Source organism: Kocuria massiliensis, assembly GCF_900169715.1.
GTDB lineage: Bacteria > Actinomycetota > Actinomycetes > Actinomycetales > Micrococcaceae > Rothia > Rothia massiliensis.
This window is the reverse complement of the sequence record NZ_LT835161.1, coordinates 1,162,247-1,277,589: the sequence shown is the minus strand read 5'-3', so window position 1 is coordinate 1,277,589 and position 115,343 is coordinate 1,162,247. Positions and strand designations below refer to the sequence as shown.

General features: G+C 59.6%; 101 protein-coding genes, 1 tRNA gene and 1 pseudogene (2 of these 103 running past the window's edge). 83 read left to right on the top strand and 20 right to left on the bottom strand.

Going from position 1 to position 115,343, the window contains the following annotated elements:
* On the top strand, positions 1-402 hold the end of the coding sequence (gene pyk, locus B9Y51_RS10050; RefSeq protein ID WP_048678467.1) for a pyruvate kinase. 1,068 nt of this gene lie to the left of the window's left edge; the window shows 402 of its 1,470 coding nt (coding positions 1,069-1,470); its start codon lies off the left edge, out of view; its stop codon occupies positions 400-402.
* A gap of 190 nt (positions 403-592) precedes the next feature.
* A tRNA-Leu gene (locus tag B9Y51_RS10045) sits at positions 593-677 on the top strand.
* A gap of 70 nt (positions 678-747) precedes the next feature.
* Here B9Y51_RS10045 and B9Y51_RS10040 read toward each other — a convergent pair.
* The gene (locus B9Y51_RS10040; RefSeq protein ID WP_085529750.1) at positions 748-1,311 is read right to left on the bottom strand and encodes a dihydrofolate reductase family protein; all 564 of its coding nucleotides are present in this window, start codon (positions 1,309-1,311) and stop codon (positions 748-750) included.
* Positions 1,312-1,588: 277 nt separating this feature from the next.
* On the opposite strand from B9Y51_RS10040, the gene B9Y51_RS10035 reads away from it, so the two are divergent.
* The 5 genes from B9Y51_RS10035 (at position 1,589) to rpsA (ending at position 9,037) form a co-directional block, all read left to right on the top strand.
* On the top strand, positions 1,589-2,053 hold the full coding sequence (locus B9Y51_RS10035) for an SRPBCC family protein (protein ID WP_048678466.1): 465 nt from the start codon (positions 1,589-1,591) through the stop codon (positions 2,051-2,053).
* Between the two features lie 267 nt (positions 2,054-2,320).
* Positions 2,321-2,908 (top strand): ANTAR domain-containing response regulator, encoded by a 588-nt coding sequence (locus B9Y51_RS10030; RefSeq protein ID WP_126855694.1) that lies wholly within the window; start codon positions 2,321-2,323, stop codon positions 2,906-2,908.
* A 197-nt stretch (positions 2,909-3,105) separates the two neighbouring features.
* Positions 3,106-5,835, top strand: a complete 2,730-nt coding sequence (polA, locus tag B9Y51_RS10025; RefSeq protein WP_245826186.1) for a DNA polymerase I — start codon at positions 3,106-3,108, stop codon at positions 5,833-5,835.
* Between the two features lie 50 nt (positions 5,836-5,885).
* Positions 5,886-7,232 (top strand): GNAT family N-acetyltransferase, encoded by a 1,347-nt coding sequence (locus tag B9Y51_RS10020; RefSeq protein WP_085529566.1) that lies wholly within the window; start codon positions 5,886-5,888, stop codon positions 7,230-7,232.
* 317 nt (positions 7,233-7,549) lie between these two features.
* Positions 7,550-9,037, top strand: coding sequence for a 30S ribosomal protein S1 (gene rpsA, locus B9Y51_RS10015; protein WP_048678461.1), 1,488 nt, complete (start codon positions 7,550-7,552; stop codon positions 9,035-9,037).
* A gap of 105 nt (positions 9,038-9,142) precedes the next feature.
* Here rpsA and B9Y51_RS10010 read toward each other — a convergent pair whose 3' ends face one another.
* Positions 9,143-9,835, bottom strand: coding sequence for an IMPACT family protein (locus B9Y51_RS10010; RefSeq protein ID WP_085529565.1), 693 nt, complete (start codon positions 9,833-9,835; stop codon positions 9,143-9,145).
* A gap of 87 nt (positions 9,836-9,922) precedes the next feature.
* Here B9Y51_RS10010 and coaE point away from each other — a divergent pair, with 87 nt between their 5' ends.
* Positions 9,923-10,558 carry a dephospho-CoA kinase gene (coaE, locus tag B9Y51_RS10005; RefSeq protein WP_085529564.1) on the top strand — a complete coding sequence of 212 codons (636 nt, stop codon included), beginning with the start codon at positions 9,923-9,925 and terminating at the stop codon, positions 10,556-10,558.
* Here coaE and B9Y51_RS10000 read toward each other — a convergent pair.
* Genes B9Y51_RS10000 through B9Y51_RS09990 form a run of 3 tightly spaced genes read right to left on the bottom strand, consistent with a single transcriptional unit; the run spans position 10,549 to position 14,233 of the window.
* On the bottom strand, positions 10,549-11,433 hold the full coding sequence (locus B9Y51_RS10000) for an NAD(P)-dependent oxidoreductase (protein WP_085529563.1): 885 nt from the start codon (positions 11,431-11,433) through the stop codon (positions 10,549-10,551). The two genes, coaE and B9Y51_RS10000, sit on opposite strands and share 10 nt — an antisense overlap.
* Before the next feature lie 32 nt (positions 11,434-11,465).
* On the bottom strand, positions 11,466-12,818 hold the full coding sequence (locus tag B9Y51_RS09995) for a four-carbon acid sugar kinase family protein (protein WP_085529562.1): 1,353 nt from the start codon (positions 12,816-12,818) through the stop codon (positions 11,466-11,468).
* Positions 12,819-12,841: 23 nt separating this feature from the next.
* Entirely contained in the window at positions 12,842-14,233 is a 1,392-nt protein-coding gene (locus B9Y51_RS09990; RefSeq protein WP_085529561.1) for a GntP family permease, read from the bottom strand.
* Positions 14,234-14,368: 135 nt separating this feature from the next.
* Between B9Y51_RS09990 and B9Y51_RS09985 the strand changes: the two genes are divergently transcribed.
* From B9Y51_RS09985 to uvrB, 3 genes are all read left to right on the top strand, one after another.
* On the top strand, positions 14,369-15,076 hold the full coding sequence (locus tag B9Y51_RS09985; protein ID WP_048678451.1) for a FadR/GntR family transcriptional regulator: 708 nt from the start codon (positions 14,369-14,371) through the stop codon (positions 15,074-15,076).
* Positions 15,073-16,032: a D-erythronate dehydrogenase gene (gene denD / locus B9Y51_RS09980; RefSeq protein WP_218189211.1), complete on the top strand. Its 960-nt coding sequence runs from the start codon at positions 15,073-15,075 to the stop codon at positions 16,030-16,032. The genes B9Y51_RS09985 and denD overlap by 4 nt, the downstream gene beginning before the upstream one ends.
* Before the next feature lie 103 nt (positions 16,033-16,135).
* The gene (uvrB, locus tag B9Y51_RS09975; protein ID WP_048678447.1) at positions 16,136-18,280 is read left to right on the top strand and encodes an excinuclease ABC subunit UvrB; all 2,145 of its coding nucleotides are present in this window, start codon (positions 16,136-16,138) and stop codon (positions 18,278-18,280) included.
* A gap of 123 nt (positions 18,281-18,403) precedes the next feature.
* Here uvrB and B9Y51_RS09970 read toward each other — a convergent pair whose 3' ends face one another.
* On the bottom strand, positions 18,404-19,009 hold the full coding sequence (locus tag B9Y51_RS09970) for an NAD(P)-dependent oxidoreductase (protein WP_085529559.1): 606 nt from the start codon (positions 19,007-19,009) through the stop codon (positions 18,404-18,406).
* 97 nt (positions 19,010-19,106) lie between these two features.
* Here B9Y51_RS09970 and B9Y51_RS09965 point away from each other — a divergent pair, with 97 nt between their 5' ends.
* The 3 genes from B9Y51_RS09965 (at position 19,107) to B9Y51_RS09955 (ending at position 22,321) form a co-directional block, all read left to right on the top strand.
* Positions 19,107-19,511 carry a winged helix-turn-helix transcriptional regulator gene (locus B9Y51_RS09965; RefSeq protein ID WP_173834751.1) on the top strand — a complete coding sequence of 135 codons (405 nt, stop codon included), beginning with the start codon at positions 19,107-19,109 and terminating at the stop codon, positions 19,509-19,511.
* Positions 19,512-19,609: 98 nt separating this feature from the next.
* On the top strand, positions 19,610-21,244 hold the full coding sequence (locus B9Y51_RS09960; RefSeq protein ID WP_085529558.1) for a long-chain-fatty-acid--CoA ligase: 1,635 nt from the start codon (positions 19,610-19,612) through the stop codon (positions 21,242-21,244).
* Positions 21,245-21,289: 45 nt separating this feature from the next.
* Positions 21,290-22,321: an LLM class flavin-dependent oxidoreductase gene (locus B9Y51_RS09955; RefSeq protein WP_048678442.1), complete on the top strand. Its 1,032-nt coding sequence runs from the start codon at positions 21,290-21,292 to the stop codon at positions 22,319-22,321.
* A 65-nt stretch (positions 22,322-22,386) separates the two neighbouring features.
* Here B9Y51_RS09955 and B9Y51_RS09950 read toward each other — a convergent pair whose 3' ends face one another.
* Positions 22,387-22,659 (bottom strand): hypothetical protein, encoded by a 273-nt coding sequence (locus tag B9Y51_RS09950; RefSeq protein WP_048678439.1) that lies wholly within the window; start codon positions 22,657-22,659, stop codon positions 22,387-22,389.
* Between the two features lie 259 nt (positions 22,660-22,918).
* Here B9Y51_RS09950 and B9Y51_RS09945 point away from each other — a divergent pair.
* The 7 genes and pseudogenes from B9Y51_RS09945 to B9Y51_RS09915 all read left to right on the top strand — a co-directional run.
* Positions 22,919-23,914: pseudogene (locus tag B9Y51_RS09945) on the top strand (TerC family protein); the annotation flags it as partial.
* Positions 23,915-24,129: 215 nt separating this feature from the next.
* Positions 24,130-25,329: a TerC family protein gene (locus B9Y51_RS09940; RefSeq protein ID WP_048678437.1), complete on the top strand. Its 1,200-nt coding sequence runs from the start codon at positions 24,130-24,132 to the stop codon at positions 25,327-25,329.
* A gap of 662 nt (positions 25,330-25,991) precedes the next feature.
* Entirely contained in the window at positions 25,992-26,288 is a 297-nt protein-coding gene (locus B9Y51_RS09935) for a hypothetical protein (protein ID WP_143468042.1), read from the top strand.
* A gap of 39 nt (positions 26,289-26,327) precedes the next feature.
* The gene (locus B9Y51_RS09930; protein WP_085529556.1) at positions 26,328-27,251 is read left to right on the top strand and encodes a fumarylacetoacetate hydrolase family protein; all 924 of its coding nucleotides are present in this window, start codon (positions 26,328-26,330) and stop codon (positions 27,249-27,251) included.
* 84 nt (positions 27,252-27,335) lie between these two features.
* Positions 27,336-30,713, top strand: coding sequence for a DNA polymerase III subunit alpha (locus B9Y51_RS09925; protein ID WP_085529555.1), 3,378 nt, complete (start codon positions 27,336-27,338; stop codon positions 30,711-30,713).
* A 91-nt stretch (positions 30,714-30,804) separates the two neighbouring features.
* Positions 30,805-32,847 (top strand): threonine--tRNA ligase, encoded by a 2,043-nt coding sequence (gene thrS / locus B9Y51_RS09920; RefSeq protein ID WP_425432070.1) that lies wholly within the window; start codon positions 30,805-30,807, stop codon positions 32,845-32,847.
* 113 nt (positions 32,848-32,960) lie between these two features.
* Positions 32,961-33,530, top strand: a complete 570-nt coding sequence (locus B9Y51_RS09915) for an HIT family protein (RefSeq protein WP_048678433.1) — start codon at positions 32,961-32,963, stop codon at positions 33,528-33,530.
* Positions 33,531-33,583: 53 nt separating this feature from the next.
* On the opposite strand, the gene B9Y51_RS09910 is transcribed toward B9Y51_RS09915, so the two are convergent.
* Both B9Y51_RS09910 and B9Y51_RS09905 read right to left on the bottom strand, forming a co-directional pair.
* Entirely contained in the window at positions 33,584-34,147 is a 564-nt protein-coding gene (locus B9Y51_RS09910; RefSeq protein ID WP_245826143.1) for an LOG family protein, read from the bottom strand.
* Between the two features lie 96 nt (positions 34,148-34,243).
* Positions 34,244-34,918, bottom strand: a complete 675-nt coding sequence (locus B9Y51_RS09905) for a hypothetical protein (protein ID WP_143468041.1) — start codon at positions 34,916-34,918, stop codon at positions 34,244-34,246.
* Positions 34,919-35,303: 385 nt separating this feature from the next.
* Here B9Y51_RS09905 and B9Y51_RS09900 point away from each other — a divergent pair, with 385 nt between their 5' ends.
* The 10 genes from B9Y51_RS09900 (at position 35,304) to B9Y51_RS09855 (ending at position 47,085) form a co-directional block, all read left to right on the top strand.
* The gene (locus tag B9Y51_RS09900; RefSeq protein WP_085529551.1) at positions 35,304-36,599 is read left to right on the top strand and encodes a Mur ligase family protein; all 1,296 of its coding nucleotides are present in this window, start codon (positions 35,304-35,306) and stop codon (positions 36,597-36,599) included.
* Entirely contained in the window at positions 36,596-37,318 is a 723-nt protein-coding gene (locus B9Y51_RS09895) for a type 1 glutamine amidotransferase (protein WP_085529550.1), read from the top strand. Before B9Y51_RS09900 ends, B9Y51_RS09895 begins: the two co-directional genes overlap by 4 nt.
* 256 nt (positions 37,319-37,574) lie before the next feature.
* Positions 37,575-38,336, top strand: a complete 762-nt coding sequence (locus B9Y51_RS09890) for a YebC/PmpR family DNA-binding transcriptional regulator (protein WP_048678426.1) — start codon at positions 37,575-37,577, stop codon at positions 38,334-38,336.
* Between the two features lie 18 nt (positions 38,337-38,354).
* On the top strand, positions 38,355-39,026 hold the full coding sequence (gene ruvC, locus B9Y51_RS09885; protein WP_048678424.1) for a crossover junction endodeoxyribonuclease RuvC: 672 nt from the start codon (positions 38,355-38,357) through the stop codon (positions 39,024-39,026).
* An 80-nt stretch (positions 39,027-39,106) separates the two neighbouring features.
* Positions 39,107-39,751 carry a Holliday junction branch migration protein RuvA gene (gene ruvA / locus B9Y51_RS09880; protein ID WP_085529548.1) on the top strand — a complete coding sequence of 215 codons (645 nt, stop codon included), beginning with the start codon at positions 39,107-39,109 and terminating at the stop codon, positions 39,749-39,751.
* A gap of 18 nt (positions 39,752-39,769) precedes the next feature.
* The gene (gene ruvB / locus B9Y51_RS09875; protein WP_048678420.1) at positions 39,770-40,825 is read left to right on the top strand and encodes a Holliday junction branch migration DNA helicase RuvB; all 1,056 of its coding nucleotides are present in this window, start codon (positions 39,770-39,772) and stop codon (positions 40,823-40,825) included.
* Between the two features lie 138 nt (positions 40,826-40,963).
* A complete protein-coding gene (yajC, locus tag B9Y51_RS09870) occupies positions 40,964-41,554 on the top strand; it encodes a preprotein translocase subunit YajC (RefSeq protein ID WP_085529547.1) in 591 nt (196 codons plus the stop codon).
* A 69-nt stretch (positions 41,555-41,623) separates the two neighbouring features.
* The gene (gene secD, locus B9Y51_RS09865; protein WP_085529546.1) at positions 41,624-43,390 is read left to right on the top strand and encodes a protein translocase subunit SecD; all 1,767 of its coding nucleotides are present in this window, start codon (positions 41,624-41,626) and stop codon (positions 43,388-43,390) included.
* Positions 43,383-44,567, top strand: a complete 1,185-nt coding sequence (gene secF / locus B9Y51_RS09860; RefSeq protein WP_085529545.1) for a protein translocase subunit SecF — start codon at positions 43,383-43,385, stop codon at positions 44,565-44,567. Before secD ends, secF begins: the two co-directional genes overlap by 8 nt.
* A gap of 325 nt (positions 44,568-44,892) precedes the next feature.
* Positions 44,893-47,085, top strand: a complete 2,193-nt coding sequence (locus tag B9Y51_RS09855) for a RelA/SpoT family protein (protein ID WP_048678676.1) — start codon at positions 44,893-44,895, stop codon at positions 47,083-47,085.
* Between the two features lie 732 nt (positions 47,086-47,817).
* On the opposite strand, the gene B9Y51_RS09850 is transcribed toward B9Y51_RS09855, so the two are convergent.
* A complete protein-coding gene (locus B9Y51_RS09850) occupies positions 47,818-49,155 on the bottom strand; it encodes a DUF349 domain-containing protein (protein WP_245826141.1) in 1,338 nt (445 codons plus the stop codon).
* A gap of 255 nt (positions 49,156-49,410) precedes the next feature.
* Here B9Y51_RS09850 and hisS point away from each other — a divergent pair, with 255 nt between their 5' ends.
* The 30 genes from hisS to B9Y51_RS09700 all read left to right on the top strand — a co-directional run bounded on the left by hisS (position 49,411) and on the right by B9Y51_RS09700 (position 82,276).
* Positions 49,411-50,763 (top strand): histidine--tRNA ligase, encoded by a 1,353-nt coding sequence (gene hisS, locus B9Y51_RS09845; RefSeq protein ID WP_085529749.1) that lies wholly within the window; start codon positions 49,411-49,413, stop codon positions 50,761-50,763.
* 107 nt (positions 50,764-50,870) lie between these two features.
* The gene (aspS, locus tag B9Y51_RS09840) at positions 50,871-52,646 is read left to right on the top strand and encodes an aspartate--tRNA ligase (protein ID WP_085529543.1); all 1,776 of its coding nucleotides are present in this window, start codon (positions 50,871-50,873) and stop codon (positions 52,644-52,646) included.
* A 102-nt stretch (positions 52,647-52,748) separates the two neighbouring features.
* Positions 52,749-53,186, top strand: coding sequence for a D-aminoacyl-tRNA deacylase (dtd, locus tag B9Y51_RS09835; RefSeq protein WP_085529542.1), 438 nt, complete (start codon positions 52,749-52,751; stop codon positions 53,184-53,186).
* A gap of 31 nt (positions 53,187-53,217) precedes the next feature.
* Entirely contained in the window at positions 53,218-54,612 is a 1,395-nt protein-coding gene (locus tag B9Y51_RS09830; RefSeq protein WP_238651024.1) for a replication-associated recombination protein A, read from the top strand.
* A gap of 137 nt (positions 54,613-54,749) precedes the next feature.
* Positions 54,750-55,367, top strand: coding sequence for a hypothetical protein (locus B9Y51_RS11260; RefSeq protein WP_048678411.1), 618 nt, complete (start codon positions 54,750-54,752; stop codon positions 55,365-55,367).
* A gap of 274 nt (positions 55,368-55,641) precedes the next feature.
* A complete protein-coding gene (rpsD, locus tag B9Y51_RS09820; RefSeq protein ID WP_048678410.1) occupies positions 55,642-56,283 on the top strand; it encodes a 30S ribosomal protein S4 in 642 nt (213 codons plus the stop codon).
* Between the two features lie 144 nt (positions 56,284-56,427).
* On the top strand, positions 56,428-56,850 hold the full coding sequence (locus B9Y51_RS09815) for a DUF948 domain-containing protein (RefSeq protein WP_048678407.1): 423 nt from the start codon (positions 56,428-56,430) through the stop codon (positions 56,848-56,850).
* Positions 56,847-57,320 (top strand): hypothetical protein, encoded by a 474-nt coding sequence (locus tag B9Y51_RS09810; protein WP_048678406.1) that lies wholly within the window; start codon positions 56,847-56,849, stop codon positions 57,318-57,320. Before B9Y51_RS09815 ends, B9Y51_RS09810 begins: the two co-directional genes overlap by 4 nt.
* 80 nt (positions 57,321-57,400) lie before the next feature.
* Positions 57,401-60,094: an alanine--tRNA ligase gene (alaS, locus tag B9Y51_RS09805; RefSeq protein ID WP_085529541.1), complete on the top strand. Its 2,694-nt coding sequence runs from the start codon at positions 57,401-57,403 to the stop codon at positions 60,092-60,094.
* Positions 60,095-60,111: 17 nt separating this feature from the next.
* A complete protein-coding gene (ruvX, locus tag B9Y51_RS09800) occupies positions 60,112-60,633 on the top strand; it encodes a Holliday junction resolvase RuvX (protein WP_048678403.1) in 522 nt (173 codons plus the stop codon).
* Positions 60,634-60,925: 292 nt separating this feature from the next.
* A complete protein-coding gene (gene mltG / locus B9Y51_RS09795; protein WP_245826184.1) occupies positions 60,926-61,834 on the top strand; it encodes an endolytic transglycosylase MltG in 909 nt (302 codons plus the stop codon).
* Positions 61,801-62,763, top strand: a complete 963-nt coding sequence (locus B9Y51_RS09790) for a shikimate dehydrogenase family protein (RefSeq protein WP_245826139.1) — start codon at positions 61,801-61,803, stop codon at positions 62,761-62,763. Before mltG ends, B9Y51_RS09790 begins: the two co-directional genes overlap by 34 nt.
* Positions 62,764-62,842: 79 nt before the next feature.
* Positions 62,843-64,063, top strand: coding sequence for a chorismate synthase (gene aroC, locus B9Y51_RS09785; protein ID WP_085529539.1), 1,221 nt, complete (start codon positions 62,843-62,845; stop codon positions 64,061-64,063).
* On the top strand, positions 64,060-64,623 hold the full coding sequence (locus B9Y51_RS09780; protein WP_085529538.1) for a shikimate kinase: 564 nt from the start codon (positions 64,060-64,062) through the stop codon (positions 64,621-64,623). Before aroC ends, B9Y51_RS09780 begins: the two co-directional genes overlap by 4 nt.
* Positions 64,624-64,668: 45 nt before the next feature.
* Positions 64,669-65,769 (top strand): 3-dehydroquinate synthase, encoded by a 1,101-nt coding sequence (gene aroB / locus B9Y51_RS09775; protein WP_048678396.1) that lies wholly within the window; start codon positions 64,669-64,671, stop codon positions 65,767-65,769.
* Positions 65,770-65,862: 93 nt separating this feature from the next.
* Positions 65,863-66,426 (top strand): elongation factor P, encoded by a 564-nt coding sequence (gene efp / locus B9Y51_RS09770; protein WP_048678395.1) that lies wholly within the window; start codon positions 65,863-65,865, stop codon positions 66,424-66,426.
* Complete coding sequence (gene nusB, locus B9Y51_RS09765; protein WP_048678393.1) at positions 66,423-66,836, top strand: transcription antitermination factor NusB; 414 nt, start codon at positions 66,423-66,425, stop codon at positions 66,834-66,836. The genes efp and nusB overlap by 4 nt, the downstream gene beginning before the upstream one ends.
* 130 nt (positions 66,837-66,966) lie before the next feature.
* Positions 66,967-67,608, top strand: a complete 642-nt coding sequence (gene pyrR, locus B9Y51_RS09760; RefSeq protein ID WP_085529537.1) for a bifunctional pyr operon transcriptional regulator/uracil phosphoribosyltransferase PyrR — start codon at positions 66,967-66,969, stop codon at positions 67,606-67,608.
* Positions 67,605-68,588, top strand: coding sequence for an aspartate carbamoyltransferase catalytic subunit (locus tag B9Y51_RS09755; protein ID WP_085529536.1), 984 nt, complete (start codon positions 67,605-67,607; stop codon positions 68,586-68,588). Before pyrR ends, B9Y51_RS09755 begins: the two co-directional genes overlap by 4 nt.
* Before the next feature lie 8 nt (positions 68,589-68,596).
* Entirely contained in the window at positions 68,597-69,916 is a 1,320-nt protein-coding gene (locus tag B9Y51_RS09750; protein WP_085529535.1) for a dihydroorotase, read from the top strand.
* Positions 69,917-69,922: 6 nt separating this feature from the next.
* Positions 69,923-70,501 carry a PH-like domain-containing protein gene (locus B9Y51_RS09745; protein ID WP_085529534.1) on the top strand — a complete coding sequence of 193 codons (579 nt, stop codon included), beginning with the start codon at positions 69,923-69,925 and terminating at the stop codon, positions 70,499-70,501.
* 4 nt (positions 70,502-70,505) lie between these two features.
* Positions 70,506-71,690, top strand: a complete 1,185-nt coding sequence (gene carA, locus B9Y51_RS09740; RefSeq protein WP_048678386.1) for a glutamine-hydrolyzing carbamoyl-phosphate synthase small subunit — start codon at positions 70,506-70,508, stop codon at positions 71,688-71,690.
* Positions 71,691-71,694: 4 nt separating this feature from the next.
* Entirely contained in the window at positions 71,695-75,003 is a 3,309-nt protein-coding gene (gene carB / locus B9Y51_RS09735; RefSeq protein WP_085529533.1) for a carbamoyl-phosphate synthase large subunit, read from the top strand.
* A complete protein-coding gene (pyrF, locus tag B9Y51_RS09730) occupies positions 75,000-75,860 on the top strand; it encodes an orotidine-5'-phosphate decarboxylase (protein WP_245826137.1) in 861 nt (286 codons plus the stop codon). The genes carB and pyrF overlap by 4 nt, the downstream gene beginning before the upstream one ends.
* A gap of 169 nt (positions 75,861-76,029) precedes the next feature.
* The gene (gene mihF, locus B9Y51_RS09725; RefSeq protein ID WP_048678382.1) at positions 76,030-76,344 is read left to right on the top strand and encodes an integration host factor, actinobacterial type; all 315 of its coding nucleotides are present in this window, start codon (positions 76,030-76,032) and stop codon (positions 76,342-76,344) included.
* A 4-nt stretch (positions 76,345-76,348) separates the two neighbouring features.
* Positions 76,349-76,933, top strand: coding sequence for a guanylate kinase (gmk, locus tag B9Y51_RS09720; RefSeq protein WP_048678381.1), 585 nt, complete (start codon positions 76,349-76,351; stop codon positions 76,931-76,933).
* A gap of 193 nt (positions 76,934-77,126) precedes the next feature.
* A complete protein-coding gene (gene rpoZ, locus B9Y51_RS09715) occupies positions 77,127-77,525 on the top strand; it encodes a DNA-directed RNA polymerase subunit omega (RefSeq protein WP_048678379.1) in 399 nt (132 codons plus the stop codon).
* A 50-nt stretch (positions 77,526-77,575) separates the two neighbouring features.
* On the top strand, positions 77,576-78,826 hold the full coding sequence (coaBC, locus tag B9Y51_RS09710; protein ID WP_085529532.1) for a bifunctional phosphopantothenoylcysteine decarboxylase/phosphopantothenate--cysteine ligase CoaBC: 1,251 nt from the start codon (positions 77,576-77,578) through the stop codon (positions 78,824-78,826).
* A gap of 37 nt (positions 78,827-78,863) precedes the next feature.
* Positions 78,864-80,072, top strand: a complete 1,209-nt coding sequence (metK, locus tag B9Y51_RS09705) for a methionine adenosyltransferase (RefSeq protein ID WP_048678376.1) — start codon at positions 78,864-78,866, stop codon at positions 80,070-80,072.
* Entirely contained in the window at positions 80,069-82,276 is a 2,208-nt protein-coding gene (locus tag B9Y51_RS09700; protein WP_085529531.1) for a primosomal protein N', read from the top strand. The genes metK and B9Y51_RS09700 overlap by 4 nt, the downstream gene beginning before the upstream one ends.
* Positions 82,277-82,302: 26 nt before the next feature.
* Here B9Y51_RS09700 and B9Y51_RS09695 read toward each other — a convergent pair whose 3' ends face one another.
* Complete coding sequence (locus B9Y51_RS09695; RefSeq protein ID WP_342742331.1) at positions 82,303-83,442, bottom strand: glycosyltransferase; 1,140 nt, start codon at positions 83,440-83,442, stop codon at positions 82,303-82,305.
* A complete protein-coding gene (locus B9Y51_RS09690) occupies positions 83,439-84,386 on the bottom strand; it encodes an alpha/beta fold hydrolase (protein WP_245826135.1) in 948 nt (315 codons plus the stop codon). Before B9Y51_RS09690 ends, B9Y51_RS09695 begins: the two co-directional genes overlap by 4 nt.
* Before the next feature lie 225 nt (positions 84,387-84,611).
* On the opposite strand from B9Y51_RS09690, the gene leuS reads away from it, so the two are divergent.
* The 5 genes from leuS to holA all read left to right on the top strand — a co-directional run bounded on the left by leuS (position 84,612) and on the right by holA (position 91,657).
* On the top strand, positions 84,612-87,077 hold the full coding sequence (gene leuS, locus B9Y51_RS09685; protein WP_085529746.1) for a leucine--tRNA ligase: 2,466 nt from the start codon (positions 84,612-84,614) through the stop codon (positions 87,075-87,077).
* 7 nt (positions 87,078-87,084) lie between these two features.
* A complete protein-coding gene (locus B9Y51_RS09680) occupies positions 87,085-88,032 on the top strand; it encodes a DegV family protein (protein ID WP_085529529.1) in 948 nt (315 codons plus the stop codon).
* 93 nt (positions 88,033-88,125) lie between these two features.
* A complete protein-coding gene (locus B9Y51_RS09675; protein WP_085529528.1) occupies positions 88,126-89,022 on the top strand; it encodes a ComEA family DNA-binding protein in 897 nt (298 codons plus the stop codon).
* Positions 89,016-90,587 (top strand): ComEC/Rec2 family competence protein, encoded by a 1,572-nt coding sequence (locus tag B9Y51_RS09670; RefSeq protein ID WP_085529527.1) that lies wholly within the window; start codon positions 89,016-89,018, stop codon positions 90,585-90,587. The genes B9Y51_RS09675 and B9Y51_RS09670 overlap by 7 nt, the downstream gene beginning before the upstream one ends.
* A 56-nt stretch (positions 90,588-90,643) precedes the next feature.
* Positions 90,644-91,657, top strand: a complete 1,014-nt coding sequence (holA, locus tag B9Y51_RS09665; protein WP_238651018.1) for a DNA polymerase III subunit delta — start codon at positions 90,644-90,646, stop codon at positions 91,655-91,657.
* A 78-nt stretch (positions 91,658-91,735) separates the two neighbouring features.
* Here holA and rpsT read toward each other — a convergent pair whose 3' ends face one another.
* Together rpsT and B9Y51_RS09655 are read right to left on the bottom strand one after the other, a co-directional pair.
* The gene (gene rpsT / locus B9Y51_RS09660; protein WP_048678366.1) at positions 91,736-91,999 is read right to left on the bottom strand and encodes a 30S ribosomal protein S20; all 264 of its coding nucleotides are present in this window, start codon (positions 91,997-91,999) and stop codon (positions 91,736-91,738) included.
* A gap of 213 nt (positions 92,000-92,212) precedes the next feature.
* Positions 92,213-92,719 carry a type II toxin-antitoxin system PemK/MazF family toxin gene (locus B9Y51_RS09655; RefSeq protein WP_245826133.1) on the bottom strand — a complete coding sequence of 169 codons (507 nt, stop codon included), beginning with the start codon at positions 92,717-92,719 and terminating at the stop codon, positions 92,213-92,215.
* Between the two features lie 123 nt (positions 92,720-92,842).
* Here B9Y51_RS09655 and lepA point away from each other — a divergent pair, with 123 nt between their 5' ends.
* Both lepA and hemW read left to right on the top strand, forming a co-directional pair.
* Positions 92,843-94,699 carry a translation elongation factor 4 gene (gene lepA, locus B9Y51_RS09650; protein ID WP_085529525.1) on the top strand — a complete coding sequence of 619 codons (1,857 nt, stop codon included), beginning with the start codon at positions 92,843-92,845 and terminating at the stop codon, positions 94,697-94,699.
* The gene (hemW, locus tag B9Y51_RS09645; RefSeq protein WP_085529524.1) at positions 94,696-95,922 is read left to right on the top strand and encodes a radical SAM family heme chaperone HemW; all 1,227 of its coding nucleotides are present in this window, start codon (positions 94,696-94,698) and stop codon (positions 95,920-95,922) included. Before lepA ends, hemW begins: the two co-directional genes overlap by 4 nt.
* Before the next feature lie 41 nt (positions 95,923-95,963).
* Here the strand turns inward: hemW and B9Y51_RS09640 are convergent, their stop codons facing one another.
* The gene (locus tag B9Y51_RS09640) at positions 95,964-96,383 is read right to left on the bottom strand and encodes a DUF4870 domain-containing protein (protein WP_048678655.1); all 420 of its coding nucleotides are present in this window, start codon (positions 96,381-96,383) and stop codon (positions 95,964-95,966) included.
* 146 nt (positions 96,384-96,529) lie between these two features.
* Positions 96,530-97,399 (bottom strand): DUF3097 family protein, encoded by an 870-nt coding sequence (locus B9Y51_RS09635; protein ID WP_048678358.1) that lies wholly within the window; start codon positions 97,397-97,399, stop codon positions 96,530-96,532.
* 197 nt (positions 97,400-97,596) lie between these two features.
* Between B9Y51_RS09635 and hrcA the strand changes: the two genes are divergently transcribed.
* The 3 genes from hrcA (at position 97,597) to B9Y51_RS09620 (ending at position 100,579) form a co-directional block, all read left to right on the top strand.
* Positions 97,597-98,610, top strand: coding sequence for a heat-inducible transcriptional repressor HrcA (hrcA, locus tag B9Y51_RS09630; RefSeq protein ID WP_085529523.1), 1,014 nt, complete (start codon positions 97,597-97,599; stop codon positions 98,608-98,610).
* Positions 98,611-98,680: 70 nt separating this feature from the next.
* A complete protein-coding gene (dnaJ, locus tag B9Y51_RS09625; protein ID WP_048678355.1) occupies positions 98,681-99,817 on the top strand; it encodes a molecular chaperone DnaJ in 1,137 nt (378 codons plus the stop codon).
* A 9-nt stretch (positions 99,818-99,826) separates the two neighbouring features.
* Positions 99,827-100,579 carry a 16S rRNA (uracil(1498)-N(3))-methyltransferase gene (locus tag B9Y51_RS09620; RefSeq protein WP_065424195.1) on the top strand — a complete coding sequence of 251 codons (753 nt, stop codon included), beginning with the start codon at positions 99,827-99,829 and terminating at the stop codon, positions 100,577-100,579.
* A gap of 5 nt (positions 100,580-100,584) precedes the next feature.
* Here the strand turns inward: B9Y51_RS09620 and B9Y51_RS09615 are convergent, their stop codons facing one another.
* Together B9Y51_RS09615 and B9Y51_RS09610 are read right to left on the bottom strand one after the other, a co-directional pair.
* A complete protein-coding gene (locus B9Y51_RS09615; RefSeq protein WP_085529522.1) occupies positions 100,585-100,929 on the bottom strand; it encodes a hypothetical protein in 345 nt (114 codons plus the stop codon).
* Positions 100,886-101,506 (bottom strand): GerMN domain-containing protein, encoded by a 621-nt coding sequence (locus B9Y51_RS09610; RefSeq protein WP_085529521.1) that lies wholly within the window; start codon positions 101,504-101,506, stop codon positions 100,886-100,888. Before B9Y51_RS09610 ends, B9Y51_RS09615 begins: the two co-directional genes overlap by 44 nt.
* A 280-nt stretch (positions 101,507-101,786) precedes the next feature.
* Here B9Y51_RS09610 and B9Y51_RS09605 point away from each other — a divergent pair, with 280 nt between their 5' ends.
* From B9Y51_RS09605 to B9Y51_RS09585, 5 genes are all read left to right on the top strand, one after another.
* The gene (locus B9Y51_RS09605) at positions 101,787-102,767 is read left to right on the top strand and encodes a PhoH family protein (RefSeq protein WP_143468069.1); all 981 of its coding nucleotides are present in this window, start codon (positions 101,787-101,789) and stop codon (positions 102,765-102,767) included.
* Positions 102,768-102,826: 59 nt separating this feature from the next.
* The gene (gene ybeY, locus B9Y51_RS09600) at positions 102,827-103,297 is read left to right on the top strand and encodes an rRNA maturation RNase YbeY (RefSeq protein WP_085529745.1); all 471 of its coding nucleotides are present in this window, start codon (positions 102,827-102,829) and stop codon (positions 103,295-103,297) included.
* Positions 103,298-103,303: 6 nt separating this feature from the next.
* Positions 103,304-104,593, top strand: a complete 1,290-nt coding sequence (locus tag B9Y51_RS09595; RefSeq protein WP_085529519.1) for a hemolysin family protein — start codon at positions 103,304-103,306, stop codon at positions 104,591-104,593.
* The gene (locus tag B9Y51_RS09590; RefSeq protein WP_085529518.1) at positions 104,594-105,670 is read left to right on the top strand and encodes a GTPase Era; all 1,077 of its coding nucleotides are present in this window, start codon (positions 104,594-104,596) and stop codon (positions 105,668-105,670) included.
* 108 nt (positions 105,671-105,778) lie between these two features.
* Positions 105,779-107,263 (top strand): LCP family protein, encoded by a 1,485-nt coding sequence (locus B9Y51_RS09585; RefSeq protein WP_245826131.1) that lies wholly within the window; start codon positions 105,779-105,781, stop codon positions 107,261-107,263.
* On the opposite strand, the gene B9Y51_RS09580 is transcribed toward B9Y51_RS09585, so the two are convergent.
* Entirely contained in the window at positions 107,260-107,499 is a 240-nt protein-coding gene (locus tag B9Y51_RS09580; protein WP_085529516.1) for a hypothetical protein, read from the bottom strand. The genes B9Y51_RS09585 and B9Y51_RS09580 overlap by 4 nt on opposite strands.
* Positions 107,500-107,504: 5 nt before the next feature.
* Here B9Y51_RS09580 and leuA point away from each other — a divergent pair, with 5 nt between their 5' ends.
* From leuA to B9Y51_RS09560, 4 genes are all read left to right on the top strand, one after another.
* Positions 107,505-109,241 carry a 2-isopropylmalate synthase gene (gene leuA, locus B9Y51_RS09575; protein ID WP_085529515.1) on the top strand — a complete coding sequence of 579 codons (1,737 nt, stop codon included), beginning with the start codon at positions 107,505-107,507 and terminating at the stop codon, positions 109,239-109,241.
* Positions 109,242-109,339: 98 nt separating this feature from the next.
* Complete coding sequence (gene recO / locus B9Y51_RS09570; protein ID WP_085529514.1) at positions 109,340-110,095, top strand: DNA repair protein RecO; 756 nt, start codon at positions 109,340-109,342, stop codon at positions 110,093-110,095.
* On the top strand, positions 110,095-110,871 hold the full coding sequence (locus tag B9Y51_RS09565; protein ID WP_048678338.1) for an isoprenyl transferase: 777 nt from the start codon (positions 110,095-110,097) through the stop codon (positions 110,869-110,871). Before recO ends, B9Y51_RS09565 begins: the two co-directional genes overlap by 1 nt.
* 68 nt (positions 110,872-110,939) lie before the next feature.
* On the top strand, positions 110,940-112,034 hold the full coding sequence (locus B9Y51_RS09560) for a quinone-dependent dihydroorotate dehydrogenase (protein WP_281252097.1): 1,095 nt from the start codon (positions 110,940-110,942) through the stop codon (positions 112,032-112,034).
* Positions 112,035-112,117: 83 nt separating this feature from the next.
* On the opposite strand, the gene B9Y51_RS09555 is transcribed toward B9Y51_RS09560, so the two are convergent.
* Positions 112,118-112,717, bottom strand: a complete 600-nt coding sequence (locus tag B9Y51_RS09555; protein WP_053089920.1) for a DUF3043 domain-containing protein — start codon at positions 112,715-112,717, stop codon at positions 112,118-112,120.
* Positions 112,718-112,823: 106 nt separating this feature from the next.
* Here B9Y51_RS09555 and B9Y51_RS09550 point away from each other — a divergent pair, with 106 nt between their 5' ends.
* From B9Y51_RS09550 to ctaC, 3 genes are all read left to right on the top strand, one after another.
* Positions 112,824-114,209, top strand: coding sequence for a dipeptidase (locus tag B9Y51_RS09550; RefSeq protein WP_048678335.1), 1,386 nt, complete (start codon positions 112,824-112,826; stop codon positions 114,207-114,209).
* A gap of 130 nt (positions 114,210-114,339) precedes the next feature.
* A complete protein-coding gene (locus B9Y51_RS09545; RefSeq protein WP_048678649.1) occupies positions 114,340-114,702 on the top strand; it encodes a HesB/IscA family protein in 363 nt (120 codons plus the stop codon).
* Between the two features lie 293 nt (positions 114,703-114,995).
* Positions 114,996-115,343: the start of an aa3-type cytochrome oxidase subunit II gene (ctaC, locus tag B9Y51_RS09540; protein WP_048678334.1), read on the top strand. It continues 510 nt past the right edge of the window; the window shows 348 of its 858 coding nt (coding positions 1-348); the start codon lies at positions 114,996-114,998; its stop codon lies beyond the right edge, outside the window.

The following is a 115,343-nucleotide window of genomic DNA, read 5'->3' as shown; positions in this document are numbered from 1 at the left end:
GCGGCCGTGAACATTGCTGACCAGCTCAACGTCAACTACATCTGCACGTTCACGCAGTCCGGAGACTCGGCACGTCGTTTGTGCCGTTTGCGCCCGTCCAAGCCGGTGCTGGCCTTTACCCCGGACGACAAGGTGCGTGCCTTCATGGCCTTGTTCTGGGGCGTCGACGCGGTGCAGCAGTCCGAGTGTTATGACACCGACAGCATGACGGAAGCGGTCGACCGCTATCTTCTCAAATATGACCTGGTCAAGCCCGATGAGCTGCTCGTGATGACGGCGGGTACACCTTTGGGTGTCGCAGGTTCGACCAACATGGTCAAGGTCCACCGAGTCGGTGACCTTGACGATTCGGGGGCTCGTGCTCCCGAGAGCCGCGAAAAACTCGGGCCGTACAAGCACTAACTTGGTGCATTTAGCTGTGGTCGAGGGCCTCGGTCATCGACGCCCGGCGCGCGTCGACGGGGCAGGGGAAGCCTCCCTTGCCCCGTTCGCCGGGTGGCGCTGGCTACAGCTGGGCTATGGATTTCCGCACGGACCAAGGATTGTGTAAAGTATTCATGGTTCGAGTCGACGCAAGCCGTTGACGAGACTGGCCCAAGTGGCGGAATTGGCAGACGCGCCGCACTCAAAATGCGGTTCTTCACGGAGTGTGGGTTCGAGTCCCACCTTGGGCACCATTGCTACAAAGCGGCCTTCCCAGCTATGAAAAATAGCTGGGAAGGCCGCTTTTTTAGTGTCGCGACGAGCTTAGGAGGCGGGCCCGTACGTCAGAACGACGGTTCCTTTGGTGTTGACTTGGTGGTCTAGGAGCGTCAATGGAAGCGGTCCGGAGGACAAATCCATCGAATCGCTGAGACGTCGTTCAGATCCTGCCATCACTGGGTGAACGATGAGCGTGAGGCGGTCCAGCAGCCCGGCCTCCAGAAGCTGGGCAATCACACTGAGGCTTCCCTGGATCGAGATGTCCCGCCCTTCGGTTTCTTTGAGGGAGCGGACGAATTCTAAGAGCTCGACGTCGATGACGGAACAGTTGTCCCAGGTCACCGATTCACGGGCGAGCGTTCGCGATGCCACGTGTTTGGGGACGGAGTTGATGAAGTCCTTGAAAGGGTCTTCGACGTCGTCGCGGGTCCAATGCGAGGCCCACATGTCATAGGTTGAACGCCCGAGGAGGACGTCGTCGACCGAGGAAAGTGTCGACGTCATCACCTGTGCCAAGATGTCGTCGAAGGCGTCGCCTTGCCAAGCGGCGGGATTTTCGACGGCCCCGTCAAGGGTCGAAAAGAGGTTAGCGGTTACGAGTCGCGTCATGTCTGTGTCCTTGGATTGGGTTCCGTCTTCGACGGCCGAAAATGGCCACATCCGAATGCCTTCATGCTAGCGGGAACGGAAGGCCTTGAATGGTGACGGCGCGGTCGAGGTCACCAGAGAACCCGTTCACGGGAAGGCAGAATTGAACGAATCAGCTCGTGGCTGATAGCCCTCAGACCGTTGGGTGCCGTGTGGTCGGTGCCACTAGGGTGGTGTGGACAGGGTTTCCTCGGGACTCCCGGGGATGAACCACCGAAGTCCAACAGTAGGAGAACGCATGTCTGACACCACGTCCATTACGGTCAGCCGCTCCATCGACGCTCCGGCCAAGGCAATCTTTGATCTCTTGAGCAACCCTGAGCGTCACCACGAATTCGACGGATCGGGATTCGTGGTCTCCGATGATCGGACCGATCGCATCGAAAAATCCGGCGTGAAGTTCACCATGAACATGAATGGTGAGCACATGGGCGGCGACTACAAGACCGACAACTTCGTGACCGGTTACGACGAGAACAAGTTGATCGCCTGGAAGACCGCACCTGCGGGTGAGGAACCCCCGGGTTGGGAGTGGACCTGGAGCCTCGAGTCCACCGGCTCCGACTCGACCGACGTCACGCTGACTTACGACTGGTCGGCTATGGACCCGAAGTTCGCGCAGGAACTCGGAATGCCCTTGGTCAAGCAGGATCAACTCGAGGAATCCCTCGAATTGCTGGCCAACGCCGTCTCGGGAGCCTGACTGCTGAGGAACTGACACCATGAAGAGCCCGACGCTTCCCAGAGAAGCGCCGGGCTTTTCTGTTGCCTCGAGCCGATGGATGTGTCGGAATAATCATCAACAGGCGGTGAAGACCGCGCAGGAACGGCGCCTGTGCACGTAAAATAGGGGAGAAGCCCATCCATACACGGCGGCCACGGTCTTGATGATGACCGCTTACCAGAGGAGTGCACGGTGACAGACCCGACGCCAGAACAGGACACCACGAACCTGGAAGAGAAGACTCAGATGAACGAATCTGAGACGGAACGCCGTACCGTCGTGGTGGCCGAAGATGAAGCGCTGATTCGCCTCGACATCGTCGAAATTCTCAAAGACCAGGGCTTTGACGTTGTGGCCGAGGCTGGTGACGGCGAAGAAGCCGTGGAGCTGACTCGTCAGCATCAGCCGGACGTTGTGCTCATGGACGTCAAGATGCCCAAAATGGACGGAATCAGTGCCGCTGAGGTCATCGCAAAGGAACAGATTGCTCCCGTCGTCCTCCTCACCGCGTTCAGCCAGAAAGAACTCGTGGACCGCGCCACGGAAGCCGGTGCGATGGCCTACGTGGTCAAGCCGTTTACCGAGCACGACCTCATTCCCTCGATCGAGGTGGCCATGAGCCGCTACGAACAGATCAAGGCCTTAGCGAAAGAGGTTACGGGCCTCAAAGACCAGTTTGAAACACGAAAGCTCGTGGATCGCGCAAAGTCCCTGCTGATCACCAAGATGGGTTTGAGCGAACCGGAAGCTTTCCGGTGGATTCAGAAGACGTCGATGGACCGTCGCCTGTCGATGCGCGAGGTCGCCGAAACGGTCGTCTCTCAGGTTTCCTAACCCAGACAGGGGCCGGGAGGGAGCCCTGTGTACTGTGCATGACGGCCTCATCCAGGCGGTCCATCCACAGTTTCGTGGTCCCAGACTCACATCTCGCTTCTGGCCATGACTAGGATTGAAGGGTGACTTCCGCTTCATCCTCCACACCCAGTAGCCAGAACGGCAAGCAGCGCCTGTTGCTCATCGACGGACATTCGATGGCTTTCAGGGCCTTCTTCGCTTTGCCCGCCGAGAACTTCTCGACGTCGACAGGCCAATGCACGAATGCCGTATACGGGTTCGTCGCCATGTTGATCAACCTCATCAAAGGTCAACAGCCGACGCACGTAGCGGTAGCTTTCGATCTCTCCGGACCCACCTTCCGCTCGGAGGAATACTCGGAGTACAAGGCCGGTCGCGATGAAACCCCGCAGGAATTCATCGGCCAGGTCGAGTTAATTCAGCAGGTCATGGATGCGATGAACATCCACAGCGTGACCGTAGAAGGGTTCGAAGCCGACGACGTCATTGCCACGATGTCCGTTCTCGGCGCGGAAGCCGGGATGGAGGTCCTGGTGGTCTCTGGCGACCGCGACGCCTTCCAGCTGGTCAACGATCACGTGACCGTCCTGTATCCGCGGCAAGGCGTCACGAAAGATCTTCCGAGGATGGATGCGGCCGCCATCGAAGAAAAATACGCGGTTCCACCGGAGAAGTATCCCGACCTCGCGGCACTCACGGGCGAGAAGGCGGACAACCTTCCGGGCGTACCCGGCGTCGGCCCCGGGTTTGCCGCCAAATGGATCGCTAAATATGGGGACCTCGAAGAAATCCTGAGCCACGCGGACGAAATCCCCGGCAAGAAGGGAGAGGCTCTCCGGGCCCACATCGACGATGTCCGCCGCAACCGTCGTCTTAACCGATTGGTCACGGATGTCGCGCTTCCGATCACCGTGGAACAAACCGAAGAGCCGCGGCCAGATCGGGAGAAGATCAATGAACTCTTCGACAAGCTGGAATTCAATTCGCTCCGGGACCGTCTCTTCGCTCTCTACGGCGAAGACGCGGCGGAGCAGACGGTAGTCGAAAGCACCATTGAAGAGGTTCAGGAGCCGGCAACCAGCAAAGAGGTGACGGCGTGGTTGGACCGAGCCGCCGGCGACGCCAGCGCTGCTGGGGATTCTGAATCGGCGCGAGCGGCAACCGCGATTACCCTTCGGCCACACTATGGCAACGGAGAGACCGGCAGGGCCCACGAGAAGGACATCGTTGGCGTGACGTTAGTTTCGGGACCACATGCAGCGTGGTTCCCGTGGGCGGAACTCGCTGAAGATGCCCATTCCGCCCTCACCTCGTGGCTCGAAGACGAGGAAAAGCCCAAAATCGTGTTCAACGCCAAAGACGCTTATAAGTCCTTCGCCGAGATCGGCGTGGAACTGCGCGGTGTGGTGGATGATCCGGCCCTCTCGGCCTACCTGTGTGGATTCATTCCTCTGCAGCGACGCCGCGAGCACGTTTTTGAGGACCTCGTGGGTCAGTACCTGCACTCTTCCTTGCCGGAACCTGCCGAGGAGGATGCGCAAGGCGCGCTGTTCGACACCGCCGTGGATTCAGACTACGAGGCACAGTTGGCTTCGCTGACGGAGGCGTTGAGCGTGCGGCTGGACCAGGAGCTCGCCGAAAAGAACATGACGGCTCTCTCCCGAGAATTGGAGCTTCCCCTCACGCAGGTCTTGGGATCCATGGAGCGCCGAGGCGTGAGCGTCGATGCGGAAGCCTTGGATGGGTTCATCAATAACTTTGCTGGGCAGGCCAAGCAGGCCCAAGACAGCGCCTGGGATGCCGCGGGCCACGAGGTCAATTTGGGCTCGCCCAAGCAGCTTCAAACCGTGCTGTTCGATGAGCTGGACATGCCCAAGACACGCAAGATCAAGTCCGGGTATTCGACCGACGTGGAATCCTTACAAAACCTTTTGGAAAACGCCGCTCCGGATTCACCGGGGGAGCGATTTTTGACGGGTCTCATGAGGTACCGGGACCAAACGAAGCTCAAGCAGACTGTCGAGGGCCTCAAGAAGGCGATCGCCTCGGATGGACGCATCCACACGACGTTCCAACAGGCCATCGCCTCCACTGGGCGACTTTCCTCCACGGAACCGAACCTACAAAATATTCCGATCCGCACGGACGAAGGTCGGCAGATTCGTGGCGTATTCGTGGTCGCCCCAGACGAGGTCAACGGCACACGCTACGAAACCTTGCTGACCGCCGACTACTCCCAGATCGAAATGCGCATCATGGCCCATCTCTCAGGAGATGAGGGGCTCATCGAGGCCTATCGATCCGGGGAGGACCTGCACCGTTTCGTGGGCTCTCAGGTTTTCGGAGTTGAGCCGTCTGAGGTCACTCCGGAAATGCGTTCCAAGGTCAAGGCGATGAGCTACGGTCTCGCGTACGGCCTCTCGTCGTACGGCCTGTCAAAGCAGCTCCGCATTGGCGTCGATGAAGCGCGTGGACTCATGAGCAACTACTTCAAGCGGTTTGGCGCCGTGCGGACCTACCTCCGCGAGGTTGTGGAGCAGGCTCGTCGGGACGGATACACCGAAACCATGCTGGGGCGTCGTCGGTACCTGCCGGATCTCCAATCGGATAACCGGCAGTTGCGGGAGATGGCTGAGCGGGCGGCTCTGAACGCTCCGATTCAGGGTTCGGCGGCCGACATCATCAAGAAGGCAATGCTCGGGGTGGAGCGCCGTCTCAACGAAGGCAATATGCGCACCAGGATGTTGCTGCAGATCCATGACGAACTCATTCTTGAGGTCGCACCGGGAGAACTCGAGGCTGCCGAGGGAATTCTTCGCGATGAAATGGGTGGTGCCGTGGAACTCGCGGTGCCTCTAGAGGTTCAGATGGGTCACGGTCGATCCTGGAACGACGCAGCCCACTAACCTCACGACGCACCGACGGAACCGATTCGACACGACGAGGGAGCACTGACATGAGTCTGAAACCGATCCATCTGACCGAGTTCACGGGAAAAGACGGAAGGGCCACCGATGAGTATCGGCGGATTTCCACCCGCATCGCCCACGGATTTCATGCGACTCCCGGTGAGGCGGAGATCCAGGACTATAGGGCCCGTCACGATGAAAAGTCCGGAGTCGTTGTTCGGGGTTTCGAGGACACGGCAGACCTACCGGACTGGGCGGGAGGTAGCCCGAAGCCCGTGGCCACGATCCTCGGCTTCCCCATGCGAATCAATGTGGGAGCATCCGTGCTGGGTCTCTGGGGGATCACCGGTGTGAGCGTCTCGTCGACCCATCGACGCCGAGGATTGCTACGCCAAATGATGCAGTCCGAGCTTGAGGAAGCGCAGCGTAACGGCTACCCGTTGGCCGCACTCACGGCGACCGAAGGGGGCATTTACGGTCGATTTGGCTTCGGGATTAGTACTCGACTGTGCACCTACGACATCAATCTTCGATCCAAGCCGAGGATCCTGCCCGAGGTCATGGAGGCCACGGGTGCGGAAGGCGGCACCATCGTCGAAGCCGAGCCGCGTGACCTCGTCGAGCTGGCGCGTGACCTTAACGAGCGACGCCTCCAAATCATCCCGGGTCAAATCTCGCGGTCGGACAAGATCATCGATGACCGCCTAGGCATCGTGTCTCTGGGCGAAGAGTCCATGAAGCCTCGTCTTAAACGAGAAGCCTTCGTGTATCGCGGGGCGAAGGGCGTGGACGGATTTGCCGTCATCGAGCATCAGGGCCGGGAGCATGATGTCTCCCGGGCGAAAGTCGTGGACGTTCAAGCGGCGACCACCGCTGCGTGGGTTGCCCTCTGGGATCATCTCCTTCAGCTTGACCTCGTCGATTCCTTGATACTCGACGAATCGCCGGGGCAGCCCTTGGATGCGCTCATTGCCAATCCACGGAACGTGGTCCTGACCGAAGATGAGGATCTCATCTGGACGCGAATTCTCGATGTTCAGAAGGTTCTTGAAGCCCGCCGTTATCCCATCGACGGCGACCTTGTGATCCTGGTGGATGATCCCATGGGTCTCGTGACTGGTGCGTACGCGCTCAGCGTGAAAAACGGTGTCGGGACCGTGACGGCTTCCGAAGAGTTGCCGCCGGTCGGTGAGCGGGGGAGCACCTCCGAAGACGACGCCGATTTGGTCCCGGAGGCTCCCCGGGTGCGCTTCTCGGTGGATCGCTTGGCCTCGGCGGTGTTCCGTGGGTGCAAGGTGGAGGCACGTTTCGGTGTGATCCGCGGGGAAGGGGTCGTACAGGCTACGCATCTCTTCTCGGTCGACGACGAGCCGTTCTGCGATTTCGACTTCTAGCGCCGCGCACGTCGGGAAACGTTGGGGCTTTCCGGCGGGTATACCCCCGGAACCTGCAGGCGTTATGGCTGATACGGCTTACGGTCTCGGGTTCCGGGTCATGCGGCGTAACTCACGCCGAATTGATGAATTAATGCCCGACACGCGGGGATTTTCCGCGTATTCGGCGTTGACCGTGTTTGCCGCACGTCATACACTGATAGGGCGCGTTTTTTCTGCGCGCAGTCCAATAAATGTTCGGCTTCGTCCCAACACGTCCAATGGACAGGGCGGGGTCGACCGAGTACAAAATCTATCCACATCGGAGCCCCTACTACATGACCACCAACACCCCGCAGGTCGCGATCAACGATATCGGAACCGAAGAAGAGTTCCTCAAGGCCGTTGACGAGACCATCAAGTACTTCAACGACGGCGATCTTGTTTCTGGCGAAGTTGTCAAGGTTGACCGCGACGAAGTTCTGCTGGATATCGGGTACAAGACCGAAGGCGTCATCCCGTCCCGCGAACTTTCCATCAAGCACGACGTCGATCCCGGTGAAGTTGTTGCCGTTGGTGATGAGGTTGAGGCTCTCGTCCTGACCAAAGAGGACAAGGAAGGCCGCCTGATCTTGTCCAAGAAGCGCGCTCAGTACGAGCGTGCTTGGGGCGATATCGAGAAGATCAAGGAAGAGGACGGCGTCGTTACCGGTACCGTCATCGAGGTCGTCAAGGGTGGCCTCATCCTCGACATCGGCCTTCGCGGATTCCTCCCCGCTTCGTTGGTGGAGATGCGCCGCGTGCGCGACCTCGCGCCGTACATCGGCCAGGAGATCGAAGCCAAGATCATCGAGCTGGACAAGAACCGCAACAACGTGGTCCTGTCCCGCCGTGCATGGCTCGAGCAGACCCAGTCCGAGGTCCGTTCCTCCTTCCTCAACAAGCTCGAAAAGGGCCAGGTTCGTACCGGCGTCGTTTCCTCGATCGTCAACTTCGGTGCGTTCGTGGATCTCGGCGGCGTCGACGGACTCGTCCACGTTTCCGAGCTTTCCTGGAAGCACATCGACCACCCCTCCGAGGTCGTCGAGGTTGGCCAGGAAGTCACCGTCGAGGTTCTCGAAGTGGATCTGGACCGCGAGCGTGTTTCGCTCTCGCTCAAGGCCACTCAGGAAGATCCCTGGCAGACCTTCGCCCGCACTCACGCGCTGGGCCAGGTTGTTCCCGGTAAGGTCACCAAGCTGGTTCCCTTCGGTGCGTTCGTTCGCGTCGAAGACGGCATCGAGGGCCTCGTCCACATCTCCGAGCTCGCGGTCCGCCACGTGGATCTCGCCGAGCAGGTCGTTTCCGTGGGCGAAGAACTCTTCGTCAAGGTCATCGACATCGATTTGGACCGTCGTCGCATCTCGCTGTCCCTTAAGCAGGCCAACGAAGGCGTCGACCCCGAGGGCACCGAGTTCGATCCGGCCATGTACGGCATGGCTGCCGAATACGACGAGCAGGGCAACTACAAGTACCCCGAGGGCTTCGACCCCGAGACCAACGAATGGCTCGAGGGCTTCGAGGCACAGCGCGCCAACTGGGAGCAGCAGTACGCTGATGCCCAGGCCCGCTGGGAAGCTCACAAGGAACAGGTCCGCAAGGCCCTGGCCGAGGATGCCGATGCTGCCGCCACCGCGGCCGCTGGTTCTTCCTCGTCCACCTCGTCGGCTTCCTCTTCGGCTCCGGCTCCGGCCAGCTACTCCTCCGAGGCAGCTGCCGATTCCGGCACGCTCGCTTCCGACGAGGCCCTGGCTGCACTGCGCGAGAAGCTCACCGGCAACAACTAAGCCGGTCGGCTCCCGCCAGGGAAGCACTTTGCAGCTTTAGGCGTTTAGCCTGAGAAAAGGCCCCTTCACCGTCACGGTGAAGGGGCCTTCTGCGTATCCGATGGATCAGCCGTCCACCCAATCAGTTCCCGCCCAAGTGACAGCCCATCGGCCAGAGGAGTGCGCCGCGATTCGAGCTTCGACTCCGCTGAGAGATTCAGCGTCGTCGGGAACGGCGATAGTCAGTGTGGCCTGAGACGAGGAATAGTCGGTACCGAGAACTACGAAGTGTTCCGCCCGCAACTCATTCTCCAAGCGACCTGCTTGCGCGTGAGGTACATGAATCAGTCCATGCCGGAGCCGACGTCGAGGAATCAAGTGGGCCTCAGCCAGGGCATTAACGGTCGCGTCCGTGTACGCGCGGACTAGTCCACCGGCGCCCAGTTTGACCCCGCCAAAGTACCTCACGACAACAGCGCAAAGATCGGAGAGATCCGTGACGGACTCATCATCACCGTCCGTGCGGTGAGAAAGAACCGCCTGCAACATGGGAATGCCGGCGGTTCCGGCAGGGTCGCCGTCGTCGGAGGACCGCTGTATCTCACGATCCGCACCGATCACAAAAGCGGAACAAACGTGCCGGGCGTCGTGGTAACGCTTCCTGAGAGTTTCGATAAAGCGTCGCGCTTCATCCTCGGACTCAACTCGAGCAATATGCCCAATGAATTCGCTCTTCTTAATCTCGAGAATCGCCTCGACGGGTCGCGTGTCACGAGGAACGGTGTACTTGCGGGCACGGGTTTCCTGGCAATCGGTCACCGCACCAGTTTAGGGGGATCCGTAGTGTGAGGAGTGTTTGAGGGCAGCTACGCTGAGACGAAGGCCGCATACGAACGAAGGAGAGTCATGAGCCAGAAAACGTGGCACCTCGGTCTGACCGGGGGCATCGGTTCGGGAAAATCGACGGTGGCCGCAATGCTAGCCCAGCGTGGCGCAGAAATCATCGACGCCGACGCCATCGCCCGGGATCTGATGGAGCCCGGAACGGAGGTGTTTGAGGACGTCATTCAGGCCTTTGGGCACGTTGTTTTGGATAACTCCGGCGCGTTGGACCGTGCGGCGTTGGCTCGGGTGGTGTTCTCTGACGAATCGGCGCGGGAGCGTCTCAACGGGATCGTTCACCCGGCGGTGAGGGCCGAATCGCGCAAGCGCGTGGATGCAGCGGAGGAAGATCCTGACTCGTTCGTGATCGTGCAAGACATTCCGTTGCTGGTTGAGACTGGTCAGTCAGACTCATTCGATGGCGTGATCGTCGTGGAAGCACCTGAAGCGGCGCGCGTCGAACGTCTCGTGACAACGCGCGGAATGGATCCGGACGACGCACGGTCACGGATCCGTGCCCAGGCCACAGACGAACAACGACGCGCGATCTCGACGTGGGTGATCGACAACTCGGGTTCTGAGGAGGAAACGGAAGAGCAGGTCGACCGCCTATGGCGTGAACTGGTAAATGACGGCGGAGAGCCTCAACCTCAACTCTGACGGGTCCGAAGCAACTGATACACCACGGAGTCATCGTGGAGGCCAAACCCTTCGCGACGGCCTCGCACGTAGAGCTGTTCGGCCGCTGAAGCCAACGGAACCGGTTGTTCCGCCTTTCGCGCGGCGTCGGTTACCAGCCCCATGTCTTTGACGAAGATATTGAGGGCAGAGCGTGCTTCGTGGAACTCTTCCGCCACCATCCTGGAGCCGCGGTCCTGAAACATGAAGGATTGGGCTGCTCCACCATTGAGGACCTCATGGCACTGAGTGACGTCGAGTCCCATCGAATCCGCGAGCGCGAGTGCTTCGCCCGCGGCGGCAATGTGTACGCCGCACAGTAGTTGATTGACGATCTTGAATTTCTGTCCATCGCCGGGTGCCTGCCCGACGACGGGGTGATTCGATGACATGGCATCGAGCAGCGGCCGTACAGCGTCGATATGTTCGTGCGCTCCTCCAACCATGACCAAGAGGTCTCCTTGTCCGGCTCGCAAAACACCGCCGGAAACGGGCGCGTCAACGACTCTTTGAGTGATGGGAGCCAGGGCGATCGCGGCTGACTCGACGGCGGCTGGTCCGACGGTGGACATGATTAACACGGTTGTGTCGGGGGAGAGGACGTCTGAGATGCCGTCATCTCCAAAGAGCACGGCGTCCAATTGTGGGCCCGTGGCCACCATGATGACGACGACATCGACGCCGGTGGCCGCTTCTCGGGCCGATAGCGCGGAGGAAACGGTGGGCCGGAGCGAATCGAGCACCTTGGGGTTGAGGTCAAATGCGGTGACCTGGTGGCCGGCTCTAGCCGTCACTGTGGCCATAGGCGCACCCATGGCGCCGAGTCCGATCCAGCCGACAGTTGGGGTATTGGTCATGTTAGGGGTTCCTTCGTGCTGTCGAGGTGTGTTCATCGGGTTGCCGCTTGGAGGCGGGCGATGACGTCGGCGAGGGCCTCCTTATGGCCCACGTTGCCGGGGAACACGACGTATGGGCAGGTGCGGACCTCCTCGGGGGCTTCTGTGGGGTCGAAGAGGGAAATTTGTCCGGGAAAAAACTGTCCCCGAACGTTGGCCAACCGGATGTCTAACCCGCGGTGTGCGACTTCGTGAGAGGTGATGCCACCCTTCGCGACCACCCACGCCGGGAGGGCGGAGCGAGTCCGGGATACGACGTCGACCACGGCGTCCGAGACCGACCGCGCGATGCGTAGGGACTCGGCAGGGTCGGAGGTCGAGATCAGCGTTCGGCTTGTGTACACAGCGACGTCTTGGTGTGCGAGATGTTCTCGAATCGCGGAGACGGACTGAGCCAGGTGGTTTTCGCGTTGGTCAGGGTCCAAGAGCTTCTCGACGTCGAGTTCGATGTTTGTGAGGCCGCCGCGACGCTGCACTTCAGCTAATTGTTCGGTGGTCAGCCCAACATGAGAGCCGACGACGACGAGACCATGCTGGCCGCGATTTTGGTCGATCGTGATGTCACGGGGATCGAGGATCTGTGCGCTTTGCTGCCCGGCCAGTGCGCGGACGAACGAAGGGCCACAGCGGGTCACGAAGTGGTGGCCTTCGCTCTCAAGGCGTGTGACGGCGTCGGAGACAACCTCCATGTCAGAATATTCGGTCGCGTTAACCACGACCCACTGCCGGTTGGTCGTGGCGCGAAGGATGCCGTAGACCGTCTCGACTCCTCCGACGCGAATGTCGTCAAGAGAGATGCTCAGAACATTTTCCGCGGCTACTTGCCCTGCTGAACGTTCTTCCAGAAATTCAGCCAGGTTCGAATGGGAGTAGCCGAAGGTCGCGTCGCGGGCGAAGTCCGTGTCTTCGACTCGGCGATGTTCGCCATTCACCACGGCGTAGTGCACGTTGTCCTTGGTATATCGCCCGGCTTCAAGCATGGCCGGGCAAAAGAGAAATGCGTCAACGGCGATGTCGTGCTCGGCGAGAACGTCTGCCAAGGCATTCGGTTCGGCGATCACGTGTCCGCGAAGCGTCGAATCGGAGCGAGACACGACGTGCAGCGGGGTTTCCTGTCCGGACGCTGCCTGAAGAAATCGGGACAGCGTGCTGCGGTTCAATGCTACGGCGTCATCTTCATCGAGGGCACGTGTATTGGTCAGAGTGAAACATGTGGATCCAGGGCTACTCATGGCATTGTTCAGCAGTTCTGGGTCTTGTTCGAAAGCGACCGGGACATCGTGGACACACTGGGAGCCGGTGGGGTCATCGTCAAGAACGAGCAGACGACGGGGTGAGGTAAGCATGCGTGTACTCCTCTGGGGTGGTTTTAGGCGATGGCGGAAATGATGGGCCACATGATGAGGGCAACACAGAATCCCGCGATGGACGTCACCGTGGTCAACACGGTGTAAGACTTCAGCGCTGTAGCGGTCGTGACTTTGTTGTATCGGGACCAGACCCAAAACAGGGAGTCGTTCACGTGGGAGAGTGCCATTGAACCGATACCGATGGTCACGGCGACCAGCGCTACTTGAAGGGGCGCGAGGTGCATCGAAGAAATCAGTGGAGCGATGAGTGGTGCGGTGGTCAATGTGGCAACTGTCGCGGATCCCTGTGCCGCTCGAATCAGAGCTGCCATGAGCCACGAGAGGACCAGAACGTGAAGTCCCGTGCCAGCGAGTGCCTGCGCGACGGCGTCGGCTACACCCGTTTCTTTGAGGACATGCCCAAAAGTGCCACCGGCTCCCGTAATGAGAATGACTGCTGCCACCGGAGGGAGCGCGGAGTTGATGACGTCCTCGGCGCGGGATAGACCCCAGCCTCTGCGATATCCCAACACGATTGCCGCCGTAATAACCCCGATTAACAACGCCATGGGGGATGCGCCGACGAATGAGAAGAAAGCCACCGCCGGATTTTCCTCCGGAAGGAGCATCGAGGTCAGGGTTTGAGTCATGATCAGAACCAGTGGAATAAGGATCATCGAGATCACCAGGCCAGGGCTCGGTGGATTCTCCACGTGGGGAAATGACTGCGTTACATCTTCGTCGAACTCTTCTCCAGATTCGGCGAGGTCAGTGGCGGGGATGGCCGGGACAGGGGAGAAGGCGCGTCGGGTAATGAATGGAATGACCAGTTGCGCGCAGATCCACATGATGATCGCCGGGATGAATCCCAGTAAGAGGACCATGCCGATATTGGCTCCCAGAACTTGCGCACCGCCAACTATTCCAGGGTGTGGCGGGAGGACCACATGAACCGTTAGCAGGCCCATGACCGTGGGCAACGCGTAATTGAGCATATTGCCCTGTAGACGCCTCCCCACCGAGAGAATGATCGGCATCAGCACGATGAGGGCGACATCGACGAATACGGGAATTCCGAAGATGAATGCTGCCGTCCCTAGCGCCCACGGAGCCTTATCTGGACCGAACCTCCGGAGCATCATCTTGGCGAGTACGTCGGCACCGCCCGAGACCTCGATGATCTTTCCGAGCATTGCACCGAGGGTGACAATCAGGGCTACGGAACCAAGGGTGGTTCCCATTCCGTCTTCCAATAGGGGAACGAGCTCATTCAGCGGGATACCAGAGGCCAGGGCGAGCCCTACGGATACGAGTAACAAGGCAATGAATGGGTGGGCCTTGACCTTAATGATCAGAGCCAAGATGACGGCCACTGCGGCCACACCCAAAAGTACGAGGGCTACCGGGGACATGAAATCTCCATCGACTTCTCTTCCGGCCAGATGTGGGGGACACCACCTGGCAGTTGTCAGATATCTGACAAGTGTAGCTATGGGTGGCATACTGTCAACCAGATCACATGATGACGTCCTGGTGAGGAGACAAGGATGACCAAGAGTCTTGCCGACCGCATAAGTCGGTTACTCCTGGAGAAAATTGGGCAGGGCGCTTACGGCATAGGGGACGAGCTTCCATCAGAAGGGCAGCTTGCAGAAGAATACGACGTCTCACGGTTGACCATCAGGGAATCGATTAAGGCCCTTGCGAGTCGAGGCGTTATCGAAGTCCGCCACGGTAAACGCAATAGAGTCGCCCCTGCCGAACAGTGGGATCTATTAGACGCCGATCTGATGAAGCTCCGAGGCAGCCTCCGAGGCGAAAGCCAAAACCTGATCGAACAGCTCACGGAGGTTCGGCACATCCTTGAGATCGGCGCGGCGGAACTCGCCGCCCAACGTATTTCATCCCAGCAGCTTGCGCTCATGCGAGAGCAGCTTGAGATCATGATCGCCGCGGAGAGCGTTGAGTCGGAGCCTGATATTCCCCGGGCCGTTGAGGCTGATATCTCCTTCCACCGCATCATCATTGACGCCGCCTCGAATGAATACCTATCTGCCACCTATCGGCCACTCGAAGAGGTGCTTCAGGCCGTTCGCTTGAAGACCTCTGCCACCCGCAAGGTGCGTCGAGAAGCCATCGCGTGGCACACGGAAATTTTGAACCGCCTTGAACAACGCGATACCGAAGGCTCCCGCGAAGCCATGCGCTCGCATATGACGCAGACATTAGGGGCCGTACGAGAGGAGACATCATGAAAATTATCGTCACGGGAGGAGCTGGATTCCTGGGCAGCCGCGTCATCGATGAGCTCTTGCGTCGCAAAGACGCCGGTGACTTCGGTATTTCCTTTGACAAGGTGGTTTCCTTGGACCTGGCCGAGAACCGAAGCCACGATCCCAGGGTGCAATCGGTCGTGGGGAATCTTGCAGATCCTGAGATCCTGACCGAGGTGGTCGGAAACGATACCGTCGCCGTATTCCACCTGGCAGCGGTGCTCTCGGGCGGATCGGCGGAAAATTTCGATCAGGCCATGGCGGTCAATCTGGACGGGACGAGAGCCCTCCTGGAAGCGGTCCGCCATGCCGGCAATTCGCCGCGGTTTATTTTCACGAGTTCACTGGCGGTCTTCGGAGGCTCAGTGCCCCGAATCGTGGAGGAAAACTGGGCGGAGCAGCCCGACTCAACGTATGGGGCGTTGAAGGCTGTGGGCGAATTGCTCGTCAATGAGTATTCACGAAAAGGTTTTGTGGATGCGCGTATTTGCCGTCTTCCCACTATTTCGGTTCGTCCCGGAAAGCCCAACTCGGCTGCTTCCTCCTTTGCCTCAGGGATTATTCGGGAACCGCTCTCCGGAATCGCCTCGGAATGCCCCGTACCGCACGAGACCCGGATGTGGCTTTCGTCGCCGAATATGGCGGTGGCTAATCTAGTACATGCCCTCGAGATTGATGGTCAAAAAATTGGCTCTTGGCGTGGAATGAACATTCCGGGGATATCTGTCACGGTAGAAGATATGCTGGCGTCCCTCGAGGCGGTAGGAGGACCCGAGGCTCGTGAGCTCGTCACCGATCGCCAAGACCCGGCGGTCATGGAGATCGTTTGCTCATGGCCGGGCGAGTTTGCGGTGGACCGGATGCTCGAGCTCGGCTTCATGCGAGACGCATCCTTTGACGACATCGTTCGGCAATTTAGGGATGAGTTTGTAGCGTGATGCGTCAACCCACCGGCGCATCACTTTTCGGGCCAGGGATAGGGGTGGTTCGCCGTCGGCGCGAACGATCGAACATTCGTGCGAATAGCGGTAGCCTGGGTTTATGAGTCTGGCACAGGAGATCCACCGCGTCGTCGCCCCATTTGAAGTCATTTCCGAGTACAAGCCCGCCGGCGATCAGCCGAAGGCCATAGCCGAACTCACCGAGAGGGTTGAAGGCGGCGAGAAGGACATCGTCCTGTTGGGCGCCACCGGTACCGGTAAATCGGCGACGGCCGCGTGGCTGGTGGAATCGGTCCAGCGCCCCACTCTGGTGATGGTTCAAAACAAGACCTTGGCTGCTCAGCTGGCCAACGAGTTGCGTGAGCTGCTGCCGAATAACGCGGTGGAATACTTCGTCTCCTATTACGACTACTACCAGCCTGAGGCATACGTCCCGCAGACCGATACCTTTATCGAAAAGGACTCGTCGGTCAACGAAGAAGTGGAACGGTTGCGCCACTCAGCCACCAACGCGTTGCTGACCAGGCGCGACGTCGTCGTGGTCTCCACGGTCTCGTGCATTTACGGCCTCGGCACGCCTGAAGAGTACGTCGCCCAGATGGTGACGCTAAAACAGGGCGAAGAAATGGACCGTGACGAGCTCCTCCGCCAATTTGTGAACATGCAGTATGCGCGCAACGACGTGGACTTTCACCGGGGCACCTTCCGCGTCCGCGGGGATACCGTCGAAATCATTCCGATGTACGAGGAAAACGCGATTCGCATCGAATTCTTCGGCGATGAGATCGAATCGATTTACACCCTCCACCCATTAACCGGCGAAGTCATCCGGGAAGAGAACGAGATGTACGTATTCCCGGCGTCGCACTATGTGGCTGGTGCCGAGCGCATGGCCCGTGCGGTGGATTCCATCAACCATGAATTGGGCGAACGTCTCAAGGAATTGGAAGAGCAGAATAAACTCGTCGAGGCCCAACGTCTTCGGATGCGTACCACGTACGATCTGGAAATGATGGAGCAGATGGGATTCTGCAACGGTATTGAGAATTACTCACGGCATATTGATGGCCGTGAGGCTGGATCGGCGCCGCACTGTTTGCTGGATTATTTCCCGGACGATTTCATGCTGATCGTGGACGAGTCGCACGTGACGATTCCGCAGATCGGTGGCATGTATGAGGGGGACATGTCGCGTAAGCGGACGCTCGTGGAGCATGGGTTCCGGTTGCCTTCCGCGATGGACAACCGTCCATTGAAATGGGACGAATTCCTCGAACGCATCGGGCAAACCGTGTATATGTCTGCAACTCCTGGAAAATACGAGCTGTCGCAGGCCGACGGTTACGTCGAACAGATCATTCGCCCCACGGGTCTCGTGGATCCGGAAGTGGTGGTCAAGCCGACTCAGGGACAAATCGACGACCTCTTGGACGAGATTAATCAGCGGGCACAACGCGACGAACGCGTGCTCGTGACGACCTTGACCAAGCGGATGGCCGAGGATCTGACGGACTACCTCGTCGAGCACGGTGTGAAGGTCCAATATCTGCACTCCGACGTCGACACCCTGAAGCGTGTAGAGCTGTTGCGATCACTTCGGTTGGGCGAGTTCGACGTCCTCGTGGGCATCAATCTGCTACGCGAAGGCTTGGACCTCCCAGAGGTGTCCCTGGTCGCCATTTTGGACGCCGACAAGGAGGGATTCCTTCGCTCGACGACGTCGTTGATCCAGACCATTGGACGCGCGGCCCGTAACGTTTCCGGCCAAGTGCACATGTATGCGGACAAGGTCACCGACTCCATGAAGACCGCGATCGACGAGACCAACCGGCGTCGTGAGATTCAAATCGCGTACAACAAGGAGAACGGCATCGACCCGACGCCGTTGCGCAAGAAAATTGCTGATATCACCGACCTGATCGCCCGCGAAGATGAGGACACCAAAGAGCTCTTGGCTCAGCGTGCGGCCGCAAATAATCACACTGCGCCCGTTGCTGGTAAAGGCAAGAAGGGGAAGTCCGACGACGCCGCTGACAACGCAACCTTGGCGGCCAGCGCGAAGATTCGCGAGGACGGACTGGCAGCGGCTCCAGCCGAGGACCTCCGGGATCTCATCGAGCAGATGACCGAGCAAATGCGCAACGCCGCGGCGGAGCTCCAGTTCGAATTGGCGGCGCGTCTCCGTGATGAAGTCTCGGACCTCAAGAAGGAACTGCGCCAGATGCAACAGGCGGGTCACGCCTAGTCTCCGCGACCGGCCGCACGTTCGTCTCTGGTGAGTTCTTGCGGGACGCCGCGACGAAACCAGGGTGTGAACATGGCGAGGGCCCGATCATGTTGATCGGGCCCTCGTGGCGTCCGGTGGCGGTTAGTTTGCTACGGTGAACCGCTTGCCGGTGTGTTCGTTCATTTCGGCTTCGTCGATCAGCGCGACGGCAAAGTCTTCCGCGGAAACCGAATCGCCTGCCGGAACGTCTAGCGCAACCGTGTACTGGCCGGTGCGTTCGCCGGGCGCGATGACGGGGGCCGGGGCCAGCATCGACCACTCGAGTCCCTCGGAATCGACATAGTCCAGATAAATCTGGGCGAAGGAATCTGCTTCGATCTTGTACTCGGCGGGGAAGCCTTCGGTGTCCTTGAGCATGGTGTGCTCGTCAGCCTGAAGTGCTCCAGCGCCCCCGACGACGAGGAATCGGCCCCGAGGGCGGGCCGCGATCAGCGCGCGGTGATTCTCGATATCGGTGGCAAAGTCGCCGGTGCGACCATTGACGACCGTCAGAATCGTAAAGTCATGGTCCGCGATGACGTCGACGGTCTTTTGTGTATCTGCCGTATCCAGTGAGAACGCTTCCGTCGCAACTTCGGGAAGGCGTCCGCTACGGGAATACGCATCCACCGTATGTCCACGGCGGGCAGCTTCCGCTACGGCCCGCGAACCAATCATGCCGGTGGCTCCAATGACTGCAATTTTCATGTCGATCTCCTCTGTCGTACTGGGTCCGCGGTTGCGGATCGTCTGTTGTGCATAGTATCTATTAGATATTAGGTACCTCAAGGAAACTAAGGAGAAAATGTCGATGTCATCTCACGGCGCAATCGCGTCCGAACCCCAGGGGCCCTTTGACGTCATGGATCCTCGTTGCCCGTCTCGCACGGTTCTTCGGCACGTGACCGATCGGTGGACGCCGCTGATTGTCACGAGCTTGAACGACGGGCCACTCCGATTCACGGAACTTCGTGGAAGGGTTGGAGGTGTCACCCCGAAGGTTTTGACTCAGACCCTTCGATCCATGGAGCGCGACGGATTCGTGGTGCGCCATGTCACGGGTACGGTCCCGCCCCGAGTTGACTACGAGTTGACGGCCGTGGGGCGTAGTTTGGCGGAGCCAATTCGGGCCTTGCGAATCTGGGCCGAAGAGCATGCCGTGGCGGTTTTGGAATCGCGGGCCGCTCACGACTCAACGATTCAGGTGTAAGACGATGTCGCACGTCGACCCCTCTGGCATAACTCCGTACTATGAGATCTGCGACACATTTTGACCTTGTGTCCACTCGTTATTCAAGGGAGTTCTGCATGTTGACCGGCCATCCGTCCACCACAGGCGATACGTATCAGCTCAATGTGACCACGATGCTTCGACACGCGGCTCGCACCTATCCCGAGACGGAAGTGGTGTATCGAGATTCCGAGGGGCGGATCTGCCGGTCGAATTACGCCACCGAATGGACACGGGTCAACCAGATGGCTCGAGCGCTGGAGTCTCTTGGGGTGGAGGCCGGCGATGTCGTGGGTGTTTTGGACTGGAATTCCCGACGCCACATGGAGTTGTACTTCGCCATCCCAGGTCTGGCGGCGACTCATCTTCAGCTGAACGCCAAGCTCTCCCGCGAGGATCTCGGCTACGTGGTGCGCCATTCCGGAGCTCGCTGGATCGTGGTGGACGAGTCCTTGATGCCGATCGTGGAATCTCTCGACGACGTGGAATCAATCCAAGGGTGGATCATCGTGTCGGATCGTGGTGGTGCGCGGCCTGCGACGCATTTGCCGAATCCCGTGTATCTCGAGGATGAGATAGCCCGACAGCCTGAGACTGAGTACGACTGGCAGGTGGTCGACGAACGCACCGCCGCCTATGCGGGCTATACCACCGGGACGACGGGGCGGCCTAAAGGGATCTTTTACTCTCACCGATCGGTGTATTTGCACGCGTGGGCGTTGCACACCTCGCTGAGCTTTAATCACCGGGATTGTCTGATGCCGGTGACTCCCATGTTTCACGTCATGTCGTGGGGATTCGTCCATTCTGCGGTTTTGGCGGGCGCCAAGCTGGTGATGCCGGGCCAATACTCGGCCGGGAAGGTGAAGGACCTCGCCGAATTCCTAGTGAATGAAGGGGTGACCATTTCGAATGGTGCCCCGGCGATCTGGACTCCGCTCCTGGAATATTTCCGGTCGGAGGAGCCTCAAGCCGATCTCACGGGTCTACGCGTCGTCGTCGCTGGATCCGAGCCCGCGCTGTCCCTCATGAAGGGATTCCGGGACGTGGCCAACGTGGACATCGTGCACGGATATGGGGCATCCGAAACCTCGCCCATCGTCTCGATTAACTGGAATCTAAAGTCGAGCTTGAATCATTTGACCGAGGACGAAAAGTGGGACTTGAAGAGGTCGCAGGGACTTCCGAGTGCCGGTGTGGACATCAAAGTGGTTTCTGTTGACGGGCAAGAACAGCCTCATGACGGCCAATCGGCGGGAGAGATCTACTACAAGGGACCATTTATCACCCAGGAATATTTCGACCGTCCGGAAACGGCGGATGCCTTCGACGACGGTTGGTGGCGGTCGGGCGACGTCGGCGTCATCGACGAAAACGGGTACTTAAAGCTCACGGACAGGTTGAAGGATGTCATCAAGTCTGGCGGCGAATGGATCTCCTCGATCGACATGGAAAACGCGATATTGGATAACCCGCGCATAGCAGAAGCCGCGGTGATCGGCGTCCCCGATGAAAAATGGGACGAGCGTCCGGTGGCGTACGTCGTGGCACGCGAGGGGGAGGCGATCGACGACGAAGCGGTACTGAGCACGCTCCGAGCTCGATTTGCGAAGTGGCAGCTTCCCGAAAGGATCGTTGTGATGGACCAGTTGCCGCGCACCTCGGTCGGTAAGCTCAACAAGAAGAAGCTTCGCACCGACCACGCGGGATGATCCCGTGAGGCGGCCGGCTTCCTTTCCTGAGATGGAGGTACCCCTGTGCCCGTTGAACCACGTTCCCTGAAACGTCTCGGATTCTTGCACATCGCGCCCTTTTCGGCCGATGATCCAGGAACCGGCTTGAGGGACGCCATCGACCTGTTCCGCTATGCCGAATTCTTGGGTTTTGACTCGGGCTGGCTTCGAACTCGCCATATGCAATACGGCGTCACGGCCCCTGGGGTGATGCTGGGCGCTCTTTCCCAGGCGACCGAGCGGATTCAACTCGGTAATGCCGTCATTCCGATGGAGTTCGAAAATCCCCTGAGCCTCGCTGAGGATCTCGGCGTGGCTGACCTCCTCAGCGGCGGGCGCCTGCGACCCGGCTTGAGCGTCCACCCGCCTTCTTTTGACGACGACGTCAAAGACGTGGTTTTCGGTCCGGGCTGGCGTTATGAGGATTACGGATATGACAGGATTCACCGGCTTGTCTCGCTCTTGCGGGGAGAAAAAGTTCGAGATCTTGGGGAGTATCAAGGATTTGGTGGCGACTTTGACTCCGAAACTGTTCAGCCCCTGAGTCCAGGGCTGGCGGATCGGCTTTCATACGGGGCCGGGTCTTTGCGTTCGGCCAGGTGGGCTGGGCAAAGCGGGCTCGGTCTCTTGGTGAGCAATATCGGTTCAACGGAAAATGGCATTCGCGATTTCGACGAGGCTCAGGCGGCCGTCATCCGTGAATACCGGAGTGCGTTGGCCGAACGGCGCTCCGGAATAGCGGCTCAAGCTCGGGTCGTGGTTCCGACCGACGAGACTTCGCCGGAGCAGAAGGTTCGATACGAAGAGTATGTTGCGCGGAGAACGCCGCGAACCGCAAAGATTTTGGGAGAGAAGACCATCATCGCACCGGATCGAATCGGGAGTACCGAGGACATTGTTGAAGGTCTTTTGGGCGATCCGTCCTTCAACCTGGTGGACGAATTCATCGTCGAATTGCCGTTTGAGCTCGAACCTTCGGACTGGCGTCATATTCTCGAGCAATGTGCGAACCGCATTGGCCCCGCATTGGGGTGGCGACCGGCCGGCGAAAGATAACCTTCGGCCGGATATACAAAAACGCCCCCGGCTTCATCTCAAGCCGGGGGCGTCTGTTGAACGATTTACTGGGAGATCTTCGCGCGATTCGGGGCGTGGGATCCCTCTAGCGCCTGCATTTCTCCCATTTCCTCAATTTCCCGCTGGGAGCGCTTGGAAGCGGCGAAGATTCCGGTGATCACCAGAAGTACGGCGCAGACCAGGCAAAATCCGATGGCCCAGTCGACGAACTCGCCGACACGTCCGTCAGACGGAATGCTCCAGATAAAGAACGCGGCTCCGGCCATGAAGATGGCTCCGAAAATGTACGACCGTGCTCGGGTCCAGGCGGTGGTCATGGTTATACGTCCTTTTCTCGGCGTCGATTAGTGGCCTCGATGAGTAGCTTACCTAATGAGATCGATAGCTTCGTCCAGCTCCGGCGGTCACCTCCTGAATCGGATGGCGGTAGAGTTTCTCCCTGAGCAAGGGAGTATCCCCTTCGACCTGTGAACGTCAGCACGTCAGGCGCCGATGCCTGGCCGGGCACGGGGTCGCGCCGCATGCGGAGGCGATGGGAGAGACTTGTGCGGTTCTTGATACCCACAAGGAGGGCCGGTGGAGGTCTCCATCACTCAATGGATCGTCACGATCGTGATAATCCTGGCATTGCTTGCGTATGACTTTATTTTTCACGTGCGTAAGCCTCACGAGCCGACGATCAAAGAAGCGGCCCTGTGGACGTCCTTCTATGTGACCATCGCGTTGCTGTTCGGTCTCTTCATTCTCATCTGGGATGGTGGCGACGTCGCGGTGCAGTATTACGCCGGGTTCATCACCGAGCAGGCCCTTTCGGTCGATAACCTCTTCGTCTTTCTGATCATCATGGCGTCCTTCAAGGTGCCACGTGCTGATCAGCAGAAGGTTTTGCTCTTCGGCATCGTCGTGGCGCTTCTCGCGAGAACCCTGTTTATTTTCGTGGGCGCGGCGGCCATCAACCGGTGGGCTGCGCTGTTTTACGTGTTTGGTTTATTCCTGGTGTACACGGCCGGCAAGCTCGTTAAGGATGAAGTCCACGACGCCGAGAGCGGCGATGATGAGGCGAATAACGTGATGGTTCGCCTGGCTAAGAGGTTCCTCAAGACGACCGATCAGTACGACGGCGACAAGCTGTTCACGCGGGAGAACGGCAAAAAGGTCATGACTCCCATGCTGTTGGTCATGGTGGCCATCGGCCTGACCGACATCATGTTTGCTCTTGACTCGATTCCGGCAATCTTCGGCCTTACCCAGGAGACTTATATTGTCTTCACCGCCACGGCCTTTTCATTGATGGGTCTGCGCCAGTTGTACTTCCTGATCGATGGGATGCTGGACCGCCTGATCTACTTGTCGTGGGGACTCGCCGCTATTCTCGGGTTCATCGGTGTCAAGCTGATCCTGCACGCCCTGCACGAAAACAGCCTTCCTTTCATCAACGGGGGTCATCCCGTGCCCGTCGTGGAGATTTCGACGATGCTCTCACTGGTGGTCATCGTGGGCATCTTGGCGATCACCGTGGCCGCTTCGCTGCTGTCACCCAAGGGTCGCGAGCTCCGAGAGGCGAATTCCTCGGAAAAATAGGTCGCCGTGAGGCGCCTGACGTGGACGGACGTCGCGAGGTCCCGTAGGCTGGGATGCTATAGCAAGGGAGTATCCCTCGATTTCGTGCACGTCAATACGTCAGGCGCCGATGCCTGGCCGGGCACGATCCACGCTGTGTCTCGGGACCTGTTCCCGCCGCGTGGGGGAGAGACTTGTGCAGTTTGTCGACTCACAGGAGCCCTTCGATGGAAATTCCCCTTATTCAATGGATCGTGACCCTCGTGGTGATCTTGGGCCTGTTGGCCTACGATTTCATCTTCCATGTGCGTAAGGCGCACGAACCCACGATCAAAGAGGCCGCCGTGTGGTCGGCCGTGTACGTGGGCATCGCCCTTCTCTTCGGCCTAGTGATTTTGGGGTTCGACGGCGGGCAATTTGCCGCCGAATACTACGGCGGGTACATCACCGAGAAGGCGCTCTCGGTGGATAATTTGTTCGTCTTCCTGATCATCATGGCGTCCTTTAAAGTGCCCCGTGCTGATCAGCAGAAGGTCTTGCTCTTCGGCATTATTTTCGCGCTGGTGGCACGTACGGCGTTTATTTTCGTGGGTGCCGCTGCCATCAACGCGTGGGCGTGGGTTTTCTACATCTTCGGGCTGATCCTGCTGCTGACCGCTGGCAACCTCATCAAGGGTGAGGTGTCCAACGGCGAGGAGAAGGACGAAGCGAATAACGTCGTCGTGAGGCTGGCCAAGCGCTTCATGCACACCAGCGACGAATACGACGGCGACAAGCTCTTCACCTGGGAAAATGGCAAGAAGGTCATGACCCCTATGCTGCTCGTCATGGTGGCCATTGGCGGTACGGATGTGTTGTTCGCGCTGGATTCGATCCCCGCGATCTTTGGCTTGACCCAGGAACCGTACATTGTGTTCACGGCGACGGCGTTCTCGCTGATGGGTCTGCGCCAGCTGTACTTCCTCATCGATGGACTGTTGGACCGTCTGATTTACCTCTCATGGGGTCTTTCCGTGATCCTGGCGTTTATTGGCGTCAAGCTGATCCTTCACGCACTTCACGAAAACAACCTTCCCTTTATTAACGATGGTCAGCCCGTTCCGGTGATTGAAGTCAGCATCGGCATGTCCTTGATCGTGATTATCGGAGTTCTGATCCTGACCGTTCTGTTGTCCTTGTTTAGCCCCAAGGGTCGGGCTCTGAGGATCGTGACCGGCACGGAGAAAGCAGCAACCGAATACCTCGACCTTCCGGAAGAGACCTCAGAGGAACGCCGTCAGGCCAAGCACGATGAGCTGGTGGAGTACCAGGAGAAACTCCGAGCTCTCCCGAGCAAGCGCAGAGATTCCCTGATCGATTCAGAGAGCCGTTTCCGCGATCTACTGGAGCGTGCCCACGGGCGCCATGAGGAACACTCCGGCGCCTGATCGAACTCCTGTGTGACGTCCGGCGGCTTCCCTTCCCTGCGGGTGAAGGGGAGCCGCCGGATTTTTCGTCGTGGGGTATTTCGGGTTTTGCCGAGGTGCGAGGGGACGCTTCATCTCAGGTTGAGGCTTGTTGGGTGGGGTTTCCCGTCGGGGGTTCTTGTTCGTCGTCTTCCCGGCCGGCGGTAAGCGGCCATCTAGTGGGGGTTACCCGATGGTGTGGCCTTACCCTTGGCGGCCGTGTGGCGGGAAGCGGCTATCTAGTGGCGGTTTCCGGATTGGTGTGGCGTTTACCCGCGTTTGGTGGGTGGCTGGGCGTCGTCGTTCGGTGGTGGTTTCCCGCCTTTGGTGGCGCCTACCGCTATTAGGTGGTGCTTTAACCGTCACCTAATAGCGGTGGGCCCCTCCGAATTGGGTAACCGCCGCCGAAGCGGGTAAGCGCCACCGCGGGGCGAGGCAACCGCCACTGGATGGGGCCACTACCGCCGAATCGGGTAAGCACCACCGCCGGCAGAGGCAACCGCCACCCAAACGAGCCACCGTCGCCAGGGCGAGCGTGCAGGGACCAGCCCCTCTGTTCGTCGGCTTAAATTGTCAGTCCCCCTCCGTACGATTCGAATATATATTCGAAACATGGAGGGGGGATCATGTCGCACACTCAGGTTATGACCACAACATCGGGCCAGCCAGCGAGGGTTGTGGTCGACGGCCATCGCTATCGCGTCGCCGCGGACCCTATCCGCTGGTATGAACGGCGCGCCTGGTGGGTCGAGGTGGATCGTGCGCCCAAGGATCATTGCCCGCACCTGGTGGATCGAGAGATGTGGCAAGTGCAGGTGGTCGTGGAGCGTCCCGGAGAGGCACGCCGTCGTCGTCGTGCTGTTCCGGAAGACGAATTCAGGACCTTCCAGTTGGAAAGGGACCGCACTACGGGGAGCTGGAGAATGATGGGAAGCCTGTAGCCTGATAAGGAGTTTTCCGTCATGTGAAGGGTGCCAAGAATGAAGCTGGGACGCTCGTACGTTGAGAGCCTGTTGGAGAAAGAAAACGGCCTCTATACCTGGGTCGAAGTCGCGGGAAAACGCTACTATCTGCGAGACGTCGGACCCGCAAGTGTGCTGGACGGCGAACTCTTTCGCCATGGGGAGGATGAGGCCCGCGCCGCATTCTATTCGAGCATTGGGGTCGAAAAGATTCCCCATGCCCTGTCGGTAACGGATGTTTTGCCTCTGGAGCCGGGAAAAATCCTCTGTGTTGGCCTCAACTATCACGACCATGCTGAAGAGGTCGGGGCGGAATTGCCCACGTACCCCACCATTTTCACCAAATATGCCAATTCACTGGTGGGGCCGGATGACCCCATCGCGATGCCCCCAGAATCGACCAAGATCGATTACGAGGCCGAGCTGTGCGTGGTCATGGGGCGCCGTGTGCGTCGCGCGAGCGAAGAAGAGGCCCTCGCGGCCATTGCTGGATACACGCTCTTCAACGACATTTCGGTGCGGGACTGGCAGGGGCGAACGAGCGAATGGTTCCAGGGGAAGAACTGGGACTACAGCACTCCGCTCGGACCGCACATCGTGGCGCGCAACGAAGTGGATCCCGTCGCAGGGCTGCAGATCGAGTGCCTCGTGGATGGTGAGGTCATGCAGTCCGGAACCACCGCCAACATGATTTTCACCCCGGCCCAAATCGTCTCCTACCTCAGCACCTTCATGACCCTCGAACCTGGGGATGTCATTGCCTGCGGCACTCCTGCTGGGGTGGGTATGTCCAAGAAGCCTCGCCGCTTTTGGTTGAAGGCCGGACATGACGTCACGGTTCGCATCGAAGGCATCGGTGAGCTGACCAATACCTGCCGCCCGGAAGGGGAAACGGTGGATCACTTCGCTGGAAAGTCTTGGTGGGGGCCCGTTTCTGAGTGAGTGTCGGGCGCCTTGCATGGGGCGCTCTCGCTACGCCAAGGGTGCGGCCTTGACTTAATTTTCGAACATATGTTCGATTAAGGGGTGAATTTCCCGCATCTGGTCACCTACAGCGCCTTCAGTGCGCACTATGGCGTCTCCGAACCCTCAGAATTCGCCTCGGCGGCGGCCAGACACGGCGCAACCCACCTCGGCATTACAGACCGAGACGGTCTCTACGGAGCCGTCAAACACGTCCGCACCTGCAGGGAACACGGGCTGGAACCCCTGATCGGAGTGGATCTCGCGCTCGCGGACCCCACTCGCCGAAAAATCACGGGCCGCATCAGTATCCTCGCCGAAGGTCACGACGCCGGGGCTGGATACGGAGACCTCTGCCACATCGTCAGCCGAGCTCACGCAGCCTATGAACATCCCGAAGGGCGAACCCTGGCGGGAAGGCCCTACCTCACCGCGGCAGACCTTGGGCGCGCCGTCGCCGGGGGAGAAGGTCACTTCGTGATACTCCTGGGGCCGGAATCCGACGTCGGACGCCTCGCCACAGCCCGTCGCTACCGGATGGCGCGTTCCGCGTTGAACGATTGGAAACGACTCGTCGGGGCCTCGCGTCTGCGTGTCCACCTCGTCAGCCACCTCACCCGCCCAGGAGCTCAGCGCAGTACCGCCCATGCCGCCCGCATGCTCGGCCTCGCCGCAGGGAACGGAATCCGCGCCGTCCTCAGCAACGCCGCGCGCTACGCCACCGAAGATCAAGCCGTCACCGCGGACCTCCTCGACGCCGCCCGAGGGCTCACATCATTGGGATCCGGAAACCAACAAGCCAACGGCCAAGGGTGGCTCAAAGCCCCCACAGAGATGAAAAAAATTGCCCGGGACATCACCCGGGCTGCGGACGCCGGCATCACCTCGGCCGATCTGCTCGCCTCCACCGCCGAACTTGCCCACCGGTGCGCCATCGACCCTGCCACAGACATGGGTTACGGAACCCCTACCGTGCCCGAAGCGCACCTCACCGGCGTCACCAACCCACCCGCGGCGGAACTCCGAGCCCGGTGCGACGCCGCATTACACCGCATCTATGGTTCTGCAGCGAACCGTGTGGTCCACGGTCCAGGACTCGCCGAGACCGATTGGGAAACTCCGCGAGAACGCCTCGACCGAGAACTGCGCGTTATCGAAAACCTCGGATTCTGTTCATACTTTCTGACCGTGGCCCACGTTTCGAGGCTCATCGGATCATTAGGCATCCGCCACGCAGCCCGTGGGTCGGGGGTCTCTTCCCTCGTCAACTACCTTTTGAACATATCCGTGGTGGACCCCCTCGAATACGGCCTCGTCTTCGAACGCTTCCTCTCCGACAAGCGCTCCACCCTGCCCGATATCGACATCGACGTCGAATCGGCCCGACGCCACGAAATCTACCGCGCCGTCTTCGACCATTACGGCGATCACCGCGTCAGCCTCATGTCCATGCACAACGCCTACCGAGCACGCGGAGCGGTCCGCGACGCCGCCCGGGCCATAGGCCTCCCAGCCGACCAAACCGACCGCATCGCCAAAACCATCTGGCGGATACCCGCCGGAGAACTCCGCGAGCTCCTCGACACCAAACCCGAACTCGCCGCCCTAAAGGACGAGGCCGCACGGGACCCCGGGGTCAACCTCCTCATCGACCTCACCGAACGACTCGACCGGCTCCCACGCCACCTGTCAATGCACCCGTGCGGTGTGATCCTCTCCAACTCATCCCTCCGACGGCGGACACCCGTCCAACCCTCCGGAATAGGGCTTCCCATGAGCCAATTCGACAAACACGATATGGACCCCATGGGCCTCCTCAAACTCGATATTCTTGGCGTGCGCATGCAATCCTCGATGGCTTACACCCTGCAAGAAATCGAGCGGACCGAAGGAAGCGCCCCCGACCTCGAATCTATCGACACCCGCGACGAAGCCACCTTCGACCTCATCCGTTCGACGGAAACCCTCGGCTGCTTCCAGATCGAATCACCCGGCCAACGAGAACTGATCGGAAAGATGCAGCCCGGCACTGTCGGAGACCTCATCATCGACATCTCCCTCTTCCGACCCGGCCCCATGCAATCGGACATGGTGCGCCCCTACCTCGAATCCCGACACGGATTCGCCAGCCCTCATTACATCCAGCAAGACCTCGTCCCCTACCTTTCCGAAACTGGGGGAGTCATGGTCTTCCACGAACAAGTCCTCAAAGTCCTGAGCACCATGACCGGGTGCGACCTGGCCTCAGCGGACGAACTGCGCCGACAACTGGGCGGACCATCCGAACCCGACGTGGAACAATATTTCCGCGAACACGCGCGAACCCGCGGATACACCCCAGAAGTCATCGAGAAAACCTGGTCTGCGCTCGCGGCCTTCGGGTCCTTCGGATTCTGCAAGGCGCACGGAGCCGCCTTTGCCATCCCCACCTACCAGTCCGCCTGGCTGAAGACTCACTACCCAGCCCACTTCATGGCCGGAATCCTCGAGCACGACCCCGGCATGTACCCACAACGGCTCCTCCTGGGAGAAGCGCGGCGGCTCGGCATCGACCTGCTCCCGCTCGACGTCAACAGATCCGGGCGAAACTACCGCGTGGAACGTGTCCGTGGCACGAACCGGTGGGGAATTCGCCTGCCCCTGACACAACTCGCCGGAATCAGTCGAGCCGAAACGGATCGCATGATCGCCCATGCACCCTACACATCGGTGGCCGACCTGCGGGAACGGGCGCGACCACACCGACCCACCCTGGACCGCCTCGCCGCGGTCGGAGCGCTCGATACCGCTGTGTTCCGCGACGTCGCACCGAACGGAGGGAACGGGGAACTGCCACCCCACCACCACACGGGGGCCGACGCCGTCCCCATTCAGCTGGCTCTACCTCTCGGCGCATACCACGAAACGCCCTACCCAGACCGCGATACGAGTGATCTCCCCGCAACCCTGCACACCGAACTCGACCTGCTGAGCTTAGACGTCTCCGCCCACCTCATGGCGGGATACCGCCACCGTCTCGCGGGATGGCCCATCACACCAGCGGCCGACCTGATCCACCTGCGTAACACCTCCGAAGTATGGGTTGTCGGTGTGAGAGTCTCCACCATGACGCCACCCATGAAAAGCGGACAACGCGTCGTCTTCATCTCCATCGACGACGGCACCGGGTGCGTGGACACCGCCTTCTTCGACGAAGCCCAACGGCTCTCCGGCCCTGACCTCTTTGGCACCCCCATGCTGTTGATCAAAGGAACCACACGGCGAACCGGTCCACGCGGCATTTCCATGACCGCAGAACGCGCGTGGGACCTCACCAAGGTCCTCGAAGGAGACATCCCCATCCCAGAAGAACTTCGCGCACACCTCCCCACAGCGTTGAGAAGAACCCACGGCCCCGAGGCCAGCACCGCAGTAGTCCATGCCCACCGCGAGACCGGGTAGAATCGCCACGTCCCACCGCAAACGGGGGACGGCTCTACACCGCACGCCCCAGGTATCGGCGTGCGCCCAACGACTCAAGGAGTGAGTGTCCATGGCCGAGAACCCGGCCGACAACCTGCAGATCACCGTCCACGGCGAACCCCAGCAGGTGACCACGGGCACCACCGCCGCGGACCTGTTCCAGGACGACCCCACTATTGTGGTAGCCCGCATCAACGACGTCCTCAAAGACCTTTCCACCGAAGTGGCCGACGGCGACGTCGTCATCCCGATCACCATCGACCAGCCCGAAGGCCTCGAGGTCCTCCGCCACTCCACCGCCCACGTCATGGCCCAAGCCGTGCAGGCCATGCGCCCCGATGCCAAACTCGGCATCGGCCCTTACATCACGGATGGCTTCTACTTCGACTTCGACGTCGAGGAACCCTTCACTCCCGAAGACCTCAAGAAGCTCGAAAAATCCATGATGAAAATCGTCAAATCCGGACAAACCTTCCGACGCCGCTCCGTGACCCACGACGAAGCCCTCGAGGAGATGAAGAACGAGCCGTACAAACTCGAACTCCTCGGGCTCTCCCAGGGGCCCGGATCCGGCGCCGACGCAGCCGAAGGTGCAGGCGTAGAAGTTGGCGAAGGCGAAATCACGATCTACGACAACGTCGATCGCAAGGGCGAAACCGTGTGGAAAGATCTCTGCCGCGGACCGCACCTGCCTAACACCAAACTCATCGCCAACGGATACGCCCTGACCCGCTCCGGCGGTGCATACTGGCGCGGCTCCGAAAAGAACCCGATGCTCCAACGCATCTACGGAACCGCCTGGCCGAGCAAAGAAGAACTGGTCGCCTACAAAGAACGCATCGCCGAAGCCGAACGCCGCGATCACCGCCGACTGGGCGAAGAACTCGACCTATTCTCCTTCCCCAAAACCATCGGCCCGGGACTACCCGTATTCCATCCCAAGGGCGGCGTCATCAAACGCGAAATGGAAAACTACGTCCGCGACCGCCACATCGCGGAAGGATTCCAGTACGTCGGAACCCCCCACATCGCCAAAGAAGATCTCTTCTACACCTCCGGGCACCTCCCGTACTACTCCGACGGCATGTTCCCCGCCATGGAACTCGATAACGGGGACTACCGCCTCAAGGCCATGAACTGCCCGATGCACAACGAGATCTTCCGCGCTCGCGGACGGTCCTACCGGGAACTGCCGTTGCGGTTCTTCGAGTTCGGAACCGTCTACCGGGATGAAAAATCCGGTGTGCTTCAGGGGCTCACCCGCGTCCGCATGATCACGCAGGATGATTCGCACAGCTACGTGACCAAGGAACAGGCGCCGGACGAAGTCCGTCACCTGCTGAACTTCATGCTGTCCCTCCTGACCGACTTCGGTTTGACGGACTTCTACCTCGAACTTTCCACGCGCGAGACGGAAGGCGAGAAGAAGGACAAGTTCATCGGGACGGATGAGCAATGGGAAGAGGCCACCAAAGTCTTGGAGAATGTGGCTCAGGAAACCGGCCTCGAACTCGTTCCGGATCCGGGTGGGGCCGCCTTCTATGGCCCGAAGATCTCCGTTCAGGCCAAGGACGCCATCGGGCGCACCTGGCAGATGTCCACCGTTCAATACGACTTCAACCAGCCGTCGCGATTCGGGCTCGAATATCAGGCGGCCGACGGGAGCCGTCAGGAACCCGTGATGATTCACTCCGCTAAATTCGGTTCGATCGAGCGGTTCATGGGCGTCTTGACCGAACACTACGCCGGCGCATTCCCCGCCTGGTTGGCTCCGGTCCAGGTCATCGGCATTCCCGTGGCGGAGGCGTTCAACGACTACATGGGCGAAATCGCGGAGAAACTTCGGAAGCACGGAATCCGGGTGGACGTCGATTACGGTACGGATCGATTCCCCAAGAAAATCCGTAATGCGTCCAAGGAGAAGGCCCCGTTCGTGCTGATTGCCGGAGGCGAGGACGCCGACAACGGGGCGGTTTCCTTCAGGTTCCGGGATGGTTCCCAAGACAACGGGATCCCGGTGGACGAGGCCGTGGCGAGGATCGTTGAGCACGTCAGCCAGCGCGTGAATCTTGATCCGACCGCGACGACCGTCGAATCCAGCGACGCCGAATAAAAACATCGGATCTCAGCGTGGCCGCGAAACATGAGAGTTTCGCGGCCACGCTGCTTTAACGGCTAGCCGTCGATCAACCCGACGTCACGGGTCTCAACCCCTAAGCTGGAGACATGACGGACAACGCTGAATATTCGACCGACGACTTCGTCCTTCCCGGCGTCCCCGATGCTTTTCAACGCATGTGGACGCCGCATCGTCGGGCGTATGTTTCTGGCGGGCAAAAGGATTACACGGAAAACTCGTGCCCGTTCTGCGCGGCGCCCGATCGAACCGACGAAGAATCACTCATCGTCCACCGCGGAGAGCGAGTCTTCGTGGTGCTGAATTTGTATCCGTATAACCCAGGGCATTTATTGGTTTGCCCGTACCGTCACGTCGCACAATTCGACGACATCGACCCGGAAGAAACCGCGGAGATGTCGGCATGCGTGCAAACGGCCATGAGGGTCCTTCGCGAAACCTCGAACGCCGCGGGGTTCAATATCGGCATGAACCAGGGGAAAGTCGGTGGGGCGGGTATCGCGGCACACCTGCACGAGCATGTCATCCCACGTTGGAATGGTGACACCAACTTCCTGCCGATCGTTGCCGGGACCAAAACGGTCACACAAACCCTCGACGAGATACGTCGTCTCGTCTCGGAAGCCTGGCCCAAAGAACCCACGGAATCAACGAACTAATCCCAGGGAGTCACGACGACGTCGAGTCACCCACGGGACCGAGGCCTCGCGACTTAGCGGTCGCGGTTCCACTTCGGCGTCGTGGGATTCCAACCGATCAAGGCTTCTAACAGGGGAGCCGGTTCTGACTCCACGACGAGAGACTCACGCAACTCCGGTCGGAGGAAGCCCTCTTCCACCATGTGGTCTAGGAGATCCAGCAGGGGGTTCCAAAAGCCGTTGACGTTATACAAAGCCACGGGTTTGGTGTGAAGGCCCAGGTGCTGCCAGGTCCAGGACTCGAATAGCTCCTCGAGAGTTCCGGCCCCACCTGGTAGGGCGATGAAGGCATCGCCGACCTCGGCCATTCGGTGCTTTCGCTGGTGCATATCCTGCACGATTTCCAGATCGGACAGGCCGTCATGGGCAATTTCCGCATCGGCGAGTGCTCGAGGCATCACTCCGGTCACGGTCCCACCGCCGGTCATGACGGCATCCGCGAGAACGCCCATGAGCCCAACCTTCCCGCCGCCGTAGACGAGGCCGATGCCGCGCTGGGCAAACGCCACGCCCAATCGGCGCACCGCCTCGGAATACACAGGGTCGAACCCTGTGGCCGAGCCAGTATAAGCGGTCACATAGCGAAGCGATCTCGAAGGGGCAGGGGCGGAAGGAAACACCTGATCAGACGACATGCCGTCCAGAATATTCCCTGAGTGCCACGGCTTGGGATATCAGAACAAACGGATCTGTTCCTCGCGCCGTGAATTCGCGCCGGATACCGTGCGACACGCCCTATTCTTGAGCGCCGTCATATTGACGAGAGATCGCACCTCCGGGGGCGCGAGCGTTCCCTCAGCTAAATTCTGTGCGGAGCCCGTGAGCAGGAACGGACCCGAGCCAGAGACGACTCTGCCCGTCGCACTCTCCGAAGGCCACTGGTCAGGAGCCTCCCAGAGCGAGCCGTCGTCTAGATGCTCGGTGAAAGGTGCGGAGAAATCTCCCGGCGACCATGCCTCCTCGACGGGGGCGAAACCACGGTTTTCGAAGCCATCCAGGAACTCGGCGACCTTCGCTACGGTCTGCTCGTGTTTCCGGGCGACGGTTTCGAAAGATTCGGGGGCCAACCAGCTGGTCAGCTTCGTCGTGACCCGTTTGAATTGCGTCAATCGAACATGCTGCGTCACGGCGTCCTCCAGCTCTCGGACAAGCACTCCGTCGTCAGCCAGCGCAACGTAGTCCGCAAGTGCCACCGCCTGCTGGTCCAGGCGGGAAGTCTTCGAGCGTTCGTGTGCGGTTCCGACCTTCGAGGTCCCATCGGGAAAAGTCGCCACATACAACCAATGCGGGCAATCGATGTACGCACGAGCGGCTTCGGTGAGCTCAGACCCACGATGTACGCGATGCACCGGACGAAACCTATCCAAGTGTCGACACAACGGACACTGTTGCCCCTGACGGAGACGATTCGAACGGGGGCAGGGGACTTGGCGGAAGCGCGGCAATCCCGTGTCGTCGAACTCGGCATGCGCGAAACCGCTACACCACAGGCCGGCTTCGGCGATGTCTGTGCACGTCGCCACACATATTTCGTCCCCTGGAGAGATGGCGACACTCAGCCGTTCGCCCGTCGGAGATCCGTCCCGCATCATTTCCAGGCGCGCTACGGGGCGACGATCGGGCCACGAGAGGTCGCGCCACAGGAAGGGGCCTTGTGGGAAATCCGCCGGATGCGTGTCAGTCATCCAATCATCATGACAAAGTTGGGCGATTCATGCGGGTTAGGATGAATCCATGCCAAGACCAGTGATCTTCAGACCTGCGACGCGCCTCATCGGGCAGGGGATTAGGTACGCTTCATCGCTCCGCGGTGGCGGCTCGGCCTTTCCTGGACTCGTGATGGAAAAGCTGGACCCGGATTTCGTGCCCCGAAATTTGAAAAAGTTGCCTCGCGGCGTCGTGGTAATTTCCGGCACGAACGGGAAAACCACCACCACCAAAATGACGGTTCAGTTGCTGGAGTCTCAGGGGCTCAAAGTCTTTACCAATCGCACGGGATCGAATTTTGTGCGGGGCGTGGCCGCGGCATTACTAGCGGAAATGGACTTTACGGGGAAACTCGACGCGGATATCGCGGTGCTCGAACTAGACGAAGCTCATGCCGTGCATTTTGTGAAGCTTGTGCAGCCGAAATATGCCCTGCTGCTCAACGTAATGCGCGATCAGCTTGACCGATTCGGTGAGATAGATACGACCCGCAAAATGCTGACCAAGGTCGCTCAAGCCACCACCGGAACCGTGGTACTCAACCGCGAGGATCCCCGAATTCGCGGTATTGCCGAAGATGTTTCAAAGGGCACCCATGTTGCCTATTACGGTCTTTCCCAGCAGCTACGGTCCAAATTCCCGTCGGACGACGAAATGCGGGATAAACGCCGCGCGACTCAGGCGGAAAACCTCCCCGAAGCGGCGGTGACCCTCTCATCTTTCGAAGGCACCTCGTCGCACCTGTTGCTCGGTGATCGAGAGGTCACTGCCACGATCAACCTCTACGGTATCTACAACGTGTACAACGCGGCGGGTGCCCTAGCCGTGGCCCGCGAGATCATGGGCGACGACGTCGACGAGTCGGCCCTGCTCCGAGAGCTCGGCGAGGTCACGCCAGCATTTGGTCGAGGCGAGTCCGTGTCTATTGGCGACCGGAGCCTCCAGCTGCTGCTTGTCAAGAATCCCGCGGGATTCCGTCTTTCCTTGGCATCGGCCACGAGCCAGGACTACGCCACCATGATGACCATCAACGACGAATACGCCGACGGTCGCGACGTTTCGTGGTTGTGGGACGTGGACTTCGATTCTTTGCAGAACGGTGGGGTCGACGTCGTCTCCGGCACTCGAGCGTTCGACATGGCGCTTCGATTGGAACACGACGACGTTCCCGTCGGGGCGGTCAACACCGACCTGGCGAGTGCCCTGGATGAATTCATCCGAGGCTCCGGCGACCGGCCCATGCGCGTGTTCTGCACCTATACCTCGATGCTCGCGTTGCGTCGCGAACTTGCCAAAATCACGAAGGTGGACGACATCGGATGACCAACCAGAAGCTCACCATTCTTCAGCTGTACCCGCGAGACATGAATATCTATGGGGATTGGGGTAATACCCTGTCTCTGTCGCGCCGCGCCCGCAAACATGGATACGACGTCGACATCCTGGATTACAACCCCGGCGATGAATTTCCCGAAGATTTCGACATCCTCGTGGGAGGCGGCGGGCAGGACTCCGGCCAGAGCGTGATCCAAGACGACCTGCATCGGATCGCCCCCGTGTTGCGCGATAAGGCCGAGACTGGAACGCCCATGCTGGTGATTTGCGGCCTCTACCAGCTTTTCGGCAAAGACTTCACCACCGTTGGGGGAGAAGTGCTGCGTGGCATCGGTTTGTTCGATGCCCATACCGTGGGCGGCGAACAGCGTCTGATCGGCAATATCGTCCTGAACTCGGAGGAGTTCGGCACCATTGTGGGATACGAGAACCACTCCGGACTCACCTATCTGGGCGAGGGAGTGCAGCGCCTAGGCACCACGGTCAAGGGGGAAGGCAATAACCTCGACGACGACGGCGAGGGTGCGCGGGTACACCACGTGATCGGCAGCTATCTCCACGGTTCGTTATTGCCGAAGAACCCTGTGATCTCGGATTACCTCATCCGGCACGCCGTGGAGAAGAAGTTTGGGCATTTCGTCCCGGCGCAGATCGACGACTCCTTGGCTACCAAAGCTCGCGAGACCGCCGCGACGCGACCCCGATAAGGCCTGCGCTGAAACGCTCCTCGAAATGCGCGAGGAGCGAAACGGGGGTGTACTCGTCGCCTCTCCAGCACGCCTCTGGCGTACCGCGGTGAGGGAGACTGGTGCCCCGCCGCTACAATGAACAGAAGAATTCCTTGCGGACTGGCTGGTTTGGTGCCGCGCGGACGTCATTTGCCGACGTCACGTTGCTTCGCTACACGCGGCCGACCAGGGGCAGTTCCGCAACACGTCACCGTCTACACCGAGGAGCACATCTATGTCGGGTCACTCCAAGTGGGCCACCACCAAACACAAGAAGGCCGCAATCGACGCCAAGCGCGCCAAGGCCTTCGCCAAGTACATTAAAGGCATCGAGGTTGCTGCCCGCATGGGTGGCGCAGACGTCTCAGGCAACCCGGCCCTCGACCTGGCGATTTCCAAAGCAAAGAAGAACTCGGTCCCGAACGACAATATCGACCGCGCCGTCAAGCGTGGGGCTGGGCTGACCGGTGAGGTCGTCGATTACGCCGAGATCCTGTATGAAGCTCGTGGTCCTCAGGGGTCCGCGCTGTACATCGAATGCCTGACCGATAACAAGAACCGTGCCGCCGCGGACGTTCGTACGGCCGTGACCCGTAGCGGTGGAACGATGGCCGATCCCGGGTCGGTTTCCTTCATGTTTGAGCGCAAGGGCGTCGTTGAGGTTGCCAAGAAAGATGGCCTGACGGAAGACGATCTCCTCATGGCCGTTTTGGACGCCGGCGCCGACGAGGTCAAGGAAGAAGACGAATTCTTCGAGGTCATCTCGGAGGCATCCGACCTCAACGCGATCCGTCAAGCCCTCGATGAGGCCGAGCTGGAATACAACAACGACGACCCGCAGTGGCGCCCCACCATGACGGTGGACCTCGACGCTGACGGCGCCCGCAAATTCCTTCGTTTGGCCGACGCAGTCGAAGCCCTCGACGACGTCCAGAACGTCTATTCGAATGCGGACATTTCCCCCGAGGTCATGGCCGAACTCGAAGCCGACGACTAGATCGTACGGAAGAGTCGCGTGAGCACGACCCGTTCGGGCCCGGTTGGGGCCGTCGCATCGACGGCCTCGAACGGGCCCCTGCGCATTCTTGGGGTAGATCCCGGACTCACCCGGTGCGGATTCGGCGTCGTAGATATGGCCGGCAATCGCAAGGCTCACTTTGTGGACGCCGGAGTGGCCGGTACGCAGGCCGCCGACGCACTCGATGCTCGAGTGCTGCATATCCAACAGGCAATGCAAAGCTGGCTCGAGACGTACCAGCCGGATGTCATGGCCATTGAACGGGTCTTTGCTCAAGAATCGGTGAATACCGTGATTGGTACCGCGCACGCATCCGGCGTCGTGATCGCGGCTGCGGCCTCGGCGGGAGTCCCCGTCGCGTGGCACACTCCGTCCGAGGTTAAAGCGGCAGTCACCGGGAGCGGCCGAGCCGACAAAGCATCGGTCGGGCGAATGGTCACCAGAATCCTTAACCTCGATTCCGTCCCGAAGCCCGCCGACGCCGCCGATGCCCTGGCTTTGGCGATTTGTCACGGCTGGCGATCTGGTGTGATCGGGACCGGCATCAATATGAGCACGAATGTCCAGACGCACCAAGGATCCGTGCCGAAATCGCGAGCCTCGGGTGGAATGACCCCCGCACAGAGGGCGTGGAAAGACGCTGAGGAAAAGTCGCGACGTGGTCGCTGACCAACGTGACTCGTGAGAATATTCATCCACAGGTGAGTCACAACGTGCGATTCGTATCTATGTTCGAATAAGGTGGCTTCATGATCTCTTCTCTGTCTGGGACCGTGACCCATGTGGGTCTCCACGACGCCGTCATCGAAGTGGGCGGCGTCGGAATGCTTATTCACGCCACGCCCGGTACGCTCGCTACATTGCGACGCGGCGAATCGGCGCGCGTGGAAACCTCTCTGATTGTTAAAGAGGATTCCCTGACGCTCTTTGGGTTTCGGGATAACGATGAGCGGGAGGTCTTCACCACCATGCTCTCGGTCTCGGGGATCGGGCCCAGGATCGCGTTGGCCGTACTCTCGGTCTATTCGCCCGTCGAGGTTTCGCGGGCCGTCGCCGCGGGGGACGACAAAGCATTCAGCAAAGTTCCCGGAATTGGGCCTAAAGGGGCGCGACGCATCGTCCTCGAGCTGGCCGGCAAACTGGTGCTACCGGACCCTGAAGCCGAGGACTCGCCGGCGTCGCCCCATACCGCGGGCGAGCCGGGGCCTCCGTGGCGAGGGCAAGTCCTGGACGCGCTGATCGGCCTCGGGTGGACGGACAAAGACGCCACCGCGGCGGTGGACTCCTTCGTCGAATCCGAGCCAGCCGCAGAATCCATGACCGTTGCGCAAGCACTTCGGTCCGTCTTGGCAGGCCTCGGGCGCGCCAACGCCATGGGCCACCGGTCCAAATAGCCCGTCGGAGAGGAAAAGATGACGCAGCAGTTCCCCGAGAACGACGCCCAACAGCTGCCCGGGCAACAACGCATCGGGCAGGAACGTCTCGTGGATGCGGAGGCTGAACCCGAGGACAAGGCCATCGAGGCTGCTCTTCGGCCGAAGGCCTTGGACGATTTTGTGGGCCAAAAGCGGGTGAGGCAGCAATTGTCCCTCGTCTTGGAAGCCTCTAAATTGCGGGGGAGGAGCGCGGATCACGTTCTCCTTTCCGGACCTCCCGGACTGGGCAAAACCACATTAGCCATGATCATCGCCGAAGAGATGGGCGCACCCCTGCGCATTAGTTCTGGGCCGGCTATCCAGCACTCGGGAGACCTCGCGGCCATTCTGTCTTCCTTGACACCTGGTGAGGTGCTCTTCCTTGACGAGATTCACCGCATGTCTCGCCCCGCAGAAGAGATGCTCTATATGGCGATGGAAGATTTTCGTGTGGATATCGTCGTGGGAAAAGGCGCCGGAGCGACCTCCATACCTCTCGAATTGCCCAGCTTCACTTTGGTGGGTGCGACCACCCGCGCAGGTCTGCTCCCTGGGCCGCTCCGGGATCGTTTTGGCTTCACGGGACACCTGGAGTTCTACGACGTCGCCGAACTGGAACTCGTACTTCGCCGTTCCGCCGGATTGCTGGACCTCAAAATCTCAACCGAAGGATTTCACGAAATAGCGTCTCGTTCGCGGGGCACCCCTCGTATTTCCAACCGGTTGCTGCGCCGAGTGCGGGACTGGGCGTTGGTCAACGACATTGAGCACATCGATGCTCGGTCTGCATCCGCAGCATTGGACATGTACGAGGTGGATTCCCGAGGGCTCGACCGGCTCGACCGTTCTGTTCTCGAATCTCTGATTCACAAATTTGGTGGCGGACCAGTGGGGCTCTCAACTCTGGCCATCGCCGTCGGGGAAGAAACCGAGACGGTCGAAACGGTTGCCGAGCCCTATCTCGTCCGGGAAGGACTCATGGGGCGAACTCCACGTGGACGAGTCGCACTTCCAGCTGCCTGGGAACACCTCGGATTGGACGCCCCGGAGTAACGGGCAAGGTCGTCCCTCGACGGGGATGAGGGTTATCACTCGACGTTCAGACTCTTCCATTAGACTGGCCAGGTCTGCCTATCCTCGCCCTCTGTGGCCTGGAAGTCCGGCAGTTCAGCTTCAAGACGTGAGGAACACATGCTACTTTCCACCATCAACTCGACCGGGAGTCTCCAGGCCGCCGAACAGGGCGGCGGAGGCTCGAACTTCCTGCTTTTGGGACTCATGCTGGTGGTCGTGGTGGTCTTCCTCGTGCTTCCGATGCGTCGCCAGAAAAAGATGCGCGCACAGATGGCTGAGCGCCAGGAATCCATGGTTCCCGGAACTCGTGTCATGACGCAGTTCGGTGTTTTCGGAACCATTGTCTCTGTGGACCGACCGAATAATCGTGCCGTGATTGAAGTGGCCCCGAAAACCGAAATCACGGTTCACTTGGGAGCCGTCACCACCGTGCTCGACGACAACGGCCAGATCCCGGGCACTCCCGAGGCCGCTCGTGCCGCAGCCGAAAAGGGCGTCACGGAACCTTCGGCGGAATCTCAGGACCGCGCCGCGCAGAACCCCACGGATCCCCGCTTCGATTCCGGATCGACCTCCGCTGAGAACCGCGCCCCGCGCCTGAACGGTGAGGTCACCGACGGTGAGACCCCACGCGGAGATCGTGAAGATGGCGGCCAGGAGTACCGCGACGATCGCGGAGACGATTTCCCCCACGGTTCGTCCCGCTAACACCAATTCATCCATTCTCGAGGTGCCTGCTTTTGTAGGCACCTCGAGTCGTGATCCACAGGAAAGCTTATGGCTCGGAACAAAAGAATGTCGGGCGCGAGAAAAGCCCTGATCTTGCTGACTGCCATCGTGGTGGTGCTCGGCGGGGTCATCGGTCTCTCGGCAGCAAAGCTCGGTGGTGAGTCGACGCCGAAGCTGGCGCTCGACCTCTCCGGCGGAACCGAGATGATTCTTTCCCCCAAGGCCACCAACGGTGGTGGGGACATTAGTAAGGATCAGCTCGACCAGGCCGTGGATATTATTCGACAGCGCGTCGATGGCTCTGGGGTCTCGGAAGCTGAAGTCAGCACCCAGTCGGGCCGGAACGTCGTCGTCTCGATGCCGGGTGTGCCAAGCCAAGAGACGCGCGATCTCATTCAGGCCTCGGCCCAGATGTCATTCCGATCCGTGTTGGCCGAAGGTAGCGGTGCCCCGGTCCCTGAAAAGGACCGCACGGACTACGCCAAGATGCCCAAGCCGTCGGACAAGCCTAAGGATGGGTCTGATTCCGCATGGATCACTCCGGAGCTGCAAAAGCAGTATGAACTCCGGGACTGTGCTGCTCACCCAGGCAAGGACGACAAACTGGATCCCCAGAAGGCCGTGGTGGCCTGTTCTGCCGATGGGCAGCAGAAGTATATTTTGGGCCCCGTCGAATTGAACGGTTCGGATATTTCCGACGCCAGCTATTCTCAGGTTCAATCAGGAAACGGCGTCAGTACCGGTCAGTGGGGCGTGAACATCTCGTTCAACAATCACGCCAAGGACGTCTTCAAAACCGTCACTGAGCGCCTCAACGGTTTCTACGGCAAAAACCAGAATGACCCCAAGGCTTCATTCGCGATTATGCTCGACGGCAGCGTCCTTCAGGCACCCCGTTCCCAAGCGGTCATTTCGGATGGCAAAGCGCAGATCACCGGTAACTTCACTGAGAAAGACGCCGAGTCGCTGTCTGAACAGCTGAAATACGGTGCCTTGCCGATCAGCTTCCATATCGAGTCGGAACAGCAGATTTCTGCGACCCTTGGCACCGATCAGCTTCGAATGGGCATCATCGCCGGCATCATCGGCCTCTTGCTGGTGTGCATTTATTCGCTCTTCCAATACCGACTCTTGGGTTTTGTCACGATCGCATCGTTGCTTGTTGCGGGCGTGGTCACCTATGAGGCGATTACCTTGCTTGGCTGGGCGGTTAATTATCGATTGTCGCTGGCCGGTGTGGCAGGTTTGATCGTCGCTATCGGTCAGACGGCGGACTCCTTCATCGTGTATTTCGAACGAATTAGGGACGGCCTGAGAGACGGTCGAAGCGTCCCGTCTGCGGTGGACCATGGGTGGCTGCGTGCCCGACGAACCATCTGGGCTTCAAAGGGTGTCAACTTGTTGGCCGCCGTCGTCCTGTACTTCGTCGCAGTGGGCAACGTGAGGGGCTTTGCCTTTACGCTGGGTCTCACCGCGATCGCGGACCTCATGGTGATCTTCTGGTTTACGCACCCAATGATGGTCTTGTTGTCTCGGACCAAATTCTTCGGCGAAGGCCACAAGCATTCTGGGCTCGATGCTAGGGCATTGGGGTATGTCCCGCTGTACCGCGGAGCCGGCCGGTTGCGCGACCCGGAAGATTCTCCGCGCGCCTCGAAATCTCGTGGCAAGAGCGGCTCTGAGGAAGATCGTCCGATGACGATCGCCGAACGGCGCCGTGCGGAAGCCCTCGCCTCCCGGGAGCAAACTACCGATTCTGGAAAGACACCCGACGACGCGTCCGGAGAGATCTCCGAAGGAGCCGACCATGCCTAAGTTCGCACAGCTCGGAAGCAATCTCTATACGGGTAAAACATCCGTCCCCTTCATTCCGAAGAAGAAGCTCTGGCTGAGTATCTCGGCGGTTTTGGTCCTCATCGCGCTGTTGATTCCGGTGCTGACTGGCGGATTCAAGATGGGCATTGATTTCCGCGGCGGTTCGGAATTCACCGTTTCGGACACCAAGAACACGGACATCAATGTCGGCGAAAAGGCAGTGTCTCAGCACTCCGGTGCAAAGCAGACCGAAGTCACCAAAATTGCCGCGGGCACCATTCGTGTTCAAACCGACCAACTCAACGACAACGAGACTCTCTCGGTCAAGAAGGCCTTGCAAGATGCCTACAAGGTCAGCTCCGACGACGTGACGTCGTCGTACGTGGGCCCGACCTGGGGTCAGGGTGTGACGCGCCAGGCGACGTGGGGACTGATCATCTTCGTGTTGCTCGCGACGATTGGCATGGCGTTGTACTTCCGAACGGTCAAGATGTCGCTGTCGGCGATTGCCGGGTTGGCCTTTACCGTCATCACCACCGCCGGAATTTATGCGCTCGTGGGATTCGAAGTCACGCCTTCGGCGATCATCGGATTCCTGACAATCTTGTCGTACTCGCTGTACGACTCGGTCGTGGTTTTCGACAAGATTCGAGAAAACACCAAGGGATATCAGAGCAATACACGCAGAACCTTCGCCGACGAGGTAAACCTCGCGACCAACCAGACCCTGGTTCGTTCGATTAACACCTCTGTGGTGGGAATCCTTCCAGTGGGCTCGATCCTTTTCATCGGGGCATTCATGCTGGGCGCCGGAACGCTTCAGGACCTTTCCCTAGCGCTCTTTATCGGCATCATCATGGGCACGCTCGGCACCTTGTTCGTCTCGGCACCGTTGTACGCAGCACTGCGACAGGGCTCAAAACCCATCAAGGAGCAGGCCCGCAGGATCGCACGTGGCGAAACCGGCGAACCCCATGGGGAGGACGAAGCCGTGACGGATGACGAAGAAGAGCCGTCCGAAACTTCCACCACGGATGCTGGGTCCGGCCACTCGGTCCGACGCGGTGGCGACACCCGAGGAAACGCGAACCGCGGTTACGTTGCCACAGACACCAGTCCCGTACCGCGGCTCGACCCCAAGGGAGGCGAGGGCCCCGACAACGGTGCGGTGGTGTAACCGCAAATGGGCTCGAGTTTGCCATTGAAACTCACGACGCCGGCGAACCTACGGGTGCGTCGGCGTCGTCCGTAGTGGCTGTGCGCAGGACAACGGTCCGCTGGGACTACACTAGGTGCATCACAGGGGGTAGGAGTTTACTTTGGCAGGATCTGATCAACACGACGGGTACGGAACTCACCGAGTCATTTCAGCGTCCACGCGGACCCCGGAACGGCGAGCTTTTCCACGTGCCACCAGCGCCGACCGCGCCCAGGCAGGAAACTCCGTGGGAAATAATCCTGAAGCGGCAGTCAATCGCACCAAGCCGGTTTCCCCAGTCTTGATGCCCTTGCTCCGCACGGTCAAAGCCAGTAATCCGCAAGAAGATTTCTCCGTCATCGAGCGTGCTTTTGCCGTCGCAGATAAATATCACACGGGTCAAAAACGTAAGAGCGGGGACCCATACATCACGCATCCGGTCGCGGTTACCACCATTTTGGCGGAACTCGGCGCTTCCGGAGCGACGCTGATTGCCGGCCTGCTTCATGACACTGTGGAAGACACCGACTATAGCCTCGCCGAACTCACTGAGGACTTCGGCCAGGAAGTCGCGGACCTCGTCGATGGCGTCACCAAATTGGACAAGGTGACGTATGGCGAGCAGGCCCAAGCCGAAACGGTGCGAAAGATGGTCATCGCCATGGCCAAGGACATCAGAGTCTTGGTCATCAAGCTTGCCGACCGATTGCACAACGCTCGAACCTGGCGGTTTGTTTCACCCGAATCGAGTGCGCGAAAAGCCAAAGAAACCCTCGAAATTTTCGCGCCTCTGGCGCACCGACTTGGCATCAATACGATCAAATGGGAGCTGGAAGACCTCTCCTTCGCGGCGCTTGAACCCCGCATTTACGACGAAATCGTGCGAATGGTCGGCGATCGAACGCCGGAACGTGAACGGCAGCTCCAAGAGATCCGCACGGGCGTCATGGAAGAGCTGTCCTCCTCGAATATCTCGTGTGACGTGACGGGGCGGCCGAAGCACTATTACTCGATTTATCAAAAGATGATTCTTCGGGACAAAGAGTTCGACGAGATCTATGACCTTTTGGCGATTCGCGTGCTGGTCGACTCGGTTCGTGACTGCTACGCCGCGTTGGGTGCGATCCACGAAGTGTGGAAGCCGTTGCCGGGTAGGTTTAAGGACTACATCGCCGTTCCGAAATTCAACACGTATCAATCCCTGCATACGGCGGTGATCGGTCCGTCGGGCCGACCGGTCGAGGTCCAAATACGTACGCACGAAATGCACCAGAAGGCCGAGTACGGCATTGCGGCGCATTGGAAGTACAAGGCCGCCGCGCGGGGAGAATCCCAATCCGGCGAATTACGGACGGAAGACTCCGCGGACACCCTGAAATGGCTTCAGTCCTTGATGTCGTGGCAGTCCGAAACGAAGGATTCCTCGGAATTTCTGGATTCCCTTCGGTACGAGGTCAATGCTCAGGAAGTTTTTGTCTTTACACCGGCCGGAGATGTCCTGTCTCTGCCCAGCGGATCAACCCCGGTGGATTTTGCCTACGCCATTCACACACAGGTTGGCGAGCACACGATCGGTGCCCGGGTTAACGGCAAACTGGTGCCGTTGTCGTCGAAACTCAACCATGGCGACAGGGTAGAGATCCTGACGACGAGAGCCGAAGATGCCGGTCCAAGTGAAGACTGGCTCAAATTCGTGGCCAGCCCCCGGGCGAGGACGAAGATCCGGCACTTCCTGACCAAGGAGCGGCGCGAAGAGGCCATCGAAAAGGGCAAGGACAACTTGACCCGCTCGATGCGCCGGCACAGCCTCCCGTTGCAGAAGTTGCTCACGAGCAAGCTGCTGCTCTCCGTGGCCGAGGAACACCACAAGGACGACGTCGCAGCCCTGTATGAAGCGGTGGGCGAGGGACAGATCAAGGCGCAAGATGTCATCGACCGTCTCGTTGACCTTTTGGGCGGCCAGATTGGCACCGAGGAAGACCTCGAAGAAGAAGCCCCGATCACGACCCATGCGCGCCCCAAATTCGCCGATTCCGGTGTGATTGTTGAGGGCGCCGATGGCGTCTACACGAAACTGGCACGATGCTGTACGCCTGTGCCGCCCGACGACATCATCGGAATCGTCACCCGCGGCCATGGGATCTCCGTGCACCGTTCGGATTGCCCGAACATGCGGCACGCTCAGGATGACCCTCGCCGTATTCAGGTCCGGTGGGCCCCCACGAAATCATCGGTATTTCTCGTCGAGATTCAGATCGAGGCCTTGGACCGCAAATCATTGCTGTCGGATGTCACTCGGGTCTTGTCGGAAAGTCACGTCAATATTCTGTCGGCCAACGTGCACACCAATGTGTCCCGCCTGGCGATATCGCGGTTCTCCTTCGAAATGGGTGACCCCCGGTATCTGGACCACGTGCTCAATACAGTCCGGGGAATCGACGGCGTCTACGACGTCTACCGGATTACCGGCTCTCGACCCACGCCGAAGACGACTTAAGCGCTCCTCGTGCCTCACGGGGCCCTAACCGCAACACACGTTCCATTGCGCGTTGTCGAAACTTGACGCGCGGCAGGGCAGCTAGGGCCGCGCATACTGAGGGTGGGCCGCAACCGTATTCAGTGGCGCGTAGCAGTGTGGCGAGCACGAGGTCTGCCCGGCGGCCCCCATCGTGTACCGCAATGTCGACGCACGTTCGCAGGGGAGTGGTGACCCGGACGCCGCCTATGTTCAGGTCGTCATAGGGCGTGTAGCGGGTGAATCGGTGGCGGACGAAGGGGACTTCTTCAGGGCCGAACCGGTGACCCGACCTGCCACCCACCGAGCATTCGATGGCCTCCGGGGCGGCGGAGCAACCATAAATCCACGCGGCTGTCAGCCGATGCAAGATCGCGACCCTTCGACTTTGGGGTTTGAGATAGTGCGCGGCCGCTCGTGCTCGCTCTTCGGTGCCGGGAGAAGACGTCGCGTAAAGGTCGAAGAGGACGGGTGTGAGAAGGCCCCGAGCGCACAAGGACTGCGCCTCTGAGTGGGTGAGATCCCGTCCCGCAAGGACAAATTCTCCTGGCGAGACGCATGGTTCTGTGCTCTCGGAGGTGGGACCGCTCCGCTGCTCAAAATTCGTCATGTCATGGAGATACCCCACTGAGGGGCGCGAAAACGCGGACCCGAAAAAATGTGGAAAATTCATCGGGTCCGCGTTGACCGTGGGCAGGAATCGGTCTTCGGGGCTCAGTCTGTGGCTGAAGAGACCTGGTCTAACCACTGACGACGGGCCTCGAGGGCCTCCCGCGTCTTGGCAGCAGTCTTCTCGTCGCCAGCGGCCTCGGCCTTGCTGAGGTCAGCCTCGAGACCGGCGATGGCTTCACGAAGCTGAATCTCCATCGAGGAAGCGCGAGCTTGCGTCTCGGGGTTGGATCGCTCCCATTCGGCCTGTTCTGCGTCGGCGATGGCCTGCTGGACCTTTTTCAACTCGTTCTCTATGCGGCGTAGGTCTGCTCGAGGCACCATACCGGCCTGATCCCATTCGTCCAGGATCGGCGCGAGCTGAGACTTGGCCATCTCGGGCTTTGTCACTGGCAAAATCGCGCGAGCGCGTTCCAGCAAGGCCTCCTTGACCTTGAGGTTTTCCTGGAATTGCTGTTCCGTCTCCTGGTTGGCCGCGGCCCGGGCGTCGAAAAAGACGTCTTGAGCCTGGCGGAACCGAGCCCAGAGGGCGTCGTCTTCCTTACGCGAAGCGCGAGGCGCTTGCTTCCACCGATCCATGAGGTCACGGTACTTGCCGGACGTCGGCCCCCAATCAGTGGAATGAGAAAGCGCCTCTGCTTCGGAAATGAGTTCTTCCTTGACCTTTTTGGCCTTGGCATTGTCTTGGTCAAGTTGAGAGAAATAGGCGCGACGGTTCTTATCGAAATTCGTTCGCGCGTTCCGGAACCGCTTCCAGAGGTCGTCTTCGACCTGCTTCGGTAGGCGGGTCTGCTTCTGGGCGAGTTTCCAGGTGTCGAAAAGATCGGCCATGCGAGCACTGGAATTTTTCCAATGCGTCTTCGCCGGGTCTTGAGCCGCAACTTCTTCTGCCGCCTTGACCACCGCTTCACGTTCGGCGGCCGCGCGTTGTTTGGCTTCTTCGGCTTCCGCCTTCTGATCTTCGGCGCGCCGGGCAATCTTGTCATCGAGTTCTTGAACCCGGCGCTCGAGGTCCGCGATGTCGCCCACCATGGCCCGTGCCTGCAATTGCTCCTTCGCATGCTCGAGATTCTTGCGTGCGGCTTCTGCGTTGGCGCCTTGGGAAATGCGGTTCTCGAGGAGGGATATTTGAGTCTCGACTTCACTGAACTTGCGGGCGAAGTACGTCAGCGCCTCATCCGCCGTGGCATCGGGAAACGCGCCCACGGAAAGCTGTTCGCCATGGTAGGTCACGTAGACATGACCATCTTCGCCCACGGTTCCGTGGCGCTTGGCCTCCTCCAGAGATCTCGGAGCGGCCGGAGCGGCTACGGGTTTAGGGGCAACGGGTGCGCCGGGGAGGTTTGCCGGTGTCGGCTTGTCGTCGGATTTCTGTTCGGTCACCGCTGAAACTCTTTTCGTGGGAGGCCAGGAGGCCTTGATCATTCACTGTGCGAAGTCATCCTGATGTTAAAGGACGTCGTGACCCAATATATATGGGACGTCGATCACCTTGCCGGAGGGTTTCGCGGGCAGATGAGCGTCAAAACATTCTTCATGCCCGCGCGGGTTCGTGCGGGCCAGGCGGCAAGGTTTAGGCTTAAGGGCGAGTATGCGCCCGACAACGCAGGTCTGGTGCGGCGAACCGAGGAGAGATTCATGGCCCGAAAGGCGTCCTTGTCCGGCTTTTCCGAATTGCTACCCGAAGAAAGGGTCGTGGAAAACCACGTTTTGGACGTTTTGCGCCGCACTTTTGAACTGCATGGATTCTCATCCATCGAGACGCGTTCCGTGGAAACCGTCGACCAGCTCCTGCAGAAGGGCGAGATCGACAAAGAGGTATACGCGGTTTCTCGACTGCAAGAAGATTCGGGGACTGCCTCGAGCGAAAAGTTGGCCTTGCACTTTGACCTGACGGTTCCGTTTGCACGCTACGTCGTCGAGAACGCCGGATACCTCAACTTTCCGTTCATGCGGTATCAGATCCAAAAATCGTGGCGCGGTGAGCGTCCGCAGGAGGGACGCGCCCGCGAATTTACTCAGGCGGACATCGACGTCGTGGGGGAGGAGACTCTTCCTTTCCGGTACGACGTCGAACTCGCACTCGTCGTCGTCGAGGCGCTCAAGCAACTTCCCATCCCGGAATTCAGGCTTCGGCTCAATAACCGGAAGCTTTCGGAAGGCTTCTATCGCGGCATCGGCCTCAGCGATACCGCGGGCGTTCTGCGAGCCATCGACAAGCTGGAAAAGATCGGTCCCGAGGCCGTCGCGAAGATTCTTCGCAACGAGGTGGGAGCGAGCGAGCAGCAAGCGCATGCGGCGTTGGATCTCGCTTCCATTCGAAGCGAAGGCCTGGACTTCGTGGAGAAGGTGCGTGCGTTTGGCGTTGACGACGAGCTGCTGGAACAAGGCCTCCAAGAGCTCTCGGAAGTCATGGCCGAGGCTTCTAAACGGGCTCCCGGTACCGTGATCGTGGATCTCTCAATTGCACGCGGGCTCGATTACTACACGGGGACCGTGTACGAAACCTTCCTCGTGGGTCACGAGAAGCTCGGCTCCATTTGCTCCGGTGGCCGGTATGAGTCTCTGGCCAGCACCGGCAAGAAGACCTATCCCGGCGTGGGCCTCTCGATCGGCGTCACTCGCTTGGTCGCCAGAATGCTGTCTCAGAATCTTGCACAGGCTTCGCGTAAGGTCCCGTCCGCGGTGTTGATTGCCCTCACCAACGACGAGGCATGGCCCCAGGCTCAGGACGTGGCTGATCAGCTGCGTTCGCGTGGGGTGGCGTGCGAGGTGTCCGCGAATGCCGCGAAATTTGGCAAGCAGATTCGCTACGCCGACCGTCGTGGGATTCCGTTTGTGTGGTTCCTCTCCACGGACGACGACGGTCATACCCTTCACGAAGTCAAGGACATTCGCTCGGGAGAACAGATCCCGGCCGATCCCCAGGCATGGATGCCGCCCGAAGAGGACCTCGTCCCTCGCGTGGTGGCGACGTCCGAGGCCCGTTAACTCATCCACATCAGCCCGTTTGCCAACCGGGGCCTAACCTCAGGTCGGTAGACTCGGCATTACACACCCCGGCGGGAAGCCCGCCGACCACGTCGAAAGGACCGTGAGTGTTACGCACGCATACCCTCGGTGAACTCACCGCCGAGAACATCGGAGAGACCGTCACCCTTGCTGGGTGGGTTGCCCGCCGTCGCGACCATGGTGGCGTTGCCTTCGTCGATCTACGAGACCGGGCAGGCGTGACCCAGTGCGTGTTCCACGATGAGGCCGACTTCGATGCCCTGCGCAACGAGTACGTCCTGCAGGTCACCGGCAAGGTCACCCGCCGTCCGGAAGGAAACGATAACCCCAATCTCGTGACCGGCGAGATCGAGGTTGAAGTGGAGGGTGTTGAGGTGCTCAATACCTCGGCTCCCTTGCCATTCCAGATCGATGAACACGTGGAAGTTGGCGAAGAAGCGCGTCTGCGTCACCGCTACCTGGACCTTCGTCGTCCGGCGCCTGCTGCGGCCATGCGCCTGCGTTCCGACGCGAGCCGCACCGTCCGAGAGCTCCTGCACCAGGATGAGTTCCTCGAAGTCGAGACGCCCACGATGACGCGTTCGACGCCCGAAGGCGCACGAGACTTCGTGATCCCGGCCCGTTTGGCACCCGGTTCCTGGTACGCCTTGCCGCAATCCCCTCAGCTGTTTAAGCAGCTGCTGCAGGTCGGCGGCATCGAAAAGTACTTCCAGATTGCACGGTGCTACCGCGATGAGGACTTCCGCGCCGATCGCCAGCCGGAGTTCACCCAGCTGGACATCGAAGCTTCGTTCGTGGAGCAAGACGACATCATCGACCTCGGCGAGCGGGTCGTGGAAGCGCTCTGGAAACTGATCGACGTCGAAGTTCCCCGTCCGATCCGTCGTATGACCTACTGGGAAGCGATGGAGAAGTACGGCTCCGACAAGCCAGACCTGCGCTTTGGCCTCGAGCTGACGGAACTCACCGAGTACTTCAAGGACACCACCTTCCGAGTTTTCAAGGCTCCCTACGTGGGCGCCGTGGTCATGCCTGGCGGTGCCTCTCAGCCGCGCCGTACGCTGGACGCTTGGCAGGAATGGGCCAAGCAACGCGGCGCCAAGGGGCTCGCGTACGTCCTCGTGCAGGAAGACGGCACCCTGACTGGGCCGGTCGCCAAGAACATCACGGAGGCCGAACGCGAAGGCATCGCGGCGAAGGTCGGCGCCAAGCCGGGCGACTGCATCTTTTTCGCTGCGGGGGAGGTCAAGAGCTCGCGGGCGCTACTCGGTGCAGCGCGCGTTGAAATCGGCCACCGCACCGGTCTGATCAAGGACGACGAATGGGCGTTTGTCTGGATTGTCGATGCCCCCATGTTTGAGTCGGCTCAGGATGCCGTGGATTCGGGCGACGTTGCGCTCGGCAATTCCGCTTGGACGGCCGTTCACCACGCCTTCACGTCACCGAAGCCCGAATTCATGGACACCTTCGACCAAGACCCGGGATCCGCGTTGGCCTATGCGTACGACATCGTGTGCAACGGCAACGAAATTGGCGGCGGCTCTATCCGTATCCATCGCCGGGATGTCCAGGAGCGGGTCTTCGGCGTCATGGGCATCAGCGAAGAGGAAGCGCAGGAGAAGTTTGGCTTCCTCCTCGAAGCCTTCAAGTACGGTGCGCCTCCCCACGGCGGAATCGCGTTCGGTTGGGATCGCATGATGGCCTTGCTGGCCGGCACGGACTCCATTCGCGAGGTCATTGCCTTCCCCAAGACCGGCAACGGTTACGATCCGTTGACCTCGGCTCCGGCCCCGATCACGGATCAACAACGTCGTGAGACTGGCGTGGACGCCAAGCCCGAGCCCAAGGCCACGGAGAAGTAAAAGTACTAGCGCGAAGCCCCGGTATGGACCGGGGCTTCGCGCGTTGTAGTGCCGGTTCGCAGCTGAGTGAGTCGGAACTCTCGACGGCGATAGCATGGGCTGATGCGCATAGTTTTACAACGGGCACTCAGGGCCAACGTCTCGGTCGACGACGAAGTCGTTGGCAGCATCGATCGCCCCGGATTGGTGGCGCTCGTCGGCGTGACTCACGACGACGGCGATCGCGAGATTGACAAGCTTGCCGATAAGACCTGCAACGTGCGGCTGATGGACGGAGAAGTCTCGTGCCTTGAAGCGGGCGCACCGATTTTGGCCGTCAGTCAATTCACGCTGTACGGAAGCGCGAAGAAGGGAAGGCGCCCTTCATGGTCTCAGGCCGCACCGGGACCGGTTTCGGAACCCATCTTCGAACGCTACGTCGCCAGATTGAGGGAACTGGGCGCGGACGTGGAAACGGGGCGTTTCGGTGCGAACATGCAGGTCGAGTTGATCAACGACGGTCCCGTGACCCTCATTCTGGACAGCGCTGACCTGTTGTGACCCAGCTAGCGCCTGCCGATAGGCTTTCATCGTGACTCAATCACTCTTCGATTCCTCTGATGGTCGGGAAGAAGGCTCCGAAACTGGGGGCCGATCCCGAGGCCCTCAAAGCCCTTTGGCTGTGAGGATGCGTCCCCGCACGGTCTCCGAGATTGTGGGACAACAGCATGCCTTGAAGCCTGGTTCTCCGCTGAGAGTCTTAGCGGGGGAAGACGCTGGGCCGGCTGGACCGTCGTCGGTGATCTTGTGGGGCCCTCCGGGGACCGGAAAGACGACAATCGCTCACGTGATTGCGCGTGGTTCGACCCGTAAATTCGTGGAGCTCTCAGCGGTGACGGCTGGTGTGAAGGATGTCCGAGCCGTCATGGACCAAGCCCTCAACGACCGAGACTTGCGCGGCGTGACGACGGTCTTGTTCTTGGATGAAATTCACCGATTCACCAAAGCTCAACAAGATGCATTGTTGCCCGGAGTGGAAAATCGGTGGGTAGTGCTGGTCGCAGCCACGACGGAAAATCCTTCGTTTTCGGTCATTTCCCCCTTGCTCTCTAGATCCATCTTGGTGACCTTGCAGAGCCTGAATGCGGAAGATATCGGCGGTTTGCTCGACCGGGCCGTCACAGACGAACGAGGACTCCAGGGGAAAGTGTCCCTGAGCGCGTCCGCCCGCCGTCATGTGGTGGAACTTTGCGGCGGTGATGCCCGGCGCGCCCTCACGGCCCTGGAGGCAGCTGCTGCGGTGGCCTACGGAGAGTCGGAGAGCGATGATGGGGAACCCGTCGAGATCACTGAAAAGCACACCGAAGAGGCCATGGACCGGGCCGCATTGCGCTACGACCGCATGGGGGATCAGCATTACGACGTCATCTCGGCTTTCATCAAGTCCATTCGTGGTTCGGACGTGGATGCTGCCCTGCACTATTTGGCGCGCATGATCGAGGCGGGCGAGGACCCTCGATTTATCGCGCGTCGGATCGTGGTGCACGCGAGCGAGGACATTGGCATGGCCGATCCCACCGCGTTGCAAACGGCCGTTGCGGCTGCACAGGCTGTGCAACTCATCGGAATGCCCGAAGCCCGGATTAATCTGGCACAAGCCGTCATTCACTTAGCTACTGCCCCGAAATCCAACGCCGTCGTGACCGCGATCGATAGCGCCATCGGGGATATCCGTTCCGGGAAGTCGGGCAGTGTACCCGCACACCTACGGGATGCCCATTATCCTGGGGCAGCTGAGCACGGTCATGGTAGAGGCTACGTTTATCCCCATGATGTACCACATGCCGTGGCACAACAGCAGTATGCACCGGACGAGCTTGTGGGACGTGAGTACTACCGTCCGACCGAGTACGGCGCCGAGCGACCCCTCCAGAAGCGACTCGGAATCATCCGCAAGATCCTTGGGAGAAGTAGCACGGACCGGTAGTTAAAATTTGGATAAAAATTGGATATCATGTCCACGTCGCTGTGGGCTGAAGGTGGTTCGTAACCACCTCCTCGGCGGCTACTTATCAATTTGATTACTGGGAGTTGGGAACAGCTCGCACATCACTTGGGGAATTCATGAATCCAACTATTTCTCGACGGACGCTCGCCAAGGGCGCCGCCTGGTCCGCGCCGGTGGTTTTGGGGGCCAGCCCGGTGCACGCCGCGTCATATTCCGACTATTGCCCGTCAGATGACGAACTCAACGCCGGGATCTGTAGCGCAAAATTTGCCTCTGCGTGGCAGGTGATCGGCGCCAAAACCTACAGCACCACGGCGGGAGGTTTGCTCAACGCGACCACTGCCATGAACTTCGGAACGAAGTGGCAGTGCCACAACCGGGGCCTGGTCAACTGGAAGATGTACAATCGGGCGGCGCACTACACGCTTCCTCGACCCAAAATTGTCTTCCGGGACGGTACTACGTATGAGGGAACGACGACGCTGGGATCGGATCAGGGTGGCGGGGCACAAGTTGGCTTCTTGTTCTCACTTTCGGTCTATTGGGAAGGGTCTAAGAGGTCGAACAGGAAAGACTGGGCCGGTGCGCAGGTGAGCGTTCCGATGAAGCTTTTCTACACTTCCCCGAATGGCACGCTCCGAAACTGCCAACTCGTGATGAAGTACGAAATGCCGACCACATACTCGATGCTGGTCAAGCCCATGGGAAATCCTCGTTTCGAGCTTTATCCCTAACGTGAGGGTGGGCGTTCGCTGCAAAAGTAGGCGGGTGTCGGACACGGGTTCATGGAGGCTGGTGGGGTGGCACAGCATGAGGTAAGGTGGGACGCTGGCTGGCAAGCTCCCCAAAACGCACCGAATGGTGATCACCGGGGTAGTTGTAGCAAGAGTTGCGGCTGACTCGAGCTCTCCACCGCGCGAAACGTGCGCGGCACTCTGGAGGCCAGTAACACCAGAACAATGACCAAGGACCTCCGCGGAAATTGGTCAACCGCATGAAAGGTAAATTGTGGCTGCTACTACTAAGAGCAAGCGCGCCCGTAACTTGGTGCGCAAGTCTCGTGCCCTCGGAATCCCGCTGACTCCGAAGGCTGAGAAGTACTTCGAGCGTCGTCCGTATGGCCCCGGCCAGCACGGTCGTGCCCGCAAGAAGGCTGACTCGGACTATGCTGTCCGTCTGCGCGAGAAGCAGCGTCTTCGCGCCCAGTACAACATTCGTGAGGCGCAGATGCGTCGTGCCTACGCCGAAGCGAAGCGCGTCGAGGGTCAGACCGGTGAAAAGCTGGTCGAGCTGCTCGAGTCGCGTCTGGATGCTTTGGTTCTTCGTTCGGGCTTTGCTCGTACGATTTCCCAGGCACGCCAGATGGTCGTTCACCGTCACATCATGGTCGACGGCGTCCGCGTGGATCGCCCCTCCTTCAAGGTGAAGCCCGGTCAGCTCATTCACGTCCACCCGCGTTCGGAAAAGATGGATCCGTTCCAGGTTGCCGCCACCGGCGCGCACCAGGACGTTCTGCCGGACACTCCGGGATACTTGAATGTCGAGATCGACAAGTTGCACGCCAAGCTGGAGCGCGCACCCAAGCGTAGCGAGATTCCTGTCACTTGCGAGGAACAGCTCGTGGTCGAGTACTACGCCCGTATGGCGTAATTCTTTAGGCCTCATAGTGATGGCCCGGGCACATGCCCGGGCCATCACGCTCTTAACGGGATGGATGCCGTAAACTGACACTCATTCCGGTGGCCTTTCCTGGGCCACCAATCCATGAAGTCGACAGAGGAGACGGTTGCGTCTATGACGGGTGGAGACATTGCCGGCCTGATTGCGGCCGGAGTATTTGCCATCTTGGTAGCCCTGCTTGCGGTGCCTATCGTCAAGTTGGGCAAGGTCTTCGACGAGGTACGAGTTGCGGTCCGACAGATCAACGAGGGAACAGGTCCCTTGATCGATGAAGTGACGCGAACGGTCACCACCACCAATTCTCAGTTGGCCAAGGTGGAAGGCATTACCGATAACGTCTCCGATGCCTCAGCTAACGTATCGGCGTTGTCTAGCTTGGTGGCCTCGACGGTGGGGCAACCGCTCATCAAAATGGCTGCTTTCTCCTACGGAGTTCGCAAAGCTTTCCGCCCAGAGGACACCCCGGGGAAAGGCTCAGCTGATGGCACCCGTGGCACTGGGGGAGCTACCGATAGTCCGGCGGGAGGGGCCCAATGAGCTTCTGGACGAAAACTGGTTTGATTCTGGCGGGAGCCGCCGCGGGATACTTCGCGTCGAAGCGCGGGGGACAGGTTGTCCACGCCGCCCAAGAACTAGTGGTCAGGGATTCCATGCAGGTTGATAAGCGCAGTAATCACCAAGGCGCCCTCGATAAAATCTGGGCCTCGGACTTCATGGGCCCTGTGCGTCGTGGAGCTCTCCGAGGCCTCAAATTTGCGGCCACCGTCAAACAAGGCATGACCGAGCGGGAAGACGAACTCAATCGCCGGTATGCCAACCAAAAGAAGGACCTTCGCCCCGGGTCCCTCGATACATGGGGCGATACCTACAACACCGAGAACCTCTCCGTGTCGGAACCGACCCGGGAAGAGGCACGCCCGGACGTGCTCGACGGTGAGGCTCCGGTCCGCGACGCGGATCTACCGCCAGGCTTTTTCACCGGCGGTGCGGAGCACCGAGAACGTTAGCGGATGAGTGCTTCCCCGTGAGGCGCACCAAATTTTGAATCGTCACGATAGATTCCCAGGACGAAGGACACTTAGCGGACATGCTTTCTCAGGACATTAAAAAGCGTTGGATCAATTTCTTCTCCGAACGTGGACACACCGTGGTCCCGTCGGCTTCTTTGATCTCCAACGAGCCCGGCGCCATGTTCACGATCGCCGGAATGGTCCCGTTCATCCCCTATTTCCTCGGACGTGAAACGGCTCCTTATAGCCGTGCGACGTCGGTGCAGAAGTGTATTCGTACGCTCGATATCGACGAGGTAGGGAAGACGGCCCGCCACGGAACCTTCTTTCAGATGGCCGGAAACTTCTCGTTTGGGGACTACTTCAAAGAGCAGGCCATCCCGTTCGCTTACACCTTGCTCACCACGCCTCAAGACGAGGGTGGATTCGGGTTGGATCCCGAACGCTTGTGGGTCACCGTGTACGAAGGGGACCAGGAAGCCTACGACATCTGGACTCGGGAGGTGGGATTCCCCGAGGAACGTGTTCAGCGCATGAACATGAAGGAGAACTATTGGTCGACGGGCCAGCCAGGTCCCGCCGGCCCGGACTCGGAAATCTTCTACGACCGTGGCCCTGCGTACGGTCGCGACGGAGGGCCCGCAGCCGACGAAGACCGGTACATCGAAATCTGGAACCTCGTGTTCATGCAGTACCAACGTGGCGAGGGGATCGGTAAGGAAGACTTCGAGATCCTCGGCGAGCTTCCGAAGAAGAATATCGATACCGGCCTGGGGCTCGAGCGCTTGGCCATGTTGTTGCAGGGTGTTGAGAACTTCTACGAGACCGATCAGGTGCGGCCCGTCCTGGACGAGGCCGCTCGACTCGCCGGAAAGAAATATTTTGGCTCTGAATCCGCCGAGGATGAGGGCTACGAGGATGACGTGCGCTTGCGCGTCGTCGCCGACCACATCCGTTCGTCGCTGATGCTGATCGCCGACGGTGTGAGTCCCTCGAATGAAGGTCGCGGTTACATTCTGCGCCGCTTGTTGCGCCGTGCGATTCGCGCGATGCGGCTCCTTGGGGTCACCGAACCGTGTTTGCCGGTTCTCCTGCCCGTGTCAAAGGACGCCATGCAGGGTGCCTACCCTGAAGTTGGTACCGATTTTGATCGCATCTCACGGATCGCGTATGCCGAGGAGCGGGCGTTCCTTCACACCATCGAATCGGGAACGACTCGACTCAACGAAGCGGTGACTCACGCTAAATCAGCGGGCGGATCCGTCTCGGGTGAAGAAGCCTTCGCCTTGCACGATACCTACGGCTTCCCGATTGATCTGACCCTGGAAATGGCTTCCGAGGCCGGCGTCGCCGTGGATGAGTCTGCCTTCCGTGCACTCATGGAGGAGCAGCGTCATCGTGCCCAGGCCGATGCGAAGGCCAAGAAGGGGTCTCACGCGGATCTCAGCGCTTTCCGAGAATTGGTCGACGAGCGCGGCTCGGTCTTCACCGGATACACACAGTTGCGAGGAGAAAGCACCATTCGGGCGGTCTTGCAGAATGGTGTGTCCGTTCCGGCGGCTTCCCAGGGGGACTCCGTAGAAATCGTTTTGGACGAGACACCCTTCTACGCCGAGGCCGGCGGTCAAGCGGCCGATACCGGCATGATCACCGGTAACGGATTCTCGATTCGCATCCACGATGTTCAGCAGCCGGTTCGTGGCCTGAGCGTCCACAAAGGCGAAGTGACTGAAGGCCAGGTAGTCACCGGATCAGAGGCCTTGGCACAGGTTGACGTTCAACGTCGCAAAGATGCCGAAAAGGCGCACTCGGGCACACATATCGTGCACGCCGCCTTGCGGAGCGTTCTCGGCCCGGAAGCGGTTCAGCGAGGATCCTTCAACAAGGAGGGTTACCTCCGCTTCGACTTCGCCTGGACCGACTCACTGTCTGACGGCGCCCGCGAAGAGGTCGAAGGGGTCTCCAATACCGCGATCCGTGACAATTACGACGTCGTGACCCGCGAAATGCCCTTGGACGAAGCGAAGGCCATGGGGGCCATCGGTCTGTTCGGCGAGAAGTACGGGGATATCGTGCGCGTCGTCGAGATCAATGGAGACTTCTCCCGGGAGTTGTGCGGCGGCACGCACGTGTCGACCTCTGCGGAGATCGGATCGTTGTCGTTGCTGTCCGAGCAGTCCGTGGGTTCGGGTAACCGTCGTGTCGAGGCCTTGGTGGGGCTGGATTCCTTCAACCACCTTGCTGCCGAACGCACGCTGGTCCATCAGCTCACCGACCTCATGAAGGTGCAGAATTCGGCGGATCTTCCGGAAAAGATCTCGTCCACCCTGGGGCGTCTCAAGCAGGCAGAAAAGGAACTGGAAAAGCTCCGTAAGGAAAAACTCCAGGCAGAAGCCGGGCGGCTCGTGGAAAAGGCCGAGCTTCTGGGCGGAGTCCGGGTGCTCGCGCACGACGCCGGTGAACTTGCTGGCGACGACGTCCGGAATCTGGCGACTGACCTTCGCCACAGGCTCGGAGAAGATGCCGCAACCGTGGTGGTTTCCGGTGTCAATAACGGACGTCCCGTCGTCGTGGTCGCCACCAACCAGGCGGCCCGTGAGCAGGGCGTGAAGGCTGGCGCCTTGGTGCGGACCGCAGCTGGCGTATTGGGCGGCGGCGGTGGCGGCAAGGACGACCTCGCCCAGGGCGGCGGCCAAGATCCCACCAAAATTTCCGAGGCCTTTGACGCCGTCAAGAGCCAGGTCGCTACCGCAGGATCATCGCGATCGTGATGAGAAGGGGCGTACGCATGGGGGTCGACGTGGGCAATGCCCGCGTCGGCCTCGCCCTGAGCGATCCCGATGGGATTTTGGCCACACCATTGAAAACTTTAAAGAGAAACTCCAATACCAATTCGGACCGTCGGGTGCTGCGTAAATTCATCGACGTGCACGAGGTGACGGAGGTATTCGTGGGGCATCCTCGGACCATGCGTGGCGGCTCCAGTGCATCCACCCAGATGGCCGAAGATTACGCGGCAGGACTGGTGTCTGAGCTGCTAGAAGAGGGGCGAGGTGACATCCCCGTTTGGCTCGTGGACGAGAGGCTCACGACGGTCTCTGCGCAGCGTTCCTTGCACGAGGCGGGTGTCTCTTCACGGGACTTCAAAACCATGGTTGACCAGATGGCAGCGGTGCATATTCTTCAACAGGCCCTCGACGCGCTGAAAGCGGATCGCTCGGTCGCGGGATATTGTGTTAACTCGGAGCAACGCGGCGTCGGCACTGAGCCGTTACCCGATGACACCGAAAAGAATGGAGAACCTTCGTGAGCGAAGATTCATCACGAAAAAACCGTGGAGAGTCTTCGGGTGATGACAATGAGTCCTTCCACGGGCTTTTCTCCCCGACAGATGCCGAGCGACGCGCCGGAATCCAAGGGCTACGCATCGAGCAGGAAGATCTGACTCCCGCGCAGGCGCGCCGACGCGAAGCCCGACGTCGTCAAGCGCTCATCACGGCAACCATCATTTTCGTGATCGGCTTGGTAACCACGTTGGCCCCCGGACGGGACTTTTCGAAGCCAAGGATTACCACGGTGACGGTAACGGTAAGAGTGTCAGCATTGAGGTTGGACAAGGCGACACCAACGCCACGGTCGGTCAGCAGCTCGAACAAAAGGGCGTCGTGGCCAATAGCGAGAAATTCGTTTCCACCATGGAAGAGAAGGCCAACGGCAAGTTCATTCAGCCCGGAACCTTCGAGCTTCAGCAACACATGAGTTCTGAAGCGGCGATGAACTCGCTCACCGGATCGGGTAGTGCCAAGCACTACGTCGCGATCAATCAGAATCTCCGTAAGGACGAAGCCTTCGACGCCCTGTCTAAGGGCACCGGAATCAACGTCAGCGACTTCAAGGAGCTCGACAAGGACCCAGGCCAGTTCGGCATTCCGAGCCAATTCAACTCGCTGGAAGGATTCCTGCATCCGGGAGAATACCGTTTCAAGTCCGATGCTTCGGCCAAAGACGTCATCCAGGAGATGGTCGACAAGACGAAGAAGGATCTCAAAGACGCAGGCGTCGACAGCGACGACGAAATCTTCCATACGGTGACGGTCGCTTCGATCCTCGAATTCGAGGCGACGCCGCACGACTACAAGGCGGTTGCCGGAGCCATCGACAACCGTGTGGATAACCCAGGCGGCGAGACTCAGGGATTCTTGCAGTCCGACGCCACGGTTGCCTATGGGCTCGGCAAGAAGACGTATCAGATCTCCGATGACCAAAAGCGAGACGCGTCCAATAAGTACAACACCTTTGCCAATAAGGGGTTGCCGATTGGGCCCATCGGTTCGCCGGCTGCGGATGCCATCAAGGCCGCAGCGCATCCGGATCACAACGATTACTACTACTGGGTGACGGTGAATCTTGATACGGGCGAGACCAAATTCGCCAAGACCTATGAAGAGCATCAGAAAAATGTTGAAGAGTACGACCAGTGGTGCTCGGATCATTCGGGCAAATGCTCCTGACTCGAACGCCTGAAGGACCGTGGGCGGCCGTACTTGGTCACCCGGTGCATCACAGCCTGTCGCCGGTGATGCACCGGGCGGCCTATGCGGTGCTCGGCGAAGAGCTGTCGTACACTTTGGCGGATGTCGAGGAGGATGACTTCGCCACGGCTGTCGCCCCCGCTCTGCAGGATCCGCGGTGGAGGGGTTTCTCCGTGACCATGCCCCTGAAATCGGTTGCGTGCCGACAGGCCGATCGTCTGACGGGATTCGCACAGGTTGTGGGAGTCATCAACACCTTGGTGCCCATCGGGGCGGAGCAAGAACGTCACATTCTCGGACATAACACCGACGTTTCCGGAATCGTCAATGCCCTCGTCGCGGCACAATCCCACCTGCCGGAGCGTCCCCGAGCGGCGATCCTGGGTGGAGGCGGTACGGCTACCGCGGCCACTGCGGCGTTACACATCCTGGGTGCGGACAACATGACCGTATTCGTGCGGAACCCGAAACGGACCGAGCGCGTGGCGTCGGTGGCCGATCGCTTGGGAACGACGCTGGAATGGGCCCCTTTGGAGGCTGCCCCGGCCCACATGGGCGAATTCGACGTGATCGTCTCGACATTGCCGGCTCGGGCCTTTGACGACTATGCGTCGTCGATCTCGGGGGATTTGACCGGTTTGGCACTTTTGGATGTGTCCTATGACCCGTGGCCCTCGGGGCTGGCCGTGGCCGCGCAAGACCGAGGCGCCGCAGCCGTCTCGGGGCGTGACATGTTGTTGTATCAGGCAGTGGATCAGATCAAACTGTTCACGGGGCGACTTCTCTCCGAGGAACTGCCGCATCAGATGGAAGTATTGAGGGCGATGGCCGACGCCGCTGGCGTGCAAGCTCGCGTGAAGGCCCCCCGCAAGATTTACGACGATCAAACCCTTAGGCCCCGTCGCTGAATCCCGATAGGAATTTCACCGGCTCCACGGGAACGACGGCGGATCACCGAATACTCACACGAAAGATAGAGGTAAAACCGTGACATTGCGTTGGCTGACGGCCGGGGAGTCCCACGGCGAAGCACTCGTGGGAATCATTGAGGGTGTGCCGGCCGGCGTCGAGCTCACGTCGGCAGATATTCGGGACGCCCTCGCGCGACGTCGGCTCGGATACGGCCGAGGCGCCCGGATGAAATTTGAGGAAGACCGCGTGAGGATCCTCGGTGGAGTCCGGCACGGCCTGACGCAGGGCGGCCCCGTCTCCATCGAGATTGCCAACACCGAATGGCCCAAATGGACCGACGTCATGTCGTCGGATCCGGTCGACCCATCCGTTCTCGAAGGCAGGGCTCGCAACGCCGCGCTGACGCGCCCACGTCCGGGTCACGCGGACTTTACCGGTATGCAGAAGTACGGGTTCTCCGAATCCCGTCCTGTGCTGGAGCGCGCCAGCGCTCGAGAAACGGCCACCCGTGTGGCGCTTGGTGTGGTCGCGGCGAAAATTCTCGAAGCACTGGGCGCTCAGCTCGTGAGCCATACGACGGCAATCGGTTCGGTGGCCGCCCCTCTGGACGCCGAGCGACCTCTTCCGCGTCACGTCGAAGCTCTGGATGCGGATCCGCTGCGGTGCTTCGACCACGAAACGTCGGAAGCCATGGTGCGTGAGGTAGACGTCGCACACAAGGACGGCGAAACGTTGGGCGGCGTCGTCGAGGTTCTCGCATATGGTCTCGTCCCGGGGCTTGGCTCTTACGTTCACTGGGACCGCCGCCTCGACTCGCGATTGGCCGGCGCGCTCATGGGGATCCAAGCCATTAAGGGCGTGGAAGTCGGCGATGGTTTCCTCACCGCCGCACGGCGAGGAACGGAAGCTCACGACGAAATCTCTCTCGACGCGGACGGCCGGGTTCTTCGCGAAACCAACCGAGCCGGAGGCATCGAAGGCGGGATGAGCATCGGCGATACCCTTCGGGTGCGGGCCGGCATGAAGCCCATCGCGACAGTTCCTCGGGCGTTGAAGACCGTAGATACCTCGACCGGCGAGCCGACCACCGCGCATCACCAACGGTCCGACGTCTGCGCCGTGCCGGCTGCTGGTGTGGTGGCCGAGGCGATGGTGGCGCTCGTTCTCGCCGATGCCTACCTGGAGAAATTCGGCGGAGATTCGATCGCAGAATCTCAACGCAACATGCGCACGTACCTGGAAAATATTCCCGAGGAACTGGGGTGGGTTTCCAACTCGCGGGGTTGGGATCAATGACTCGTGACGGCCGAGCGTCCATCATCCTCATTGGCCCCATGGCCGCCGGTAAATCGTGGCTTGGGCGAGGCCTGGCGCAGTCCCACGGTTACGCGTTTGTGGATTCGGACGAGTACATCGTGGCGCATCATGGAGAAATTGCGCGGATTTTTGTGGACCATGGAGAAGCGCACTTCCGAGACCTCGAGGCGTCGTCGATCGAAGAGATCCTCCGAGAGGACCTCGGGGAGAGATCGGTGGTGTCTCTGGGAGGGGGAGCACCGATGTCGGAACGCGTCCGTCGACTCCTCCAGGGGCACACAGTGGTCTTCGTTCGGGTGGACGCGGATACCGTCCGCCCACGGATCATGAGAGATGCATCCCGTCCCATGCTTCAGCCGGATCCCATGAGACGATGGCAAGAAATTTTTGACGAACGCGTGGGCACTTACGAGGAACTCGCCGACATCGTCGTCGATGCTTCAGGGCCGCGTGATGTTCCGGAACTCGTCGAGGAGATTCACCACGCGGTTCAAGACAAGAAACACCAGGCGGAATCGGAATCCCACGAGGTCGGCTGAGTCGAATGGTGGCGTCACAGCGCGCCGCTCTAGCAGGAGGTACAGATGAGTCAGGAACAGGCGGCACCAACGCGGATCTCGGTTACGGGGCAGTTGCCCACGGATAACTATGACGTGCACGTTGGGCATGACTTGCTCGTTCAACTTCCCGAAATTTTGGGCCCCCGTGTTCAACGCGTCTTGGTGGTTCACCCGAGAGCCTTGCGTTCCACGGGTGAACTCGTCATGAATGACCTCAAATCTGCGGGTTTCGAGTCCTTCAGTGCGGAAATCCCCGATGCCGAAGAGGGCAAACACATCCAAGTTGCGGCCTTCTGCTGGCAGGTTTTGGGGCAGAACGACTTCACCCGCTCCGACGCGATCATTTCCGTCGGAGGCGGCGCGGTGTCCGACGTCGCAGGGTTCGTGGCGGCTACGTGGTTGCGTGGGGTTCGTGTGGTCCACATTCCCACCACATTGTTGGGCATGGTCGACGCCGCCGTGGGCGGAAAGACGGGCATCAATACCGCCGAAGGCAAGAACCTGGTGGGATCCTTCCACACGCCCGCCGCCGTATTGTGCGATGTGGGCACCCTCCGGACCCTTCCGGTCCACGAGTTGGTCACAGGATTAGCCGAGGTCATCAAGTGTGGATTCATCGCGGACCCCGTGATATTGGATCTCATCGAGGCCGAGCCCGAAAAAGTACGGGATTCGCAGTCCGCCGTCATTCGTGAATTGATTGAACGGTCCATCCGGGTCAAGGCCGAGGTTGTCTCGGAGGATCTCAAAGAATCGGGACGCCGTGAATTCTTGAATTACGGGCATACGCTGGCGCACGCGATTGAGGTCAACGAGCGCTACCAATGGCGTCATGGTGCGGCCGTGTCCGTCGGAATGGTCTTTGCCGCGGAATTGTCCGCAGCCGCGGGCAATTTGGACGGTGCCGTTGTGGACCGAACCCGAAGCATCCTGGAGAGTGTTGGGCTTCCGACGACGTACCGTGGGGACCAGTGGAAAAAGCTCCTGGACGCCATGCACCGGGATAAAAAGGCCCGCGGAAATCTCTTACGTTTTGTGGTCCTCGACCGTGTGGGTTCTCCCCGCATGATGGAAGTTCCGGACGAATCCATTCTGTTTGCGACTTACCAAGAAATCGCATCCTGAAAAACCAGGTACCACCAGAGCGTTACAATAGCTATCGATTAACCATGCACGCTGTTTGAGCGTGCCCATCGACGATCCGCCAAAGGAGTGTTCGTGGCAACGACCAACGACATCAAGAACGGGACCATCCTCAAGCTCGACGGGAATCTCTGGGGTGTCATCGAATTCCAGCACGTCAAGCCGGGCAAGGGCGGTGCGTTCGTGCGCACCAAGCTGCGCAACGTCAACACCGGCAAGGTCGTCGACAAGACATTCAACGCCGGCGCCAAGGTCGAGCTGACCACCGTGGACCGTTCCGAGTACCAGTACCTGTACCAGGATGGTGCCGATTACGTCTTCATGGACAACAAGACCTACGACCAGATCAACGTGCCGGAGGCTGTGGTTGGAGACGCCGCCAACTTCATGTTGGAAAACCAGAACGTGACTCTCGCGATGCACGAAGGTGCGCCGCTGTACATTGAGTTGCCGCCGTCGGTAGTTCTGGAAATCACCTACACCGAGCCGGGCCTTCAGGGTGACCGTTCCACCGGTGGCAACAAGCCCGCCACGCTCGAAACCGGTGCCACGATCCAGGTTCCGCTGTTCGTGGAGCAGGGCACCAAGGTCAAGGTCGACACCCGCTCCGGCGATTACCTGGGCCGCGTCAACGAGTGAATTCGAGAACTAAAGCGCGCGTTCGCGCCCTGGAAGTACTGTTTGAGGCCGAAGAACGCCACGAGGATACCCTCGAGGTTCTCCGGCGTCGGCGCCTGCACACCTCGGCATTGATCTCAGATTATTCAGAGAGAATCGTGCAGGGTGTCGTCGAGCGAGACGAAGAGATCCGAGAGTACATCGAGACCTATTCCAAGGGATGGGCCATGGATCGCATGCCCTCCGTGGACCGCGCGTTGTTACGCATGGGTGTCTGGGAATTGCTGTACAACGATGATGTGCCCGACGCCGTAGCCGTGGCGGAAGCGACGGGCCTGGCACGCACGCATTCAACCGACGATTCACCGCGGTTTATCAACGGGGTGCTGGGTCGATTGCAGAAGGTCAAGCCCACCTTGATGACCGATTAAGACAACGACGGACGCCGTCGGGAGTTTCTCCCGGCGGCGTCCGTCTTTCGGTGTGGTAGCTTGGCCGAGATGCATTCATCTTGCTGACCTTTAAATTCCGTCCCGTGAGGCGGGGAAGGAGGCAATCGCGATGACTACTCACTACCGTTCCGATGCGGAACCGAATACTCGGATTTCCTCGAACGCGCGCGTGATTTTGGATACCGCGGATGTCAACCGGGCTCTGACCCGTATAGCTCATGAGATCGTCGAGTCCAATAGGGGCACGAAGGATCTCGTGCTTTTAGGCATTCCCCGGCGAGGTTTTCCCCTCGCGCAAAGGTTGGCGCAGAAAATAGCCGCCACCGAAACGTCATTTGATATTGATGCTTCTCTGGGGCAACTGGACGTCACGATGTACCGCGATGATCTGCGGCGGAACACGTCCCGTACCCCGGCGCCGACACACATTCCTGCCGCGGGGATCGACGGAAAAAACGTCGTTTTGGTTGACGATGTCTTGTACTCGGGTCGTACCATTCGCGCGGCATTAGACGCCCTGGCGGATTTTGGCCGCCCCGCCGTCCTGACAGATCGCGGCCATCGTCAGCTACCTATTCGCGCGGACCATGTGGGTAAGAACCTGCCGACGTCGCACCACGAATCCGTCAAGGTTTTTCTTCGAGAAACCGACGAACCGCCCATCACGTCCGGCGGTACCGGGGATCGCGATGTCTCCGACAGTGTCGTGCTCGATCCGGGCGCTGAGGCCAAGAAGGGATCCATCGCATGAAGCATCTACTCGATACCCAAGACTTGAGCCTCGCCGAGGCGATAGAGATTCTCGACACCGCCGACAGCATGGCCGAGGTGGGCAACCGAGAGGTCAAGAAGCTTCCGGCCCTGCGCGGACGCACCGTGGTCAACCTGTTCTTCGAGGACTCGACGCGAACTCGCATCTCTTTCGAAACCGCTGAGAAGAGACTGTCCGCGGACGTCATCAATTTCGCGGCCAAAGGCTCTTCCGTGTCGAAGGGCGAGTCTCTCAAAGACACCGCTCAAACCCTCGAAGCCATCAACGCCGACGCCATCGTGATCCGCCATCCTTCCTCGGGTGCTCCGGAACGCTTGGCAACCAGCGGCTGGATTTCTTCCCCCGTGATTAACGCCGGGGACGGAATGCATGCGCATCCGACGCAGGCCTTGTTGGATGCCATGACTCTGCGCCAGCATCGGTCTCGACTAACCGGGGAGCCCACGCGTGGCTCGAGTCTTCGGGGCATGACGGTAGCAATCGTGGGCGACGTGCTGCATTCGCGGGTCGCTCGATCCAACGTGTGGTTGCTGTCCTTGCTCGGGGTGCGCGTGATCTTGGTGTCGCCGCCGACCTTGTTGCCTGTGCGCATCGACGACTGGCCCGTCGAGGTGTGTTACGACCTCGACGAGGCGCTAACACACGACCTTGACGCGATCATGATGCTCAGGATCCAGCGGGAGCGCATGCATGCCTCGTTTTTCCCGTCGTCGGAGGAGTACGCCAGGATGTGGGGCCTGACGCCGGAACGGCTGGCCTACTTGGACGGTCGCGGTGCCGAAACGGCAATTTTGCACCCCGGACCCATGAACCGCGGGCTAGAAATCAGTGCGGCCGCCGCGGACTCTCCGAGATCTCTCGTCCTCGACCAGGTGACCAACGGTGTTTCGGTGCGCATGTCCGTGTTGTATCACCTTCTCACCGGGCCTCAGGGCACTTCCGACCATTCCGCACTGTAAAGGACATCATGAGCTCACAGCATTTTTTGATCCGCCGGGCCAATGTTCTCGGCGAAAACGTCGTCGACCTGCGAGTCGAAGACGCCACCATCACCGAAACAGGAACCGACCTTCCGGAGCGTGACGCCGAAGTCATCGAAGCGGAGGGCCTGATCGCCCTCCCAGGCCTCGTCGATGTCCATACTCACCTTCGGGAACCAGGCCGCGAGGACGCGGAAACGGTCGAAACCGGGACGCGAGCCGCAGCAGCGGGGGGATATACCGCCGTCTGTGCGATGGCGAATTCACAGCCGGTGGCCGACACGGCAGGTCTGGTCGAACAGGTGTGGGAACTCGGCCGCGCGGCAGGGTGGGCCGACGTCCACCCCATCGGCGCCGTGACGGTGGGTCTCCAAGGTGAACGGCTCGCCGAGATCGGGGCCATGGCTGATTCGCGGGCCCAGGTCCGCATGTTCTCGGACGACGGCAAGTGCGTGCATAACGCGTTGCTGATGCGCCGTGCCCTGGAATACGTCAAGACCTTCGACGGCGTCGTCGCCCAACATGCTCAAGAGCCTGCACTGACCGAAGACGCCCAGATGAACGAGGGAAGTGTGTCGGCGGACCTGGGGTTGGCCGGTTGGCCGGCGGTCGCGGAGGAGGCGATCATCGCCCGTGACGTCCTATTGGCTCAGCATGTCGGTTCTCGCGTGCACATTTGCCACGTTTCCACCAAGGGGTCGGTGGAAATCATTCGCTGGGCCAAGGAGCGCGGCATTGATGTCACCGCCGAGGTGACACCGCACCACCTGGTGCTCACGGATGAGCTCGTGCGGACTTACGACCCGGTGTACAAGGTCAATCCGCCCCTCCGTACACGAGAAGACGTGGAAGCGTTGCGGGCGGCCGTTGCCGACGGAACGATCGACGTGATCGGAACCGATCATGCCCCGCACCCCCTCGAGGCCAAGGAATGTGAGTGGTCCACCGCGGCGATGGGTATGACGGGGCTCGAAACGGCCTTGTCCATTATTCAGATGACCCTCGTGGAAACCGGCACGATCGGTTGGTCCGATGTTGCTCGAATTATGTCCACCGTCCCAGCTCGCATCGCCCGTATCGATGATCAGGGCCGCCCCCTCGCCCAGGGGGAACCCGCGAATATGGTGCTCGTCGACCCCGAAGCTCGCCGAACGGTTGACCCTCAAACCCATGCTTCTAAGGGACGTAATTCGCCGTACAAGGCGATGGACGTTCCTGGCCAAGTCCGAGCAACCTTCCTCAAAGGTCACCCGACCGTGCTGAACGGCTGCTTGGCTACACCGCGCAATGCTGGCGCGGAGAATTAGGAAAAGATGTCTGTCAACCACCTGCTGACGTTGGTCTCTTCGTTGATCTTGGCGGCCTTGGTATTCGCCCTGATTGCCTGGGGATGGCGCTCCCGAACCACAAGACAGGCCGGAATCGCTGACGTACCTCACGTTCCCCAGGAACTCGAGGGAAGCACCGCGGAATTCGCCTGCCACGTCCAATACGTTTGCACCACCACCGCCGGAGACTGGCTGGACAGAATTGCGGTTCACGGCTTGGGCGTGAAATCCAATGGCCAGGCCTTGGTTTATCCGGAGGGCCTGATCGTGACTCGCGATGGCTCCCGAGACCTCTGGATCCCTCGGGATTCCATCGAGGTGCTTCGACGCGAATCCGGCATGGCCGGAAAATTCGTCGAGAAGGACGGGTTGGCCGTCATCTCGTGGCGTCTCGGCGACCGGCTGGTGGACACCGGGCTACGAACCCGACGAGCCGCCGATACTCCTGAGCTGTTGGACCGTCTACGAGCACATGTTCCGGACGCTGCCACCGCTCTTCCCGCACCTCACCAGAACCAGGACACTGAGGCCTCCGGGCCGTCTGTAGAAACCACTAGGAAGTGAATTCATGACACATGCACAGCAGCCCGCGAATCGGGCCGTACTGGTTCTCGAAGACGGCACGACGTATCGCGGCCGAACCTACGGTGCAACGGGGGAGGCCTTTGGAGAGGCCGTTTTCTCCACGGGCATGACCGGTTATCAAGAGACCCTGACGGATCCCTCGTATGCGGGGCAGATCGTCGTGCAAACCGCTCCTCACATTGGCAACACCGGCGTCAACGCCGAAGACGCCGAGTCACGTCGCATCTGGGTCAGCGGATACGTCGTACGAGATGCTGCCCGACGGCCCTCAAATTGGCGCTCCGAGCGATCGTTGGATGAGGACCTCACCGCACAAGGTGTGGTTGGCATTCAGGGTGTGGACACGAGGGCCCTGACCCGTCACCTGCGAGATTCGGGTGCCATGCGCTCTGGGATCTTCAGTGGCGAGCAGGCCCAACTCTCACACGAGGAGATGATCCGCCGAGTTGTCGCTTCCGCCGAGATGAAGGGGCGCCGGCTCGCGGACGAGGTCAGCGTGACCAGCAAGTACACCGTTGAGCCGCGGGACCACGGATGGAACGGCGAACCGCTTGCTACGCTCGTCGCGGTCGATCTGGGCATCAAATCCATGACACCGCAACGATTTGCCGAGCGCGGGGTGCGGGTCCATGTGGTCCCTGCGAACATCACTCTGGACGAGCTCGTCGATCTGAACGTCGATGGCGCGTTCTTTTCGAATGGTCCTGGCGACCCGGAAACGGCCGATGTCCAGGTCGAGTTGCTTCGCGGAATTCTTCGTCGAGGAATTCCTTTCTTCGGCATTTGCTTTGGCAATCAGCTGTTGGGACGTGCCCTCGGGTTCGGTACCTACAAATTGCCCTTTGGGCACCGTGGCATCAACCAGCCCGTCATGGACCGGACCACGGGTCGCGTGGAGATTACCGCCCAGAACCATGGATTCGCGGTGGACGCCCCGCTCGATGGGCCGGTTACCGCACCCTGCGAAGAATTTGGAAAGGTTGAGGTGTCGCACGTTGGTCTCAACGACGACGTCGTCGAGGGTCTTCGTTGCCTGGACATTCCCGCCTTCTCCGTTCAATATCACCCGGAGGCCGCGGCTGGACCTCACGACGCGGCCTACTTATTCGATCGATTCATCGAGCTCATGACTTCCACCGATGCCGCCAGCCAGAAAGCAGGAAAGTAAACCTATGCCTCGTCGTCACGACCTCAAGAGCGTCCTGGTCATCGGCTCCGGCCCCATCGTCATCGGTCAGGCCGCCGAATTCGACTATTCCGGTACGCAGGCCCTCCGCGTGCTGCGCGAAGAGGGCATCCGAGTCATTCTTGTGAACTCGAATCCGGCCACCATCATGACCGACCCGGAATTTGCCGATGCCACGTACATCGAGCCCATTACGCCGGACACTATTGAGCGCATCATTGAGCGCGAACGACCTGATGCCATCCTTCCGACCCTGGGCGGGCAGACCGCCCTCAACGCGGCGATTGCTCTGGACGACCGCGGAACTCTCGAGAAATTCGGAGTCGAGCTGATCGGTGCCAATATCGCGGCCATCAATCTGGGTGAGGATCGTGAAGCATTCAAGGGCGTCGTCGAGCGTTGCGGCGCCGAATCGGCCCGATCTGAGATCGTTCACTCCATGGAGGAGGCGCTGAAGGCCGCGGAAAAGCTCGGTTATCCCATGGTCGTTCGCCCTTCCTTCACCATGGGTGGATTGGGCTCTGGCATGGCCTATAACGAGGAAGACCTCCACCGCATCGCCGGCGCGGGCATTCAATACAGCCCGACTTCGGAGGTTTTGCTCGAGGAGTCGATCCTCGGGTGGAAGGAATACGAGCTCGAGATGATGCGCGACAAGAACGACAACGTCGTGGTCGTGTGCTCGATTGAGAATTTTGATCCCGTGGGTGTTCACACCGGCGACTCGATCACGGTGGCTCCGGCCTTGACCTTGACCGACCGCGAATACCAAAAGATGCGCGACGTGGCCATCGCCGTGATCCGTGAGGTCGGCGTGGACACCGGCGGATGCAACATTCAATTCGCCGTGGATCCCGTGACGGGCCGCATTGTGGTCATCGAAATGAACCCGCGCGTCTCCCGTTCGTCCGCGTTGGCCTCCAAGGCCACGGGTTTCCCGATCGCGAAGATCGCTACCAAGCTTTCGCTCGGGTACACGCTCGATGAGATCCCCAACGACATCACGCGCAAAACCCCGGCCTCGTTCGAGCCGACCTTGGACTACGTCGTCGTCAAAATTCCGCGGTTTGCCTTCGAGAAATTCCCTGCTGCGGATCCGACTCTGACGACCACCATGAAGTCCGTGGGTGAAGCCATGGCCTTGGGACGCAATTTCACCGAAGCGTTGCAGAAAGCGATGCGATCGCTGGAACAAAAAGGCAGCGAATTTACCTTCGGCAATGACCAGCTGGATCCTGCGAAGCTCGAGGAGCTGGTCGAGTCCTGCAAGACGCCGACGACCGAGCGCATTCATCACGTTCGCCAGGCTCTTGCAGCGGGCGCGAGTGTCGACCGTATGTATGAGGCCACTGGCATCGACCCGTGGTTCTTGGATCAGCTCGTTCTCATCAACGAAGTGGCCGACCTCGTACGCACCGACGGGAATTTGACGCGGGAGACGCTAGAGACGGCGAAGCGTCACGGATTCTCCGACGCCCAGATCGCGGAACTTGTGCATCTCCGGGAGGACGTCGTCCGCGGGGTACGCCACAGTCTCGGCGTCCGTCCCGTGTTCAAGACCGTAGACACCTGCGCGGCGGAATTTGAGGCGTTCACGCCCTACCACTATTCGTCTTACGACCAGGAAGATGAGGTGGCCCCGCACGGGGGACAATCCATCATGATTCTCGGCTCGGGGCCCAACCGTATTGGCCAAGGGATCGAGTTCGACTACTCCTGCGTTCACGCCTCGATGGTTCTGCGGGAAGCCGGCTATGAGACCGTTATGGTCAACTGCAATCCCGAAACCGTTTCTACTGACTACGACATCTCCACGCGCCTGTACTTTGAGCCCCTGACGTTGGAAGACGTGCTCGAAGTCATCGACTCGGAACGGCGTACCGGAGGTCTTCTCGGTGTCTTCGTGCAGCTCGGTGGGCAAACTCCGCTCAAACTTGCTCGGGAACTTCAAGAGGCGGGGGTCCCGATTTTGGGCACGTCGCCAGAAGCAATCGACCTCGCCGAAGACCGTGGAGAATTCTCGCGAGTCTTGGACCGGGCCGGCTTGATTGCCCCGAAGAACGGGACGGCCTCAACGTTCGCGCAAGCAAAGGTGATCGCCGACGAGATTGGCTATCCGGTGCTCGTGCGACCTTCCTATGTATTGGGTGGTCGCGGCATGGAGATCGTCTACGACGAGCAAAATCTGGAGCGTTACCTTTCCCACGCGACCGAGGTTTCACCGTCTCAGCCGGCCTTGATCGATAAGTTCCTCGAAGACGCGATCGAGATCGACGTGGACGCGCTCTACGACGGGACCGATCTCTACATGGGCGGCGTCATGGAGCACATTGAGGAAGCGGGTATTCACTCCGGCGACTCCGCATGTGCACTCCCGCCCGTGACCTTGAGCCCCAGCATCATCGAAAGGGTTCGAAAGGCCACCCGTAGTATCGCCGAAGGTGTGGGCGTCCGCGGACTGATCAACATCCAGTTCGCCGTGGCCTCGAACAACCTTTACGTCATCGAGGCTAATCCGCGGGCATCACGGACGGTTCCGTTTGTGTCCAAGGCGACGGGTGTTCAGCTGGCTAAATCTGCGGCGTTGATTGGTACAGGACGTTCCATCGCTTCTCTCATCGAGGAAGGCCGATTGCCCTCTCACATGGACGGCGCCGATTTGCCGGAGGACACCGCAATTGCCGTCAAGGAGGCGGTATTGCCCTTCAACCGGTTCCGCACCAAGACCGGTGCTGCCGTGGATTCTCTGCTCGGCCCGGAGATGCGTTCCACGGGCGAGGTTATGGGACTCCATGCATTTTTCGACACGGCCTTTGCCAAAGCGCAGGCCGCCGTCGGAAACATCTTGCCGACAGAGGGCCGCGTTTTCGTGACCGTTGCCGACCGTGATAAACGAGCGGCGATCGTCTACGTCAAGATGCTCAAGGAGCTCGGTTTCGAGATCATCACGACGGGTGGGACCGCCATGGTCATGCGGCGCAACGGGATCGACTGCACGGTGGTTTCCAAGCTTCGGGAAGCAGAGGAAGGGGAGCGCACCGTCGTGGACATGATCACCGACGGCGACATCGACCTGATCTTTAACACCCCGTCCGGCGCCGAGGAATCGCGCGGCGATGGTTACGAGATTCGCGCGGCGGCCACGAGCATCGGATGTCCATTGATGACGACGATCTCCGAATTCGGTGCGGCGATCCAGTCCATCGATGCGCAGCGTCGTCACACCTGGGATGTCATGAGCCTCCAGGACCACGAAGCGACCCTGTCCGCAGCCGCTCAGAAGACATCGAAATGAATCGACCGATGACGCAGGCAGGGGATCGCCTCTATGGCGCCATGCAGGAGCTCGGCCCCCTTTGTGTAGGGATTGACCCTCATCCGGGGCTTCTGCGGGATTGGGGGCTTCAAGATTCGGTGGACGGCCTCGAGAGATTCGCCATGACCGTTGCCGAGGCCATGTCGGGGAGAGTCGCCTCGATCAAGCCTCAGGTGGCACTTTTCGAGCGTCACGGTTCCGGGGGCATCGCGGTCCTGGAACGCGTGATCGAGACGATGCGTGGATCGGGGACCGAGGTCATCTGCGATGCGAAGCGTGGGGACATCGGTTCCACGATGGCCGCCTATGCCGACGCATGGCTGGGGGCGTCCTCGCCGTTGGCGGGGGACTTCCTTACCGTGAGCCCGTACCTGGGCTTCGGTTCTTTGGACCCAGCGATGCGTCAGGCCGAGCAATCTAGGAAAGGCACTTTCGTGCTGGCGCTAACCTCTAACCCTGAAGGCGCCGAGGTTCAGCATCAGGGAGTCGAGAAGTCGGTGGCCAAAAGTGTCGTTGAGGCAGCGTATAAAGAGAACGAACGCCACCCTTCGAAGCATGTCGGACCCTGCGGATTGGTCGTGGGGGCAACCGTGGGCGACTCGCTGGACACGCTGGGCATTCATCTCTCTGAGTTCAATGGACTGATCCTCGCTCCTGGATACGGAGCCCAGGGCGCTTCGGAAGAGGATCTTGCTCAGGTTTTCCGGGGATGTCGGGATCAGGTTGTCGTCTCCTCCTCACGTGGGGTTTTACGTCATGGACCGGATACGGATGCGCTGGTCAGGGAAGCGATTGCCTGCAATTCCCGTTTGCGCCAAACCCTGCATGCCGGCTAGGCGCGGGTCCGTGCCGTACGAAGGTATCCTTCGAGGTCAAACAAAGCACGAGATTCGGCGTGTTACTGACTGGTAAGTACGGCATTCCTGGGGTACTTTAGTTTCCATACGTACGGGAATCTTGGGGATTAGTAATTGTTATCTCGTACGCACTGGAGAGGAAGTAACTATGGCTCTACGCCCTCTGACCGACCAGGAACGCGCGGCGGCTCGTGAAAAGGCCAAGCTTTCGCGGCAGGCGCGCGCTAACGCAAAACTCGCGCTTAAGAATCGCGAAATCACCATTGAGCAATTCTTGAAGCGCGCGGATACGGATGAAGCTTTGCAACGCATCCGCGTCGAGGATATGTTGAAATCGCTCCCGAGTATTGGTGAAGTGCGAGCTGCTGCGATCATGCGTGATCTGAGGATCGCACCGAGTCGTCGCCTTCGCGGCCTCGGGGCTCACCAGCGTAAGAATCTCATCGAATACCTCGAAGGGTAGTCCAATGTCAGAGACCCAGTCCCCTAAGTTGACCGTTTTGGCCGGACCGACAGCCGTCGGAAAGGGGACGGTCTCTGCTTACATCCGCGATCACTACCCCGAGGTGTGGTTGTCCATTTCTGCGACGACGCGTGGACCCCGTCCTGGCGAACAAGACGGGGTGCATTATTACTTCGTCTCTGACGAAGAATTCGATTCGATGGTTGACAACCGTCAGATGCTCGAATGGGCCAAGGTTCACAATAACCATCGGTACGGAACGATGCGTCGCATGGTGACGGAGGCATTGGACGCAGGACGCCACGTGCTCCTGGAAATCGATATTCAAGGCGCTCGGCAGGTACGCAATGCGATGCCCGAAGCAAATATGATCTTTCTCGCGCCGCCGAGCTGGGATGAGTTGGTTCGTCGTTTGCGGACGCGCGGCACGGAAACGGACACCGAACAGCGTGTTCGATTGGAGACGGCCAAGGAAGAATTAGCTGCCGAGCCCGAGTTTGACGAGACGATCGTCAACGACACTGTGGAAAAAGCGGCGGCCGAGGTCGTGAAGATCATGGGAATTGAATCTGCGACACAGCGGAGCTGACGCGACCAATCCGGGTACGGTGAATCGTGGTCCGACGGCCGGTCGAAACCACGCTGGGGCCGACCAGGGTGCAATCCTAGGCATACGGTTGTATCATGGACTTTTAGTTTTGCCCGAGGCCCCACAGGTGGCCGTCGGATGATTATCGGGCGATCGGCCCGGTACATACCCATCAACGTCACGGGAGAAATTCTTGGCACTTTCCGAACATGAAGGCATCATCGATCCCTCGGTGGATTCACTCCTCGAGAAGACCGATTCTAAATACGGTCTGGTGATCTTCGGTGCTCGCCGTGCTCGTCAGATCAATGCCTACTACTCGCAGTTGCAGGAAGGCCTCTTCGAGCACGTGGGTCCGTTGGTCGACACGTCCTTGAACGAGAAGTCTCTCTCCATCGCGATGCGCGAGATTGAAAACGATGTCATCGAGGTGAAGCACGTCGAGGGAGGCCGCTTCAACGAGAACGGTCAAGTCATCTCCGACGACCAGCCCGTGGCTGACTTCTTTAACTCTGAGATGTTCGCACAGGAGTCCGAATCTGCGGACGCCTTCGTGCAGTTCAGCGAAGAGAACTCGGATCAGTCCGAGTAACCTCCGAAACCGGGTAGGAGTGCCCGGACGGCACCCGTTAGACTAAACGGGTGCGAATAATACTCGGAATCGGTGGAGGCATCGCGGCGTACAAGGCCGCGATGCTTCTGCGTTTATTCAGTGAACAAGGGCATGACGTCGTGGCCATGCCCACTCGGTCGTCGTTGAATTTCGTTGGAGCTGCCACCTGGGAAGCCCTCTCCGGCAACCCCGTTCGTACCTCAGTCTTCGAAGATGTCGACTCGGTAAACCATGTCCGACAAGCAGAAATGGCCGAACTCATCGTCGTTGCCCCGGCTACCGCGGACCTCATGTCCAAGGTCGTCACCGGGCGAGCCGACGATCTCCTGACTGCTACGATCCTGACCGCGACGTGTCCGATCGTTTTTGCCCCGGCCATGCACACTCAGATGTGGAACAACCCGGCGACGCGCCGCAATGTGGCCCAATTGCGTCGGGACGGATTCACCGTGATTGAACCCGCCGTCGGGCGACTGACCGGTCGGGATTCAGGTGCTGGCCGACTTCCGGAGCCAGCCGAAATTCATCGACAGGCCCTTGCCGTATTGACTAGCCAAGGAACCGAGAATCCGGACCTGACGGGGCGGCGGATCGTCGTCACGGCCGGAGGAACCCGCGAAGCGCTGGACCCCGTACGTTATCTCGGTAACCGATCCTCTGGTCGGCAAGGCATCGCGATAGCCCAGGCTGCGGCAGATCTCGGTGCCTCGGTAGACCTGATTGTGGCCCACCTTGAGGTTGAGGCGCCTGAACCGACGGAACGACTTCGAGTTCACCGGGTTTCTTCAGCCCTGGAGCTCGAGTCTTCGGTCCACGCGTCGGTCCTGGGGGAGGACTCCGCCGACGCCGTCGTCATGACAGCCGCAGTAGCGGATTTCCGTCCGAAATCCATGGCCACAACAAAGATCAAAAAGGATCCGGACGCCGACGATGCTCCGAGCATCGAATTGGTGCGGAACCCAGACATCCTCAAGGGCCTGGTGGATTCACGGCGTCGAGGGGAGCATTCCGCCTTTTTGGTGGGTTTTGCCGCTGAAACGGGGTCGCCCGAGCACTCGGTCGCAGAATTGGGGGAGGCGAAATTCCGGTCGAAAGGATCGGACATGCTTGTGGTCAACGAAGTCGGTTCGGAACTGGTGTTTGGGCGCGACGAAACCGCGGCCACGATCCTCGTCGCAACCAACGATGGAATTGCATCCGAATCTGTTTCCGGCCCCAAAGCCGTGCTTGCGAGACGTCTCATGACGCGGGTGGCGTCACACCTCAATATTGGCTCATAGGGCCCGAGGTTTTGAAGCAAACGGGTAGAGTGATCGAGTGACTTCCAAAGATAATCAGCATCTTCGCCTCTTCACGTCCGAATCAGTGACCGAAGGACATCCGGATAAGATCTGCGACCAGATCTCCGACTCGATCCTCGACGCCCTCTTGACGGAAGACCCCATGTCGAATGTCGCCGTGGAGACGATGGTTACCACGGGTCAGGTCATGGTGGCCGGTGAGGTCACGACTCGCGGCTACGTCGAAATACCCAAGATTGTGCGTGACACGATCTTGGACATCGGCTACAACTCCTCAACCCGCGGATTCGATGGTGAATTCTGCGGTGTTTCGGTGTCGATCGGTGAGCAGTCACCTGACATTAACGCGGGCGTGTACACCTCACTGGAAACCCGTGACGGCACGGCCAGCGATGATCTTGACCGCCAAGGCGCGGGGGACCAGGGCATCATGTTCGGCTATGCGAGCAACGAAACCGAAGCGTTGATGCCCGCTCCGATCTGGATCGCGCATCGGCTTTCTGAGCGGCTAACCAAAGTTCGGAAAGATGGAGTCCTTCCTGATCTTCGTCCGGACGGGAAAACTCAGGTCACGTTGGGGTATGACGGCAACACCCCGGTTTCCGTCGACACAGTAGTCCTCTCTAGTCAGCACGACGAGAAGTACGATCTCCGAACCCTTGAAGAAGAGGTTCGACGTTTCGTCATCGATCCGGTGCTAGCGGATCTCGACCTGGATATCGATGGGGCCAAATACATCATTAACCCGGCCGGGCAATTTGTTCAGGGCGGTCCGGTCGGCGATGCCGGGCTGACCGGACGGAAAATCATCGTGGACACGTATGGTGGAATGTCACGTCATGGCGGTGGCGCCTTCTCGGGTAAAGACCCCTCGAAGGTGGATCGTTCGGCGGCCTACGCCATGCGGTGGATCGCCAAAAACGTCGTAGCCGCGGGATTGGCCGATCGCGCCGAGGTGCAGGTTGCTTACGCCATCGGGCGGGCGCGTCCGGTCGGACTTTACGTTGAGACCTTCGGAACGAACCACGTGGACCCGATTCGCATCGAAAAGGCCATTGGCGACGTCTTCGACCTCAGGCCTTTGGCCATCATCAACGACCTTGATTTGCGGCGTCCCATCTATGCGAAGACGGCCGCTCACGGTCACTTCGGCCGCTCTGAACCCGAATTCACGTGGGAGCGGACGAACCGAGTGGACGCTTTGCGGGCAGCCGTTACCCCATGATCGATGAGCCGGAGGGGATCCTTCCGGGCTTGGAAGGGTTGGACGTCGCGTCTTCGGATCCTGGTAGGGAACCCGGCGCCGTGGAGCTTGCCGCAGAGTTACCCGTGGCCAGGGTCGCGATCGATACGCGGGTTCCGCACCTGGACCGACTCTTTGACTATTCCGTTCCGGCTCATCTTGATCACGACGCCCAGCCTGGGGTTCGCGTTCGCGTTTCCTTTCACGGTCGGGAAACGGTGGCTTGGCTCATTGAACGAGTGGCTACCAGTGATGCCTCGGTGAGTCTCCAGGCCTTGCGTGATGTGGTCTCGCCGGTGCGGGCCCTTCGACCCGAGATCTGGGAGCTCTGCCGGTCGGTTGCCGCGCGGAGTGCTGGTTTGGTGTCCGACGTCGTACGTTTGGCGGTGCCGCCCCGAGCTGCCCGGGCCGAACGACAATTTGAGCGTGAGGTTCTGGGGCTCGGACAACAATCACGTTCACAGGGGGCGTCCGAGGGAAAAGCGCAATCCTCCGGTGCGGAGCCCGAGAAAAGTCCCGCGAAAGGGTCTTGGGGCGATGGCTTGGGTAGTGCGGTAGAAACCCATTCCCCTACATGGCTGAAACCTGAGCCAGATGACGACGTTTCCGGCTGGGCCTTGTACCGTGGCGGCGAGAGCTTTCTCGATAGCTTGGCGACGTCGTCGGGGCCACCGGTTCGCGGTGTGATGTCGGTTGCACCGTCCGCCGAATCCGGTTGGGCTCAGCTCGCGGCCCGTGCGTGCGCGGAAACGTTGTCCTCAGGACGCCGAGCGTTAGTCATTGTTCCCGACCGGCGCAGCCTGGATCAGCTGGAATCGGCCGTTAACCGGCTGGTCGACGGGCAACGGATCGCACGGCTTCACCACGAGGACGGTCTCTCGGCACGGTACTCATCGTTTCTGCGGGTCCTGTCGGGTGAAGCCTGGGTGGTGATTGGTACTCGTTCGGCAGCGTTCGCCCCCGTGCCCGAACTCGGAGTCGTGGTCTGCTACGACGACGGCGACGAAAACCTCACCGAGCGACAAGCACCGTATTGTCACGCACGCGATGTCTTGCTCCTCCGGGCGCAGCTCGAAAAATGCTCCTCAGTGTTTTTAGGCTATGCCGTCAGCCCGGAATGTCAGCGTCTCGTCCAGACCGGCTGGGCCCGGTCGATGGCCCCGGCGCGAGAGGATCTCCGGAAGAATTCTCCGCTCATCAGGGCCACCTCTGACTCCTACACGCGGGAACGGGACCCGCTCGCCGCCAGGGCCCGCATTCCGCATTTGGCCTACCAGGTGGCCCGCGAGGGACTGAACCGCGGCCCTGTCTTGATTCAGGTTGCTCGAACCGGCTATGCGCCGTCCTTGGCTTGCTCCCGATGTCGAGAGTCCGCCCGGTGTCAGCACTGCTACGGACCGCTCAGCCTCGAGAAAGACTCCCGCTCCCATGCCGTGTGCCGATGGTGCCACCGCGGGGTCGCACATTGGCAGTGTACCCACTGCGGACATGATTCATGGCGGCTCACGAGCGTCGGCGCACTGCGGACCGCGGAGGAGCTCGGACGCGCGTTCCCTCAAGTCCCGGTGGTTTCGTCCAGCGGAGAGAACATCAAGGCCTCCATAGGCGATTCGCCAGCGCTCGTGGTGGCGACTCCGGGTGCGGAACCCACGGTGCCTGGAGGATACACGGCAGCGCTGTTGTTGGATGGCGATCTCATGTTGTCGAGAGACTCGCTTCGCAATGCCGAATCCGTGCTCAGACGATGGATGAACGCCAGCGCCCTCGTGGCATCCCGAGATCAGGGCGGGCAGGTCGTCTGCACCGCGGAGGATTCCGCAGCCTTAGGGGCACTGATTCGGTGGGACCCGTCGGGATTTGCTTCGCGAGAGCTGGCTGAAAGGCATGAGCTCTTGTTGCCGCCTGCGGTTCGGACCGTTGCCATTACCGGACCCCGAGTATCCGTTGAGGAGTTTGTGCGTGTTCTTCACCTTGACGATTTGGAACCTGCCTCGGGGTTGCGCGTGATAGACCCTGTACCGCTGACCGACGACGAGACTGATGACGATTATCGAGCCATCATCTTCATGTCGTACGGCTTGGCACCCCAAGTCACCGAGCGGCTCCGAAGTACGCGCGCCTCCTTTTCAGCCTCGAAAAAATACCAGTCGGTGCAGATTCGATGCGATGCCCTGGATGTGTTGTAGCCACGATCCTGTCCGCCGGATTCGCCTTAACCTCGACGTCGCTCTCGCGTTGAGGTCGCGAGTCGCACGAGATCTCGAGCGGAGCGGTCCCAACTATCACGCGCGGCATCACGGATCGCATTTTCGACCTGGTTTTTCAGTTCCTGAGGGTCTTCGAGGGAACGCACGGCTTGGGCTAGGGTGCCTTTCTTCTGAAAATCGCAATGTAATGCTCCCGGAGCCACTTCACGGAAAATCGGAATATCCGTGAGTATCCTCGGGGTCCCCTCGGCCGCCGCTTCCGCTACGGGCAGCCCGTAGCCTTCCGCGGAACTGGCGGTCACTAATGCCGTGCAGGTCGCCAGCATGTGTTGATATTCGCTGTCCGTCACGCCGTCGTGAAAGATCACTTGGGCATTTTGGGGGATGAGGCGCAGCAATTCCTCTTTTCGACGAGGATCGAACCGGGACAGCAGATGTAATTCATAATCGGGTAATTCGGCCATTGACGTGATCAGAAGATCCACGCCCTTATACGGCATGGCGGATCCCATATACACCAGGGAACGCTTTCGATGTGGAATCCTCGCCATCGCCTCCTGAAGATCGACGCCAGACCCTTCTGGAGGAGCATTCGAGATGACGTGTAGTGGTCGATGCGTCAGGCGATGCTGGACCATCAAATGGGCCGTGGTCTGGCTGACGGTGACGACGTCATCTGCCCTATTAAGGAGCAAACGCTGCGGCAGGTACGTGCGATGGAATAGTCGCCAACCCCAACGGACCGCGGCCGGAAGGAAACGCGGAGGATCCGGGTGATCGTAGTAGATCAGGTCGTGCAAGGTCAGAATCAAACCGAAACGCCGGCCCCAGGAGCCAATTGTTTGCATCGGGGAGAACAACACGTCCGGCCGATACCGGTTGAGTAGCAACGCGCTGAAAGGTTCAAAAGGGCCGGTGGGGGAGAATCCCTTCACATGAGGGAAGTCAGGCAGTTGGGCCAGCTGTTCGTCGTCGGAAATAACCATGACGACTTTAATCTGGGGATAATTTCCCGAAATAATTCCTCGGTGAAGGGCATGGAGCAGGCTCGCGGTATATCGGCTAATGCCGTCGTGGACCGGCCGAACGTAGCGTGCGTCGATCATGAGCCGCAACTCGTTGGGTTGGCGGGCGAGGGTGTTCACAAAGATCCTCCTACCGTTGAAGGAATGTGTGCTTCCACGAAGGTAGCGATGAGAACGGCGGCCCGCCGTGGTGTCTCGTAATGGATGAGGTGCCCCACCTCGGGAATGACGTGCAGATCGGCGCGGGGGAAGAGTGCGGCGAGTCGCTCCTGCGCAGGGACCGATCCCAAATCATCGTGTTCGGCCACGATGAGCGCGGTCGACACCTGGACGTGAGCGGCGGCGTCGGTCACCGTGTCGCGAATGGAGGACTCGTAGGCCTGAAGGACGACGTCGCGGGAAGCGAAGGAACCGAAATAGGCGTCGTGCTGGCCGTTGATGAAGCGTCTCAGCCGAGGATCGCGATTTTTCATCATGAGTTCCGACGAGATGCGGGTGACCCAAGAGGAGCGAATCAGCCGATCGCCGATGGCGGCCGGCAGGGCCGCGCAGGCCCGATAGAAGGCCGAGGCCGCCAGGGACGGAATCCTTGCCGAGGATTCCAGCGCAGGTTCACAAATGGGGTTGATCAGAGCGAGTGCTTCGACGCCGTCCGGTGAATGAGCTGCCGTTCGCGCCGCTACGACCGAGCCGAAGGAATGCCCGACCAGGACGATGGGCCGCGGACGGAGCTGTTGGATGAGAGCGGCAATGACATCCGCGTACGTCTCGGAGGAATGTGTTCTGTCAACCAGAGGCTCCGATGTTCCGAATCCAGGGAGGTCGGGGACGACGACGTCCCATTCCGTGGACAGCTCCTGTGCGATGAGCGCCAAGCCGTGATGATCTCCGCGGAAGCCATGAACCATGAGAATGAGTGGAGAGTCTACGAGAGCTTCCGAGCGAGGAGCTGTGTACGTCCAGTAGCGAACGCGGCTGCCGTCGAATTCCAGGCTCGACTCTTGAGGCAACGTGAAGTTCTGAGGAACATCCTCGAAGACGGACGATGGGGTGGTTCGAGTCACGCTACTCCTCATGGGTCGACGACGGGTTCGCCTTTACTTCGGAACCGGCCGATTCTCACGATACAAGCCGGATCGTCGAGCATGCGTCATCAGGGTTAGACTGTGGACTATTCCCGATGGCAGGCCCTCTTCTGGGTGCTTCCTGCTCATCACGACGTACAACCCCACCAGCGCAAAGGAAACACTGTGCCTCAATCGGTTGGAGAGAATCCTTCACGAGCCCTCATGGACGAGAAGACCTACGACTTCTCATCCCTGGAAGCGACGTGGGCGGACTACTGGGAGCGAGAGAAAGTTTTCGCCCCACTCGACGACGATTCACGGGAACGCAAATATGTCCTGGACATGTTTCCTTACCCGTCAGGGGACCTTCACATGGGCCACGCTGAGGCCTTCGCCATGGGCGACGTCGTCACTCGCTACTGGAAACAGAAGGGCTACGACGTTCTGCACCCGATCGGCTGGGACTCTTTTGGACTGCCGGCGGAAAACGCGGCCATCAAGAACAACACCCACCCTGCCGAGTGGACGTACAAGAACATCGAGACTCAGGCGGCCTCGTTCAAGCGCTACGGTATCGCCGTGGACTGGTCCCGCCGATTGCACACCTCCGATCCGGAGTATTACCGCTGGACCCAGTGGCTGTTCCAGCAGTTCTATGCCAAGGGACTTGCTTACCGGAAGGATTCGCCAGTTAATTGGTGCCCCAAAGACCAGACCGTGCTGGCCAACGAGCAGGTGGTCAATGGAGCCTGTGAACGTTGTGGCACGCAGGTGACGAAGAAGTCCCTGAACCAGTGGTACTTCAAAATCACCGAATACGCGCAACAGCTCTTGGACGACATGAAGCAGTTGGAAGGCCACTGGCCCGATCGTGTCTTGGCGATGCAACGAAACTGGATCGGTCGTTCGGAAGGCGCAGAGGTCACCTTCGACGTCGAACAGACCGATACCCAGCCCGCGACTCAGCTCTCCGTTTTCACGACGCGGCCCGATACCCTGTATGGCAATACCTTCTTCGTGGTCGCGGCGGATTCCGATCTTGCCGTGGAGCTCGTGACGCCGGAGCAGAAGAGTTCCCTCGAAGCGTACCGGGAAGAGGTCAAGGCGTTCTCGGACATTGAGCGTCAATCCAGCGATCGCCCTAAGACGGGTGTGTTCATCGGTCGTCATGCCATTAACCCGTTGACGGGAGAGCGCCTCCCCATTTGGGCTGCCGATTACGTCTTGGCCGATTACGGCACCGGCGCCATCATGGCCGTTCCTGCCCATGACCAGCGAGACCTCGATTTCGCGCGGACATTCGATCTTCCGGTCCGAGTGGTCGTGGATACCGACGCCGAGAACCCCGCCGAAACGTGGGAAGCCACCACCGGCGAGGGGACCATGATCAATTCCGGTGAGCTGAACGGTTTGGGCAAAACCGAGGCCATCCGACGGTCCATCGAGATTCTGGAGCGTGAAGGCAAGGGCGAGGGCAAGACCATCTTCCGCCTGCGTGACTGGTTGCTGTCACGTCAGCGCTTCTGGGGCGCGCCGATTCCCATCATTCACTGCGAGTCCTGCGGAGAGGTGCCCGTACCGGAGGACCAGCTTCCGGTGCGCCTTCCCGACAACCTCAAGGGCGAGGACCTCTCGCCGAAGGGGAAGTCACCTCTGGCGGCCGCCACGGAGTGGGTCAACGTTGAGTGTTCGAACTGCGGTGGGCCGGCGCAGCGGGACACCGACACGATGGATACCTTCGTGGATTCCTCGTGGTACTTCCTGCGTTTCGCGGATCCACATCTGGATACTGCGGCCTTCGACCCGGAGGAACTGCGCAAGTGGGAGCCCGTGGACCAGTACGTCGGAGGAGTGGAGCATGCAATTTTGCACCTGTTGTACGCTCGATTCTTCGTCAAGGTGATTCGAGATCTCGGCTACATCGACTACGACGAGCCGTTCCGGGCCTTGCTGAATCAAGGACAGGTCCTCAATGGCGGAAAAGCCATGTCGAAATCGTTGGGCAACGGGGTCGATCTCGGACAGCAAATTGACGAATATGGCGTTGACGCTGTGCGCACCACCATGGTCTTCGCTTCTCCGCCAGAGGACGATGTCGACTGGGCCGATGTTTCTCCCGGCGGAGCCGGTAAGTTCTTGGCCCGAGCTTGGCGACTGGGGCAAGACGTCGGTTCGGCTTCTCCTGTAGATTCCTCGGGCGACGACGCCTTGCGTCGCGTCACCCATCGCACCATCCACGAGGCCGAGCAAGCGTTGGAGTCGCATAAGTTCAACGTGGTCGTCGCTAAGACCATGGAATTGGTCAACGCGACACGTAAGGCCATCGATTCCGGCCCCGGCGTGGGAGACCCTGCAGTTCGTGAGGCCACGGAAGCCGTAGCCGTATTGTTGTCGCTGTACGCGCCGTACACCGCTGAGGACCTGTGGCACGAAATTGGCCACGAGACACCCGTGTTGACCGCGGGGTGGCCTTCCGTCGATGAAGCCATGTTGGTCGATGAGACGGTGACCGCCGTCGTTCAGATCAAGGGTAAGGTCAGGGCCCGCCTCGACGTTGCCAAGGATATATCCGCAGAGGACTTGGAAGCCTTGGCCTTGGCGGACGCCACGGTGCGGAAGAACATCGGAGAGTCACCGATCCGCAAAGTGATTGTTCGTGAGCCTAAGCTCGTCAATATCGTGATCTGAGGTTCGTGTGAGCACGGAATCCCGCCCCCGGCAGAAGGTCGCGATCGTCACGGATTCGGCGATCGGTCTCGGCCCGGCGTTGTCGACCAGACTGCGTTCCGGGGGCGGATTCGTCTCAATTTCCCTTCCCTTGATGGTGGGGGATCAAATCTTCACGGAGGAAGATGACCCTGGTCTGAAGGAACGGTTGGTGATCGCCAGCGCCGAGGGTCGCCGTATGACAACATCCCGGCCTTCGCCGGGGGCTTTCGCCGCGGCGTATGAGTCCTTGGCTTCCGAAGGATTCGAACATATCGTGTCGATTCACTTGTCGTCGGAACTTTCGGGGACCGTCGACGCCGCGAGGGCTAGTGCCCGAGGGGCGAAAGCCTCCGTTTCCGTGATTGATAGCCGGACCGTGGCCATGGCACAAGGAATGGCGGTTGTGGCCGCTCTCGACGTCGCGCGTTCCGGAGGCAGCCCGGCTGAGGTTGAAGCCGCGGCCGGAGAAGCCGCCCGATGTGCTCGGTTGCTCTTCTACGTGCCCACGCTGGATGCCCTGGCTCGTAGCGGTCGGATTCCGAAGAGTCTTGCTATGGTTGGCCAGATGTTTCAGATTCAACCGATCGCAACCGTCCAAAAGGGTCGGCTGAAATATGTGGAAAGGCCACGTCAGGAGGCCGCCGCCGTCAAGCGCTTGGGCGAATTGGTGGTGGTGGATGCTCGTCAGGCGTTAGCGGAAGACGAAGCTTCACGAGGTGAAGACGGTCGAGTGGTGGTGGCCATTCAGGATTTTTACGGAAGCGCTCTTGCTAACCGCCTTGCGGATTTAGTCACCCTCGAACTCGGCTCGAGAGCGATCGTCGTCCGCTCGGAGGTACCGCCCGTATTGGCCATCCATGCCGGTCTCGGCCCGGTCAGTGCCGTGTGTGAACCAGCAGGACTGGTGCCAGAGCTTTCGTCCACATCGAGCTGAGTCCCCGGATGAAAAGCTAGTAGTTCCACAGGGAAGAGGCGTGAGCGGTCGCATCTCGGGAAAGCGATTGCGCTAGCCGACTAGCTTCTCCGTATGGACGATTTTCTCACGGACCCGGAAGCTCATGCGACGGATTCTCACAGTGTGCGCCGTCGGGCAACCTCGCGACCGCGAACCGGAACGGCTCCTGGGCGCGAACGGTTGAATGCGCTCATGGAGCGGTCGCGAACGCGATTGCCCAGCGAGAACGAGGATGCGCTTGATGCGCTGACCAAGGACCGATCGCAGAACGGCACCCTACGGGCCAGTCGCAATGCACGGAATCCATCCAAAAGACTGCTCGGTCTTGCACCTAGACCCCGCGCGACGATCGCCCTCGTTGCCATGGTCGTCGTCGCTCTGGTGGGATCGTATGTTTTTCTTCCTCGCCACGGGGAAACCGCGAACTTGGCCGTGGAAACCTCAGGGTCAACCGTGCCTTGGGAATCTTTCGAATCGAGGTTCGCTGGAGCGTCTGGATCCTCGACGGCCATTTCGGAGGCCACAACTGGCGAGATCACCGTACACGTGGTGGGAGCCGTAAAGAGACCGGGCCTGGTCAGATTGCCACCCGGCGCCTTAGTGAATGACGCGATCGAAGCCGTTGGGGGAGCGATCGAGGGTGCTCGGCTGGAGGACATCAATTTGGCCGAACAGGTCACTAGTGGTCAGCAAATTCGAGTGCCGCGTGCGGGCGATGATCTTCCATCTCCCCGTGACGGTCAAGTCTCAGCTCATGACGCGAGTTCCACGAGCCACGGCAAGATCAACATCAACACCGCCGATGTCGAAGAGCTCCAAAAACTCCCTAAAGTCGGACCGAAGCTCGCCGAACGCATCATCGAGTGGCGAACCCAGCACGGCCCATTTCGCAATCTATCGGAGCTGGACGCGGTTCCCGGGATCGGCCCCACGATGATCGCTGCGCTGGAGCCACTGGTCTCATGGTGAATTCTCGGATTCATGACGGCCAGGTGAGGGGCGCTAACTTCCGTCTTTTGCCGGCCGCGGTCTGTGCCTGGGGCGTCGCGTCTGTCGTGGTCACCAGCGGGAGGGAGCTGCCGACATGGGGTGTTCCACTCGTGCTTGGTGCGGCGACGACGTCGTGCCTGATGAGCGCATGGGGCTTAGCCTGGGGCCGTCCACTGGTCACCGCCGCGGCTGCAGCTTTGTGCGTGAGCCTTCTGGCCATCGCTGGAGTGATGTGGCGATGGGACGGACTAACCCAGCAAAGTCTCTCCGTATCGATGCGACGGGCCGCAGAGAACGGGGAACGGGTACGGGTCACGTTTCGGCACGATAGCCCCTTGAGAGTAGTAGCCGGAAGATTTGAGGATTCATGGGTGACCGACGTCGATCTTCGCCGCATCGACGCCGGCGGAGAAATTTCCGAGGGTTCTCTCCCTACGGAGGTGTGGTGGAGCGACCGTGAGTCATATCACTTCCTCGAAGAAGGAGGCCACCGAGACTATGTCGCGATTGCCAAGCTTCATCCGAGTTCCGACGGGCATCCGGCACTTCGGTTGGTCTCTCAACCGATCGTCGTCAGCGGTGAATCCTCGGAGCATGAACCTTTTCCGCCGTGGGCGCGAGCAATCAGAGAAGACACCGTGAACAGGGCGGAGAAGTTGCTGGACCGTGACGTCGGCGCTTTGGTCACCGGTATGAGCTACGGGGACGATTCGCGTATGACTCCCGACACCAAGGAAGCTTTCAAGACCAGTGGCCTGACGCACCTCACTGCCGTCAGCGGATCCAATGTCGCACTGGTGACTCTGCTTGGTTTACGAGCCGCTCGATGGGCAGGGTCTCCCAGAACGGTCAGCCTACTGCTGGGAATCGCGGCCGTCGTCGGATATGTGTACCTCGTCGGCCCCGACTCATCCGTGCTGCGTGCCTCATGGATGGGCGTTTTAGGTTGTTGGGGGATGATCCTCGGACGAGGCGGCTTCGCCCTGTCCTGGTTGTGGGTCACGGTGGTCGGGCTACTCATCGCCGATCCGAGGCTGTCTCACGACGTGGGGTTCACCCTATCGGTCTTGGCCACGGCCGGAATTCTCTGTCAGGGCAAGGCCCTTCGGGATATGTGTGAGAGATTCTGCCCCGTCGTCCTAGCGGAAGCCGTATCGATGAGTACGATCGCTACGGTGTGGTGCGCCCCGGTGATCACCGCCATCTCGGGCGTTTGGGGCACCTACACGATTCCCGCAAACGTCGTCGTGACGCCGTTGGTACCCGCTGTCACGCTGGTGGGTCTTGCCGCAACCCTCATGGCTCCTTTTCCATTTTTTGCTGATGCCCTGACCGTGTGCGCCGGATGGTCGGCCTCTCCCATTGTTGGTGTGGCCCATGGAGTAACGGCTCTTCCGTGGTCGGTTCTCGAGATGGGGCAGAGCCCGTGGGCAGTAATAGGCGCGTGCTCCGTCAGCCTCGTGGCGGCGATGACTATTTTTCGATGGTCGACGACGGCACCAACTAGACTGGCCACCACCGGGGAAGGTGAAAATGAGCCATAGGATGGTGCCCGATCACCTCCGTTCACCGTACCGATCATCGATGCAGGGAGATTGCTGTGCCTCCACGTTCACCTTCCAGGGCTCCTTCAGGGCCAACCTGGCGAGACATCGAACCGGCTCCGGTGATTCTGTTGAGCGGCTCCGAAGAGTTCTTCGCTGTGCAGGCTCGTCGACGAGTGGTGGAACGCGTACGTGAATCTGTGGGTGAGGCCGAAATCCATGATGTATCGGCCAAGGACTACACACCGGGCGCTCTGTCGATGGCCACGAGCCCCTCTCTCTTCGGTGATGCACGCGTCGTGGTGGTGCGGGATGTGGAACGGATGAGCGACGAATTCCTGACCGAAGCATTGCCGTATGTGCAAAGCCCTGACCAAGAGTCCGTCGTCATCCTGCATCACGGGGGAGGAAACCGGGGAAAGCGCCTCCTCGACGCGATTAAAAAGGCCAAGCACCCTGTCGTCGAATGTAAACCGCTGAAAAACGACCGCGACAAAATGGATTTCGTTTATCAACTGTTTCGGTCGGAAGAGCGGCGCATCGAACCGGACGCGGCCAGAGTCCTTATCGCCGCCGCGGGCACGGACGTCGCCGAATTAGCCGCGGCGAGCCAACAACTGATGGCCGACGGTCCAGCGACGATCACCGACGCCGTCGTCGAAAAGTACTACGGCGGCCGTGTCGAAGTGACCGCGTTCAAGGTGGCTGATGCGGCGGTCAGCGGAAAGAGCGGCTTTGCTCTCAGGGCTCTTCGACAAGCTCTAGATTCGGGAGTGGATCCGGTGCCGCTCGTAGGCGCTCTGTCGATGAGGGTCCGGCACATTGCACAAGTCCATGGCCGGCGGGAGAACTCCTCAGCCTTGGCAAAGTCACTGGGGATGGCGCCCTGGCAAGTTGAGCAGGCGCAACGTGATTCGCGTCGGTTCTCCTCAGAGTCGTTGAGCCGGGTTATTCGAGGGCTCGCGACGGCGGATGCACAAGTTAAGGGGGAAGGCCACGATCCGGTTTACGCGCTGGAAAGGGCCGTTCTGACACTGTCGACTGCCGGTTCTCGGGGGAGAAACGGCTGATCGGATCGGTAGAACTAAAAGTCGAAGGGCCCTTCCCAAATGGGAAGGGCCCTTCGGCTCACGTTTTCCTGAGACAGACTAGGAAAGAGCGTTCACGCGCTGGCTCAAGCCCGACTTCTTGTTCGCAGCGTTGTTCTTGTGCAGAACACCCTTGCTCACAGCCTTGTCGAACTTCTTGCTAGCAACGGAGAGAGCCTGGACGGCCTCGTCCTTGTTGCCAGCGGCGACAGCGGTGTTCACCTTGCGAACGGCGGTGCGCAACTCCGACTTGTAGGCGTTGTTACGCAGGCGCGCCTTCTCGTTGGTGAGGATGCGCTTTTTCTGAGACTTGATATTAGCCACTTAAAAACTTTCTGTTTTGTCTAATAGGTCAGTGAGGGCAAACGAGCCGAATCTTGACTGAGCGGCGTGGGGATGCCTATGGCAATCCGGCCCGCAGTGCCCGATGACCATCGGACACACAGCTAACGAGTTTATCAGAGCCAAAGACATGGAGCCAGGGTAAACACACCATGAACCACGCCACTAACGTGAGCCGAAGATGCCGGAGAGCACCTATCGCGACGAGTTGACCTCGGAGATGACCCGATCGAAGATTTCCCGGCTCACCGCGGCCCCTTCGCGCCGGACCTGTTGTCCATTGACTCGAATGATTCGATCAACCTTGACCTCAGAATCCCGGCCCTGCTTGTCCCACGGGCCGCTCCCTATATCAACGTATCTCTCGTCGCGGTGTCGACTGTTGTTGTGATCTTTGCTGGTGAGCATCAGCCCTAGAAGGTCCTCGCCGTCTCGGCCGACCAAGAGTACCGGTCGATCTTTGCCGCGCGAGTAGTCCTCCTCAAAAGGAACCCACGTCCAGACAATTTCACCCGGATCGGGACGACCGTCGGGCTTCGGCGAATAACTGGTATTGAGGCGACCGTGGTAATCACCTCGATACGAGGCGCCCCGAGCGCCGGCGTTGCGCGGGGCGCGAGACGAGGTGGGCGTCGACGACTCTTTCTGAAGCTGCCGGACCTGGCGAAAAACGGATCGGCCCAAGCGAAAGATTCGGTTCACGGTGTTTCCATCGAGATTCATGGCCCCAGCATAGGGGACAACTTCGCTAACCACGGGAAAACATGGGAAACTAAGACATTGACCGGCACGAGCGTGCGACCCATCCACGAAAGGAAGGCCCCCGTGGCACCACAGGCGAGTCAGGGCCCTCGGCCCGCCGCAACGGATCCGACAATTCTGCGGAACTTTTGCATCATCGCCCACATTGATCACGGGAAGTCCACGCTCGCCGACCGCATGCTGCAGGCGACCGGCGTCGTCACCCCGCGTGACATGAAGGCGCAATACCTCGATCGCATGGATATCGAACGCGAGCGCGGCATCACCATCAAATCTCAGGCCGTCCGTATGCCCTGGGAAGTGGACGGAACCGCGTACGCACTGAACATGATTGACACGCCCGGTCACGTTGACTTCACGTATGAGGTATCCCGCTCCTTGGCTGCGTGCGAAGGCGCATTGCTTCTTGTCGACGCCGCTCAGGGCATCGAGGCTCAGACCTTGGCCAACCTCTACCTGGCCATGGAAAACGACTTGGCCATCATTCCGGTGCTCAATAAGATCGATCTTCCGGCCGCTCAGCCCGAAAAATATGCACAAGAGATTGCCAACCTCATCGGCGGGGACCCAGAGGATGTCCTCAAAGTTTCCGGAAAGACCGGTGAAGGCGTCGAGGAGTTGCTTGACCGCATCGTTCGGGACTTGCCGGCACCGCAGGGAAATCCGGATGCTCCCGCACGGGCCATGATTTTCGATTCCGTCTACGACTCGTATCGCGGTGTCGTGACCTATATCCGCGTCGTCGACGGCAAACTTTCGCCACGTCAACGCATCGCTATGATGTCGACCGGCGCCGAGCACGAGCTCTTAGAGATCGGCGTGATCTCACCTGAGCCTCAACCCACAGATGGACTCGGCGTCGGCGAAGTAGGCTATCTGATCACCGGCGTTAAAGATGTTCGACTCTCCAGGGTGGGCGACACGGTTACCGACGGTCGCCACCCCGCCGAGGAATCGCTAGGTGGCTACGAAGACCCCAAACCCATGGTCTTTTCGGGACTCTTCCCGATCGACGGCTCGGACTACCCGGTTCTGCGTGACGCGCTGGACAAACTCAAGCTCAACGACGCCGCGTTGGTCTATGAACCTGAAACATCCGCGGCCCTCGGCTTCGGATTCCGGTGTGGCTTCTTGGGAATGCTCCACTTGGAAATTATTCGTGAGCGCCTGGAACGTGAATTCAATCTGTCCCTGATTTCCACGGCTCCCAACGTCATCTACGACGTCGTCCAAGAAGACGGATCCTCGATGCGGGTGACGAGTCCCAGCGGATTCCCCGAGGGCAAGCTTCAGACGATCGAAGAGCCCATGGTGGCCATCACCATCATTGCTCCCAGCGAATTTGTGGGAGCCATCATGGAGCTGTGTCAGTCGCGCCGCGGGCAAATCGGGGGAATGGACTACCTCTCGGAAGAACGTGTGGAGCTTCGATACCGACTTCCACTCGCCGAGATCGTGTTCGACTTCTTTGACCAGCTCAAGTCCCGCACCAGGGGGTATGCATCCCTGGATTGGAAGTTGGATGGGCAACAAGAATCGGATCTGGTCAAGGTGGATATATTGCTCCAGGGTGAGCGAGTCGATGCCTTCTCGGCGATTACCCATCGCGACAAAGCGTATTCCTACGGCGTAACCATGGCGGCAAAGCTCAAGGAACTGATTCCGAGGCAACAGTTCGAGGTGCCGATCCAGGCGGCCATTGGTTCGCGCATCATCGCCCGTGAAAATATTCGGGCCATCCGTAAAGACGTACTCTCGAAATGCTACGGCGGCGATATCTCGCGTAAGCGTAAGTTGCTCGAAAAGCAAAAGGAAGGCAAGAAGCGGATGAAGACCATCGGTCGGGTAGACGTGCCGCAGGAAGCCTTTGTCGCGGCGCTCAGCTCAGCGGATGAGGCCAAGGATAAGCCCAAAAAGTGAGCCCCGCTCAGCCCACTGGTGACCCGGCCCCGCGGGACGGGCGTCTGCCAGAATCCGTCCTGAAGAATGCCTCCGGGCGGACTTTCAGCCTGTATGTTCACGTTCCGTACTGCTCCATACGGTGTGGGTACTGTGACTTCAATACCTATGCCACGGATGATTTCGGCGATGGCGTCGGACGCCTCACCTACGCACAGGACGCCTTGCGGGAACTCGATATCGCTCGCTCCATCTTGGAAGCTTCAGGAGTTGCCCCAAGACCCATGCATTCGGTGTTCTTCGGTGGCGGTACCCCCACCCGTATTCCTACGGAAGACCTCGTTGCCATATTTCAACGAGCTCAGGAGGTATTTGGGCTGGAAGACGGCGCCGAAGTCACGACCGAAGCGAACCCAGACTCCGTAGAACTAGAGGATCTCCAAGCCCTCAAAGAGGCAGGTTTCACTCGTGTCTCTTTCGGAATGCAATCTGCCGTTCCGAGGATCTTGAGTATCTTGGACCGAACTCACGAACCATCGAATGTTCCAAAGGTCGTGGAATGGGCCAAACAGGTCGGCCTCGAGGTCTCGGTGGATCTGATATCCGGGGCGCCGGGCGAAACGCTGGAGGAGTGGCGTACATCCGTAGAAGCGGCCATTAGCTACCGTCCGGATCATATTTCTGCCTATTCGCTCATCGTGGAGCCAGGAACCAAGTTGGCATCGCAAATCGCTCGGGGTGTCTATTCTGAGGTCGACGACGACCAGCAGGCCGACATGTACCTTCTCGCGGACGAGCTCCTGCACTCGGCAGGATACGAATGGTACGAGGTGTCTAACTGGTCACGGACGGACTCGACGAGGTCCCGGCACAATCTGGCCTATTGGAAGAACCAGGATTGGTGGGGGATCGGCCCTGGAGCGCACTCTCACGTCAATGGCGTGCGGTGGTGGAATATCAAACATCCCCTTCCGTACGCGCAGCGGGTCCGCCAAGGGGACTCGCCGGCGATAGCGAGGGAGATCCTCGATGCCGATACTCGCTACATGGAGACGATCATGCTCGCGGTGCGGATTCGCGAGGGGCTGGAAACTCATAAGGTCCGCCCCGAAGGTCGAGACCAGACGCACTGGTTGGCGCAGCAAGGACTCCTCGAGCGGGAGGCGCTGGAGAGAGGCGTAATCAGGCTGACGCGTCAGGGCAGGCTCTTGGGCGACGCCGTTGTTCGGGATCTTCTCGTCTGATGGCGCCCTAGCCTGGGCCGAGAATCAGCCGTGGAGACGGCTCAGCGGGAGCGGCGTCGGGAAACCCAATCGAGGGCCCGAGTGTTCCACCGATATTGGTACGGGTTGCCGCGATTCACGTGAATTCCGGCGATGAGTGCGGAAACGGCAAGGTAAACCCAGACGATGGCTGCAATGAGCCCGAAGAGCCAGCCGATTCCGGGTACCACGGACAATGCCACGCACACCACGATGACAATCGACGGAACGAGAGTGAAGTTCAGTGCTTCGCGAGCTTCTTGGGCCGTAAATCGGCCACGAGCGCGAAGGGTCGCATAGATGATGGCCGACGGAACGCACCCGACGACCCCGCCGAAATGAGCCATGGTGGCCATCGAACGGTCGTCTTTAACGCTCAAGGGCTGCGGCGTCGCCGATACTCCCTCGAACGGTGGTTTCTGCTTGGTGCTCGTGGTCGTCAAAAACTCGCCTTTTCTGCCGAACCTGTCGTTCATTGCGTCACACAATACTTGTACCGATGATACCGGTGTTGAGGATGCTCCGGTACATGCTCATCGACACCATTCCATGTCCATCATCAACTTGCCAGCAACCAACGCCCGCTAAGTCACGAGGCGCTTGCCGGTGGCTCCGTCAGGAAATCGATAATGTGTTCTACCGGTCCGAGAATACCCGGATCGAGGTCTGAGTATGTGTTGACACTCGATAGTATCTTCTTCCAGGCGATTGCGCGTTGTGCGGGCGTGGAATGTGGCCAACCAATTCGCTGGAGAATCCCGGTTTTCCAATCTTCGCCACGGGGCACGGTCGGCCATACATCGAGTCCGACGGTTGCGGGTTTCACGGACTCCCAGACGTCTACGTACGGGTGCCCCACGAAGAGCACATTGCTGCGGGCGCCAGGCAGGCGCATTGCTTCTTCCGCAAGTTTGGACTCTTTGCTTCCGGGGACAAGGTGGTCCGCGAGGACGCCGAGCCGTCGTTGAGAGTTCGGTTGAAATTCGCGGATGTAATCGGCGACGTGGTCCAGTCCATGAAGGGGCTCGACCACAATGCCTTCGATGCGGAGGTCTTCACCCCAGACCTTCTCGATGAGTTCCGCGTCGTGGAGACCCTCGACGACCATGCGAGAGGCGCGCGCCGTTCGAGCCTTCGCTCCGTGAACGGCAACCGACCCCGAACGGGTTCGTTGAGGAGCGTTCTTCGTGGGAGCCTGAGGCACGGTGAGTTTGACGGGTTCTCCCTCATAAAGAAATCCATAGCCCATAGGAAATTCTCGGACGGCGCCATGTCGGTCTTCGAGGCCGACCACGCGTTCACCGCCGATGGCTCGCAACGTGACAGCCGCACCAACCCATCCGCTCTGGACTTCTTCGATGACCATGCCGCGACGTACCTCAAGGATCTGAGGCTCGACCGGACGATGACTGATGCGGCCATCGCTGATGTCCTGGGGACCCCATCCGTATCGATCCATCGGTGCTCCTCACGGCTGTCTTATGACGTTGGCCTCGTGGCCAGTGGACAATATATCGCGGCCGCTCGCCGAGAGCTGATCGTGCCTCGTATATTTTCCGTGATCGGTTCTCGAGCGTAGACTTAGCAGACGGACTGGCCAAGTGCCAGACCTGGCCGGCACATCCATGGTTGAAGCATCGAGGAGGGGACGCACCCGTGAATCAGCCGCGACGTCTCGAAGTTCTCAGCGCCATTGTTGAGGACTACGTGCATTCTCGTGAGCCGGTGGGTTCCAAAGCTCTCGTGGAACGGCATAACTTGGGTGTGTCGAGCGCGACGGTGCGTAACGACATGGCTGCGCTGGAAGAAGCGGGAATGGTCACCGCGCCCCATGAAAGCGCAGGCCGTATCCCTACGGATAAGGGATACCGCGCCTTCGTCGACCAAATTTCTTCCATCAAGCCTCTCTCTGCCGCTGAGCGACGAGCCATCGCGAGTTTCCTCGATTCGACCGATGAAGTCGATCGAATGATGGAGAAGTCAGTGCGGTTATTGTCGCAATTGACGCGTCAGGTCGCATTGGTCCAATACCCCACGAAGACGGGTGCGAAAGTCCGCCACCTCGAGTTCGTGACCATGGCCCCTCGAATAGTTTTGGTCGTTCTGATTACCCATAGGGGAGGAGTCAGCCAACGCGCCGTCGAAGTGCCTGACGACGTGCCCGAAGAATTCGTCGTTCGGTTGAGGGCTAAGTTCCTCGACAAGGTGTTGGATCGCTCCGTCGGTGACCTCGAACAGCCCTTGGTATCCGCGGTAGCGGAATCCGATCCGCTGTATCGTGAAACTTCGAGCCTGCTGGCGGCCACCGTCGCCATCCTGGGCCGCGGAGAACAAGAAGAACGACTCGTGATGGCTGGAACGTCCTACCTCGCGGAATCGACCGAAGACTTTACTCGAAGCATCGCCCCCATTCTCGACGTCTTGGAGGAGCAAGTGGTGATGTTGAGATTGTTATCGGAAATCGACAACGATGCCCGTGGGGTCTCGGTGCGAATTGGCCACGAGAATGCGGAGACCCCACTCTCCGATGCCTCGGTCGTGGCAACGGGCTACGGGCCCGACCTCGCATCGAAGCTCGGAGTCGTGGGACCCACACGCATGGATTATCCAGGCACCATGTCCGCCGTGAGGGCCGTGGCTCGATATCTCTCCCGAATTTTGCACGAGTAAAAACCCAGCAGCTTTACATCGTAGAAACGTGGAATCCACGCGGCATCTGGCCGCAGATTAAGGAACTTCAGTGAGCGATCATTACCAGACTCTCGGCGTTTCCAGAGACGCTAGCCCGGAAGAAATCAAGAAGGCCTACCGCAAGAAAGCACGGACCCTTCACCCAGACGTGAACCCCTCGCCTGAAGCGGCAGAGGAGTTCAAGCGCGTGTCACACGCCAATGATGTCCTCTCGGACCCGGAGAAACGCCGGATCTATGACGCGACCGGAAACGAAAACGGTACGAACACCGGTTTCGGTGGAGGGTTCCCGGGATCTGGTGGAGGTTTCGGTTTTTCCGATATTTTCGAGACTTTTTTCCAAGGCGCAGGTTCGCCTCGCGGCCCAGAAAGCAGGGTCCGTCAGGGCCAAGATGCCTTGATCAACGTTCGCGTATCTCTCCAGGATGCGGTCTTCGGCACCGAAAAGGAGATCACCGTGGACACTGCGGTGACGTGTTCGGTGTGCGCCGGCCACGGGACGGAAAAGGGAACCGAACCCGAAACCTGTACCGTATGCCACGGTCAGGGTCACATCCAGCGCCAGGTTCAGTCGATCCTGGGCAATGTCGTGACGACCGCAGAGTGCCCCAGCTGTAGGGGATTTGGCACCGTTATTAAGCATCCCTGCCAGGAGTGCTACGGCGAAGGACGCGTGCGCCAGCGCAAGCCCCTCACGCTCAAGATTCCGGCGGGCGTTTCCACAGGAACGCGTATCCGCTTGAGTGGCCAAGGCGAGGCCGGTACCGGTGGTGGCCCGAACGGGGACCTGTATGTCGAGATTCGTGTTGCTCCAGATGAAACCTTCACCCGTGAAGGCGATGACTTGCATGCCCGCATGACGGTCCCCATGACCGCCGCTGCTTTGGGCACGACCATTTCCCTGAATACCTTCGACGGACCTCAAGATGTGAGCGTCAAGGCAGGAACCCAAACGGGGCAGACCACAACCTTGCGTGATCTCGGTGTGAGCAAGCTTCGAGGTTCAGGGCGAGGAAACATCGTCGTACATTTCGAGGTAGAAACCCCGACCAAACTCAGCGAAGAGGAGCGGGATCTGCTCCGTCGTCTGGCGGAACTGCGTGGTGAAGAATCGCCGGTCGGTGAAACCGTCCAGAATTCCGGTCACGGATTCTTCTCGCGACTTCGCGACAAATTTCAAGACTAGGCGCATCACATGACACGCCCGGTTTTCTACGTTGACCCTGGTGACCTTGAAGGTCGCGCCCTCGGAGACTCCATGTCGTTGGGTGGCTCCGAGGGGCACCACGCCAAGAACGTCAAGAGGATCACGACGAATGAGTCGATCGACCTGGTCGACGGCCGCGGACATCGCGCCGTTTGCACCGTGACATCTGTGGAAGCGGATGGATTGAGGCTGACGCTTGCTTCGGAGGTGAACTCGGACCCCGCGTCGGGCATCGTCCTCGTGCAGGCTTTGGCCAAGGGCGACCGCGATCTGATGGCTGTCGAGATGGCGACCGAACTGGGTGCGTCGGCCATCGTGCCGTGGCAGGCAGAGCGGAGCATCGTCCGATGGAAGGGAGACCGGGCAGCTAAAGCCCATGCCAAGTGGGTCAAGACGGTGGAAGCGGCGGCCAAACAGGCGCGCCGCTCCTTAGTCCCCAGGGTCGAACCATTGCACAGCACGCGTCAGCTGACGAATATTCTGGGGCCGGGCGACTCGATGTTCATTCTTCATGAAGAGGCACAGGTCGCTCTAACAACCGTTACGGCCCGAGAGAACGATGACTCGGGAACTGTGTTCCTCGTGGTCGGGCCAGAGGGTGGCATTGGAGCGGACGAAGCGTCCATGCTCGAGGCCGCTGGCGGCCAATGCGTTCGACTCGGATCGGAAATTCTGCGGAGCTCGACCGCTGGCGCCGCAGCGATGTCGGTACTCCATGCGATCCGAGGTTCCTGGGATTAGACGCGCTATCGGCCTTTGACGGTGAACGTGTGGTCGTCAGTGATGCTGATGTCGTGACCCTTGACCGCGAAACTGGGATCCCTGAGGTCTTCGGTCCGGATATACATGCGAATGGTGTATTTCCCTGTGGGGAGTGACTTGCTGAACTGAATTTCCTGAAGCCCATCGTCCTGTTCGGAGAGATTCTCCTCGCCGGATGCCACCACGTCGTCGTTGGTTTTGATATCCCAATACACCTTGGACGCAATATTCGAAGCCACCATCTTGACGCTGAAGGTCGACGTGGTCTGTTCGTCTTGACTGGGATCAATGATCCACAGGGGAGCGGCTGCAGCCTTGTCTCGGGTCATCGGGCTTCCAAGCGTTTGCCCCCCCAAAGGTGAACCCCCGTCGTCCGTCGACCAGAATGACCACCTTAGTATCGGGGCCCGCTTTGCCGATTCCGGCGACGGCGGCGGCAGCCGTTGCTGTATAGATCAACTGTTGGATGGCCATCCGAGCCTCGGTAGGGGTAGCCGCCATATTGAACATGTCGGGGGAGACGTCAACGGTCAGCGTTCCCGTCGCCGACATAGACGACCCAACGCGACTCGCGGGCTTCCACGCGGAGTGATAGTCGCCGTCTCGCGGATGAGTTTTTGACAGCATGGCAATGGTCGTGGACACGATGTCGCCGCTGGGCGCCGCATCCTCAGCCTGATAATTGCTGTATTCACGGAAGAGATACGAAGAATTCGACGTCTGGCCCACCCAATACAAGGGGACTTTCAAATCGCTGGGCGACGGCGCGGATGTCGGTTGTTGTGACTCTTGGGATTGGCTGGCCTTATTCGCGGCGTCGAGAACGCCGCATCCACTCAGGGAAGTGGCGATAGCGATCAGGATGACGACGGCCCCTGCCGTTGATCGCCGGCCTCGTCTCGCCATCGCTATCCCTCTCCACCTGAAACCGTCCGATCACGGATCTTTCAATTCTTCCCCGCACAGTCTACGTGGGCTTTCGTGCTCGTCGATCCCGAGGAGTCGGGAATTGGATGGAGACCAACAGATACTCGCGGTAGTCTGGAAAGAAGAGATGGGCTCGAGAAGTCTCGGATCCATATTTCGCACAGGAGAGGTTTTCCCACATTTGACCACCGCATCTACGCCGGGGCTATCGCGACCGTTATCCGTGTCTCGGACCTATTCATTCAAGAGCCGCGAGTCCATGGTTCAGGTTTTAGGCCCCCAGGATTCGTCCATCTTGGTGATTGAACGTGCGTTTTCGGACGTATCCTTTGGGCTCAAAGGCCTGGGTGTCTCGGTTTCCGGACCATCGGCGCAGGTAGATCTTGTGATCCGCTTGTTGGAAGAACTTGAGGTGCTCGCCGGACAAGAAGTTCGCATCACAGCGGAAGTTGTCAAACGGCTGGTGGACCTCCTGGTGAAAAATATGGCCACGGCGAGCCCCACCATGTCGCAAAATATTTTGTCTTCCCGGGGACGAAAGATCCGCCCCAAAACTGTCAACCAGTCAGCCTACGTGGACGCTATTGACAGCAATACGGTGACCTTCGGCATCGGTCCCGCGGGAACGGGCAAAACATATCTGGCAATGGCCAAGGCCGTTCAGGCTTTGCAAGCCAAAGAAGTTACTCGGATTATTCTGACTCGCCCAGCCGTAGAGGCGGGGGAGAGTCTCGGATTCCTGCCCGGTAGCCTCAACGAGAAGATCGATCCATACTTACGGCCGCTTTACGACGCCTTGCACGACATGATGGATCCCGAATCGATCCCTCGACTGATGGAGGCCGGAACCATCGAGGTTGCTCCGCTGGCCTATATGCGCGGTCGAACTCTCAATGATGCCTTCGTCATTTTGGACGAGGCACAAAATACCACCGTAGAACAGATGAAGATGTTCCTGACTCGGTTGGGTTTTGGCTCGAAGATGGTCGTCACCGGTGACGTCACTCAGGTTGATTTACCGACCGGATCTACCTCAGGTTTGCGACAGGTTCAACGGATCCTTGACGGTGTGGAAGATATTCATTTTGCTCGACTTCAGCCGGTGGACGTGGTGCGCCACCAACTGGTCAGCGATATCGTGACGGCGTATGGACGATGGGAAGAAGCCCAGCAGGCCGCGACGCAGCAACGCCATGACCGAAAAAACGCACCGACGGAAACCCGGAGTGATGGCGCATGAGCGACAGCACGAAAGATTCGGATGTGTCACTGCCGAATGTGACCATAGATGTCTCCTCGATGGAGGACCATTCGGACCAACCCGTCCTTGATGAGGCCACAATCCAGAATCTCGCCTCGCTCGTCGCTTTCAGCTTCACTCAACTCAAGGTAAAGGCCTCCACCGAACTCGGCATCGCCCTGGTGAGCGAAGCCGAGATGGAGCGCTTGCACCTGGATTGGATGGAGCTTCCTGGGCCGACCGATGTGATGTCGTTTCCCATGGACGAATTGACTCCGGGAACTTCGGAGCAGTGGGCCGAAGGCGCGCTAGGTGACATTGCACTTTGCGCGAGTGTGGCCGCACGCCAGGCCAAGGCGGCGGGACACAGCCTCTCGGATGAACTGTGCTTGCTTACAGTTCACGGTATTTTGCACTGTCTTGGCTTTGACCACGGAACTCCCGAGGAAGAGGCCGAGATGTTTGGAATTCAGCGAAGCATCTTGGAAGAATTTCTCGGTCATCCTGCACCCGTCGAAACGAGGCAATAACACCGCATGATCACGGCCCTTCTCATCGTCGTGACCGTGGCTTTGCTGGCGGTCGCTTTTGTCTTGACCGCCACAGAGTCGGCGTTTACTTACCTTCCCCGGCACGAGGCGGAAAAAGCCTCTCAGGCTGAAAGCCGCGCGAGCCTGCGTCGTGTCTTGGCCGACCCTCGTCCCTACATGCACGCTCTGCGGTTCGTGCGTATTCTGTGCGAATCGTTGGTCACGGTCACCCTGACCATCATGTTTTTGCGATTCATGCCGTGGATGTGGCTGGCCGCAGCTTGTGCCGTAGTGATCGCCACGGTTCTCGGTTTCGTCGTGATTGGGGTGACTCCTCGCCATGTCGGACGGGCGCACCCCCTCGCCGTCGTGACCAAGACGTCCGGACTCCTGCGATTCCTGACGGCGATTCTGGGCCCCGTTCCCCGACTCCTCATGCAAGGCGGTTCTGCGGTTTCTCCCGCGACGGAGGAAAATGCCGGCTTCTTCACAGAAGAGGAGCTCCGGGAATTTGTGGATCGGGCGAGTGGCAATGACGTCCTCGAAGACAACGAAGCGGCCATGTTGCACTCGATCTTCGACCTTGATGACACGCGGATCCGTTCGGTGATGGTTCCTCGGACCGACACCGTGACCTTTGATCTGGACGACACATTGGACAATGCGTTGAACCTTTTCCTCCGGTCGGGCTATTCCCGAATCCCGGTGATGGGCGAAGATTTCGACGACGTCCGGGGATTTCTCTACCTCAAGGATGTCGCCGAGGCCATGTTCAACACGTCTGCTACTCAGAATCAGCCCACTGTCACGTCGCTGTTGCGGCCCGCTCGTTTTGTGCCGGAGTCGCAAAAGGTTTCGGAGCTGCTACCCATCATGCAGCGTGAAGGAACCCATGTGGCCATCGTGGTCGACGAATACGGTGACACCGCAGGGTTGGTGACATTGGAAGACCTCATTGAAGAACTCGTGGGAGAAATCGTCGATGAATACGATGCCGCCGAACCCGAGGTAACGCCCGAAGGCGACGCATACAGAATCTCGGCTCGAACGAGCATCAGCGACCTCGGTGAACTCTTCGACATGGATCTTGAGGACGACGACGTCGAGTCCGTGGGAGGGCTCCTCGCAAAGGCGCTAGGACGGGTCCCGATCGTTGGGTCCAGCGCGGAGATCTACGGAATTGGTCTGAAGGCAGTTAAACTGGAGGGACGTCGAAATCGCGTGGGGACGATCCTCGTCTGGCGCGAGTCGGCTCCCAACCATAACGAGGCGCACACAGCCTCGGAGGAGCACTAAATGGAATTTGCCACGGTCCCCGAGGACTTTGTCGCGGGATTCGCGGTTTTGGTCGGTAGGCCCAACGCTGGAAAATCGACTTTAACCAATGCCCTGGTAGGCCGAAAAGTCGCGATTACGTCGAATCGTCCCCAGACCACACGACATACCATTCGTGGAATCGTTCACTCCAAACATTCCCAGTTGATTCTGATCGACACTCCCGGACTTCACCGTCCGCGGACACTTTTGGGTGAGCGCCTCAATGATCTTGTTGCGGAGACGCTCGCCGAAGTCGATGTGATCGGTTTTTGTATTCCCGCGGATGAAAAAATTGGCCCGGGGGATCGCTACATCGCATCGCAACTTGCAGCCGCTGGCAATAAGCCCATCGTCGCTATCGTGACCAAATCGGACAAAGTGACCCCGGACAAGCTCGCCGAGCAGCTTGTCGCCGTCTCCGAATTGGGCCATGAGGTCATGACGGCCGAACGCAAAGCCCGCCAAGAGCGATTAGAGCGTCGTGCGGCTAAGGGCGGCAAGGCACGAGCGAAGGGCTGTTCTGAATTGTTCTCGGGCGACACCCAACGCTCGGAGGCCAGTCGGGGTGACAACGACGGCGGCGGAGGCTGGGCCGACGTTATTCCCGTTTCCGCGGTCCAGGAGTTCCAGGTCGAACAGGTGGGAGAAGTCCTCAGCTCACACTTGCCCGAGTCCCCTCCGTTGTACCCAGATGGCGACCTGACGGATGAGCCCGAAGCCGTAATGGTTGGGGAACTCGTGCGTGAGGCCGCATTGGAAGGCGTCCGGGATGAACTTCCTCACTCCGTCGCTGTCACTGTCGAAGAAATGATGGATCGTGAGGATCGTCCAGAAGACGACCCCATGATTGATGTGCACGTGAACCTCTATGTAGAACGCGACTCTCAGAAGGCCATCATCATCGGCAAACGTGGCGCCAGATTGCGCGACATTGGTACCACGGCCCGCCAGGGCATTGAAGCACTTCTCGGGACCAAGGTGTATCTGAGCATCCATGTGAAGGTCGCTAAGGACTGGCAACGTGACCCTCGCGCCTTAAGGCGCTTGGGCTTCTGACCGGAAATGCAATAGTGCGCGCCGTGGACGGACATTTGTCCTCCCCGGCGTTGTCACGCATAGAATGAACGAAATTTTACGGTAGCCCACTTTCGAGAGGATCCATCTGTGACGCATGCGCCGGAAACGTCTGAAGACAGCCAGGCCACGTCTCTGACCCCCAGAGGGCGCCACTATCAAAACCGCGCCAGAAACTCCCGGCGGGGCATGTGGTTGGCTCTGTGTTGCGTTGGACTCCTCGTGGTCGTGCTGGGCGCCGGAGGTTTCGCGGCCATGAGGCTTCGGTCGAACGTGAGTACCGAAGCGCTGAACCTCGGCGACCAGATGAACGGCGGCTCCCAACTCGCCGACGGCCCCCTCGATATTTTGGTCATTGGCTCCGACACTCGGTCTGGAAATAACTCCAATTATGGGAGTGCGAGCGACGAGGAATCGGGTGCTCGCTCAGACGTCATGATGCTGATGCAGATCAGCGAAGACCACAAGAACGTCAACGTTCTTTCGTTCCCTCGGGACCTGATGGTCGATATTCCACAGTGCAAGGGCTCCGACGGAAAGGTTTATCCGGCCGAACAGGATACCCAGATCAACGAATCGCTGACCAACGGTGGACCCGGTTGCACGGTGGCGACGATCAATAAACTCACAGGCGTCAACGTCGATCACTTCATGCTGGTGGACTTCAACGCGGTAAAGCAGCTCAGCTCGGTGGTGGGCGGCGTCAACGTGTGCGTCAATAAGCCGATTAAGGATGAATATTCCGGACTTGACCTGCCCGCTGGACACTCCGACGTCGAGGGCGAGCAAGCTCTGGCCTTCCTGCGTTCCCGCCATGGTTTTGGTGATGGCTCTGACACCAGCCGCATTCAGGCCCAGCAGGGCTTCCTCGCGTCCTTGATGCGGAAGGTGAAGTCACAAGGAACGCTATCTAATCCGGGCAAGATGTACGGTATCGCGGAGGCTGTCACTCAGAACGTCACCGTGGATCAAGGATTTACTGATCCCGCGACCCTTGTGAGTGTCGGACGAATCTTGTCAGGCGTAGACCTGTCGAAGATTGTCTTCGCAACGGTTCCGACCGAGCCCTATACCTACGACCAGAACAAGTTGCAGCTCAGCGCGGACTCAGAACAGGTCTTCAAAACGTTGCAAAAAGATGGCTCCTTGGCCGACTCACAGGATGACAAGTCGCCTCAGCCCGATCAGTCCTCGACGGCGTCGATCGACCGCACCGTTCCGGTGTCGATGTCGAATGCGTCGGGTAAACAGGGTCGCGCCCAGGACTTGAGTTCGAATGTTGAACACTTGGGATACAGCAACGTGACGTACCAGGAGCTTGCGGATTCTTCCGATAAGACGACTATTCAGTACCCTGCCGGCTACCAGGATCAAGCCCAAGAACTTGCGAGCCACTTCGGTGTGGGGTCCACGGAGGTAGTTGAAACTGCGGGATTGTCTGGAATCAGTGTCACCGTTGGTAAAGATTTCACGTCGGGCGACACCGTGAAGAAGGACTCGTCGCAAAAGATCGTCGGGGGAGCGAACGGGCAGACGGCAGATCAGCAGACCTGTCAGCAGGCCTTCGAGTACTAATTCACGGGAACCATCTCAGAGGAGCTGCCGAGGCCCGGGTGTATCACGATGTGGACACCGGACGACTCGATGAATGTGAGTGCCGACACCGGTGGTAGCTTGGCACTCGTGAAACTGACGCGGTCTAACCTCCTCCTTAGGTGCCGTAGCGAGGCTTCGATCATCGAGTAGGCCGACACCTCGCTGCGGAGGATTGTCGCGCCGGCCTCAGTCTTCATCACCTCAAGGGAGAACACCTACGATGACTTTTCCGCAGAAACCTTCTGGCATGCCGATTCACAAGTACCGGCCTTTCCAGGAGGAGATCAACGTACAGTTGCCGGATCGAACCTGGCCCGACAAGGTTATGTCTCACGCCCCTCGCTGGTGCGCCGTGGACCTTCGTGACGGCAACCAGGCTCTGGTTGATCCCATGGATACTGACCGAAAATTGGCCATGTTCAAATTGCTGGTCTCCATGGGATACAAGGAGATCGAGGTCGGCTTTCCGGCTGCTTCTCAAACCGATTTCAATTTCGTACGTACCCTCATTGAAGATCGCCTCATTCCGGACGACGTCACCATTCAGGTCTTGGTGCAATGCCGTGAACATCTGATCGAGCGCACGTACGAGGCCATCGAGGGTGCTCCTTCGGCCATTGTTCACTTCTACAATTCAACGTCCGTGTTGCAGCGTCGTGTGGTTTTCCATCAGGATCAGGATGGAATCATGGACATAGCGCTCAACGGTGCTCGCTTGTGTACAAAATACGAGGAGCAATTGAGTACGTCGGTGCCCATTACCTACGAATATTCGCCGGAGTCCTATACGGGCACCGAGGTCGAATATGCGGCACGCGTGGCGAATGCCGTCACCCACGAGTTGGGTATTGGCGACGACCGGCAGGTCATCATCAACCTTCCGGCGACCGTCGAGATGGCCACCCCCAACGTATACGCTGACTCCATTGAATGGATGCACCGGCACCTGGACAACCGGGAGAATGTCATTCTGTCGCTTCATCCTCATAATGACCGAGGCACAGGGGTCGCAGCGGCGGAACTGGGGTACTTGGCCGGAGCCGATCGCATCGAAGGTTGCCTCTTCGGGAATGGGGAACGCACGGGCAACGTGGACCTGGTCACCTTGGGCCTGAATCTGCTGACTCAGGGAATTGATCCGCAGATTGACTTTTCCAATATCGATGAGATCCGTCAGACCGTCGAGTACAGCAATCAGATCAAAGTCCACGAACGTTCCCCATATGGCGGCGACCTGGTCTTTACCGCATTTTCCGGTTCGCACCAGGACGCGATCAAAAAGGGCTTCGACGCTATGGCGGCCGACGCGAAGCAAGCCGGCAAGGATATCGACGAGATGGAATGGGCCGTACCGTACTTGCCGATCGATCCGCAAGACTTGGGCCGAAACTATGAGGCTGTCATTCGGGTGAATTCGCAGTCAGGCAAGGGCGGCGTCGCCTATCTGCTGAAGCAGCAGAAAGGCCTGGATATGCCCAAGCGCGCTCAAGTTGAATTCTCGAAGGTCGTTCAAAATCGAACTGACAGCGAGGGTGGAGAGATCACGAGCGTGGCATTGTGGGACATCTTCAAGGATGAGTACCTGCCTGCTCGTGAAGAGCGTGGAGAACCGCGTTGGGGTAAATTCCGTATCGCGAAGATGTCCACGGAAGCAACGGAAACGGGCGATACGACCCTGAAGCTCAAATTGGACGTCAACGGTCGTGAAATCGAGCGTTCAGGTGTGGGTAATGGCCCGATTGACGCATTGACGCGCATCCTTGGGCATGAAGGGGTCGATGTCCGTGTGATGGACTACTCCGAACATGCGCTCTCGGCCGGCGAATCCGCTCAGGCCGCCAGCTACGTGGAAGTGGCGGTGAAGGACAGGGTCTTGTGGGGCGTCGGAATCGATGCAAACACGACTCGTGCCGGACTCAAGGCCCTGATTTCGGCGGTCAACCGAGCATTGCGCTGATCCGGACAGGCTTGGTCTGGTCCGCCTCGACGACGTCGTGCAGGCGCCCCGAAGCGGACCAGACCGAACGCCGTGGTCAGGCGTGAAATAATCATGAAGTGCCTACCACCACTGCAGCGTCTCGGAGCTACCGGGATACCCTCATCGTTCTCAGGACGTATCCGCTGGGGGAATCGGATCGAATCGTCGTGGGTTTATCGGCCCATCACGGACTGATTCGGACAGTCGCCAAAGGCGTTCGGCGCAGTACATCGAAGCTGGGTGCCCGGCTCGAGCCTTTTATGATCAGCGATGTGTCCCTGGTTTACGGACGCAATTTGGATACCGTGACGCAAGCGGTCACCCGTAAGGCCTATGCGGCCCCCATCGTCGCCGACTATGTCGCCTACACACACGCGGTCGGCATCGCTGAGGTTGCCGAATACCTGGCACAGGCCGATGAAGAAACGGGACATCAGCTCTACAATCTCACGGCGGGCGCTCTCTCCGCTTTGGCCCGATCGGCCCACGAAGTCTCCGATATCTTCAACTCCTTTCTGATTCGAGCCATGAAAATTGGTGGTTGGTATATCGAGACCGAGCGCTGTGTTCGATGTGGTTCCGAGGACAACCTCCGCGCGTGGAGCATGGCTGGGGGCGGGCTTGTTTGCGATTCTTGTGCGCAAGCGGGCGACCGGCCGCTATCGGCTGCCGCAGTGGCCTACTTTCAGTCGGTCGCTCGGGGAGATTGGGAATCCCTTGATTCCGTCCGGAACAGCGAGGTGGCCAACAAGGTCGGGGACCTCCTCCAACGTTATGTACAGTGGCACGTGGAACGGGAGTTCCGCTCGTTCGCGTTGCTCGAAAGGAATTGATGGTGGTTCTAGCGCCATATCCTCACCCGTCGGGGCAACAGGCTCCCGAGATCCCGCAGAAGTTCATTCCACAACATGTCGCCGTTGTCATGGACGGAAATGGCCGGTGGGCCAACGAGCGAGGCCTGCCCCGAAATGAAGGCCACAAAGCGGGTGAACGTGCACTGCTCGATGTCGTCGCCGGTGCCATTGAGATGGGAGTGCCGGTCGTCAGCGCGTACGCCTTTTCCACGGAAAACTGGAAACGTTCGCTCGACGAGGTCAGCTTCCTCATGCGATTCTGCGGCGACGTCCTGGAACGGCAGCTGGAAACCCTCAAGTCGTGGGGTGTGCGTATTCGCTGGGCCGGCCGACGGCCGAAATTGTGGAAGTCCGTCATCCGGCAACTAGAAATTTGCGAACGGGAGACGCAAGGCAACACCGTGTGCACGCTCGTGATGTGCGTGAATTATGGTGGGCGTGCCGAAATTGCCGATGCCGCTGCCAGAATCTCCAGTGATGCGGCGCAAGGGGTCATTAAACCGGGGCAGATATCGGAAAAAACCTTTGCCAAGTACCTGTATGCTCCGGAACTGCCCGACGTGGACATGTTTCTTCGGACCTCCGGGGAACAGCGATTCTCGAATTTCCTCTTGTGGCAAAGTGCGTACGCGGAAATGGTTTTCATGGATGTTCTCTGGCCCGACGTCGACCGCTTGGTGTTGTGGAAGGCGATTGAGGAATACGCGCGTCGTGATCGCCGGTATGGTGCGGCGGTCGATGCGGTTTCGGGCTAATCCCCGCGACGCAAAACCTCAAGTTTAGATAGATGGTTAAATCGTCAGGACAACGACCAGGAGTCAGGGTGCCCAGAATCTACCCCACTTTTTTCAAGATCGTTTTCTCCGGAATGGACGCCGAAAAGGCACATTCGTGGGGATTCACGGGAATCAAAGCCTTTCGGGCCTGGGGCCTCTCCAAGGTTCTACGCCGAGCTCTGGCCCCCGACCCTCGACTCAAGACCGAGGCTTTGGGAATGACCTTTCCGTCCCCGTTTGGGTTGGCCGCCGGCTTCGACAAAGGAGCTACCGGCGTCAATGCGTTAACCGACCTCGGATTCGGGCACGTGGAAGTCGGTACGGTCACGGGACAGGCTCAACCGGGGAATCCGCGGCCTCGACTCTTTCGCCTCATCGAGGATCGGGCCGTCATCAATCGAATGGGATTCAATAACGACGGTGCGGATTCCATAGGACCACGGCTCGCATCGGTTCACGCTGATCTCTGGCACGATCACCGTGACGGAACTCGTCCCGTCGTCGGGGTCAACATCGGCAAAACTAAAAAAGTCGCCCTCGACGACGCCGTTGAGGATTACCTCCACAGCGCCAGAACTCTCGCGCCGCAAGCCGACTATCTTGTGGTTAATGTCAGTTCGCCGAATACCCCCGGGCTCAGGGACCTTCAGCACATCGAATCCCTGCGACCATTGTTGACGGAGGTCGGGAAGGCCGCCGACGACGCCGCACGCCGCCACGTACCCTTGCTCGTTAAGATTGCCCCGGACCTGACGGACGAGGAGATCGCTGCCATCGGAGATCTCGCCCTAGACGTGAATCTCGACGGAATCATTGCGACGAATACCACCATCGAGCGTCAGTCCTTAGGTCTTCGTTCTACTCCCGACGAAATTGCCCACTGTGGCGCAGGCGGTCTGTCCGGTGCCCCGTTGCGCGAACGGTCTCTCGCCGTCTTAAAAATGCTGCGACAACATGTCGGTTCAGAGATGACGATCATCTCTGTCGGAGGGGTGAGTACTGCGGAGGACGTTCAAGAACGGTTAGATCACGGTGCGAATCTAGTCCAGGGGTATACGGCCTTTCTCTACGAAGGGCCGTTCTGGGCCGCAAGAATCAATCGCGGACTGGCAAAGTTTCGACGCCGTCAGGGTCGACCCTGAGGGAAAGCGAGTAACGCAAAAGGCACGGATCGAGTTCCTCTATGGAGGAATCGGTCCGTGCCTTTCTGTGATGTCGAGGGCCTCTAGGAAGGGAACTCGCCGCGTCTGACCATGGGCTTGGGCATGCGCAATTTCCTGATCATCATGACCCGGTTGAAGACGTACATGCCGGAGCCTGGCTCGGCGGAACCAAATTTCTCGACGACGACTCGCTTGAGTTTGCGCCACAAAATGAAAAAGTCCAATACCCAAATGGCGATGAAGATCCACATGACCCAAATCGTGTACTGCTGGATATGTAGCGGCATGAGGAGGCCGATGATGAATATCGCGAGCAGCACGATGATGAAATAATCACCGATATTGAATCGGGCATCAACATAGTCTCGAAGGAATCGGCGTTGAGGGCCACGGTCTTTGATCGGCAAGTAACGGTCATCGCCTGTTCGCATGGCTTCGCTCTGACGCTGTCGCGCTTCTTGTGCGGCAAGCCGCTGCTTTTCCTTGGCAAGTTTTCGATCATCAGGGACCAACGGCCGTTTACGGGCCTGTTCACGTTCCTTGCGCGTGGGAGTTGGGCGGCCCTTTCCCTGTTGCGTATGCGCTTCGGCTTCAGTCATCGAAGGCGATGACTGATCCTCTGCGGCGTTGTCATGGGAGGTTTTCTTCTTGCTTCCGAACACTCCTTCAGGATACGTGAAACTCGTAGCTATTACCGTCAGTAGCTGGGGGAGTCCTAGAGTGGCTCTCACAACCTAGATCCCGGCACACCCTGGAAAGCGTGAATATATGCCTAATCCTCAAGTTGAAATTGAAGTCAAGAATTCCGTAGACAGCCGCTTCTCTTCGGCGCTGGAAACCCTGAAACGGCTCGTCGCCATTCCGTCGGTCGCGTGGGAGAGTCACGATCTGACGAAGGTACGAGAGAGCGCCGAAGCCGTCAAGGAACTCGCGCGAGAGGCAGGGTTCGACGAAGTCGAGATTTTGACGGCGCAACAACCAGATGGTCGGGACGGCATGCCGGCGGTCGTCGCTCACAAGAAGCCGAGCCCTGGATATCCCACGGTCTTGCTGTACGCGCATCACGATGTGCAACCGGTGGGTGACGGTGCCGATTGGAACACGGATCCTTGGGCCGCCACGGAGATCGGGGACCGTCTGTACGGCCGTGGCGCCGCCGACGACAAGGCGGGTGTCATGACCCACCTGACGTCGGTTGCGGCAGTTCAAGAAGTTTGTGGTGACGACCTTGGCCTAGGCATTACTCTCTTCATCGAAGGTGAGGAAGAAGCAGGTTCTCCGAGCTTCAAGAACTTCCTGCAAACCTACCGTGACAAGCTTGAAGCGGATGCCATCGTCGTCGCTGATTCCTCGAATTGGCGGGCCGGCGTGCCCGCTCTGACCACGAGTTTGCGTGGTGTTATTTCGGGAACTATCACCGTCAGAACCTTGGATCACGCATTGCACTCAGGAATGTTTGGCGGTCCGGTCGTCGATGCCAATACAGCCATGGTGCGTCTACTGGCCTCCCTTCATGACGACAAAGGGTCGGTGGCCGTCGAGGGGCTTGTGCGGGGCGATGAGCCGAGCCTGACCTATGAGGAATCAGACTTTCGGAAGGATGCCGGCACGCTTCCCGAAGCGCCGCTGACGGGTGTCGGAAGTGTGGCCTCGCGACTGTGGCAACAGCCTGCCCTGTCGATCATCGGCATGGATGTCACTCCCGTGGATCAGTCATCTAATACGATGGCCGCCACCGCACGTGCCCGCGTGAGCCTTCGAGTTCCCCCGGGGCAAGATCCCGAGAAAGCTCACCGCCTCTTGTCGGAGCACGTGAGCAAGCATGCTCCGTGGGGAAGCGAGGTCGATTATGAAGCGGGGGAGGCGGGTCAGCCCTTCGAGGCCGACGTCACCAGCGAAGCCGCCGAAGCAGTCCTGGGTGCCATGCGCTCAGCGTGGTCCACAGAGCCCGTGTTGATGGGAATGGGTGGGTCAATTCCCTTTGTCGCCTCGCTCGTCGAAACTTTTCCCCAGGCTTCCATCCTCATTACTGGCATCGAAGACCCGGATACCCGAGCGCATAGTGCCAATGAATCGTTGTATATCCCGGACTTCCAGCGAGCTATTGTCTCCGAAGCGTTGTTCTTGACCCATATGAATAAGAAGGGCCAATAGACCCTGCTTGCACCGTCACGTCGTTGATTCGGTCCCGCAAAGTCGTTGGAATACGACCGTCAAGCACGGCGTTACACTGAACTGAGACCAATGTCAGGGCTCCTCGAGGAGCAGAAAGGCCGGTGTGATGATGACTGTAGCCCCGGAAACCACCACGGAATTGCCTACTCATGGCGTGAACTTGACCGATGGTGCGGCCGAGAAAGTACGTGCTCTGCTGGAACAGGAAGGTCGCACCGATCTTCGTTTGCGAGTTGCCGTTCAGCCCGGCGGATGCTCTGGCCTGATCTATCAGCTCTATTTCGACGAGCGCGTTCTCGACGGCGATGCTGTCCGCGATTTCAATGGCGTAGAAGTGATCGTGGATCGCATGAGTACGCCGTATCTCGAGGGCTCAACTATCGATTTCGAAGACACGATCCAGAAGCAGGGCTTTTCGATTGATAACCCGAATGCCCAAGGCTCGTGCGCATGTGGAGACTCATTCCACTAAGTGACATAGATCGCGCTTGAGTGGCTCGTAATATGGCCCGGACCTTGGCAAAGCCTGAGAGTCCGGGCCATTTGCGTGTGGAGCGCACCAAATCAGGGCCTCAGGAGTCCACATCGCGCTCATGTCGCGGAACCGTTCAAAGCATGAAACCGGGTACTGTGGTGACACAGTGTCAGCGGGAATCCGCAGGTGCGAGTAAGCTGGCTCTAAGATAGAGGTGACCGGCCCGTCCAGGATTTTCGCCTGGGCCACCGTTTTCATCACACGCACGCATAGAAGAGGAAGGGCAGTCTGTGAGTTCGCAGAACCGAACCGGTAGCAGCCGCGTTAAGGGCATCGTTGCCGTTGGCGCGACCGCCGCCGCCACGCTGCTGTTGACGGGTTGTTCGGAGACCGCCGAAAACGGCTTCTTGCCAACTAAGCGCGGTACGACGGACAACGTCGACACGATCATGGATCTTTGGATTGGCTCCTGGATCGCTGCTCTCGCGGTCGGCCTGGTGACTTGGGGCTTGATGCTCTGGTGCATCATCGCCTACCGTCGCCGCAAGGGCGAGACCGGCTACCCCCGCCAGCTTGGATACCACCTTCCGCTGGAAATCATGTACACGATCATCCCGATCATCCTGATTGTCAGCCTC

Coding starts and splice junctions, on each gene's coding strand:
- B9Y51_RS09965 (WP_173834751.1), top strand. CDS start 19,107: ATGTCGATGTCATCTCACGGCGCAATCGCGTCCGAACCCCAGGGGCCC.
- B9Y51_RS09960 (WP_085529558.1), top strand. CDS start 19,610: ATGTTGACCGGCCATCCGTCCACCACAGGCGATACGTATCAGCTCAAT.
- B9Y51_RS10040 (WP_085529750.1), bottom strand. CDS start 1,311: ATGACGCGACTCGTAACCGCTAACCTCTTTTCGACCCTTGACGGGGCC.
- B9Y51_RS10035 (WP_048678466.1), top strand. CDS start 1,589: ATGTCTGACACCACGTCCATTACGGTCAGCCGCTCCATCGACGCTCCG.
- gmk (WP_048678381.1), top strand. CDS start 76,349: ATGTCAGAGACCCAGTCCCCTAAGTTGACCGTTTTGGCCGGACCGACA.
- B9Y51_RS09635 (WP_048678358.1), bottom strand. CDS start 97,399: ATGGATCGATACGGATGGGGTCCCCAGGACATCAGCGATGGCCGCATC.
- pyrF (WP_245826137.1), top strand. CDS start 75,000: ATGAATCGACCGATGACGCAGGCAGGGGATCGCCTCTATGGCGCCATG.
- B9Y51_RS09895 (WP_085529550.1), top strand. CDS start 36,596: ATGACCAACCAGAAGCTCACCATTCTTCAGCTGTACCCGCGAGACATG.
- B9Y51_RS09590 (WP_085529518.1), top strand. CDS start 104,594: ATGGAATTTGCCACGGTCCCCGAGGACTTTGTCGCGGGATTCGCGGTT.
- B9Y51_RS09890 (WP_048678426.1), top strand. CDS start 37,575: ATGTCGGGTCACTCCAAGTGGGCCACCACCAAACACAAGAAGGCCGCA.
- B9Y51_RS09595 (WP_085529519.1), top strand. CDS start 103,304: ATGATCACGGCCCTTCTCATCGTCGTGACCGTGGCTTTGCTGGCGGTC.
- ruvA (WP_085529548.1), top strand. CDS start 39,107: ATGATCTCTTCTCTGTCTGGGACCGTGACCCATGTGGGTCTCCACGAC.
- secF (WP_085529545.1), top strand. CDS start 43,383: ATGCCTAAGTTCGCACAGCTCGGAAGCAATCTCTATACGGGTAAAACA.
- denD (WP_218189211.1), top strand. CDS start 15,073: ATGAAAATTATCGTCACGGGAGGAGCTGGATTCCTGGGCAGCCGCGTC.
- B9Y51_RS10000 (WP_085529563.1), bottom strand. CDS start 11,433: ATGACCAATACCCCAACTGTCGGCTGGATCGGACTCGGCGCCATGGGT.
- B9Y51_RS09990 (WP_085529561.1), bottom strand. CDS start 14,233: ATGTCCCCGGTAGCCCTCGTACTTTTGGGTGTGGCCGCAGTGGCCGTC.
- ruvX (WP_048678403.1), top strand. CDS start 60,112: ATGGGGGTCGACGTGGGCAATGCCCGCGTCGGCCTCGCCCTGAGCGAT.
- B9Y51_RS09615 (WP_085529522.1), bottom strand. CDS start 100,929: ATGACCCGAGACAAGGCTGCAGCCGCTCCCCTGTGGATCATTGATCCC.
- B9Y51_RS09815 (WP_048678407.1), top strand. CDS start 56,428: ATGACGGGTGGAGACATTGCCGGCCTGATTGCGGCCGGAGTATTTGCC.
- B9Y51_RS11260 (WP_048678411.1), top strand. CDS start 54,750: ATGAATCCAACTATTTCTCGACGGACGCTCGCCAAGGGCGCCGCCTGG.
- B9Y51_RS09620 (WP_065424195.1), top strand. CDS start 99,827: ATGACACGCCCGGTTTTCTACGTTGACCCTGGTGACCTTGAAGGTCGC.
- B9Y51_RS09565 (WP_048678338.1), top strand. CDS start 110,095: ATGGTGGTTCTAGCGCCATATCCTCACCCGTCGGGGCAACAGGCTCCC.
- ybeY (WP_085529745.1), top strand. CDS start 102,827: ATGGAGGACCATTCGGACCAACCCGTCCTTGATGAGGCCACAATCCAG.
- thrS (WP_425432070.1), top strand. CDS start 30,805: ATGGCCGAGAACCCGGCCGACAACCTGCAGATCACCGTCCACGGCGAA.
- B9Y51_RS09970 (WP_085529559.1), bottom strand. CDS start 19,009: ATGAAAATTGCAGTCATTGGAGCCACCGGCATGATTGGTTCGCGGGCC.
- B9Y51_RS09550 (WP_048678335.1), top strand. CDS start 112,824: ATGCCTAATCCTCAAGTTGAAATTGAAGTCAAGAATTCCGTAGACAGC.
- B9Y51_RS09780 (WP_085529538.1), top strand. CDS start 64,060: ATGACTCGTGACGGCCGAGCGTCCATCATCCTCATTGGCCCCATGGCC.
- aroB (WP_048678396.1), top strand. CDS start 64,669: ATGAGTCAGGAACAGGCGGCACCAACGCGGATCTCGGTTACGGGGCAG.
- B9Y51_RS09935 (WP_143468042.1), top strand. CDS start 25,992: ATGACCACAACATCGGGCCAGCCAGCGAGGGTTGTGGTCGACGGCCAT.
- B9Y51_RS09755 (WP_085529536.1), top strand. CDS start 67,605: ATGAAGCATCTACTCGATACCCAAGACTTGAGCCTCGCCGAGGCGATA.
- leuA (WP_085529515.1), top strand. CDS start 107,505: ATGACTTTTCCGCAGAAACCTTCTGGCATGCCGATTCACAAGTACCGG.
- carA (WP_048678386.1), top strand. CDS start 70,506: ATGACACATGCACAGCAGCCCGCGAATCGGGCCGTACTGGTTCTCGAA.
- rpsA (WP_048678461.1), top strand. CDS start 7,550: ATGACCACCAACACCCCGCAGGTCGCGATCAACGATATCGGAACCGAA.
- mihF (WP_048678382.1), top strand. CDS start 76,030: ATGGCTCTACGCCCTCTGACCGACCAGGAACGCGCGGCGGCTCGTGAA.
- ruvB (WP_048678420.1), top strand. CDS start 39,770: ATGACGCAGCAGTTCCCCGAGAACGACGCCCAACAGCTGCCCGGGCAA.
- alaS (WP_085529541.1), top strand. CDS start 57,401: ATGCTTTCTCAGGACATTAAAAAGCGTTGGATCAATTTCTTCTCCGAA.
- B9Y51_RS09700 (WP_085529531.1), top strand. CDS start 80,069: ATGATCGATGAGCCGGAGGGGATCCTTCCGGGCTTGGAAGGGTTGGAC.
- uvrB (WP_048678447.1), top strand. CDS start 16,136: ATGAGTCTGGCACAGGAGATCCACCGCGTCGTCGCCCCATTTGAAGTC.
- leuS (WP_085529746.1), top strand. CDS start 84,612: ATGGACGAGAAGACCTACGACTTCTCATCCCTGGAAGCGACGTGGGCG.
- B9Y51_RS10020 (WP_085529566.1), top strand. CDS start 5,886: ATGAGTCTGAAACCGATCCATCTGACCGAGTTCACGGGAAAAGACGGA.
- B9Y51_RS09545 (WP_048678649.1), top strand. CDS start 114,340: ATGACTGTAGCCCCGGAAACCACCACGGAATTGCCTACTCATGGCGTG.
- B9Y51_RS09810 (WP_048678406.1), top strand. CDS start 56,847: ATGAGCTTCTGGACGAAAACTGGTTTGATTCTGGCGGGAGCCGCCGCG.
- secD (WP_085529546.1), top strand. CDS start 41,624: ATGGCTCGGAACAAAAGAATGTCGGGCGCGAGAAAAGCCCTGATCTTG.
- B9Y51_RS09670 (WP_085529527.1), top strand. CDS start 89,016: ATGGTGAATTCTCGGATTCATGACGGCCAGGTGAGGGGCGCTAACTTC.
- B9Y51_RS09995 (WP_085529562.1), bottom strand. CDS start 12,818: ATGCTTACCTCACCCCGTCGTCTGCTCGTTCTTGACGATGACCCCACC.
- B9Y51_RS09940 (WP_048678437.1), top strand. CDS start 24,130: ATGGAAATTCCCCTTATTCAATGGATCGTGACCCTCGTGGTGATCTTG.
- B9Y51_RS09950 (WP_048678439.1), bottom strand. CDS start 22,659: ATGACCACCGCCTGGACCCGAGCACGGTCGTACATTTTCGGAGCCATC.
- carB (WP_085529533.1), top strand. CDS start 71,695: ATGCCTCGTCGTCACGACCTCAAGAGCGTCCTGGTCATCGGCTCCGGC.
- B9Y51_RS09900 (WP_085529551.1), top strand. CDS start 35,304: ATGCCAAGACCAGTGATCTTCAGACCTGCGACGCGCCTCATCGGGCAG.
- B9Y51_RS09750 (WP_085529535.1), top strand. CDS start 68,597: ATGAGCTCACAGCATTTTTTGATCCGCCGGGCCAATGTTCTCGGCGAA.
- B9Y51_RS09915 (WP_048678433.1), top strand. CDS start 32,961: ATGACGGACAACGCTGAATATTCGACCGACGACTTCGTCCTTCCCGGC.
- polA (WP_245826186.1), top strand. CDS start 3,106: ATGGCTTTCAGGGCCTTCTTCGCTTTGCCCGCCGAGAACTTCTCGACG.
- hisS (WP_085529749.1), top strand. CDS start 49,411: ATGGCCCGAAAGGCGTCCTTGTCCGGCTTTTCCGAATTGCTACCCGAA.
- B9Y51_RS09985 (WP_048678451.1), top strand. CDS start 14,369: ATGACCAAGAGTCTTGCCGACCGCATAAGTCGGTTACTCCTGGAGAAA.
- B9Y51_RS09930 (WP_085529556.1), top strand. CDS start 26,328: ATGAAGCTGGGACGCTCGTACGTTGAGAGCCTGTTGGAGAAAGAAAAC.
- pyrR (WP_085529537.1), top strand. CDS start 66,967: ATGACTACTCACTACCGTTCCGATGCGGAACCGAATACTCGGATTTCC.
- B9Y51_RS09675 (WP_085529528.1), top strand. CDS start 88,126: ATGGACGATTTTCTCACGGACCCGGAAGCTCATGCGACGGATTCTCAC.
- B9Y51_RS10030 (WP_126855694.1), top strand. CDS start 2,321: ATGAACGAATCTGAGACGGAACGCCGTACCGTCGTGGTGGCCGAAGAT.
- B9Y51_RS09605 (WP_143468069.1), top strand. CDS start 101,787: ATGGTTCAGGTTTTAGGCCCCCAGGATTCGTCCATCTTGGTGATTGAA.
- dtd (WP_085529542.1), top strand. CDS start 52,749: ATGCGCATAGTTTTACAACGGGCACTCAGGGCCAACGTCTCGGTCGAC.
- B9Y51_RS09610 (WP_085529521.1), bottom strand. CDS start 101,506: ATGGCGAGACGAGGCCGGCGATCAACGGCAGGGGCCGTCGTCATCCTG.
- B9Y51_RS09745 (WP_085529534.1), top strand. CDS start 69,923: ATGTCTGTCAACCACCTGCTGACGTTGGTCTCTTCGTTGATCTTGGCG.
- coaE (WP_085529564.1), top strand. CDS start 9,923: ATGAGCCAGAAAACGTGGCACCTCGGTCTGACCGGGGGCATCGGTTCG.
- B9Y51_RS09855 (WP_048678676.1), top strand. CDS start 44,893: ATGCCCTTGCTCCGCACGGTCAAAGCCAGTAATCCGCAAGAAGATTTC.
- yajC (WP_085529547.1), top strand. CDS start 40,964: ATGCTACTTTCCACCATCAACTCGACCGGGAGTCTCCAGGCCGCCGAA.